Genomic DNA, 115,343 nt, shown 5'->3' on the forward strand with positions numbered 1-115,343 from the left:
TCAACAACTTGAGCTGTAATCTCTGGATCCAGTGCAGCCGTTGGCTCATCAAACAACAACACTTGCGGTTTCATCATTAATGCTCGAGCAATGGCAACACGTTGTTGCTGACCACCTGATAAATGAAGGGGGAAACGATCGGCATGCTCTTCTAAACGTAAACGTTTTAAAAGTTCTAATGCATCTTTTTTCGCTTCTTCCTCGCTAATACCTAACACTTTTTTCGGCGCTTCAATTAGGTTTTCAATCACTGTTAAATGTGGCCAAAGATTGTATTGCTGAAATACCATCCCCACATCTTGACGAAGTTGACGAATAGCCTTTGGATTATTATTCGCTTGAGACAGATCAAAATGGTTATTCGCAATATGCAATTCACCAGAGGTTGGTACTTCTAACAAATTTAGCGTACGGATTAACGTACTTTTCCCAGCACCACTTGGCCCGAGTAACACCACAGTATCACCTTCTTGTGCATCAAGATTGATATCAAACAATGCCTGTGATGAACCATAAAAGAAATTCAAATTTTTAACACTAATCGCCATTTTAAGTTTACTGCTATCCTTGATTGATTCGTAAGATTGAATAAATATTACTTTTTAGTGATTATTTATGCAAGCGTTTTTTATAAAAAATCCCAAAAAACTTTTTGGGATCTTTAAATCATTGAATTTTTAACCGCACTTGTCGCGTATTAAGCCTCTTTCGCCATTTCAAATTCAACTAACATCATTAAAATATGGATCACTTTGATGTGAATTTCTTGAATACGATCTGCATAACCAAAGTGTGGCACACGAATTTCAACATCCGCTAAACCTGCCATTTTACCGCCATCTTTACCTGTCATCGCAATCACTTTCATACCTTTTGCTTTTGCCGCTTTAATTGCATTTAAGATATTTTTAGAATTGCCTGATGTTGATAATCCGAATAAAACATCGCCTTCTTTACCGACGGCTTCAACAAAGCGAGAGAAAACATATTCATAACCAAAGTCATTACTTACACAGCTTAAATGACTTACATCAGAAATCGCAATCGCAGGATAACCAGGGCGATTTTCACGATAACGGCCGGTTAGTTCTTCTGCGAAGTGCATAGCATCACAGTGAGAACCACCATTACCGCAAGATAATACTTTCCCGCCATTTTTAAAGCTTTCGGCTAACAATTTAGCCGCTTTTTCAATGAGTTTGATGTTGTTATCATCTGAAACAAACTTATTTAGTACGTCTTGTGCTTCCACAAGCTCAGCTTTAATTTGATCAAAATACATTTTATTCTCCTTAAAAATTAAAATTCGCGATAGCGTTGGCATTGTATAGCGTTCATTTCAAATAATCTAGCGCTCTTTCTTATCTCTCTATTTTCCAGCTTACTTCTCATTATTTTGCGATACTAATCACAAATTCAATTAAAAACACTTTAAAAAATGACCGCACTTTTTAAACTCAAACAATTTAAAAGGAGAGATGATGCTAGTAGTTTATTTATTACTTTGTATGTTATTCAGTCAAATAACTTGGGCGAACGATAGTGATTTAATGCTATTAGATACCTATGAAAATCAAGATATCTAGGGTTGGGTGATGTCTGAAAAATTAGATGGAGTACGAGGTTATTGGGATGGCAAAACGTTATTAAGTCGTCAAGGATTGCCCTTATCTGCTCCAGCATACTTTACGGCTCAATTTCCGCCTTTTGCCATTGATGGTGAGCTATTTAGTCAACGCAATCAATTTGAAGAAATTGCTTCTATTACGAAATCCTTTAAAGGTGATAATTGGGCAAAATTAACACTTTATGTTTTCGATGTGCCTAATGCATCAGGCAACCTTTTTGAACGTCTCAAAACCTTAGAAGATTATTTGAAAGACCACCCTATGTCTTATATCAAGATTATTCCACAAATTCCAATCCAAGATAAAACGCACTTATTCAACTATTTACATGAAGTAGAAGCAAAAAAAGGTGAAGGGGTTGTGTTACGTAATCCTAACGCCCCTTACGAACGGAAACGCAGTACACAAATTTTGAAGCTTAAAACCGCTTATGATGAAGAATGTATGGTGGTTGAGCATCATAAAGGAAAAGGACAATTTGAAAATATACTCGGTTCACTCACCTGTGAAAATCATCGTGGAAAATTCAAAATCGGTTCAGGATTTAATCTGAGTGAGCGCAAGAATCCACCACCTATTGGCACCACAATCACCTATAAATATCGAGGATTAACTAATTCTGGAAAACCTCGTTTTGCCACTTATTGGAGAGATAAAAAATAAGAACGGTCAAAAACATCGCTGTTTTTGACCGCTCTTTTATGTTTAATAACTCAATTATAGATGTTGATTAATAAACGCCGCTAATTGATTTTTTGGTAACGCACCAACTTGTGTTGCAACAAGTTGGCCATTTTTGAAAAGTAGTAAAGTTGGGATACTACGTACACCAAATTGACCTGCCACTAATTGGTTGTCATCTACGTTGATTTTAACGATTTTTGCTTTACCTGCGAATTCAGGTGCAATTTCATCTAAAATTGGCGCAATCATTTTGCAAGGGCCACACCAAGGTGCCCAAAAATCCACTAATACAGGGATATCAGATTGCACAACCGCAGTTTCGAAATCTGCATCAGTAATATGTAATACTTCGCTCATTTTTATTTCCTTATCTAATAAGATGTTGATTAATTAACACCTAACATTAATTGATGCCGTGCATAATAGCACAAGGTATATAGAATTGCACAGATTAGTTCGATTGATAAAAACTAACTATTTAAGCTGTGCAAATGCCTGTAATAAATCGGCCTTGATGTCTTCCACATCTTCTAAACCAACAGAAAAACGCAACAACGTGTTTGTAATACCACGGGCGACACGTTCTGCTTCAGGAATATCCATATGAGTTTGGGTCGCAGGATAGGTAATAAAACTTTCTGTACCGCCTAAGCTTTCCGCAAAGGTAATCAACTTGATTGATTTTAAGAACGTATTCACCCAATTTTCATCTTTCAAACGGAAAGAAAGCATACCGCCTTTGTTTGGATATAACACGCTATCAATTTGTGGCTGTTCGCGTAAAAATTCCGCAATCGCCTTCGCATTATCTTGATGGCGTTTCATACGCAATGAAAGGGTTTTCATACCACGCACGGTTAACCAAGAATCAAATGGCGAAAGTACGGCACCTGCACCATTTTGAATATAAGCGATACGATCACAAAGTTCTTGCCCTTTTGCAATAATCAAGCCCACCAAGCTATCATTATGGCCCGCAATATATTTTGTGCCACTGTGGATTACAATATCCGCGCCTAAATCTAATGGACGAGATAGTACAGGGGTTAAGAAGGTATTATCCACAATCATTAATAAATTGTGTTTTTTCGCTAATTTTGCAATTTCTGCCACATCACACTCTTCCATTAATGGATTTGATGGAGTTTCAATAAAAATTGCTTTTGTATTTGCTGTAATAGCCGCTTCAATTTCAGCTAAAGAAGCGGTATTCACATAAACGGGTTTTACGCTGTTGTTATTTTTATAGGCAAAATCCAATAAACGATAGGTTCCACCATATACATCACTTGATAAAATCCATTCATCTGGGCCTTTGAATAGATTCATTAACACTTGAATTGCCGCCATGCCGGAGGAAAAGGCAAAACCACGATCACCATTTTCTAATTTGGCTACGGTATCTTCTAAAACAGTACGCGTTGGATTTTTTGTACGCGTATAATCAAATCCCGTGCTTTCACCAATCCCGTGATGACCATAAGCCGTTGAAAGATAAATTGGCGTAGAGACTGCACCAGTACGTTCATCACTGCGATTTCCCGCTTGGGCTAATAATGTATCGATAGAATATTGTTGTGTCATAATTTACCTCTAAATATGCAAAAATTTGACCGCACTTTTCTTGATTTAATGGCGAACAAAACGTTCCAATTTTGTCATAAAGCCACTCACGATAAAAGTAGAAATTGAAAACTCTGTAAAAATTATATTCTTGTGTCAAATTTTGCTGTAATTTCAACCGAAACGAAGATTTTTTCAACATTTGAATTTTTTTTTCAGATCTTCGATTGACAGAATTTCAAATTCCCGTAAAATGCACCGCACTAACAGCGTATGCGGGAATAGCTCAGTTGGTAGAGCACGACCTTGCCAAGGTCGGGGTCGCGAGTTCGAGCCTCGTTTCCCGCTCCAAACTAACGGCGTGTTAGCAAAGCGGTTATGCACTGGATTGCAAATCCATGTAGCTCGGTTCGACTCCGGGACACGCCTCCATAACCACGCAGTTAGTTAATCACTCGATGCCCGAGTGGTGGAATCGGTAGACACAAGGGATTTAAAATCCCTCGCCTTTCGAGGCGTGCCAGTTCAAGTCTGGCTTCGGGCACCATTTTAAATATAAAAGAAGATTGTCGCGTAAGCGGCTTTTTTTATGCCTAAAATTTAGATTTTCTGTTTTTTGACTAAGTCATTTATGACTCAGTATCTAACTAAAACCTACAAAAAAACAACCGCACTTGAGGTCGTTTCCATTTATAGTTCAAAGGATTATTTCAATTTTTCACCTTTAAATTCACCTGTTAAACTTTCTAAGAAAGAGGTGATGTCCTCCACATCTTTTTGAGCAGGCTGTTGCACGTTACTTTGGTATTTCAACATTGCACTCACAGCATCTTTTAGCTCTTTTGCTGACGCATCATGGAAATATGGTGCGGTAAGCGCGATGTTACGTAAAGTTGGCACTTTGAAGCGATGCATATCAAATGGATCTTTCGTTTGAGCAAAGCTACCTTCATCGGCATCAGTTAATGGCGTACCACGATCTTTAAAGTAATCGCCGTAGAGTCCCATGTATTCATAAGATTGTCCACCCATTGCTACGCCAGTATGACAAGTATCGCATTTATGTTGTTTGAATAACTCATAACCGCAAACTTGTTGCTCGGTCAAGGCTGTTTTATCCCCTTTCAAATAACGGTCGAAATCACTATTTGGCGTAATTAATGTTTTTTCATATTCACCAATCGCATGAGTTAAGGTTTCTTTCGTCACTTGTGGATATTCTTTTAAGAATTCTTTTTTGAATTCTTCATCCATTTCAAAACGTGCCACGATGTCATCCCAAGAGTGCGACCCCATTTCTACTGGATTTGTTGGAGGACCTTTCTCTTGATCCGCTAAATCTGCCGCATGGCCATCCCAGAATTGCACAAAGTTAAATGCGGCATTGAACACAGTTGGTGCGTTAATTAGGCCTTTTTTCTCTTTATCAAATTGATGTAGATACCCTACAACCCCAAATAACCCAATACTGCAATGGCGGCTCCGCCAATAATCAGTTTTTTCATCTAATAATCCTCCAAATAAACATAAAAAATAAACGTAAAACTTAAATTGAGACGATTATGACAAAAAAATAACTTATTTTTTATGTGTATTTAATTAACTTTGGCTATGGACTAGATTGATTGCATTAAAGGCCTTTTTACGCTATAGGTGAGAACTCTCCTAAAAACTAACCAATAAAAAATGCGGTTATTTCTAACCGCACTTTACTTTTCATTATCTTTTGTTTATTTCTTTGGCGCCTGCATAAAGCGGAAAAAATCGCTATCAGATTTCAAGATCATCATATTATCTGAACCTTCGAAGCTACTTTCATAGGCTTTTAAGCTACGAATAAAGCTATAAAATTGTGGTTCTTGAGCAAAAGCTTGAGAATATAATTTTGCTGCAGCCGCATCACCATTACCACGTAATTCTTGTGCGGCTTTATTCGCATTTGCTAAGATTAAGATCACTTTACGATCTACATCCGCTTGAATGAATGCTGCTTTTTCCTTACCTTGAGAACGATGTTCACGCGCAACCGCATCACGTTCTGCACGCATACGTTGGTAAATCGAAGAAGAAACTTCATCCGGTAAATTGATTTGTTTTACGCGAACATCGACGACTTCAATCCCTAATTCAGAGGTACTATCCTGCCCTGAATTTAACGCTTTTTTCGCCCCCGCCATTAATTCACCACGTGTACCTGAAACGATATCTTTAATCGTGCGGGTACCAATTTCTGAACGCAGGCGGTCATTCACTTTACGGCTTAATAAGCTTGAAGCTTGGTTATAATCGCCACCACCCGTTGCAGTATAGAAACGACCGAAATCGCTGATTTTCCATTTCACATAGGAATCTACCAACAAGTCTTTTTTCTCGACTGTCACAAAGCGAGTAGCTGAACCATCTAAAGTACGAATACGCGCATCAAGCACTTTAATACTATCAATTAAAGGCAATTTGAAATGCAAGCCTGGTTCATATACAACCACTTTGTTATCTGCATCACGTTGTACTTTGTTAAAACGCAACATGATGCCACGAGTGCCCTCAGTTACAACCACGACGCTGGAATATAACACCGCTGCAATCACCACAATAATCGGAAGTAAAAATTTACGCATTAGTTAAATCTCCCTTGGCGAATGCCTTCATTTGATTGAACTGGTTGAGCCACTTGTGTTTCTACTCGACGTTCCTGTGTTGAAACAGGTGCAGAACTGACCGCACTTTCAGAAGTAGTAGTCATTGGCTTGGTCACTTTTTTACCCATTAATTGCTCCAATGGCAATACAGTTAAATTATTACCATTATTGCTGTCTAGCATCACTTTCGGTGTGTTTGCCATGACTTTTTCCATGGTTTGAATATAAAGACGCTCTTTTAACAAATCAGGCGCCGCTTTAAATTCAGGTAGAAGACGTTGTAAACGTTCCACTTCCCCTTGCGCATCAAGTACAACACGATCTTTATAAGCTGTAGCTTCTTCTATAATACGCTGTGCCTCACCGCGAGCAATTGGCTCTTTCTCACGAGCATAAGCTTCTGCTTCACGAATGTAACGTTGTTCGTCTTCCTGTGCTTTAATCGCATCATCGAAAGCATCTTTCACTTCTTCTGGTGGGCGTGCGGATTGGAAGTTCACGTCAATCACTTCAAGTCCCATATCATAAGGTTTGATAATATCGTTCAATGCTTTCCACGTATCTTCACGCACCACGGCACGACCAGTTGTCAACACATCATTCATGGTCATATGACCAATCACATAACGAAGTGCACTGTCAGTCGCTTGTCCGAGACTATTATCCGCATTGCTCACGCTAAACAAGTATTTTTCAGGATTTTGCACGCGATATTGCACGGTCATTTCTACTTTAACCATGTTTTCATCTTTAGTTAACATCGCACCTTGCGTTTTAAGCTCACGAACTTGTTCCACATTTACTGGAATCACTTTATCAATAAAAGTTGGTTTCCAGTTTAATCCTGGTTGAACAATAGAATGAAACTCACCAAAACGTAACGTCACACCACGTTCTGCTTCTTTAATGGTGTAAAAACCGCTTACACCCCAAATAATTCCCCCGATCACCGCGGCGATCGGTAAAATTTTACCTAAATTGAATGAAGGTATATTCGGCGAAGTATTATTTGAACCGCCTTTTTTATTACCCCCACCTAATTTTTTCAACAGATTATTGAATACTTCTTCAATATCTGGTGGTGATTGCTCCTGATTTTTATTGTCTCGCGATCCCCAGCCATTTTCATTTTGCTTATCTGATGAATTATCTGACTGTTTTGGACCGCTGCTCTGTCCCGGTTTACCCCAAGGATCTTGATCTGGACCGTTTTGCGACATTACGTTCTCCATTTGTCTAAAAATTTTAATGAGTTTATCGAAATAAATGGGGTTAGTCTATGAAAATACAAGTGGCGAATCAAGTTTTATAAAATAAAAAATCCTTGAATATTTTCAAGGATTTTCTTTTATTCATTTACTTGGTAAATCAAGGATTTTTTTATATTTTTTTCGAGTAAATTTTTTCCATTCCAGTGATAAAAGTGCGGTTGAATTTTTGACTGATTTATAAATGCCGCAAAGTAAAAAGGCAATTCATCCGTAAAGAGCAACGCTCCTTTTGGACAATAATCTGAAAAGATCTGCAGTTGTTCAGGCAAATGCATCACACTTGATAACTTCACTATTCCTACACCTTGTGATTTCAACACGGCTTCACGCAAACACCAACAACGATAAAAGGCCAGGTCTGCATCAGGCTGTTTAGCAAACCAATCTTGTTCTGCTTGTAGCGCAAAATGAGCCATGAGCGCAAAAAAATTCCGTTTTTTTGGAAATTCAATATCAATACCGACCGCACTTTTTTCTGATTCATTAATATGCAGCAATACAGCAACCCAATCACCAGAGTGACTAATATTAAAATCAATATTCTCGACGGGAAATTGTGGTCTGTCACTTTGTGTACGATAAATTCGCCCTAAAAGGGCGGTTGATTTTTCCGCTGTTTTTAGCAACTGCCAAAGTAAAAAATGCGCCAATCGACGGCATTGATGTCGTTGCGTTATCCGAGAATTCCCCTTCGGTTCTATACACAAATTTTCAGGGACAAGATCCGTAGGGATTTCATCAAAAGGGAAAGGTTGTTGAATATTGGCGTAGGCAATAAAAGTTGTCATAAAAATAATGAATAAACATATCAGTTTGATTGCATTATAAAAGGAAATCCGCCGCACGCCAACACAACCTAAAACTCATCAAAGCAAGGTGTTAGATTAAAACTGTGAGCGGTTTCACAGATTTTTCTCTTCAAATACGTTACATTTCAAAAAAATAATCACAGGAGGTTCTATGTTTAAACAACTTCAACAAGTCGGTAAGGCATTCATGTTGCCAATTGCTATTTTGCCTGCTGCGGGTCTTTTACTCGGGATCGGTGGGGCGCTTTCCAATAAAGCAACGGTGCAAGCCTATCCAATTTTAAATAATGAGGCACTGCAAGGTCTATTTCAGATTATGTCTGCAGCTGGTAGCGTGGTGTTCGCTAATTTAGCCTTATTATTGTGTATCGGTTTAGGTATCGGCTTAGCTAAACGTGACAAAGGCGTTGCTGCTCTTGCTGCGGTTGTCGGTTATCTCATTATGACGGGTACCATTGCCGCATTAATTCCGATTTTCTCTCCTGATGTAAAAAGCATTGATACAGGTGTGATTGGTGCATTGGTAATGGGCTTGATTACCGTTAAATTACACAATCGCTATCACAATATCCAATTACCACAAGTATTAGGTTTCTTTGGTGGTTCTCGCTTTGTGCCAATCGTTACCGCTTTTTCAGCCATTTTTGTTGGATTAGTTTTCTTCCTCATTTGGCCAACTTTCCAACAATGGCTCGTATCCGCAGGTAAAAGTATCGCCTCCATGGGAACCTTTGGAACATTCTTATACGGTTTCTTAATGCGATTATCGGGTGCGGTTGGCTTACATCACATGATTTATCCGCTGTTTTGGTATTCTGAATTAGGTGGTGTGGAAATGGTTAATGGTGAGATGATTGTTGGTGCACAAAAAATCTTTTTTGCTCAATTAGCGGATCCAAATCACCACGGTTTATTTACGGAAGGAACCCGTTTCTTTGCCGGCCGTTTTGATACCATGATGTTTGGCTTACCGGCCGCCTGTTTAGCCATGTATCACTGTGTACCGAAAAAACGTCGTGCACAAATTGGCGGCTTATTCCTTGGGGCAGCCCTCACCTCTTTCATTACAGGCATTACTGAACCGATCGAATTCATGTTCTTGTTTGTTGCTCCATGGCTTTATGCGTTCCACGCATTCTTAGATGGGGTGTCTTTCTTTATTGCCGATTATTTAAATATCTCTATCGGGAATACTTTCTCTGGTGGTTTTATTGATTTCTTGCTCTTCGGTATTTTACAAGGTGATGAAAACACCCATTGGTTACGTGTCATTTTCGTCGGTATTCCTTGGGCGCTACTCTATTATTTCTCTTTCGTTTTCTTGATTCGCATCTTTAATGTGATGACACCAGGACGTGGTGAAGAAACCGAAGAAAATGTAGAACAAGAAACAAGTTCACTTACTGAAAATGCACATAAAATTATTGTAGCATTAGGTAGTGCTGAAAATATTGAAAACGTGGATGCGTGTATTACTCGCTTACGTGTTTCTGTTAAGGACGTGAAAGCCGTTGATAAAGCCACATTGAAAAAATTAGGCGCGATTGATGTGCTTGAAGTGGGCGGTGGCGTACAAGCCATTTTCGGTGCCAAAGCCGTACTCTACAAGAGTGAAGTGAATCAAATCTTAGGAAAAGAAGATTAATTCCTAAAAATAAAGGGCGTTTATCCCGCCCTTTTGAGTAACAAAACAAAAGTGCAGATCAAATTTGATCTGCACCCCAAAAGTTGGACTCAACAAACCAACAATTGAGGTGCAGATTTTTTTATGGGTAAACACTATACAATCGAATTTAAATTACAGGTTCTTCAACCTATTTTGAATGGGAAAATGAGTATTAGAGAAGCTGCTCGTTTTTACAATATTCCTTCCAACGCCCTAGTCGGGACATGGTTGAAACGGTTTGAAAAAAGTGGCATAAAAGGACTTATTCCCCGTAAACCATCAGGACGACCGCCGATGAAACCCAAATATGCAAAAATGCCACCGCCACCCAAAACTGAAGAAGACCGTTTACGCCTGAGAATTTTACAGCTTGAAGCGGAGGTGGCCTACCTAAAGGAGTTGAGAAGGCTCAGACTTCAGGACGAAGCCGAGCAACGGAAATTATCCAAAGGTTAAGAACACGCTATCCGTTAAAATGGCTTTTAGGCTTTGCACAGTTAGCGCGTAGTACGTTTTTTGCGAAACGTCAGATTAAACCGGATAAGGATGAGTTGTTGAAAAAGACCATTCAACGCATCAAAGCCAATCATCCTGATTATGGCTATCGACGTGTTCATGCCTACTTGCCAGGCATGAATCATAAAAAAGTCCAACGTTTAATGCAGACACTTGGGCTTCAAGTGCGGTCAAGAAAAAGCAAGAAATTTACGACCTATCGTGGCACGATAGGGGTGATTGCCCCAAATCATATTGAACGTAATTTTAGCGCAACAGCCCCGAAACAAAAATGGGTGACCGATATCACCGAGTTTAAGGCGAAAGATGGGAGTAAAGTCTATTTATCCCCAATTTTAGACTTATTTAACAATGAGATAGTCTCCTATAATCTCAGCTATTCCCCAAACTGGGCGCAAGTAGAGGACATGTTAATGCAAGCTGTCAAAGGATTAAATAAAGCTTGTGGTGTCATTTTGCATTCAGACCAGGGATGGCAATATCAAATGGTAGCTTATCGTTGAATCTTGGCTGAATATGGCATTATTCAAAGTATGTCAAGAAAAGGGAATTGCTTGGACAATGCCGCGATGGAAAGTTTCTTTGGGCGATTAAAAACGGAATGTTTTTATGGTCGGGAATTTAAAACAAAAGAAGAGATAGTTGATGCTGTCAGAGATTATTTGGATTACTATAATCATCGACGGATTCAACTAAAATTAAAAGGACTGAGTCCGATACAATATCGAAAACAATCCTTTAAATAACAGTCTAACTTTTTGGGGTCAGATTAAATTCAACCGCACTTTTTTATTATTTCAACAAATATGCACGTAATTGTGCAAAATCGTCATCCATTTCATCAGAAAGTAATGGCAATTTATTATGTTTATCTAACGCTTCTGGCAATGGAAGATCGAGCGAAAGAATACGCTCTACTGACTCTTTAAATTTCGCAGGATGTGCCGTACATAAGAAAATACCAGTTTCATCCGCTTTAAGTTGATCTTTCAATACTTGATAGGCGATCGCTCCGTGTGGCTCACATAAATAACCTTTTGCATACATCTCTTTTAAAGTTTCTTCTGTTTCGCCATCGCTTAACATACCTGAACCTAAATCACTTAAATTCCAGCCATTGCGTTTGAATAGTTCTTCTACACGCGGCCAGTTGTTCGGACGACTGACATCCATCGCATTAGAAAGCGTGGCTACAGTCGCTTTAGGTGCCCAGTTACCTGATTCTAAATAACGCGGCACAGTATCATTCGCATTGGTTGAAGCAATAAAGCGTTTAATTGGCAATCCTAATGTTTTTGCAATTAAACCTGCGGTTAAGTTACCAAAGTTACCACTTGGTACGGAAACCACGACATTATCACGTTTTTCTTTTGGTAATTGCGCTACGGCTTCAAAGTAATAACAAACCTGTGCCAATAAACGGCTAATATTAATGGAGTTTGCTGAGTTTAAACCAATTGCTTGACGTAGTTCGGCATCATCAAACGCTTGTTTGACTAACGCTTGGCACGCATCAAAATCGCCATTAATCGCAACAGTGCGAATATTCCCACCTAAAGTACAGAACAGTTTTTCTTGTAATGGGCTGATTTTGCCTTTCGGATATAAAATCACCACATTGATATTTTCCAACCCGTAAAATGCGTGGGCAACGGCTGCGCCAGTATCACCAGATGTTGCTGTTAAAATGGTGATTTTACCATCACCACGCACTGCAGCGAGTGCCTGCGCCATAAAACGACCACCAAAGTCTTTAAATGCTAAAGTTGGACCATGAAATAATTCAAGGGCATAAATATTGTCTTCCACTTTTTCTAATGGTGCAGTAAAGGTGAATGCATTTTTCACCATAGCATTCAAAGTGGCTTTCGGTAATTCTTCACCAATTAATGCACCAAGAATTTTTTGACTACGCTCAACCAATGGTAAGGCTAATAATTCATCAATATTGGTTAAAGCGGGGATCGTTTCTGGAAAGAACAAACCTTGATCTTTGCCAAGTCCTTGACGTACTGCTTGCGCAAAATTTACTTGTTCTTCAGGGTGTTTGATGTTGTACAAATTCATTGTATATCCGTTAATTATAGAGTTTTAATAAAATGTTATTTCCCCCTCTTATAAAAGAGGGGATAAAAGTGATTCATTATTTAACCTAGCTCTCTCGCGCCATCATTATCGACTTTACAAACATGCACAAAGCCTTCATTGTTTTGTAAATAATGATTTTCTAAATAAGTCGCCAGTTTTGTTGCGGTTTGTAAATCAGGTGCGATGGAGAAAATCGTTGGGCCTGAGCCTGAAATACCCGTCGCTAACGCGCCTAAATCACGAGTGGCTTGTTTCACTTCCGCGAAATTTGGTAATAAAGCCTCACGATAAGGTTCTGCAATTACATCTTTCATCATCATTGCGGCAAGGTTTTCTTGATGCGTGTGACATGCATGCACAAAGCCACCTAAATGACGACCATGAGAAATCACATCTTGGCGCGTATAACTTTTCGGTAAAATTGCACGTGCTTCAGCAGTTGAAACCTCAATGCCTGGGTAAGCTAAGACCCAATACCAATTATCAAAAAATGGCAGTTTTTGGCAAATGTTACCGAGGGATTGTACCATAAATTGCACTCCACCTAAGTAACAAGGTGCCACATTATCATAATGGATAGAACCTGAAATACGACCTTCTAGCTCCCCCATCATTTCTAACAATTCCATTTTTGAGAATGGTTCATCATGGAATTTATTTAATGCCACTAATGCAGCCACGATAGAGCACGCACTTGAACCCAATCCCGAGCCAATCGGCATATTTTTCTCAAGAGTCAAACGCAATGGTTTGACTCTCACATTGCGTAATTTTAATTGCTCACTAAACAGCACATAGGCCTGATACACGATATTTTTTTGTGGCTCTTTTGGCAATTTACGCACAAAATAGCCCGCACTTTCGAGCTCAAAACCACTTGGAATAGACTCAATCTGTACGACATCACCTAATAATGAACCATCAATCGGTGAAATGGCTGCGCCTAATGTATCAAATCCTACACTAATATTTGCACTCGATGCCGGAGCATAAATTCTTAACATGTTATGTCCTTTTTAGTGGTGTAATGTTCTTAAAATATCCGCAAAAATGCCCGCAGCAGTTACTGCATTACCTGCACCGTAACCACGTAATAGCAACGGAATTGGTTGATAATAACGCGTATAGAACGCAAGGGCATTTTCACCGTCTTTCACCTTGTACAATGGATTATTTTGATCCACAGCGATGATTGATACTTTGCAGTGACCATCTTTAATTTGACCGACGTAACGCAATACTTTGCCTTCTGCTTTCGCAGCTTCAATGCGTGCTTTAAATTCCGCATCTAATTGTGGCAACATTGCCATAAATTCATCAGCAGACTTGCCTTCTGAGAACCCTTTCGGTAACACGCCTTCCACTTCCACATCGGAAAGCTCAAGTTCTAGACCCGCTTCACGCGCTAAAATCAGTAATTTACGCGCCACATCTTGACCCGATAAATCATCTCGAGGATCTGGTTCTGTAAAGCCTTTTTCACGTGCAAGTGCGGTCACTTCTGAAAGAGAAAGTCCTTCTTCTAATTTACCGAAGATGAAAGAAAGTGAGCCCGATAAAATACCTTCAAAATACTCAAGTTCATCTCCCGCTGCCAATAAATTCTGTAAATTTTCGATAACCGGTAAGCCTGCCCCTACGTTCGTTTCGTATAGGAATTTATGTTGGCTCGCTTGGGCATTGCGGCGTAATTCGTGGTAATAGGCTAATTCACGGGTATTCGCTTTTTTATTTGGGGTTACCACATGGAAGCCTTCTTTTAACGCGCGCGCATAAAGTCCTGCGACTGATTCCGCCGTTGTACAATCTACAAAGACAGGGTTCACTACGTGATGTAATTTAATGAAAGATAACAACACATCGAAATCAGAAGGCTGAGTCGCATTTTCAAGATCGGCTTTCCAATTATCTAAATTCAATCCGTTTTCATCCAAAAGCATTTTTGTTGAATTCGCTAAAGCACAAACACGGATCTCAATGTCCTTTTTTGCAAGATACTCCTTTTGATGCTTGATTTGTTCAATTAACTCACCACCAACGCCACCAACGCCGACTAGAAACATATCGACAACTTTCTTGTTATTAAAAAGAGCTTGGTGAGTTGCTTTCACGGCTTCAATTGCTTTATTTTGCGCTACAACTGCTGAAATTGAACGCTCTGAAGAACCTTGTGCAATTGCTACTAAGCTAATATTCGCTTGAGCCAATGCAGAAAAGAAACGAGCTGCGATACCCTTAGCTTGTTTCATGCCATCGCCTACAACAGAGATAATAGAAAGATCTTTTGCCACTTCAATTGGTTCTAACTCATGGGCTTTTAATTCTGTCGCAAATTCTTGTTCTAAAATCGCTTTTGCTGCATCCGCTGATTTTACTGGTACACAGAAACTAATACTGTATTCAGAAGACGATTGCGTGATTAAAATGACTGAAATACCGGCTTTTGACATAGCTGAGAAGACACGAGCGGCCATCCCGACCATACCTTGCATACCAGGGCCTGAAACATTGAACATCGCTACGTTATCAAGGTTAGTAATCCCTTTTACCTGTAACCCTTCAGATTTCACATGACCATCAATTATTGAACCAGGCGCAGATGAATTACCTGTGTTTTTAATCACACAAGGGATTTGTTTTGGTAATAATGGACCAATTGTACGCGGATGGATCACTTTCGCACCAAAATAAGAAAGCTCCATTGCTTCACGATAAGAAAGGCTTGGTAATAAACGTGCATCTGGTACTAAACGTGGGTCACAAGTATAAACGCCGTCTACATCAGTCCAGATTTCGCAAACAGACGCGTCTAAACAAGCGGCTAAACAAGCGGCTGAATAATCAGAACCATTACGGCCTAATAGCACTAATTCACCTTTATCATTACATGCGGTAAAACCAGCCATTAGAACCACTTTATCTTTGCTAATACTTTTCGCATCAACGCGTTTTGTAGATGCTTCAATATCAACTGAAGATTCTAAGTAACCGCCCTGCGCTAATAATTGCTTAACTGGATCAACAATGTGAACACTGTATCCACGTGCTTCAAACCACGCTTTCATCATGGCAATTGATAATTTTTCACCACGGCAGTCAATGGTTGCTTTCACTTTATCTTCTACTTTACCTGCTTGACGGATTTCTTCTAATAAACCTTTAATTTGGGCAAATTCTGCATCAATAAGGGCTTTCGTTCCAGCTAGATCAAATTTATTATTTTCAGCGTGTAAACCATTAATGATGTTATAGAAAATTTCAATGGCTTCGTTAAAGTGGGTATCAGTAGGTTGGTTTAATGTGGCTTTTTCAGAGAGGGCAACAAGATGGTTAGTAATTTTTGCAGGAGCGGATAAGACACCGGCTGCTTGCTCTTCCAAATGAGCCTTTTCAATTAATTGAGCCGCTTGTGAAAAACGCTCAGGGTTGGCTAATGAAGTGCCACCAAATTTTAATACGCGCATGATAATATCCTCAGATGTTGTGATTTTTAAATATTAAAAAACCCGCACTAGATTGATGCGGGTTTTCTTGATCCTGTTTATTACGCACTAACCCGCCCCATTAATTGTCGTAATGGTCATAATAATGGTGGTGATAGTGAAAGTGCGGTTATTTTTCATTGTATTTTTACCTTGAAAAAAACATGTGTTTAGAAATACCGAAAAAGCCCGAGCTTGTCAAATATAAAATCGAAAAAATGAAGATTTTTTTCTAAAAATTATTACTTTGGTATAGAATGAAACGAGTTTTACATTGGTTAGGAAGGAAATGATGACAATTCAACAAGCTCTCGAAACCATTCATCAACAAATCCAAACATCCACTCAACTTGCACATCGTCCTGAAAGTGCGGTCATTTTATTGGCAGTTTCTAAAACCAAACCCAATGAAGCGATTTTAGAAGCCTATCAAGCCGGACAAAAAGCATTTGGGGAGAACTACGTTCAAGAAGGCGTAGATAAAATTCAGTATTTCGAAGCACAAAACATCCAACTTGAATGGCATTTTATTGGGCCATTACAATCTAATAAAACCCGTCTTGTAGCAGAACATTTCGATTGGATGCAAACGTTAGAACGTGTCAAAATTGCCGATCGTTTAAATGAACAACGCCCTGCCAATAAAGCGCCCTTGAACGTTTTAATTCAAATTAATATCAGTGATGAAGCCAGTAAATCAGGTATTCAACCGAGTGAAATGATTGAGCTTGCAAAACACATTGAAAATCTACCGCACTTACGTTTGCGTGGATTAATGGCGATCCCTGCACCAACAGATAATATTGTTAAACAAGAAGCGGCTTTTAGTCAAATGGAACAATTATTTGAGCAGCTTAAAGTCGCCTTGCCTCATCAGCAAATTGATACGCTTTCAATGGGAATGACTGATGACATGCAAAGTGCCATAAAATGCGGTTCAACGATGGTACGCATTGGTACGGCAATTTTTGGGGCGAGAGATTATTCGAAAAAATAATGAATAGAGAATAAAAAAGCGGTCAAAATTGATCTGCCCCCAAAAAGTTAGACTGTTATTTAAAGAATTGTTTTCGATATTGTATCGGACTCAGTCCTTTTAATTTTAGTTGAATCCGTCGATGATTATAGTAATCCAAATAATCTCTGACAGCATCAACTATCTCTTCTTTTGTTTTAAATTCCCGACCATAAAAACATTCTGTTTTTAATCGTCCAAAGAAACTTTCCATTGCGGCGTTATCTAAGCAATTCCCTTTTCTCGACATACTTTGAATGATGCCATGTTCAGCCAAGATTTGACGATAAGCTACCATTTGATATTGCCATCCCTGGTCTGAATGCAAAATGACACCACAAGCTTTATTTAATCCTTTGACGGCTTGCATTAACATGTCCTCTACTTTCGCCCAGTTTAGGGAATAGCTGAGATTATAGTAGACTACCTCATTGTTAAATAAGTCTAAAATTAGAGATAAATAGACTTTACTCCCATCTTTCGCCTTAAACTCGGTGATATCAGTTACCCATTTTTGTTTCGGGGCCGTTGCACTAAAATCGCGTTCAAGATGATTCGGTGCAATCACCCCTATCGTGCCTCGATAGGTCGTAAATTTCTTGCTTTTTCTTGACCGCACTTGAAGCCCAAGTGTCTGCATTAAACGTTGGACTTTTTTATGATTCATGCCTAGCAAGTAGGCATGAACACGTCGATAGCCATAATCAGGATGATTGGCTTTGATGCGTTGAATGGTCTTTTTCAACAACTCATCCTTATCCGGTTTAATCTGACGTTTCGCAAAAAACGTACTACGCGCTAACTGTGCAAAGCCTAAAAGCCATTTTAACGGATAGCGTGTTCTTAACCTTTGGATAATTTCCGTTGCTCGGCTTCGTCCTGAAGTCTGAGCCTTCTCAACTCCTTTAGGTAGGCCACCTCCGCTTCAAGCTGTAAAATTCTCAGGCGTAAACGGTCTTCTTCAGTTTTGGGTGGCGGTGGCATTTTTGCATATTTGGGTTTCATCGGCGGTCGTCCTGATGGTTTACGGGGAATAAGTCCTTTTATGCCACTTTTTTCAAACCGTTTCAACCATGTCCCGACTAAGGTGTTAGAAGAAATATTGTACGCGCGGATTCTCTGATACTCATTTTTCGATTCAGAATAGGTTGAAGAACCTGTAATTTAAATTCGATTGTGTAGTGTTTACCCATAAAAAAATCTGCACCTCAATTGTTGGTTTGTTGAGTCCAACTTTTGGGGTGCAGATCAGATTGACCGCTCTTTTTTATCTGGATTGAATTAAACTTCTTCGCTCTTTTCAGAGAAACGTTCAATCTTCGCACCTAAGCAACGAAGTTTATCTTCAACGTGCTCATAACCACGATCGATGTGATAAATACGATCTACGATAGTTTCACCACTTGCGATACATCCTGCTAACACAAGACTGATTGATGCGCGTAAATCTGTCGCCATCACTTCTGCACCAGAAAGATGCTCAACACCGTGACAAACTGCCGTATTACCTTCAATTTCAGCTTTACCGCCCATACGAATTAATTCTGGAATGTGCATAAAGCGGTTTTCAAAGATGGTTTCAGTAATGATACTGGTGCCTTCTGCCACCATGTTTAACAAGGTGAATTGAGCTTGCATATCTGTTGGGAAGCCCGGATGTGGTGCAGTACGAATATTGACGGCTTTCGGACGATTGCCATGCATATCCAATGTAATGCTATCTTCTGTGACTTCAACTTCCGCGCCTGCTTCACGAAGTTTATCAATCACCGCATCCATGGTATCCGCTTTAGTATTTTTACATACCACGCGACCACCAGAAATGGCACCTGCAATTAAGAATGTACCAGTTTCAATACGATCTGGAACCACGCTATGTTCACAACCAGTTAAACGATCTACGCCTTCAATGACAATATGATCAGAGCCTGCACCTGTAATTTTCGCACCCATTTTGTTGAGGAAATCTGCAGTATCAACAATTTCTGGCTCGCGTGCTGCGTTTTCAATGATTGTTGTACCTTTTGCAAGTGTTGCAGCCATCATGATAGATAAAGTCGCGCCAACGCTCACTTTTTCCATTACAATACGCGTACCTACAAGACGATCAGCAACAACCGCTTTTACATAACCTTCATCCAGCTCAATCGTTGCACCGAGTTTTTCTAAGCCGCTAATGTGAAGATCAACCGGACGTGCACCGATGGAACAACCGCCTGGTAAAGAAACTTGACCTTGGTTAAAACGAGCAACCAACGGTGCTAATGCCCAAATAGAAGCACGCATGGTTTTTACTAATTCATACGGCGCAACGAAGTGATCAATTTTAGAACAATCTAATAATACCGCACCTTCAGCATCACGTTCTGCCACCACACCAAGTTTGCGTAAGATTTTTAAGGTTGTATCAATATCCTTTAGTTCTGGTACGTTTGTTAATTTAACCGGCTCAGTTGCCAAAATTGCAGCAAAAAGAATAGGAAGTGCAGCATTTTTTGCACCTGAGATGGTTACTGTACCACTTAAGCGAGATTGCCCGCCATAAACACGAAATTTTTCCATAGAAAATCCTAGCTTGCTTGATGTAATAGACGATCCATTTTCCACTTTGCAGTGGTATAGGTTTTAATAGTTAAAGCGTGAATTTCGCCAGTTTGAAAGTAAGGCATTAATGGCGCGTAGATGGTTTGTTGCTGTTTTAATTTAGAAAGTGCTGAGATTTCATCACTCACTACAATCACACCAAAGTGAGCATTTTCACCTTGAGCATAAACCTCATCTACCTTCAGACTTTCTTTTAAAATACGTTCAATTTCTTGCAGTTCCATTCGGATTTCCGTTTTAATTATGGTCGATAAAAGTGCTAATCCAATGAGACAAATTCACTAAATCAGCAAGGGTTAATAACTGTTCTGGAGGGCTTATCAACCGCACTTTTTTATTTGGTAACTGCTCACAATCGTGTAGAAAATCACACAATAATGCAAAACCAGCAGAATCAATTCGATTGATTTCAGTTAAATCAAATTCAATGAGACTTTGATTGTTTTGCTTTTCTGATAAAAAAGAAGCACGTTGCTGCCATAATGGTAACAACGTGTTGCGGGATAGCTCCCCCGATAATTGGAGAGCTATCTTATCATTATTTTGGATTAAATCCCACTTTAACGCAATCATTCGCTTATTTGCTCAATGTCACTGGTGCTGCAGCAGATTTTTGAATTTGAGCAGTTAATGCTTCAATACCTTGTTGACGTAAGATACCGCTCCATTCATTTTGTTTGGTGACAACCATGCTCACGCCTTCTGCAACCATGTCATAAGCTTGCCATTCGCCAGTTTTACTGTTTTTACGCCATTTGAAATCTAATTTGATTGGCGCTTGTCCACCATTTTGTACAATATTAACACGAATGCTCACTAGGTTTTTATCACCTACTTCTTTAGCCGGTTCAATTTGAATATTTTGATCAGTGTAAGCGGTTAACACTTGTGCATAAGCTTGCTCGATAAAATCGCTGAATGCTTTAAAGAATTTTTCACGTTGTTCTGGTGTAGTTGATTTAAAGTATGAACCCAACACTAAAGAACCGGCATAGTTTACTTGCACGTAAGGTAATAAATCGTTACGAACAATAGTACGTAAATAGTTTGGATCCTTTTTAATTGTTGCCTGATTGCTTTTGATATCGGCAAATAACTTATCTGATGCTTGTTGCATCAACACATAAGGGCTTGTTTCTGCACGTACAGTTTGAGTCACAAAAAGTGCAGTCACGGCAAATGCCATTACGCTAAACCATTTTTTAAACTGAGTAAATTTCATCATAAATCTCCTAAATAAAGATTATTATTTGGCTTCAGGTTCTGCTTTGTCAGCATTGCCGTCGGCTTTTTTATCACCGTAAAGGAACTGGCCGATTAAATCTTCCAATACCATTGCGGATTTTGTGTCTTGAATTTGGCTACCGTTTTTTAACATCGCGGTTTCACCATCATCAAAGCCCATACTTAAGGCGATATATTGCTCGCCTAATAATCCCGATGTTTTGATCGATAACGAACTGTTTTCCGGAATTTCTTTATATTCTTCATTAATCGCAATACTTACTTTTGGCAAGTAAGATTTTTCGTCTAACGTAATGTCAGACACGCGACCAATGACTACCCCACCAAGTTTAAGTGGTGCACGGACTTTTAGTCCACCAATATTGTCAAAAGTTGCAGTCACAGTGTAAGATTTTGTTTCACCAAAACCTTGTACATTTGCTACGCGTAAGCCTAGAAACACTAACGCAGCGATACCGAGTAGTAAAAATAAGCCTACCCAAAATTCATATTTAATTGTTTGTCGCATAAAAATACCCTATTAGCCTGCCCCAAACATAATGGCAGTTAAGATGAAATCGAGCCCAAGTACCACAAGTGATGCGTGGACAACCGTTCTGGTTGTGGCCTGACTGATACCTTCAGATGTTGGAATACAATCATAACCATTGAATAACGCAATCCATACCACCGCAATGGCGAAAAATACGCTTTTAATAAATCCGTTTAGAATGTCATAGCTCCAGCTGACAGTATTTTGCATCACTGACCAGAAGCTACCTGCATCCACACCTTTCCAATCCTCGCCAACAAGCGCACCGCCCCAAATGCCAATCGCGGTAAAGAGAAGCGCAAGAATTGGCATCGCAATCAAGCCCGCCCAAAAACGCGGAGCTATCACTCGACGTAATGGATCGACTGCCATCATTTCAAGGCTGGAAAGTTGTTCTGTGGCTTTCATTAAGCCAATTTCAGCCGTTAACGCTGAACCTGCTCTCCCCGCAAATAAAAGTGCGGTCACTACTGGACCTAATTCGCGTAATAAAGATAGTGCTACAAGTTGTCCAAGGCTGGTTTCTGCAGAAAAGTCAACTAAGACTACATAGCCTTGTAGGCCTAACACCATCCCAATAAATAAACCTGAAAGCAGGATAATTAATAAAGACTGTACACCTAATACGTGTAATTGTTTCACTAATAAAGGAAAATGTTGACGAATTTGTGGCTTACCGACTAACGCACCAAACAGCATAAAGCCGGATCGGCCTAATGCTCGGAAAAATTTGATCACGCTTTGTCCAAGTGAAGAAATCATATCAACAATCATTTAAATAATTCCTCCACATAATCACCTGCCGGATAATGGAATTTTACCGGACCATCCGCTTCACCTTTCAAGAACTGCACCACTTGCGGATCTTGGCTCGCGAGCAGTTGCTCTGATGTTCCTTCGGCGATCACATGTTTATCCGCAATAATATAGGCATAATCCGCAATACTTAATACTTCCTGCACATCATGGGAAACCACAATAGAGGTTAAATTCAGTGCTTCATTCAAGCGTTTAATTAAGCTCACGATCACGCCCATGCTGATTGGATCTTGCCCTGTAAACGGCTCATCAAACATAATTAAATCCGGATCAAGTGCAATTGCTCGAGCTAATGCTGCACGACGCGCCATCCCACCAGAAAGCTCAGAAGGCATAAAATCTGCCGCACCACGTAAGCCTACCGCTTCTAATTTCATCAACACAATTTGACGAATTAGACTTTCTGGCAAACGCGTATGCTCGCGAATCGGAAATGCCACGTTATCAAACGTGGAAATATCCGTAAATAACGCACCTGATTGGAATAACATTCCCATGCGTTTACGCACTTCATAAAGCTCTCGATTTGAAAGATGACAAATATCTTGTCCATCAAACAAAATCTCGCCTTGTTCAGGATATAACTGACCGCCAATTAATTTCAGTAGCGTGGTTTTTCCGATCCCTGATGGCCCCATGATGGCCGTAATTTTGCCCTGTTGGACTTTCAAATTCAGGTTATCGTAAATCACACGCTCACCTCGTTTAAAGGTCAGGTTTTTGACTTCGATTAGATTTTTATTCATTAAAATCTCATTGGTTTTATAAGAAGAAATTTATTTTTCTCTCACGTTAAAAAAGTGCGGTCGTTTTGACTGCTATTTTTGTGAAAGGTTCAAGCGACGTTTTAATAACGTCGTGAAACCACGTAATAACACAAAAATCAATGACAACACATAAATAGGTAAATTACCTAATGCTGCATAAGGCGTTTTGCCTTCTGTTGGCACCATTTTATGAGTCAGCGTTGTTTCCTCAAATTGAGGTGCTTGCGCTTCAATGTTGCCTTTTGCATCAATAAACACTGAAATCCCTGTATTCGTTGCACGAATTAATGGTTTACCTAATTCGAGCGCGCGCATTCTAGCCATTTGTAAATGCTGCCAAGGGCCAATGCTATCACCAAACCATGCATCATTAGAAATCGTCAGCAAATAATCTGTTTCTTTTTTCAGATTTTCACGAAGTTGCTCACCAAAAATAATTTCATAACAAATAGCTGGCGCAAAAGCATGTTGTTTTGCCATAAAAGATGGCTGTACTGCATCGCCACTTTGGAATGCAGACATTGGCAAATTAAATACAGAATTAAGTGGACGCAACAAACTTTCTAACGGCACATATTCACCAAATGGGACGAGATGATGTTTGCTGTAACGATTTTTTGTCGTTAATTCATAAGGGAAATCAGGATTCCCAGCCGTCACAATGGAATTTAATAATTTACCGCTTTGCTCATCACGATATACGGTACCAATCATTACTTCCGTGTTTTTCTCTTTTGCAACTCTATCTAAAGCTTCAAAAAATGGCGTAATGGCATTTTCAAGGGTTGGCAATGCTGACTCGGGTAAAATAATCAAATCAGACGTGCCTAAATGCGCAAAAATTTGTTTTTGATAGATATCTACCGTGGCATAAAGATATTCAGGATCCCATTTTAAATTTTGCTCAATATTACCTTGTGCAAGGGTGACAGTTAGCCCTTTCTCTTCTTTTGGTTGAACAAAATTCACCTTACCTGCATAAGCACTTAATCCACCCACAACCAATAATAGCAATGCATTCACACTGACTAAATTCCATTGTTTTTTCGATAGTGCAAAAATAAAATTAAAAATGACCGCACTTACCCAAACGGCAAAGAATGTCATCCCCGTGACACCAAAGATCGGCGCGATACCGTAAAACGGACTGTCTATTTGGGTATAACCAAATTGTAACCAAGGAAAACCAGTAAACACCCATCCACGCAAGAATTCAGTCAATGTCCAAATCGCAGCAAAAATGACCGCACTTTGCACCTGAAAACGCTGCACGAAATAAGTGAAAAGCATTGGATAAAGTGCAAGGTAGGCCGAAAGTAAGCCCACCAAGAGATAGCTCACACCAAGGGAAGCGCCACCAAATTGATGAATGCTGACATTCAACCAACTTACACCAAAACAGAAAAAGCCCATCGACCACAAAAAAGTGGCAAAAAGTGCGGTTGATTTTTTGGTATTTTTCGCTACAAAAAGTAATCCGCCTAAGGATACATAGGCTAATCCCCAATAATCAAACGGTGAAAAGGCAAATACGCCAATCACACCAGAAATCAGGGCTATAAGATAAACGACTAATTTATTCATTTTATCCATACTATAAAAAAATATTCCCCCTCTTTAGCAAAGAGGGGGCCAAGAATACGGTCAAACTGAATAACTTACTCAGCTTGTTCTTCCACGCCTTCCATATCCGATAAATGTTCATCCGGCACAGTTACGCGCACCTGAATTAAACGGCGACTATCGGCAGAGGTCACTTTAAATTGAATATTTTCTAAGGTGATTTCTTCACCACGTTTAGGCAGATAACCAAAGGCTTGCATGATTAAACCGCCAATGGTATCCACTTCTTCATCATCAAAATGCGTATTAAATTGGGCATTAAAATCATCAATATCCGTTAACGCACGCACGGCATAAGTGTGGCGAGAAAGCTGACGAATATCTGCGACATCTTCCTCATCAAATTCGTCTTCAATATCACCGACAATTTGTTCGAGAATATCTTCGATGGTCACCAAACCTGACACTGCACCAAACTCATCCACCACAATCGCCATATGGAAACGCTCAGAGCGAAAATCTTTTAACATACGATCAACACGTTTACTTTCCGGCACAATCACGACTGGACGTAATAACTTGGAAAGTTCGAACTCTTCCGCATCTTCACGTAAAAACTTAAGCAAATCTTTTGCGTGCAAAATACCTTCAATATTATCGCGGTCATCCGTATCTGCAATCACAGGAAAACGAGAGTGAGCGGATTCAATAATCGTATTCAAACAAGCATCAAGATCTTGATTCGATTCAATAAATACGATTTGCGAGCGAGGAATCATGATATCGCGTACACGAAGCTCAGCGATTTCCATTACTCCTTCAATCATTTCACGAGTGTTTTGATCAATTAAATCGTTTTGTTCTGAATCGCGAATCACTTCCACGAGTTCTTCACGGTTTTTCAGCTCACCTTGGAAAAAGCGGCCAATAAGTGATTGAAAAAAAGATTTTTTAGTTGTTTCAGTTTGATTACTCGAATGTTCTTCGTTCATAAAATTAAATGTGTTACTGTCGGATTGACTGCGTAAAAAGTAGCATATTTTGACCAAAATCGCAAAAAACTTAAGCTAAATGGCTGAAAATAAAGTGCGGTTAAAAACTTGGTAAGTTTTAACCGCACTTCAGAAAGTAATAACAATAAAATGCAGAAAAACATGCAAAATTGTTAAATCAGCTCTTTTGCATTCTTTCCTTTGACTTTACTCGCTCTTCCCATATTTCTTTAGAAATATTATGTTCATCTGCTTCTTCCCACGTCAGATCACTAATCCCTCTCATATATAGAGATCCCCAGCTATCCTCTTCTGGAATATACGCAAATTTAATATCAAATTTCATGTCAGAATATAGTGAAAAGGTGTACTGAGTCCATTCTTGAGAAGTACTTTTTTTCAACTCTTTCATCAACAATATTATTTCATATTCAATTTCATTAGGATCATTATAGTGGATTTGACCATCTTCTGATATCCATGCAGAACCACCAGAGTTGTGTTCCGGATAAATAGAGCCAATAAAATCAATTCTTACTGCCTCTATAGCATTATAGACCATAAAAGCTCTCCGATTTTCTGATATATTTCTTCTTTTTGCATAACTAATATCCTGTAGGTGTATTGTTAATATATATTCCTGGTGACTGTTTACCATTAATAGATGTCACAACAGCGAATGTTGTAGGTCTTATACTATCTTTTTGGTAAATTGGCACTATGCGAACATCCACCTTGTCTCCTTTTTTAATTGCATTTGCCCATTCAGTCTCTAATTTATACCATCTACCCTTCGAACCATTTAATGTTTTATCCTGAGCTGTTAAATTTATAGCTCCACCAAAACCATTAAACATCGAGGCTATCAAATGGCTGCCACAGTCGGTTTCTAGGCGACACTCTCCTCCAGCTATTCTTTGTTGGTAGTTGTTCCTTTCCGCTTTATCTAAAATAAGTTGCCCCTTCGCCTCAGTGACTCGTCCCGAATGATCTGTACGATATGAATGTCCATTACTCAATTCATATTCGGTATACCGAGCTCAGTATTTAAGTTAACTAACCTGTCCAACTTTTGGGGGGCAGATCAAAGTGCGGTCAATTTTTGAGAGGTTTTAAAACTCTTTGAAAATTGACCGCACTCTATTTAAATAATAAATTCAATGCTTTATAAGTTACATTTTCCCTTATCCCACTTAGAATCTTGATAGCCACATTCAGCGGGAGAAAGATATATATACTCCTTAGTATTCATACATTCATCAAGATTTTTGTATCTTTTGCCATTTATTTGATAGTTTTGCAGATAGTAGTGTAGATTTATATCACCATACTTTCCTCCACAAGAAACAAAATCTTTCCATCGTTGTTTTGAGTTTGTATGTCCTAGTAGCCCCTTTTTTTGATATCCTGCAATTAATGGATATTCTTTCCCCTTATCAACGCAATTAACCATTTGTGGAGTATAAAAACATCCGTTTGAATACCAACATCCGTTTAATATAAAACAAAGAAGAAATAAGGTGTATCTCATTTATTTACCTCCTATTTTCATTAAAAGTTCAAACATATCTGATGATATTACCTCCACGATGACCAGCGTTTCCTAACACCTGCCCCCAATATCCATTTTGTTTGATTCAGGTCTTCACTATTTTTATGAATAATTTCAGCTTGTTTATTTTTAATTAGATACAAGCACACGTTAGAAGACTCGCGCTATCTGAGAGCGAGCATCAGAAGAATTTAAACCTCATCTATAAAAGAAAAAAATATTTAAATTTCTTCAATAAATAATTATTTAATTTAAGGTAATGAATGGCTTTATCTATTTCAACTGGCGCATCTACAATATTTTTATTTCTAATATAAGCAATACCATAAATAGAGTATTCCTCTTCAAGAGAAAAATAATTCATCAATGAAAAACCTATCAATTCTGAGATCTTAAATAAGGGGCCATCGAAATCAGTAAGATCATAAATATACATAGGTATGTCATCTGTATTAGAGGTTTCAATTACCCTCAAAAGCCATAATTTAAACTCTTTTAAATCTATGGCTTGACAATACATACAACCTAATACAAAACTAAGATCTTGATCATTATCTTTATATATTTTCCACATATTATTTTCCTTTTTGGATATAATCTCCACCCACATGTCCTGTCTTCTAATGATCCCACTCTGGAACTAATTGCATTCGTCCAGTGTCTTGATGATGCCATGTATATCCAGGTATTTTAGCATCACCAGCTTGTATTGCTTTTATTTGTTCCCGATTAAATCTTTTCATAATTTCTGAATCGCCTAAGTTTTCACGCATTTCTTTAGTAGCTGCTTTCATTTGCTCTGTATAATAGATTTAATTGGTGATTTTCCTCTAAATGGCAAGTTGGAATAATTTGCCCTTTATGCTGAATATACGTAAAAATAAGCTTCATCTTCACTCCTGCTCAGCACTTGGAAAAGCCGTGACGACAGGATAGGTATAACCTTTTACACGCACGCCTGAATTTGAAATGCCAACCCACATACCTTCAGCTTTACGAATAGGATCTAAATCATCTACTTGATTCATATAAGCAGAATTAATTTCCACTTTGATACGATCTGCCGTCCACGTTTGAGGGAACATCAAGGTCTCCTCATTATTGTTAGTTTTAGCAATATATTGATTGGTTTCACTATCAAAAGCGGAAATCTGTGCAAGATATACGCCATTTGGATAAGTGTATAATATCCGATCAACACGTATATTGCCTAAGGCGGAATGTCCACCGATCATGACTGTCATAAAATGCCTCTAATCTAAACTGAAAAATAAACTTCATTACTTATATTGGGTTCAGATAGTAAGAAGTCATACCAATTAGATAAAATGATCTTAAATTGATCAAACTCAAGATAATCATCAGGATATTCTTCATCACCCCAATAAATAGTTACTTTATCTAACGAGATTAGCGCACCTAAGGTTTGCCCCCACATATCATATTCAAGAATTTCTTTTTTAGATATTTTATCAATCTCTTCAAGGCCATTTTTTATCCATTGTTGTAAATGGCTTATACCTAATCCCTCATCATCAATTAAAAAATGAGTTATATTTAGAGCTTCGTTTATATTTAGAATAGAACAATGTGGTTCTAAAGATCCATCTTTCCACATATCTATCCAACTAAACTTAACATTTATCATATGCTACTTGTCTCCCATAACTGGATAAACTGTAGTTTTAGGTTCTTTGTATTCTTTTCTACATAGGTGTGATATTTTCCAATATTCATTTCATGGATAATATTTTTTACCCAACAAATTAATATTTTCTAATATTTCATCATTTGTCATATAGAAACCGGGTTCTATTATACTAATCAGATCCAATGCAAAATCACGAAATTCCTCTCTCCAATCAATTGATGAATTCATCAATTCTAAGGCTCTATAAGAAATCTCCTGTTCTGATGCATTATTATTTACCATTAATCTAATTTCATTTATAAAGTCTTTTTCACTGTATCTGATCATTTTTATGTTCCAATTGACTAACATATCAATGAATGAGCATTAATATAAAAAGATTTTCTATAATATACTACCCACTTTATTGAAATATAAGTAAAAACGCCTCATTCATAAAAATAAAAAATACGGTTAAAAACACTATTATTTTTAACCGCACTTTTCTTTCAAGGATTAACTATTTAAACCTAAACTCTGTCCACTGGTAATAGCGTTCACCTGCTTTTTGAATACCACCATAATTTTGCCATTCGGGGTGGTTAGGGGTATTAGGAAGGCATTGGGTTTCAAGGGCGATGCCATTGAAATCTTGATAAGTTCTACCTTCACGAGTTGGAGTGCCGGCAAGATAGTTTCCCGTATAAATCTGTAATGCTGCTTGGGATGTGAGCACTTCAAGGCTTAAATCTTCATTAGGGGAAGTTAATAATACACAAGGCTTTTGCCATGCTTTATTGACGATAAAGGAATGATCGTAACCTTTTGTTACCACTTGATCGCCTTGTTGGAAATCTTTTACGATTGGTTTTGCAACACGAAAATCAAAGCTAGTATTCACCACATGCTTAAGTGGTGAATTTGGGATGCCTTCGCCATCAACCGGTAAATAGAAATCCGTATTAAGGCGTAATGTATGATTTCTCACATCACTACCCTGCTCAGCATTTTCCAAATTGAAATAAGCGTGGTTAGTTAAGTTAAGTGCGGTATCTTTATCGCTTTCTGCTTCATATTCAATTTTTACGCTATTTTCATCGGTTAATGTATAAATCACATTGACTTGTACATTACCTTCAAAACCTTGATCACCATCGGGAGACACTAGGGAGAAACGCACAAAATTCTGACCGCACTCTTCCACTTTCCAACGACGTTTATCAAAGCCTTCATTACCACCATGTAATTGATGTTTGCCTTGATTCGCAACCAGCTGAATTATTCGCTCACCTAATTCAAATTTGGCGTTAGCAATACGGTTCGCATAACGTCCTACGCTTGCGCCCAAATAAGCAGTTTGATGAGGATAATCCTCCACTTTGCAGCCAAGTAACACTTCTCGCAACTCACCATTCACAGGGACTTTACAAGAAAGCCAAGTGGCTCCCCAATCCATAAATTGCACAGTCATGCCATTTGAATTGGTGAGTTGAACAAGTTGATAAGGCTGTCCATCTGGTGCATTGAACGCCGTTTTTTCTAGCATAGACTCACTCCTTGTGAGGCTGTGCAGACGTAGAAATCTTCTTTTAAACCCGTTTGTTTCTCATAATTATCGGCAATAATTTTACGCACTTCTTCAACTTTATCATGAGGAGCAAGGGCAACAATGCAACCACCAAAACCACCGCCTGTCATTCTCGTACCACCGGTTTTACCAATCACTAATTGAGCAAGTTCAACAAGATAATCGATTTGCGGCACGGTAATCTCGAAATCATCGCGCATTGATTCGTGAGATTGTCCCATTAATTCACCTAATTTTGTTAAATCGTTATGTTTTAATGCTTCAACCGCATCAAGTACACGTTGGTTCTCAGTCACCACATGGCGTGCACGTTTAGCCACTAAAGAATTAAGTGCGGTCAATTCTGCTTCTCTTTTTTGGAATTCTTCTACTGATACATCACGTAACGCTTTTACGCCAAAGAATTCTGCAGCTTTTTCACATTGCCAACGGCGTGTATTGTATTCACCTGTCACCAAATCATGCGGTACATTTGAGTTCACAATAATAACAGCGACATCTTTCGGCACAGGCGTTGGCAGTGTTTCTAAGCTACGGCAATCAATCATTAAGAGATGATCTTTTTGTCCTAAAGCGGAAATTAATTGATCCATGTTCCCGCAATTTGCGCCAACAAATTTGTTTTCAGCTTTTTGACCAATTAAAGCAATCTCTGTATGTGTTAAAGGTAAATCACTGAGTTGTTGGCAGAACTTACCCGTCGCTACTTCAAGAGCAGCAGAAGAACTCAAACCAGAAGAATGTGGTACATTTCCGGAAATCACCAAATCAGCACCTTGTTTAAATTGAGGGCAACGTTCTTGAATAAATTTCACGACACCACGCACATAATTCGCCCATTTTTGCTCACTTTGAGGGAAATCTTCATCAAGAGAAAAGGTATCCTCAAGATCAAGATCTGCAGCATAAACATTCCAAATATGATCAGCACGTTTTGATCCTGCAATAGCTGTACCATAATTGATCGCACAAGGCATTACAAAGCCATCATTGTAGTCGGTATGTTCGCCGATAATGTTCACACGACCTGGTGCATATACGGTCAGTTCAGGTTGCTTATTATATTTTTGCGTAAAAATGTGTTGGGATTTTTGGACTGGAGTCATATTATTTCCTTTATCTTTCACACTCCCTCTTAATTCAAGAGGGAAAGGATTTCTTAACGTTCTTTATAGTGTACTTCGCTTAACGCTCGTAATCTTTCTGCCGCTTGTTCAGCGGTGAGGTCACGTTGGCTTTCACCTAGCATTTCATAGCCCACCATAAATTTGCGAACCGTAGCAGAACGCAACAACGGTGGATAAAAATGTGCATGAAGTTGCCAATGTTCGTTATCTTCACCATTAAATGGTGCTGCATGGAAGCCCATCGAATAAGGGAAAGATGTTTCAAATAAGTTATCGTATTTTGTTGCCAGTTTTTTCAATATCACGGCAAGATCTTTAGCTTGAGCTTCAGTTAATTCTGTTAAGCGTTTTACATGCACTTTAGGCAACAACAAGGTCTCAAATGGCCACACCGCCCAATAAGGCACCACCGCAACCCAATGCTCGGTTTCCACCACAATACGTTCTTTTTTCTCTAATTCTTTTTGAACGTAATCCACTAAAAGTACCGAACCGTGTTTTTCATAATAATTTCGTTGAGCAACATCTTCACGTGCAACTTCATTCGGTAAAAAGCTATTTGCCCAAATTTGTCCGTGCGGATGCGGATTGGAACATCCCATTGCCGCGCCTTTATTTTCGAAAATCTGTACCCACTGATATTTTTGACCCAGTTCACGCAATTGTTCTTGCCACACTTTAATCACTTCTTCAATTTCAAGTGCGGTCAATAACGGCAAGGTTTTACTGTGATCTGGCGAAAAACAAATAACTCGACTTTCACCACGAGCTTGGCTCATTTGGAAAAGAGGATCGGCTGATTGCTCTGGTGCTGGTGTATCTTCTAATAAAGCTGAGAAATCATTTTTGAATACATAAGGTTTATGGTAATCCGGATTAGGTTCGCCCGTGATACGCTTATTACGCGGGCAAAGATAACAATTTGGATCGTGGCTTGGCTTTTGTTCCTCACTCACTTTTTCTTGTTGTCCCTGCCATGGACGTTTAGCACGATGTGGCGAGACTAAAACCCATTGGTCAATTAACGGATTATAACGACGATGCGGATGATCTGTCGGTTCAAATACGGTTTCGCTCATACTTTTGCTCCAAAATGTAAACGATTACAAAAAATTTTCTCATAAGATAACAAATTAAAAAAAATAAACTGTGATCATTATCACAAAATCAGGAAATAAGCCACTCATCCAATCAGTTTTTTGTGACGAATGTAGCATTTTTGAAAGTAACCGCTTTCAATTTTATTCAAATTTACTATGATAATTGCTATGAAAAAATGAATGAGAGCCCTGTTATGCCTACAATTCGAGATGTTGCTGAATTAGCTTGCGTGTCGGTTGCCACTGTTTCCCGGGTGATTAATCGCTCCCCATCTGTGAGTGAAAAAACCCGTTACTCGGTACAACGCGCGATGGAAGTCTTAAATTATCAACCCAATGCAAACGCACAAGCTTTGGCCGTGCAAAATACCGATACCATTGGCGTGGTGGTTACCGATGTAACGGATCCGTTCTTTGCTATCTTGGTTAAATCGGTTGATAAAGTCGCTGAAGAGCATCAAAAAACGATTTTGATCGGCATTGGATACCATCATGCAGAAAAAGAGCGTGAAGCCATTGATACCTTGCTACGCAAGCGTTGTAGCTGTCTGGTCGTTCATTCCAAAGCCCTTTCTGAGGAAGAGTTACAGCATTATTTAGAAAATGTACCCGGTATGGTGATAATTAACCGTGTGATTGCGGGCTATGAAAATCGTTGCGTCAGCCTTGATAACTGCCAAGGTACCTATCTTGCCACTGAAATGCTGATTCGTTACGGCCATAAGCACATCGCCTATATTGGTTCCAATCACGGTATTTTAGATGAAACAGAACGTAAGGAAGGCTACTTAGAGGCCTTAGAAGCACATAACTTCCCCATTGTAGAGCAAGCCATTGTGCATAATTCACCTGATTTTGAAGGCGGTGAAAAGGCCATGATTGATTTATTGAGCTACAACTCCAATTTAACCGCTGTGGTAGCTTATAACGACACGATGGCAGCGGGGGCAATTTCCGTTTTAAATGAAAAAAATATCAAAGTCCCGAAACAATTTTCCATTGTGGGATTTGATGATATGCCGATTGCTCGATATTTAATCCCAAAACTCACTACAATTAGATATCCAATTGATTTAATGGCAAATTATGCGGCAAAACTAGCGTTAAGTTTAGTCGATTCGTCTATTGTCACACCGACTGTTGTTCAATTTAATCCAACATTAGTGAGACGTTTTTCCGTAGAAAATGCAATAAAACCGTGATGGAGATCACAAATTTAAACATTGCTATGTAATCGTTTTCATTTATGTGAGTTTGATCACAGATTAACAGTTTTGATTTCGTTATGATGCATTCAGTTGCAATAGATGTACGCAACATTCCTCTATTTGATATATAAAAAATCAACAATAAAATCTCTTTCTCTACATAGGAGCGTTTTTATGAAAAAAACAGCAGTATTAAGTGCAGTCGCTTTAGCAATCGGTTTAGGTTCAGCAACTTCAGGTTTCGCAGCCGATAACCGTATTGGTGTTACCATTTATAAATATGATGACAACTTCATGTCATTAATGCGTAAAGAAATCGATAAAGAAGCGAAAGCGCTTGGCGGCATTGAGTTATTAATGAATGACTCTCAAAATGCACAATCTATTCAAAATGACCAAGTAGATGGTTTGCTTTCTAAAGGTGTAAAAGCTTTAGCGATTAACTTAGTAGACCCAGCAGCAGCTTCAACTGTTATCAAGAAAGCTAAACAAGATGACATTCCTGTTGTTTTCTTCAATAAAGATCCAGGTGCTAAAGCAATTGGTAGCTACGATCACGCTTACTATGTTGGTACAGACCCGAAAGAATCTGGTTTAATCCAAGGTGATTTAATTGCGAAACAATGGAAAGCAATGCCTGCCTTAGACTTAAACAAAGACGGGAAAATCCAATATGTATTATTAAAAGGTGAACCAGGCCACCCAGATGCTGAAGCACGTACTAAATATGTGATTGAGCAATTAAATGCTAAAGGTATTCCTACCGAACAATTATTTATTGATACCGGTATGTGGGATGCAGCAATGGCAAAAGATAAAGTGGATGCATGGTTATCTAGCTCTAAAGCGAACGAAATTGAAATGATTATTTCAAACAATGACGGTATGGCATTAGGTGCATTAGAAGCAACCAAAGCACACGGTAAAAAATTACCAATCTTTGGTGTAGATGCATTACCAGAAGTACTTCAATTAATTAAGAAAGGCGAAATTGCTGGTACTGTGTTAAACGATGGCGTTAACCAAGGTAAAGCAGTTGTTCAACTTTCTGCAAACCTTGCTAACGGTAAAGCAGCAACAGAAGGTACACAATGGAAATTAGAAAACCGTGTGGTACGTATCCCTTATGTTGGTGTAGATAAAGATAACCTAAGTGAATTCTTAAAATAAGAAAATCGATTGCTTTTCTTTAATTTTAGGGGGAAAGGAAACCCAAATTCCCTTTCCCCTTTTTTGATGAGGTTGGATATGACAACTCAAACCCAAGACAGTGATGTACTACTGACAATGACGGATGTCAGTAAGTCTTTCCCCGGTGTAAAAGCCCTTGATCACGCCAATCTAACAGTTCGTTCTCACTCTGTTCATGCCTTAATGGGCGAAAACGGGGCGGGTAAATCGACATTATTAAAATGCCTCTTCGGAATTTATGCAAAAGACGAAGGTGAAATTTTATTCTTAGGCAAACCTGTTGATTTTAAAACATCAAAAGAAGCCCTTGAAAATGGGATTTCAATGGTTCACCAAGAACTTAACTTGGTGCGTCAAACTAGTGTAATGGATAACTTATGGTTGGGTCGCTACCCACTTAAAGGTCCTTTTGTGGATCACGCCAAAATGTATCGTGATACCAAAGCTATTTTCGATGAATTGGATATTGATGTTGATCCAAGAGAAAAAGTGGCCAAACTTTCTGTTTCACAAATGCAGATGATCGAAATTGCGAAAGCGTTCTCGTATAACGCTAAAATCGTAATTATGGATGAGCCAACATCCTCGCTTTCAGAAAAAGAAGTGGAACATCTTTTCAAAATTATTCAAAAATTAAAAGATCGCGGTTGTGGCATTATCTATATTTCACACAAAATGGATGAAATCTTCAAAATTTGTGATGAAATCACCATTCTTCGTGATGGTAAATGGATCAATACCGTTCAAGTTAAAGGCACCACTATGGAAGAAATTGTTTCAATGATGGTTGGCCGTGAATTAACACAACGTTTCCCTGAAAAAACTAACGTACCAAAAGAAATCACGCTTGAAGTGGAACATTTAACTGCGGTGAATCAACCTTCCATTCAAGATGTTTCCTTTAATTTACGCAAAGGTGAAATTTTAGGTATTGCAGGCCTTGTTGGTGCAAAACGAACCGATATTGTGGAAGCCATTTTTGGTGTACGCGAATTAAAAGAAGGGACGATCAAACTCAACGGAAAAATCGTGAAAAATCATACCGCACTTGAGGCGATTAACCACGGTTTTGCTTTGGTGACTGAGGAACGTCGTTCAACCGGGATTTATTCAAACCTAAGCATTGAATTTAACTCTTTGATTTCAAATATGAAATCTTACCTCACTCCATGGAAATTGCTCAGCAACAAAAAAATGGCGAGCGATACACAATGGGTGATTGATGCGATGAACGTGAAAACACCTTCTCACAAAACAACGATTGGATCGCTTTCTGGTGGTAATCAACAAAAAGTCATTATCGGCCGTTGGCTTTTAACCCAACCAGATATCTTAATGCTCGACGAACCAACTCGTGGTATTGATATTGGGGCAAAATTTGAAATTTATCAGCTCATTCAAGAACTCGCTAAAAAAGATAAAGGCATCATTATGATTTCATCAGAAATGCCGGAACTATTAGGCGTAACAGACCGAATTTTGGTCATGAGTAATGGTCGTGTTGCCGGCATCGTTGAAACGGCAAAAACGTCTCAAGAAGAAATTTTGCAACTTGCCGCAAAATATTTATAAATCATAAAGGAACAAATTATGAGTGCCTTACCAAAAAATAAATCATTCGATTTCTTAAAACAAAATGCGATTTATTTTGTGTTGTTGATTTTACTTGGCATCATCATCGCACAAGATCCAACATTCTTGAATGTTCGCAACTTTAGTAACATTTTAACTCAATCATCCGTCCGCCTCATTATCGCCCTTGGTGTTGCAGGCTTGCTTATTACTCAAGGTACCGACTTATCAGCCGGTCGCCAAGTCGGTTTAGCCGCGGTTATTTCTGCGACTCTCTTGCAGTCAATGGAAAACATGAACCGCGTGTTCCCGGATTTAGGTGAGATTCCTATTCCAGTGGTTATCCTGACTGTTTGTGCGGTAGGTGCTGTAATCGGCTTAGTAAATGGTTTGGTTATCGCTTATCTCAATGTAACCCCGTTCATTGCAACAATGGGTACCATGATCATTGTTTACGGTTTTAACTCACTTTATTATGATGGCGTAGGTGGCTCACCAATTGCAGGCTTCAGTGAATCTTTCTCTAACTTCGCACAAGGCTTCTTCAGACTTGGTTCGTTCAAATTATCCTACATCACTATTTATGCCGCAATTTGTGCATTCTTAGTTTGGGTGATGTGGAATAAAACACGCTTTGGTAAAAATATCTTTGCTATCGGTGGTAACCCTGAAGCAGCAAAAGTATCTGGCGTAAACGTAGCGCGTAACCTTGTTGTGATTTACATGATTGCAGGTATGTTCTATGCATTCGGTGGTATGTTAGAAGCAGGTCGTATCGGTAGTGCTACCAACAACCTTGGTTTTATGTATGAATTAGATGCGATTGCTGCTTGCGTAGTAGGTGGTGTATCTTTCGCTGGTGGTGTGGGTACTGTTATCGGTGTAATCACGGGTGTTATCATCTTCACCGTTATTAACTACGGTTTAACTTACATCGGTGTAAACCCTTACTGGCAATATATCATTAAAGGTAGCATTATCATCCTCGCGGTTGCTATCGACTCCTTAAAATACGCGAAGAAAAAATAATTAAAAACAACAATAAAAATAACCGCACTTTAGCAATAAAGTGCGGTTTTATTTTGAGGTAAATTCTCAAAACAAAAAAGCGAGTCTCTCTGCTCGCTTTTTTAATCGAATCGATTACTTGTATTCATCTAACCATTTCAATAAAATCGCTTCAAGAATACTCTCGTTAGATTTCATTGGATCATCATCAAAACCGTCTAGTTCACAAATCCACTTATGCAAATCCGTGAAACGTACCGTTTTAGGATCTAAATCTGGATTACGATCATAAAGCTCTTCTGCAATAAGTTGTGCATCAGTCCATTTCATTAGTGAGCCGCCTCATTCGCATGGTTAATATTATATTTAGGGATTTCCACCACTAAATCTTCATCACCCACGACACATTGGCAAGAAAGGCGGCTATCCATTTCTAAACCCCATGCTTTATCTAACATATCTTCTTCTTGATCGCTGGCTTCATTCAATGAATCAAACCCTTCACGAATAACCACATGGCACGTTGTACAAGCACAAGAACCATCGCAAGCATGATGAATTTCTACGCCAGCATTATGTGCCACTTCTAATAAGTTGTCGCCTGCTGCTGCATCAACCACCATACCCTCTGGACAGAATTCTTCATTCGGTAAAAAAATCACTTTTGGCATATTACTTTCCTCAATATAAAAAACTCGTTAATTTATAACCGCACTTTATTGCTCAATATCTGATACAGATTTACCTGTCAGCGCTTGATTAATGGATTTATTCATTCGTCTTGCCGCAAATTCTTGAGTCGCGATATCAAGGGCTTTGATTCCCTGAACGATAGCATGACGATCTGTACCTTCTTTTACATCCATTAATTGTTTCAATGCATTTTCAATTTGGCGGAATTCAGCTTCGGTTAATAAGTCTGCCCCATCTTGCTGTAAGGCCACAATCACGCTTTCAATTACACGATCAGCCTCAACACGTTGCTCGGCTAATTCACGTGCTTGCATATCATCTTGTGCATTATCAAAAGAAGCTTTAATCATTGCCGTTACTTCTTCATCCGTTAAACCATAAGAAGGCTTAATTTGAATCGATGCTTGAACTTTTGTGGATTTTTCCATGGCAGTCACACTTAATAAGCCATCTGCATCCACTTGATAAGTCACTCGAATATGAGCCGCGCCTGCCACCATTGGCGGAATACCGCGCAATGTAAAACGACCTAAAGAACGGCAATCATCCACCAACTCTCGTTCACCTTGTACCACATGTACAGTCATTGCAGTTTGACCATCTTTAAAGGTAGTAAATTCTTGCGCGAGAGCCACTGGAATCGTGGTGTTACGTGGAATAATTTTCTCCACTAAACCACCCATGGTTTCAATACCTAAAGAAAGTGGCACAACATCGAGTAACAACATATCGCTGTCATTTTTGTTGCCCACTAAAATATCTGCTTGGATAGCCGCACCTAAGGCAACTACTTTATCTGGGTCGATAGAGGTTAATGGTGTTTTACCGAAGAATTCACCCACTTGTTCACGTACGTAAGGCACGCGAGTTGAGCCTCCAACCATAATCACTTCCTGTACGTCTTCAGCTTCAACATGCGCATCTTTCAATGCTCGACGGCAGGTTAATAAAGAACGTTTTACCAATGAGTGGATTAATTCATTGAATTGCTCACGACTTAACTCACCTTCAAATCCGCGCCAAGAAATGACCGCACTTTGTGCACTTGTTAAGGCAATTTTAGTTTGTGTGGCTAAACTTAAAAGTTCACGTTGCTCATTCACATTTTGTGATTGAATACCCGCTTGTTCAATAATCCAATCGGCAATTAAATGGTCAAAATCATCACCACCTAAAGCAGTATCCCCACCTGTTGCTAAGACTTCAAATACGCCTTTAGACAAGCGTAAAATTGAGATATCAAAGGTACCGCCCCCTAAGTCATAAACAGCAATGACACCTTCTTTTCCGCTATCTAAGCCATAAGCCACTGCTGCAGCAGTGGGTTCATTTAATAAACGTAATACATTTAACCCTGCAAGACGTGCTGCATCTTTCGTACTTTGGCGTTGAGCATCATCAAAATAAGCAGGTACGGTAATCACCACGCCAGAAAGCTCACCTGCAAGTCGTTGTTCTGTAATATGATTTAAACGAGATAAAATATCCGCAGAGACTTCGATTGGGCTTTTTTTACCTTGATGTGTCACCAATAATGGCAACCCATTTTCACTTGCCACAAATTCATAGGGTAAATTGGTATAACGAGATTGCACATCATCAAGGCTACGTCCAATCAGACGTTTCACAGAAATAATCGTATTTTTAGGATCAATTGCAGCTTTTGCGAATGCTTCTGTACCAACAAGTTTTTCATTTTCACCATAGTAAACGACTGAAGGCACAAGGCTTCTGTCTTGTTCATCATTCAAAATGGTGGCTTGACCGCTACGCACTGCGGCAACTAAAGAGTTTGTTGTACCTAAATCAATCCCTACCGCAAGACGATGTTGATGTGGTGCAGCCGTTTGTCCTGGCTCTGCAATTTGGAGTAATGCCATATCTCTTTTTATCTCTAATAATTAATTCGTTAAGGGCTCGTTATGCCACTGAATAAGCTTGTGCAAATTTATCTTGTTCGGTGAAACTTGCGTTGTAATGGGTTTCAATGTTGACTTCGCGTCGTTCACGCTGATTAATATCAGTCGTCTTATCTTCTGAAAGCTCGGGTGTAAAAACAATCATGTGATTACCATCGAGTTGTTTTACATCTTCTTGCCAATTTTGCCAAAATAGATTTTGGTAAAATGCTTCAATGTCACTATTTAATGCCCAAGCTAAGAAATCCGTATAGGTAAAATTTAAATCATGCCAAGTTAAATCTTTTGGCGAAAAATAATAAATCTTACCAATATTAGAACCTAAAGAGCCACCATTTAAAGCAAAATAACCACCAATGACATCGTCCGCAACAAGCAAATATTTTGGTTTATCACCTGATTGATTAAAGGATTTGCTGAAATTCCAGTCCATTAATCCACGTGGTAATTTAAAACTGCCTGACCCCAATATACGCAACCAACCATGATGGATTAAAATGCCGCCAGTTTCATAAATGACCGCTCCCATTGGAGAAGAAGTAGGCATTTGCATGGTGAAAAGCTCACGTTCTGCACTAGATTGATCTTTTTTAATCACATCACAATGATTACGAGCATGCTCAATCCATTGGGAAATGGTTCCCCAAGCAGATTTTGAGAAATCAGTCAGTTGTTCTAAAGTTTGCATAATCGAGTTTCATTAGTATGAGGGCAATTACCCATTTATCAATAGCGAAAAGGGCGTAATAAACGCCCTCAAGATTATAATTCAAATAGACGTTCTTCTACTTGGCTAATTTCATCCGCCAATTTTTTTAGAAAACGTAATTTATCACAGAACTGTGCAGCAGTTGACCATTGTTGCTCATTTAGTTGTTCTTCAAGTGCGGTCAATATTTCTTTTGTTTCTTTTTTAACGCGTTTCGCAAAGGATTCTAATGCATTTTCATCCTGGCTTTGCTCAATATTTTCGAGTTCTTCTCGCCATTCTAATTGCTGCATTAGGAATGCCATATCTTGTGTGCTCTTTTGTTCTAAATCCTGTGCTTCTCCCGTATTTAATGCAATAATTGCTTCCGAACGTAAAATTGGGTCTTTCAAGGTTTTTAATGCATCATTAACTTCTGTTGATTTTTGCATTGCAATGCGTTGTTCTTGTGCATCTGCCGTAACAAAATTATCCGGATGCAAACTCTTTTGAAGCACTAAATAGCGTTCAGACAAAAGCGATTGATCAACATTGAAAGCAACGGGCAAATCAAAAATAGCAAAAGGATTTGTCATCTTTATTCCTTAAACATGGAAACTTTCACCACATCCACATGATTCTTTCACATTTGGATTGTTATATTTAAAGCCTTCGTTCAAGCCTTCTTTGACATAATCTAGCTCAATGCCATCTAAATAAACCAAGCTTTTTGGATCGACTATGACTTTCACGCCATGCTGCTCAAAAACAAGATCGTCATCATTGAGCACATCAACGAATTCAAGCACATAGCCTAAACCCGAACAACCTGATGTTTTCACACCTAAGCGTAAACCGATGCCTTTTCCACGATTTTCAAGAAAAGTACAAACTCGTTGTGCCGCTTTTTCAGTGAGTGTTATAGACATATTCTGATCCTTAAATTGATAAAGTGCGGTCATTTTCAACCGCACTTTGATTACTTACCTTGTTTATTTTTATAGTCAGCAATGGCGGCTTTAATTGCATCTTCTGCTAAAATTGAGCAGTGAACTTTTACCGGTGGTAATTCAAGTTCTTCCGCAATTTGACTGTTTTTGATTGCACCTGCTTCATCTAAAGATTTGCCTTTTACCCATTCAGTAATTAAAGAGCTAGAAGCAATCGCAGAACCACAACCATAAGTTTTGAATTTTGCATCTTCAATAATGCCGCTGTCATTTACTTTGATTTGTAACTGCATAACGTCACCACAAGCTGGAGCGCCCACCATGCCGGTTCCCACAGAATTATCTTTTTTGTCCATTGAACCAACATTCCGTGGATTTTCGTAATGATCGATAACTTTTTCGCTGTATGCCATATTATGTTCCTTTCCTAAATAAGTTGCTATCAGGCGGTCAAGCCGCCTTGAAAATTAGTGGGCAGCCCACTCAATAGTGTTTAAATCAATGCCTTCTTTGAACATATCCCAAAGTGGCGATAATTCACGAAGTTTCGCTACTGCACCATGCATTAAATTAATGGTGTAATCAATTTCTTCTTCAGTAGTCCAACGACCAAGCGTGAAACGAATTGAGCTATGTGCTAATTCATCATTACGACCTAATGCACGTAATACATAAGATGGCTCTAAACTTGCAGACGTACAAGCGGAACCTGAAGATACTGCAATATCACGTAATGCCATCATTAACGACTCACCTTCAACATAGTTAAAGCTGATGTTCAAATTATTCGCTACGCGGTGTTCCATTGAACCATTTACATAGGTTTCTTCAATCTCTTTAAGACCATTGTATAAACGATCGCGCAATGCTCGGATACGTGGCATTTCAGTATCCATTTCTTCTTTTGCAATGCGATATGCTTCACCCATACCAACGATTTGGTGTACCGGTAATGTACCTGAACGCATACCACGTTCGTGGCCACCACCATGGATAATCGCTTCTAAACGAACGCGAGGTTTACGACAAACATATAATGCCCCGATACCTTTGGGTCCGTACAATTTGTGACTAGACATTGACATCAAATCAACCGGTAATTCAGCAAGATTAATTTCTACTTTACCGACACTTTGTGTTGCATCTACGTGGAAAATGGTTTTGTTTGAACGGCAAAGCTCACCAATTGCTTTAATATCTTGAATCACGCCAATCTCATTATTTACATGCATAATTGACACAACAATTGTGTCTGGACGCAATGCTGCTTTAAATTTCTCAAGATCAATTAAACCATCTTCTTCTGGATCTAAATAGGTGACTTCAAAGCCTTCACGCTCTAATTGACGGCAAGTATCCAATACAGCCTTATGTTCAGTTTTGCAGGTGATAATGTGCTTACCTTTTGTTTGATAAAAGTGCGCCGCACCTTTAATTGCAAGGTTATCTGCTTCTGTTGCGCCAGAAGTAAACACGATCTCACGTGAGTCTGCGCCAATCAAATCCGCAATTTGATTACGTGCAATATCAACCGCTTCTTCAGCTTGCCAGCCAAATTTATGTGAACGAGATGCTGGATTACCGAATACACCATCAATGGTTAAATATTCCATCATTTTTTGAGCTACACGTTCATCCACTGGACATGTTGCTGCATAATCTAAATAAATTGGTAATTTCATTTTCACTCCTAAATAACTACCAAAAATGCCATCATTCTGACCGCACTTTGATCTACTTTCCTATTATTGGTTAACGACAACCAAATCATCAAAATCTTTGTGAGCTTTATGTTTTCCTGATTTTTTCTCCACAAGCTCGGCTAATGTAATCTCATCTAAAAAATCAGAAATACGATCACTTAAATCTTGCCATAAAGTATGAGTTAAACATTCAACCCCACCTTTACAATTTCCCTTTCCAAGGCATCTTGTAACATTAATGTTCTCATTTACGGCAGAGATCACCATACCGATAGAAATTTGATCAGTTGGTAAAGCTAAACGATAGCCACCACCCGGACCTCGAACACTTTTTACTAATCCACCACGACGCAATTTTGCAAATAATTGCTCAAGATAAGAAAGTGAAATATTTTGACGTTCTGAGATATCCGCTAAACAAACTGGAGCTGTCCCCGCATGTAATGCGATATCTAAAATTGCGGTAACCGCATATCGCCCTTTAGATGTAAGTTTCATAAAGCATCCCTATTAATCGCCGTTTGGATAGTTTACATATCTGACTATGATAGTCAATTTTAGTCTTTTTGCAGATTAAGGCGTTTTTCGACCGCACTTAACATTCCTCGCAAAATATTTAATTCATTTTTTTCTAGAGAAGAACGGTTATAAAGTCGTCTTAACTTTTGTATAACCCCTTGATTTTGAATAAAACCAAGAGACTGATACACCTGTTCCGTATGAGCAAAAAAATACTCCATTTCTTGTGCTGTTGGATAGATATTTTCTATTGTTGAAAGTGCAGTTTCCGTTCTATTTTTCACTAAAAATGCAATTCGAATTTCATAACTTACCAACTGCACTGCCATCGCTAAATTTAGCGAAGAATATTCAGGATTCGCAGGGATATTTAAATGATAATGACATTTAAGTAATTCTTCATTTGTGAGCCCAACACGCTCACGACCGAACACGATTGCCACTTGGCCTTGATGTGCACTGACTTTCTCCGCACATTCTCTTGGCTCAATCAACGTACTCTGTAAATGGCGTAATCTCGCGCTGGTCCCAATTACTAATGAGCAATCTTCTATTGCTTGTTCAAAAGTATCAACAATGTGGGCATTACGCACAACATCATCAGCGCCTGCAGCTAATGCAATAGATTGCTCATCCACCGATTTTGGCGAGACCAAATAAAGGTTGGATAATCCCATTGTTTTCATCGCACGCGAGGCTGAACCGATGTTCCCGCTATGTGATGTTTCAACCAAAACAATTCGAATATTTTGTAACATTTTATGCCCGACTTAACTTTGTGGATATTCTACCATAATAACCGCTAAATATAGTCAAGAATTTTGAAAATATTTTACTTTTTTGTAAATTTATTAACAAACAGGAGAAATAAGATGTTGAGTGGTGGGCTGTGAGAGGCTCGAACTCTCGACCGACGGATTAAGAGTCCGCTGCTCTACCAACTGAGCTAACAACCCAACCGGTTAAATAATGATCTGTAAAATAGATGGTGGGTCGTGAAGGATTCGAACCTTCGACCAACGGATTAAAAGTCCGCTGCTCTACCGACTGAGCTAACGACCCATTTAGGAATTCTTCGAAATAAAAGTGGTGGGTCGTGAAGGATTCGAACCTTCGACCAACGGATTAAAAGTCCGCTGCTCTACCGACTGAGCTAACGACCCACATCATTTCGTAACAGGTGCGTATATTACCGATTTTATTTTCTGACGCAAGAAAAATCTGAAGAAATTGTGTTAATTGCGCGAATACTCGTCAATTTGTACCAATATCTTAGAACAAATAAAAAAGGAGAGTATTTCTACTCTCCCTTTTTCTAAGAATCAAAATTCTCTAGAAATTAGTATGCTAACACTGCACGACGGTTTTTAGAGTATGCTGCTTCATCGTGACCTAACACTGCCGGTTTTTCTTCACCGTAAGAAACAGTTGATACTTTACCAGCGTCAACACCTTTACCAGCTAAGAAACCTTTAACTGCGTCAGCACGACGTTGACCTAAAGCGATGTTGTACTCTGGAGTACCACGTTCGTCAGTGTTACCTTCAACAACCACTTTAGAAGCTGGAGTTGCATTTAAGTATGCAGCGTGAGCATCTAAGATTTGAACATATTCACCTTCGATGTTGAATTTGTCGAAACCGAAGTAAACGGTGTTATAACGTTGTTGAAGATCTTCAACAGAGTAACCACCGAAAGTTTGACCGTTGTTAGCACCGTTGCCTGCTGCATCGTTGTTTGATGAGCTACATGCTGCTAATGCAGCTACTGAACCAGCAACTAATAATGATTTAACAAATTTGTTCATTAGATTTCTCCTCAATGAGTTTTTTATTTAGTCAAGTATGGAGACCAAGCTGGAAATTTCACTTGGCCATTACTTCCTGGAAGACTCGCTTTAAAGCGACCATCTGCAGAAACCAATTGTAACACCTTTCCTAGCCCTTGTGTAGAGCTGTAAATAATCATGATACCGTTAGGAGAAATACTTGGGCTTTCACCTAAGAAAGATGTACTTAATACTTCAGAGCTACCGCTGGTGAGATCTTGTTTTACCACGTTATTATTACCGTTGATCATTACAAGTGTTTTACCATCACTACTGATTTGCGCACTACCACGACCGCCAACTGGTGATGCACCACCACCGCTTGCACTCATTCGATAAACTTGTGGTGAACCACCTCTATCTGAAGTAAAGAGAATTGAGCTACCATCTGGAGACCATGATGGTTCCGTATTATTACCCGCACCGCGAGTTAATTGAGTAGGGGTACCGCCATTTGAGCCCATTACATAGATGTTTAATAAACCATCTTGTGAAGAAGCAAATGCGAGTTTTGAACCGTCTGGAGAGAATGCTGGCGCACCATTATGCCCTGGGAAAGAAGCTACTACTTTACGAGAACCTGAACCTAAGTCTTGTACAACAAGTTGTGATTTTTTGTTCTCAAAAGATACATACGCTAAACGTTTACCATCTGGAGACCAAGCTGGAGACATAATTGGTTGTGAGCTACGATTAACGATAAATTGGTTATAACCATCATAATCAGCGACACGAACTTCATAAGGTTGTGAGCCACCATTTTTTTGCACCACGTAAGCGATACGTGTTCTGAATGCACCACGAATACCAGTTAATTTTTCAAATACTTCATCACTCACGGTATGTGCACCATAACGTAACCATTTATTTGTTACTGTATAGCTATTTTGCGCAAGTACCGCACCTAGTGTACCTGATGCACCTACAGTATCAACTAATTGGTAAGAAATGTTATAACCGCTACCCGTTGAAGTCACTTGACCTACAACAACAGCATCAATACCTAAAGCTGTCCAAGCTTCTGGTTTCACTTCAGCTGCAGTTGTTGGTTGTTGTGGCATTTGGCTTACTGGAATTGGGTTAAATTTACCACTATTACGTAAGTCATCTGCAACAATTTGACCAATATTTTCAGGTGCAGAACCTGCGAAAGGAACAACTGCGATAGGACGAGCGCCATCAACACCTTCATCAATCACAATTCGAACTTCATCTTCTGCCATTGTTGTGCTTGCAAACGCAAACATCACCACAAATAGCCCCATAACACGTTTGATCAATTTCATTTAATCACCTTATTTTAACGTTGTTACTTTCCTAAAACCAATTATCGAGCATTGATATCAAAGTCGATAGTCGGCGCTTTATATTTTTCATAAATAGCATCAGATGGTGCTGCTGGAACTTTTTTCGTTCTAGCTACCGCACTTAATGCTGCAGTACAAATATCATCTGGTCCAGAAACGCGCTGGTAGCCTAAAATCGTACCATCTCTACCGAGCTGAATTTTAATGCTACAAACTTTACCGGCAAAACTTGGATCTTTTAAGAAACGGCGTTGAATTTCACGCTTAATCACACCAGCATATTGGTCACCGACCTTGCCACCGTCTCCAGCCCCAAGTCCCGCACCACTACCTTGTGTACCGCCTTTATTCGCATTACCACCTTTAGATGCGCTACCACCACCGATGTCACCACCGTTCATGAAATCATCTAAAGCTGCTTGATCCGCTTTACGTTTTGCTGCATCTGCTTTGGCTTTCGCATCAGCCTTCGCTTTAGCTTCTGCATCCGCTTTAGCTTTTGCTTCTGCCTTGGCTTTTGCTTCAGCCTCTGCTTTCGCTTTGGCATCAGCCTCGGCTTTCGCTTTCGCCTTAGCATCTGCTTCTGCTTTCGCTTTCGCATCGGCTTCTGCCTTGGCCTTCGCTTTTGCTTCAGCATCGGCTTTCGCTTTCGCCTCAGCCTTGGCTTTAGCATCTGCTTCTGCTTTTTCTTTCGCTTTTTGAGCTTCAGCTTGTGCCTTCGCTTTTGCCTCTTCTTCAGCCTGTTTAGCTGCTGCAGCTAAACGTTTTGCCTCGGCTTCCGCTTTCAACTTCGCTGCCTCTGCAGCTTGTTTTGCTTTTGCTTCTTCAGCTTGTTTCTGTTTTTCTAACGCCTCTTGACGAGCAAGTTCTTGTTGCTGTTTTTGCTTTTCAATTTCTTGCTGCTTTTGTTTTTCAAGTTCTTTTTGACGTTGAATTTCCTGCTGACGCTTAATCTCTTCTTGTTTCGCAATTTCTTGCTGATTTGGTTCAGGTTCAGGCTCTGGTTTCTTCTCTTTGACTACAGGTTCTGGTTTTTTCTGTTTATCAGTTTGACCTTTCTTCTGTTGTTGAATACGTCCCCATTCCTGTGCTGCACTGCCAGTATCGACCATCACAGCTCCCATGGCATCACCTTCACCTTCTCCACCACCCATTATTTCAACGGTTTGATAAAGAGAGCTCCAAATCAACAAACCAAACAATGCAAGGTGCATCGCAATAGAGATGACAAACTCATTTGCACGTTTTTTTCGTCGATTATTCTGCACGGTTTTACCTACTTATTCTTAAATTGGGTTGGTCATTAAACCCACAGACTTAATGCCGGCAAGATGTAGTAAATTCAGTGCTTTAATCACTTCTTCATAAGGTACATCTTTTGCTCCGCCCACTAAGAACATTGTGTTATTGTCTTTATCAAATTCTTGTTTTGATAATTGGGTTACCATTTCTTCGTTAAGGCCTTCTTGGCGTTGACCACCAATAGAAATCGAATACTGCCCTACACCCGCTACTTCTAAGATAACCGGTGTTTTATCTTCATTTGATACATTTTGACTTTGCACCGAATCAGGGAGTTCCACTTGAACGCTCTGACTGATAATCGGCGCGGTTGCCATAAAAATTAACACTAAAACTAAAAGAACATCGAGAAATGGCACGATGTTAATTTCAGATTTAATGTCTTTACGCTGACGACGAGCCATAATTTCCTCTAAAACTTCCTAAAATCCACCGCACTTTTCATCTTATTTATTAAGTGCGGTCAATTTTTTATTGATTTTTAATGGTGCGCTTTACCAAAGGCTTGACGATGTAAAATTGTGGTGAATTCATCAATGAAGTTACCATAATTTTGTTCAATCGCATTTACACGTAAGCTTAAACGGTTATACGCCATTACAGCAGGAATCGCCGCAAACAAACCGATTGCGGTTGCGATCAAGGCTTCTGCGATACCTGGAGCAACCATTTGTAATGTTGCTTGTTTCGCACCACTTAATGCCATAAATGCATGCATGATCCCCCAAACGGTACCAAATAAACCAATATATGGACTTACAGAAGCAACTGTTGCTAAGAAAGGTACACGGCTTTCAAGGGATTCCACTTCACGATTCATCGCAAGGTTCATCGCACGAGTCGTACCTTTGATAATTGCTTCTGGCGCATCTGCATTCACTTGCTTTAAGCGAGAGAATTCTTTAAAGCCAACAAAGAAAATTTGTTCGCTGCCTGTTAGTACTTCACGACGATTAGATAAACCATCATAAAGTTTATTTAAATCTTCACCAGACCAGAAACGATCTTCAAAAGTGTTCGCTTCTTTTAACGCACTCGTCAAAATACGGCTACGTTGAATGATGATTGCCCAAGAAATAATTGAGAACGAAATTAAGATCACAATTACAAGTTGAACAACGATACTCGCTTTTAGAAAAAGATCTAAAAAGTTCAATTCTGCAGTCATTGCATACTCCGAAAAGTTATTTACTTTAAAAATGCCGCTTTTAATTCTTCAGGAATTGCGACAGGTTTCATTTTGCCTAGATCAACACAGGCTACCTTAACAGTAGCCTTTGATAACACCACCGTCTCACGAACTAACCGCTGTTCAAAGAGGATTGTTGCTCCTTTCACTGCCGTCATTTCAGTTTCAACAATAAGATAATCATCCAATTTTGCCGGAATACAATAGTCAATAGAGATGGTTTTGACCACAAAAGCTAATTGTTGTTCCTGCAATAATGATTGTTGGGAAAAATTAAGCGTTCTTAAATATTCAGTTCGCGCACGTTCAAAAAAATGTAAGTAACGTGCGTGATACACTACTCCGCCAGCATCCGTGTCCTCATAATAGACACGAACCGGAAAGGTAAAACATTGGTTATTCAAAATAATGCTCAAATTATCAGCCATAACAAGCCGCTTATTTTAGAACCAGTTCATTAGATGTGCAAGATCCAAATAATAATATTTGTCTATCGTTCTTATAAAAACCAATGCTGAACAATGGCAATTATTGTAGTGAAATAACCAATAAAGGGCAAGAAAACGAGCTGCCATATTGCTCGACGAATTTCAAATCCAATCCCGTGAATCCATAAATTAATCAATCCCCAAAAGATTGCAAGAATCCAAGCAGGATGAGCGGTTCGAAGTGCGGTTGAAAATTGACTTAAATTTAAAAAGAAAGCCGCAGTTAAAAATAACGCCAAAATAAACGAAAGGGTTCGCAAGGAACCCTTATTACTTAATTGATAGAGTGAATTAATCATCATTACTCGTCAAATTTACCTGACTTTTCTTTACCAATGGTTAATTTAGCACTCACCATAACTGCAGCCAACACACCCACTACCCAAATTACGTATAACATATTGTTTCTCCTTAGTATAATGAGTTTTTGTTGTCTTCAACAAAGCTTTCATCCAAGCGACCAAACATTTTGTAGTATGACCAAATGGTGTAAAGCAATGAGATGGTAACGAATACTAATGCCAAGTAGAACATTAAGGTTAATGTTAATTCACTTGACGTTGCATCCCACATTAATAAACTTTGTTCTGGATGAGTACTTGAAGGCATTACAAATGGGAACATTGATACTGCCGCAGTAATAATCACACCAGCCATTGTTAATACAGAGAAGAAGAATGCAAAACCACAACGATTTGCTTTAGATGCAATCACATTTAATAATGCACCAACCACAGCTAATGCTGGGAATGCCCATAAAGCTGGATTTTCATTGAAGTTTTTGAACCATGCTCCTGCTTCAACTGCTACTTGTTTGCCTGAAGTTGGCGCTGATGCTGCAAAGTGATCAATCGCGCTAGTCACCACATAACCGTCTTTGAAAGAAAGCCATACACCTGCAAGTACAAAAGTAATTAATGTCACTAATGCGCCAATTTGTGTAATTGCTCTTGCACGATCACGCAATGCAGCAGTGGTTTTCATTTGTAACCAGTTCGCACCGTGAGTTACTAACATTGCAAGACTTAACACACCGCAAAGTAATGCGAATGGGTTTAATAATGCAAAGAACGAACCTGTGTAAGTTGCTTGTGAAAGCTCATTTAATTCAAATGGTACACCTTGTAATAAATTACCAAATGCTACACCGAATACTAATGCAGGTACAAAACCACCAGCAAACAAGCCCCAATCCCACACAGCACGCCATGTTGGGTTATCAATTTTCGCACGATATTCAAAACCAATTGGACGGAAGAATAACGCAGCTAACACGAGGAATAAGGCAATATAGAAGCCTGAAAACGCTACAGAATAAACAATCGGCCATGCCGCGAAGATTGCACCACCAGCAGTTAATAACCAAACTTGGTTACCATCCCAGTGTGGAGCAATAGAGTTAATCATAATACGTCTTTCTACTTCTTTCTTACCTGCTACGGGTAAAAGTGCGGTCACGCCCATATCGAATCCATCTGTTACAGAGAAACCGATAAGCAATACAACAACTAGCACCCACCAAATAATACGTAGAATTTCATAATCAAGCATAATCCATCTCCTGCTTATTTAGATGATTGCTCAAAATAGTATTTGCCGGTTTTCAATGCACTTGGACCTAAACGTGCATATTTAAACATCAAATACATTTCCGCAATGATGAAGAAGAAGTAAAGTACACAAATTAAACCGATAGAGAACCATAAGTCACCTACACTCAAGTTAGAGGCAGACACACCCACCGGTAATACTTCATAAATCGCCCATGGTTGACGACCAAATTCAGCTAAGAACCAACCAAATTCAATCGCTAAGAATGGCAATGGAATACTCCAAAGCAATGCTTTAAGTAATAAGCGAGAAGAAGTCACTTTGTTACGTAAATTCTGAACAAATGCGCCGAAAGCTAATAAGATAATTAAACCACCAGCCGCTAACATACCACGGAATGCCCAGAAGTTAGGACCTACGTTTGGAATAGTATCACGTGCTGCTTGTTTAATTTGTTCATCCGTTGCATCAACAACTTTATCTGTGTAACGTTTTAATAATAAACCGAAACCTAAATCACCTTTGACTTCATCAAATTTTGCTTTAGTTTCTGGATTTACTTGACCTGCTGATTTTTTCTCTGCTTTTAATTGCGTGAATAAATCATAAGCAACCATACCGTTACGAACACGACCTTCATTTTTTGCTTGAATATCTTTCAAACCAACAATTTCAGTGTCTAAAGAACGCGTTGCAATTAAACCACCTAAGTAAGGGATTTCAATCGCAAAATCATTTTTCATTTCAGCGGTATTTGGAATCGCAACTGGATGGAATGGCGCTGGAGCTGCATGAGTATCAAACTCAGCTTCCATTGCAGCCAATTTCACAGGTTGTGCTTTACCAATGTCATAACCTGATTCATCACCCATAACTAATACAGCAGATGCAGCAATAAAACCAAATGTTGCCGCGACAGAGAATGAACGTTTAGCAAAACCAATATCGCGACCTTTTAATAAATAGAATGCACTGATACCTAATACAAACATTGCACCGGTTGTATAACCTGCTGTTAATGTGTGTAAGAATTTACTTTGCGCAACTGGATTTAACCAAAGATCTAAGAAGCTGGTCATTTCCATACGAACGGTTTCAAAGTTGAATTCCGCCGCTACCGGATGTTGCATCCAACCATTCGCAACTAAAATCCACATCGCAGAAAGGTTTGAACCAAAGGCTACGCAGTAAGTTGCGAGTAAATGTTTACCTTTAGTTAAACGATCCCAACCGAAAAAGAATAGACCCACGAAAGTGGATTCTAAGAAGAATGCAAGTAATGCTTCGATCGCTAATGGCGCACCGAAAATATCACCTACATAGTGAGAATAATAAGACCAGTTTGTCCCGAATTGGAACTCCATGATAATACCGGTCGTTACCCCTAGAGCAAAGTTAATACCAAATAACTTACCCCAGAATTTAGTCATATCTTTATATACTTCTTTGCCCGTTTTAACATAAATGGTTTCCATGATCACAAGAACGAAAGATAAACCTAATGTTAATGGTACAAAAATGAAGTGATATAACGCAGTTAATGCAAACTGCAAGCGTGAGAGATCAACAACGTCTAACATCTCAACTCCTTGTATAAATCTACAAGATTTTCACTTTATGATTACTAGGGATAACCCCAAATAACCACCCCAAACTACTCAACAGAAATTGTTAAGAAATATTGAATTATTTACGTAATAATTGCCTTTTCTATTCTCAAAACAGAATACAGTAACCGATTACAATATAAATATTCAAAAACTTGCCATATTCTACTACTATTTATGAGGATAAAAAACAGAAAAAACCGTTATCTTGATCACATTTTTTGATATAAGTTACAAAATACCCTATTTGGCATAACTATAGCGAAATTGATCTACATCAAATCTTGCATATTTATCTCGAATGAAAAAATTTATCTCTATCACAAGGAAACTTTATTGAAAAGAAATAGACAAAATAATCACTAGACAGGGTGACAAGATTTTGTTATTTTTTAGCCCAATAATATTTGGAAAGATTTGTAGGGATTTACAATGAAAAAAATTTGTGTAATTTTGACCGCACTTTTCGGTTCTATGGCACTATCTGCCACTGCAGCACCTATTACAGAAAACAAAGCTGCTCTTCCACAACAATGCACACAGTTATTTAAAGAAACAGAAAATTTGATTGCCCAAGCAGAAAAACAGCCGGGTACTCATACTCAAGTAGGTAAAATCAAAAGCAAACTCAATCAAAGTAAACAGCAAATTCTTGAAATGGAATTAGCGACTCAGCAAAAAAGCTGTGATGTGGGTTTAGCAAGATTAAATAGTATGAAGAGCTATATTGAAGGAACTGAAGGAACTAACTAAGCAGGTTTCAAAAAGAAAGGACATATTGATATCGATATGTCCTTTTTTATATCTCTTATTCTGATGGCTTCTGAAGTCCGAAGTGTCGATAAGTTAACGAAGTTGCAATTCGACCTCGAGGGGTGCGCTGTAAAAATCCTTGTTGAATCAAGTAAGGTTCTAAAACATCCTCGATAGTGTCTCGTTCTTCACCTATTGCTGCTGCCAAGTTATCTAATCCAACTGGCCCACCATCAAAACGTTCAATCACTGCGGTAAGCAATTTTCTATCTAAGTAATCAAAGCCCGCATCATCTACATCTAACATTGAAAGTGCTTGTTTCGCAATATCTGCCGAAATAATGCCATCATTACGCACATCAGCAAAATCTCGAACACGACGCAATAAACGGTTTGCAATGCGAGGGGTACCACGCGAACGACGCGCCACCTCAAAAGCCGCACTATCTTCTAATTCCAGATTTAAGCAAGAGGCACTTCTTGTCACAATAGAAGTTAAATCTTCAACGGAATAAAATTCTAAACGCTGAACAATACCAAAACGATCACGTAGTGGTGAAGTTAAAGAACCCGCTCGAGTTGTTGCACCAATTAATGTGAAAGGTGGCAAGTCTAATTTAATTGAGCGTGCAGCAGGGCCTTCACCGATCATAATATCCAACTGATAATCTTCCATTGCTGGATAAAGTACTTCTTCAATCGCAGGGGAAAGACGGTGAATTTCATCAATAAACAACACATCATGGGGTTCAAGATTTGTCAGCATTGCCGCTAAATCGCCAGCTTTTTCAAGAACAGGACCTGATGTTGTGCGAATATTCACACCCATTTCATTTGCCACAATATTAGCTAGCGTTGTTTTTCCTAAACCTGGAGGGCCGAAGATCAAAAGATGATCTAAGGCATCTTGCCGCAATTTCGCCGCCTTAATGAAAATATCCATCTGCTCTCGCACTTGTGGCTGTCCCACATAATCGGCTAAAAGCTTTGGACGAATCGCACGATCGATGATATCTTCATCCATCTTTGCCTGACTACTAATAATTCTATCTGCTTCGATCATATTGGTTTAATCTTTATAATGCGGCTTTTAAGGCTTCACGAATTAATTGCTCACTGCTTAAATCCGCTTTAGCGACTTTTTTCACCATTTTTTCAGCATCCGTTGGTTTATAACCTAATGCAACCAATGCAGCAACCGCTTCATCAGCTGAGCTTTCAGCTTGGCGCAATTCTGACGTTGAAGGAATATGCTTGCTCTCCACAAAGAAATAACTTTGGCGAACATCTTTAAACTTCCCTTTTAACTCTACCAATAAACGTTCAGCCGTCTTCTTGCCCACACCAGGAATTTTAACTAATTTTGACAGCTCTTCTCGCTCAATAGCGTAAGCAAACTGCTCTACTGACATAGCTGATAAAATCGCGAGTGCCAATTTAGGGCCAACACCATTGGTTTTAATTAATTCACGGAATAAAGTGCGGTCAGTTTTTTGGGCAAATCCAAAAAGAAGATGGGCATCTTCACGCACAACAAGATGGGTAAATAATGTGGTTTCTTGCCCGATTTCAGGTAAATCATAAAAACTGGTCATCGGTAACAATAATTCGTAACCGACGCCTTGTACATCAAGCAAAATTTCAGGAGGTTGTTTTTCTAATAAGATGCCTTTTAAACGACCGATCATAAGATTTCCACGTAAAAAAATTTTACATAGAATAAAATAAAACTGGATATTAATCCAGTTAAATTTTTAATCTAAATCGACCTCGGCTGTATCTTGTTTTTAAAAGTGCGGTCATTTTTTCGTGTGTTTCTGTCGTTTTGACCGAGCTAGCAATATGCAAAGAATGTTGAATGGTGTGAGCATGGGTAATCGCAATAGCTAAAGCATCTGCCGCATCTGCCTGAGGTTTATCTGAGAGCTTCAAAATTCGTGTCACCATATCTTGTACTTGAACTTTATCTGCAGAACCAATCCCAACAACAGTCTGTTTCACCAAACGAGCAGCATATTCAAATACAGGTAAATCATGATTCACTGCTGCCACAATCGCCGTACCACGTGCTTGCCCCAGTTTTAAAGCTGAATCCGCATTTTTAGCCATAAACACTTGTTCAATGGCAAACATATCGGGCTGGAATTGTGTGATGATTTCTGTCACGCCAGCATAAATTCGTTTTAAGCGTGTAGGTAAATCTTCTACCTGCGTGCGGATGGCTCCACTGCCGAGATATTCTAAATGGCGACCATTTTGTTTAATCACACCATAACCCGTTACACGAGAACCTGGGTCAATGCCTAAAATAATACTCATAAATTCTCAAAAATAAACGGCCGGTCAATGCCGGCCGTTTTTAGTGTTAATTATTGGTTTGCTTTTGCAGTTGCTTTTGCATCTACATCACAGTTTTTCACAACAATTTTGTCTGCTTTTTTACCTTTAATTAAAAGATTTACTGGCACAACAGAATCAAATTTATCTAAAGTTAAACCACTATCTACGTTCCAAACATATTTGCCTGAAGTAAATGAAGTGAAGTCTTTTTGAGCTGCATCACGAGCAAAATCTTTCGCGATAACTTTGTTACCCACCATCACCATTGCTGCTGTTGGCTCTTGGTTTTCGAATTGATAAACTGCAGTTACAGTTTTCTTGTTACAAGTATAAACTACTGTTTTATCAGTTACAGTAGGGGTGGCCATTTGTTCCGCTTTGTTTTCCATTTTTGGTGCATCGCTTGCACAAGCCGATAAAACAACAAGAGCGGCCATTGCTGGTAATACTTTAGATAATTTCATTATAAATCTCCTTAAAATTACAGCTGAGCTGCAACTTCATCACTAATTTCACCGTTATGATATACGTTTTGTACATCGTCACAGTCTTCTAACATGTCAATTAAACGCAACAATTTAGGCGCAGTTTCAAGATCAAGATCAACTGTTGTTGATGGAATCATTGTTACTTCTGCGTTATCAATTTTAAATCCTGCTGCTTCGATTGCATCGCGCACAGAACCTAAATCTTCCCACGCAGTATAGATTTCAAATGAACCATCATCTTGTGGTTGAACATCATCCGCACCGGCTTCAATTGCCGCCTCCATTAACGCATCTTCTTCACCTTGGCTAATTAAAATCAAGCCTTTTTTGCTGAATAAATAGCCCACAGAGCCTTCAGTCCCTAAGTTACCACCACATTTAGTGAAACTTGGTCGAACCTGTGAGATGGTTCGATTTGCGTTGTCACTTAGACACTCAACCATCACAGCAGTTCCACCCGGACCATAACCTTCGTAAATTCTTGTTTCCATATTGGTGTCATCACCACCGCCCACACCGCGTTCAATCGCACGGTTAATGGTATCGCGAGTCATGTTGCTCGATAAGGCTTTATCTACTGCCGCACGTAAACGCGGGTTCGCACTTACGTCACCGCCACCAATTTTTGCAGCAGTGACTAATTCACGAATTAATTTTGTAAAAATTTTACCGCGTTGCGCATCTTGTGCTGCTTTACGGTGTTTAATATTTGCCCACTTACTATGGCCTGCCATGTTGTTTTCCTTCTTATCTTAAAAACGTTTTTAAATTAAATCCTCTTTTCTATAGAGGAAAGCCGTTCATCAAATATTTTTTGATGGCCTCGGCATTATTCGGCGATTTCGTCATTTGGATCGCATGTTCTGGAGAAACCCATTGATGCGCCAAATGCTCACTTAATATCGGTTTAAATTCCTGCTCAACTGCCAATAAAAACCAATGTTCATGACAGTGAGTCACATTCGGTGCGTATTTATAGCGGAAATGCGAGAAAATTTCAAATTCTATGCTCTCTTTGCAATCAAAAAGTGCGGTCGAATTTTCTTCTATTTTTAATCCTATTTCTTCCCAAACTTCTCGAATTGCTGTTTCTCTTGGTGTTTCGTCGGTTTCCAATGTCCCCGTAACGGATTGCCAAAAGGTGGGATCATCTTGGCGCTGAAGCATAAGAACACGATGCGTGCTTTCCGCATAAATTACCACGAGAATCGATTGATTATTTTTATATTTCAAGCTCGTCATCTACATAATTGAGAATAGGCAGCATCATACCTTTTCTGCTAAAAACTTTCAAAAAAATTACCGCACTTTAAAACTAAAGTGCGGTAATTATCTTAATTATTTTAGTTTAACCAGCCAGCTTGTTGGGCGATAAATAACCCTGCAAAGGCAGTTAAGTAGAATAAACCAATAAGGGATAACCACAATAAGCCGCCTTTTACACTGTGTTTCGCGTGCTTAGTCAGAGACAAATTCAACCAAGCAAAAATTGGTGCAGAAACAAATGAAGCAATCATCGCGAATTTCAGCATTGGGCCTACTGCATTATTAAAGTAGAAAATAATCGCTAAACCAGATAACGCCGCAAAAATCATACCGATATTAAGAATTCTCACAGAGCTTTCTTGTTTACCGAATAAGATACGCAAAGATTCAACATTGGTACGAGAGTAACCATCAATGACTGTAATTGTTGTACCAAACATACACATGAACGCAATGACTGCAATTAATAAGCGAGACCATTCACCGATAGTACTTGCATACATATTGATAAGTTGTGCAATATATTTTCCGCCGACCATCTCTACGCTTTCAGGGGAACCATATTGCACCAATGCACCAAGTGCTAAGAATACGACAGCTAAAATGGCTGTACCAATGTAACCCACGTTAAAGTCAAATAAACCGTCTTGATAAGACACTTTGGTCAAGCGACGTTTTGCTACCACCCACATGGAATTAATGGCAGAAATCTCAATCGGCGCCGGCATCCACCCCATTAACGCCACCAAAAAGGCCAATTTACTTAATTCCCATGGAGAAGGTGCTACAAAATCAGGTGCGGCTACGCCATGGATGCCATTACGCATAAAAGCAATCACGACAGCACTCACGGTTGTTACCGTTAAAGCAATCATGATAATTTTCGATAAGCTATCTAATAAACGGTATTTACCCAACAATAAAATGCCGGTTGTCACAAGAATCACTAATGAACTTAATACAGGCATTGGAAGTGGAATTGGTGTAATAAACGTTAAAATTGCTGCCGTTAATAATCCCACTGCAGCAGTATTAATTACTGTGGCAAAAACGTTTAAAGCAAGGAATAACCAAAGGTAGAACTTCCCTTTTTGACGGTAACCTTCTAACAACGTATTACCAGTATCTAGGGTATATTGAACACCGAAACGGAAGAAAGGATATTTAAATAAGTTAGCAAGAATAACAATACTCACTAATTCCCAACCGTAGATCGCACCAGCTTGGGTAGATGCAATAATATGCGAACCACCAACAGCTGCTGATGCCATCACGATGCCAGGACCTAAGGCTGAGAATTTACTCGCCCATGTTGATTTTTCTACTGGAGTTGAAACTTCACTCATAAAATGTTCTCTTATAAATTGACCATAAATTAAAAAGGACCTATTTATAATAGAATTTTATCCTTGAGTAAAGTAAATAAAGTTCCATTTAAAGAAGAATAAAAGAGTAAAAATCTAATTATTTTGAAATTTTAGGATATAACTTCAAAACAAATAAAGCCACATCATATTCATACCAAAAAAGTGATGTATTTAAGTGAATAAAATTTTTTCAATAAAAAGAAAGTGCGGTCAAAATCAGTTGAATTTTTGACCGCACCATAAGAATAATGAGACTAATTATTTTAAACGTTTTCTATTTTTGAAGACTTGAAATATTCATTAATAATTGGACGATATAGGAAAAATCCCCAAATACATAATGTAATTAGACTTCTAATTGCATCTTTATCTGCATATCCGCCCTCGATAAAATCACTGACAACAGACAAACATCCTATAACTATATAAAGTGTTCTTCCCCATGATTTACCTTCAAGCATAACAATAGAAGATAAAAATATAAGAGAAGAAACTACAAATACAAAAATCAAATAGGGGATAGCTTCAGGAACTACATATCCTAAAGTACGCCACCCATCCCATAAAATATAGAAAACCGAACAAAATCCAATCACTGAAGCAAGGATATTAATCCAGGCAATTACTTTTAATGATGTAGGCTGTTTCATTTACTCTCCACAAAAGTGCGGTCAAAATTAAACGCACTTTATTATTTAAATTTCAACATTACTCAGCTTTTACAACCTGAATACTTAACTCAGCTAATGCCTGTGGATTCGCAAAACTTGGTGCCTCTGTCATTAAACAAGCTGCGGCTGTTGTTTTCGGGAATGCAATCACATCACGGATATTTTCAGTGCCAGTTAAAAGCATGGTTAAACGGTCTAAACCGAAAGCTAAACCTGCATGTGGCGGTGTACCGAATTTTAATGCATCTAACAAGAAGCCGAATTTTTCGCGTTGTTCTTGTTCATTGATACCAAGAATGCGGAAGACGGTTTGTTGCATTTTCGGATCGAAAATACGGACGGAACCACCACCTACTTCATAGCCATTAATAACCATATCGTAAGCATTTGCTACCGCATCGGTTGGATTCGCTTCTAATTGTTCTGGCGTAAAATCTTTTGGTGAAGTGAATGGGTGGTGCATTGCAGCAAGATTACCTTCATCATCACGTTCAAACATAGGGAAATCAATTACCCAAAGCGGTTGCCATTCGTCTAAACGAGTTAAGCCAAGATCACGACCTAATTTCAAACGCAATGCACCGATTGCATCAGTGGTGGTTTGCCATTTATCTGCACCGAAGAATAAGATATCGCCAGTTTGAGCTTTCACGCGTTCAGCTAACGCTTTCCATACCTCTTCATTTAAGAATTTCGCAATCGGGCTTTGTACGCCTTCAAGGCCAGCATTAATGTCATTTACTTTCGCCCAAGCCAAACCTTTTGCACCGTAAATACCAACAAATTGTGTGTATTCATCAATTTGTTTACGAGTGATTTCAGTACCATTTGGTACACGAATCACTGCCACACGGCCGTTTGGATTGTTTGCAGGCTCATTAAATACTTTAAATTCAACATCTTTAACGATATCTGCTATATCGACTAATTCAAGCGGGTTACGTAAATCTGGTTTATCTGAACCAAAACGCGTCATCGCTTCTTGCCAGGTCATTTGTGGGAATTTGCCTAAATCCACACCAATGATGTTTTGCCATAAACCGTGTACCATGCGCTCCATGATCTCACGTACTTCTGGCGCAGTTAAGAAAGAAGTTTCCACATCGATTTGAGTAAATTCCGGCTGACGATCTGCACGTAAGTCTTCATCACGGAAACATTTCACAATTTGATAATAACGATCAAAACCAGACATCATGAGAAGCTGTTTGAAAAGCTGTGGTGATTGCGGCAACGCATAGAATTTGCCTTTATGTACACGGCTTGGCACTAAATAGTCACGCGCACCTTCTGGCGTTGCTTTGGTAAGCATTGGGGTTTCAATATCAAGGAAACCATTGTCATCCATAAAACGACGTACAAAACTGGTAATTTTCGCACGAGTTTTCAAACGTTGTGCCATTTCTGGACGACGTAAATCTAAATAACGGTATTTTAAACGTTGTTCTTCGGTGTTGTTTTGGTTGAAGTCTAATGGTAAAACGTCAGAAGCGTTGTAGATGCGTAATTCTTTCGCTAACACTTCCACTTCACCCGTCACCATATTTTTATTAACTTGATTGTCAGGACGCGCGATCACTTCACCTTTAATTTGAATACAAAATTCATTACGTAAGCCTGAAGCTGCAGTTAACGCTTCTTGATATTTCGGGTCAAAACAAACTTGCACGACACCATCGCGATCACGCATATCGATAAAAATTAAACCGCCTAAATCGCGACGACGGTGAACCCAACCGCTTAATGTTACTTCTTGTCCAATATGGTTGCGGTTTAATGCACCGCAATAATGTGTACGCATCATTTTCGTATTCCTTTCATTTTTCTAAAAATGGATTATTAACGCGTTGATTATACGGAAAAAGACATGCCTTTTAAATTGAAAAGCGAAATTTATTTGATCCTTTAAAAACTTTCACTAAAATGATCGCAGTTTTTTGCATTTTATCTAAATAAATGCCCTCTCAAGACAACAACAGAATTCAATCATGATGAAAGATACGATTTTTGCCGCCCCGATCGAAAAACTGGGCGATTTTACTTTTGATGAAAGCGTGGCGGAAGTTTTCCCCGATATGATTCAACGCTCGATTCCGGGCTACTCCAACATTATCACGGCGATTGGTATGCTGGCTGAACGTTTTGTGACGGCTGACAGCCAAGTCTATGATTTAGGCTGTTCACGCGGTGCGGCAGCTCTTTCTATGCGACGCAATATAAAACAACCTAATGTGAAAATTATCGGTGTCGATAATTCTTTGCCAATGGTGGAACGCTGCCGTCAGCACGTTGCGGCTTATCATAGTGATGTGCCCGTAGAAATTCTTTGCGATGATATTCGTCAAATTGAAATTAAGAATGCGTCAATGGTGGTGCTCAACTTCACATTGCAATTTTTACCACCAGAAGATCGTGTAGCCTTGCTCACCAAAATCTACCAAGGTTTAAACCCAAATGGTGTATTGGTGCTCTCTGAAAAATTCCGTTTTGAAGATGAAAAAGTGAATGAGTTGCTTATTGATCTCCACCACCAATTCAAACGTGCTAACGGTTACAGTGAGCTTGAAGTGAGCCAAAAACGCACCGCACTTGAAAATGTCATGCGTACTGACTCGATTAACATCCACAAAGAGCGGTTAAAAAACATCGGATTTTCACACGTCGAATTATGGTTCCAATGCTTCAATTTTGGTTCAATGATTGCAGTGAAATAAACCTAATCCTAGGAAGCAAGTTATATCTTGCAATATAAGCGACCAATTTCTATGTTATAATCGCCCAACAACCTAATAGAAAAGAGGAAAACAAGATGCAAATTTTACACACAATGCTTCGAGTAGGTGATTTGGACCGCTCTATTAAATTTTATCAAGATGTTTTAGGCATGCGTTTATTGCGTACGAGTGAAAACCCTGAGTATAAATATACGCTTGCTTTTTTAGGTTATGAAGATGGCGAAAGTGCCGCAGAAATTGAATTAACATACAATTGGGGCGTAGATAAATATGAACAAGGTACAGCATATGGACATATTGCTATCGGTGTTGATGATATTTATGCTATTTGTGAAGCAGTTCGTGCAAGTGGTGGTAAAGTGACTCGCGAACCAGGCCCAGTTAAAGGTGGTACAACCGTTATTGCCTTCGTTGAAGATCCAGATGGCTATAAAATTGAATTTATCGAAAATAAAAGCTCAAAATCTGGTCTAGGCAATTAATTAAAAGTGCGGTTGATTTTTTCGCTCTTTTATAACGCAGGGTTACCTGCGTTATTTATTTAAAAGGATACAATATGTCCAACTCTCAAGAAATCCCTTATCACCACCAATTAAAAAATCGTTTTCGCGGCTACTTCCCTGTCATTATTGATGTGGAAACAGCAGGGTTTGATGCAAAAAAAGATGCACTTTTAGAGCTTGCAGCTATCACCTTAAAAATGGATGAGAATGGCAATTTACAACCTGATCAAAAATGCCATTTTCATATTGAACCATTTGAGGGGGCGAATATTAATCCTGAATCACTCAAATTCAATGGGATTGATATTCACAATCCATTGCGTGGTGCCGTATCTGAATTAGATGCCATCACGGGATTGTTCCAAATGGTGCGTCGTGAACAAAAAGATGCAGAATGTCAACGTTCTATCATCGTGGCACATAATGCGGCTTTTGACCAAAGCTTTGTCATGGCTGCGGCTGAACGCACGGGTGTAAAACGCAATCCATTCCACCCTTTTGGAATGTTTGATACCGCAACACTTGCCGGTTTTATGTTTGGGCAAACGGTGCTCGTCAAAGCATGCCAATCGGCAAAAATTCCTTTTGATGGGAAACAAGCACACTCTGCACTATATGATACTGAACGTACGGCGGAATTATTTTGCTATATGGTCAATCATTTAAAAGATCTCGGTGGATTCCCTCATATTGCTCAAACAGATGAAGCGGAAAAAACAGATGAAAATCAGACCGCACTTTAATTTTCAAAATTTTTTAGAAAAAAGGCTTGCAATCGTTTTCGCTTTACCGTATTTTAAAAAGTAATTCAATTTAGTTATCTAAATAAGAGAGTTTCAAATGAACTTTATCCTTCGTCACCATCATCGCCATTCAACTGAATAATCTTTCAGGCTGTTGGCGTGCTTGGAAGATTTCTTCCGAGCTGACAAGATAAAGATCAAAAAAATCTTACCCCTCGGAAGGCAACTTTCGAGGGGTTTTGTTTTATTATTAATTTACAGGAGTTTATTACTATGCGACATTTAACCTTAAATCAATTTTCTTTTATGCGACCTTTTTCTTTTAATTAATCAATAAGGAACAACAATATGCTATCGAATCCCGTTGTTATTTCAATTGTCGTGCTACTGGCGTTAAGCCTGCTGCGCGTAAACGTGGTTATCGCACTTGTGATTTCCGCTCTGACTGCAGGCTTATGTGGTGACTTAGGTTTAGGAAAAACCATTGAAGCCTTTACAGGCGGCTTAGGTGGTGGTGCTGAAGTGGCCATGAACTATGCGATGCTCGGTGCATTTGCCATTGCGATTTCAAAATCCGGCATCACTGATTTGCTTGCCTACAAAATTATTACCCGAATGAACAAAACACCAACCGGTAAAAATTTAGCCTGGTTTAAATATATGCTGCTTGGAATTTTGCTTTTATTCGCCATTTCATCCCAAAACTTACTCCCAGTACACATTGCGTTTATCCCGATTGTAGTGCCGCCTTTACTTTCTATTTTTAACCGTTTAAAAATCGATCGTCGTGCAGTGGCTTGTATTATTACCTTTGGTTTAACCGCAACTTATATGATCTTACCTGTCGGTTTCGGGAAAATCTTTATCGAAAGTGTTTTAGTAAAAAATATCAATCTTGCTGGTGCACCACTCGGTTTACAAACCAGTGTAGGTGAAGTTTCTTTTGCTATGCTTATCCCTGTTATTGGTATGATTCTTGGTTTACTCACTGCTGTATTTGTTACCTATCGCAAACCGCGCGAGTATGTGGTGACGACTGCAGAACCAACTACAGCTGAAATTGAACAACACATTGCGAATATTAAACCTATTCAAATTACCGCAAGTGCGGTCGCCATTGTCGCCACTTTTGCCACCCAGCTTTTCACAAGCTCTACAATTATTGGTGGTTTAGTCGGTTTAGTCATTTTCGGGGCATTCGGTATCTTCAAACTCAAAGAAAGTAACGACATTTTCCAACAAGGTTTACGCTTAATGGCAATGATTGGCTTTGTGATGATTGCTGCCTCTGGTTTTGCCAATGTGATTAATACCACAAGTGGCGTGAAAGAATTAGTTGATGCACTTTCAACTGGTGCGATTCAAAGTAAAGGCGTTGCGGCATTCTTAATGCTACTCGTTGGGTTATTGATTACCATGGGTATTGGTTCTTCTTTCTCAACTGTACCAATTATCACCTCAATTTATGTACCACTTTGTCTCTCTTTTGGTTTCTCACCACTTGCGACAGTAGCTATCGTAGGTGTAGCAGCGGCATTAGGAGATGCGGGTTCACCGGCTTCTGACTCAACACTTGGGCCGACATCTGGTTTGAATATAGATGGTAAACACGACCACATTTGGGATTCTGTTGTGCCAACCTTTATTCACTACAATATCCCATTATTAGCGTTTGGTTGGATTGCAGCCATGACCCTTTAATCGTTATAATCCCTGCATACATTATGCGGGGATTTTTTATGTCTATTCAATTATTACTCAATACGCTCGAACAAAAAGTACAGCAACTGACACAAGTCTATCAAGCTGACTCAGATAAAAAAATCAACGCGAAATTTAACCGCACTTTATTTACTGAAGATTTTGAAACCGTCGGTTTTTATCTCAAAGAAATCCAACAAAGCTTAACTAAGCTATGTAAAATTTCTCATCAAAATGAAGAACAAATTGTATTTATGGTAGAACATCTTTTAGGGCAATGTAGCGTCTTAACGGAAGCCATGAATCGTAAGTATAAAAGGCCCATTCAACCGAAAATAGTAGAGCCACAAGTTGCAAGTAATAAATCACAACATAGCATTCATCGCCTCCCTCCTAGAGAGCGTCTAGAAAAGTATTATGAAGCCTTGCAGCAACTCACGGAAAAATACGAAGAAGCTAAAGCACAAGCGAATACGGCTCAAACAGATATTCAACGAGATATGCATAAGCAAACTGCGGCAATTTATTTAACGCGCCGTCAAAAATGTTTAGAAGCGATTGAGACCTTAGAAGAATACCTTGCCTTTAAAGAGGCCCAAGAAAGTGCGGTCAAAAAATAAGATATTTTTTAATAGACTTAAAAGTAAAAATCCCTAAATCTTTCGATTTAGGGATTTTTTGAATTTGATGGCGGAGGAAGTGAGATTCGAACTCACGGAGGGCGTAAACCCTCGCCGGTTTTCAAGACCGGTGCCTTCAACCACTCGACCATTCCTCCGTGATTTAAGCGAGGTGAATAATACGTTTTTTCCCCCACTCCGTCAAGCAAGAAAATAAAAAAATTATCTGACTGACTACTTTTAAATCACTATGTTTTAAAAATACACAAAATAAAAACGGAACCTACTGGTTCCGTCTTTATGGTTAAGATATTACTCTGATTTTGCTTGTGTAGGTTCAGAGTAAATGTGACTAATTGCACTATGATGGCCTGCGGCGCCTTTACCGTTAAAGTAATAGCGAGACTCCGTCCATTCTACAATTGGGAATGGTTTAGACTCTTCATCTGGTGCTTTAGCTAATGTCATCGCTGCTTTAGTGTGTTGTACCGCTGAAATAGTACCTGCACGACCCGTGAACACATAAGAACGAACAAATTCTGCTTTTTCTTGTGGTTCAACTTCAGCTGTTTCGACTTGAGCAACAGATTCTGATTTATGATGCAAGCGTTCTAATGACTCTTGCACTTTCTGTTGAACCGCTTCATTTGCCGGTTGAGTAATGAAATCTAACGCAGGTTGTGCTTCAACTGATTTTTCTTCCACGACAATACCAGTTGCCGGGGTGATCACACCTTTTTTCGTTTTCTCTTGCTCAAGCAACTCATCCACTGATAAGAAATTATTTTCTTTCGGTGTATTCACTGCAGAATAATCGATACATACTTTACCGCTTGCTAATTCTGGTGAAGCAACTGCCGCAAATAATGGCATTGGTGACTTCACTTCATTACGGCGACGGCGTTGATTATTTGATGCACGTAAATGACGAGGTGTACGGCGCTGACGTTCTTGACGTGGTTTATCTTCTGTATTATCAACAGTGTTATTTTCAACCACTTCATTTTTAATCACGGGAACTTCAACGTCCTCAATAACATTCTCGTTGATGTTATTTGTATTATCCTCAATACGAACACGTTTACGTAAATCACGACGTTGACGACGCTCTGCTACTGGTTTCTCTGCTTTTTCTTCTTGACGATTATCATCAGAAACATTAGCAAAATTAACCGCACTTTCAGATGTCACTTCTTCATTCGCGTTACGACGATTGCGACGATTATTTACACGCTCGCGAGTTGGACGTACATTTTCTTCATCTGTATTTTTCGCATTATCGTTGTTTTCGTTGTTGCGAGAACGACGATTATTACGACGATCTTGATTGCGGCGATTATTACAGTTGTTGTTACGATTGTTACGGTTATTTTGATTTTTCTCTTCTTCTTTTGGTTCAGAAGCAAATAAACCTTTAATTGCGGCAACAATTTTCGCAAACAATGATGGTTCTTCCGATTTACGCTCAACCGGTGCAGGTGCAGCTGTTGGAATCGATAAAGATACTGCTGCACTTTCCATCACTTGCTCAGATGTCACTGCTGCAGTTTCGATATTGCGAGAAACAAGAGACTCTTCTGGTACAAATGTATCGTCTTGTGCATCATGGAATTTCGCTAAGTTATAGCTTAATTCATTTAGCTCTTCGCCCTCACGAACACGGAACACGCTGAAATGTGGCGTTTCCATTGCTTCATTTGGCACCACGATAATCTCTACATCATGGCGTTTTTCGATGCTGCTTACGGCTTTACGTTTCTCGTTAAGTAAGTAAGACGCGATTTGTACTGGCACGATAGTGTGTACTTGTTTCGTATTTTCTTTTAACGCTTCTTCTTCGATTAAACGTAAGATAGAAAGTGATAAACTTTCGTTATCACGCACTTTACCCGTACCTTGGCAGCGTGGGCAAACATGGTGAGAAGATTCACCTAATGACGGACTTAAACGCTGACGCGACATTTCCAACAAACCGAAGCGAGAAATACGGCTGATTTGAATACGTGCACGGTCTTGACGCACGGCATCACGAATACGATTTTCTACTTCACGTTGGTGACGAACCGGTGTCATATCGATGAAATCGATAACCACTAAACCACCTAAGTCACGTAAACGTAATTGACGAGCAATTTCATCTGCGGCTTCAAGGTTGGTATTTAATGCGGTTTCTTCAATATCACCACCACGAGTTGAACGCGCCGAGTTGATATCGATCGCTGTTAATGCTTCTGTCACATCGATCACAATCGAACCACCAGAAGGTAAACGCACTTCACGTTGGAAGGCGGATTCAATTTGTGACTCAATTTGATAGTGACTAAATAACGGCACTTCGCCTTGATACAGTTTCACACGATTGATGAAATCTGGACGTACAAGTTTGATGTGCGCTTTCGCTTTTTCAAATACTTTCGGGCTATCAATTAAGATCTCACCAATATCACGACGCAAGTAATCACGGATCGCACGAACGATCACATCACTTTCTTGGTGAATTAAGAACGGCGCCGGACGACTTTGTGAAGCTTGTTTGATCGCTTCCCAATGATGTAAAAGTACTTTTAAGTCCCATTGTAATTCTTCTGGTGATTTACCTACACCCGCTGTACGCACAATAAGACCAACGCCTTCTGGTACATCTAAAGAACTCAATGCTTCTTTTAATTCGATACGTTCATCACCTTCAATACGGCGAGAGATGCCACCTGCACGCGGATTGTTTGGCATAATCACCAAATAACTACCGGCAAGGGAAACAAAAGTGGTTAAGGCTGCGCCTTTATTGCCGCGTTCTTCTTTATTCACCTGAACGATCACTTCTTGGCCTTCGGTCAAAATATCACGGATATTTGGACGACCTTGGAACACATAATCAGCAGGGAAATACTCGCGGGCAATTTCTTTTAAAGGAAGGAAGCCATGGCGCTCTGCACCATAATCCACAAAGGCAGCTTCTAAACTCGGCTCTACGCGAGTGATTTTACCTTTGTAGATATTGGCTTTTTTCTGTTCATGACCCGGACTTTCAATATCTAAGTCGAATAAACGCTGGCCATCGACCAACGCAACGCGCAACTCTTCTTTTTGAGTCGCATTGATTAACATTCTTTTCATTGTCAATTTCTCGTTTGAATTATCTAAAATACCTTGAAAATTAACCGCACTTTACAGATTTACTGACCTTAGCCATCGACCTCGTGTTTCTCGCGAACAGTCAATCTCACGACTGTATGTTGCTGGGCGCATTGATAGCATACTCAATTGTTATCTAAGACAATTTTCGTAAAACAATGCGGTGTGTTAATTACGCATTGCAAGGAAGCATCAACCTTCAAGAAAAACATGTTGATTATCAATGTCTTATGCCGTTTGCCGCATTGAGTTTTGACCAACATACAAAATCGCTTTCTAAATGCCAAATTTTAGGCGCAGAAAGACGCTCTATTATCCACATTCGGGGCTAAATTAGCAAGGCATTCTTGCTATTATCACCAGGGATATTGTGATATGATTCAGCCCAATTTTTAAAGGACAGATTCAATGACTGAAAAACAAGAAAAAATCATCAATCAATCCGTCAAAATGCTCACGATTTCTGAGGATGAAGCAGGACAACGCATTGATAATTATTTATTGGCAAAATTAAAAGGCGTACCAAAAAGTTTGATTTATCGCATTCTGCGTAAAGGCGAAGTACGTGTGAACAAAGGGCGAATCAAACCTGAATATAAATTGCAAAATGGCGATGTGGTGCGTGTACCACCAGTTCGTATTTCTGAAAAAAATACTGCCCCAATTTCTAAAAACTTGAATAAAGTCGCTTCCCTTGAAAGCCATATTCTTTTTGAAGATGACTGTTTATTAGTATTGAACAAACCTTCTGGCATTGCGGTTCATGGCGGGAGCGGCTTGAATTTTGGTGTAATTGAAGCGCTTCGTACATTACGCCCTGAAGCCCGTTTTTTAGAATTGGTTCACCGTTTAGACAGAGATACATCGGGCATTTTATTGGTAGCGAAGAAACGCTCTGCCTTACGCAACTTACACGAACAACTTCGTGTTAAAACCGTACAAAAAGATTATCTCGCGCTCGTTCGTGGGCAATGGCAATCTCATGTAAAAGTCGTGCAAGCGCCTTTATTAAAAAATGAGCTGGCTAGTGGTGAACGCATCGTTAAAGTCAGTGAACAAGGCAAACCTTCAGAAACGCGATTTTCCATTGAAGAACGCTATCAAAATGCGACCTTAGTAAAAGCGTCGCCTGTAACGGGAAGAACCCATCAGATCCGAGTTCATACTCAATATGCTGGTCACCCGATTGCACTAGATGATAAATACGGTGATAAAGAATTCGATAAATATATGCAAGATCTCGGACTCAATCGTTTGTTTTTACATGCATTTTCTATTCGCTTTGAACACCCTAAAACGGGCGAAACATTACGTTTCAATGCACAACTAGATGAAAAAATGAAAACAATTCTGAAAAAACTGCGTGAAAGCAAAGAGATAAACCCATAGACAAGAAAAATGTTTATTGCTATATTTGGTGATGGAGACAACTCGTTTCTATCATTAATTAACATATAACAACAAAGGATAGCAAAATGGCAAAAGGACAATCATTACAAGATCCTTATTTGAATGCGTTACGCCGTGAACGTATTCCTGTTTCGATTTATCTCGTTAATGGGATTAAATTACAGGGGCAAATCGAATCATTCGACCAATTCGTGATTTTATTAAAAAACACTGTTAATCAAATGGTGTACAAACACGCTATTTCAACTGTGGTTCCAGCACGTTCTGTTTCTCACCACAATAATAACGGCCATCATGCAGCACAAACTTCTGACGCTGCAACAGAAGTAGAAACACAAGCAGAATAATTCTGTTCAATGAATGATTTCATCAATTTAAGTGCGGTTGAAAATTCACCTGAAATTTCAACCGCACTTTCGTCATCTAAAACAGGCGACAATAGCCAATCGGCGAAAGATAAAGCTATCGTCGTGCATGTATTCTTTTCTCAAAATAAAAACATTGAAGATCTGCAAGAATTCCAACTTTTAGCAGAATCTGCCAATGTTGAGATTTTACAAATCATCACCACGAGCCGAGCGACACCTCAAGCGAAATATTTTATCGGTGAAGGGAAAGCACAAGAAATTGCTGATGCAGTGAGAGCCTTAGATGCCGATGTCGTTTTGGTGAATCATCAATTAACCCCTGCTCAGACCCGTAATTTAGAAAGCATCTGCCAATGTCGTGTAGTGGATCGCACTGGGGTGATTTTAGATATCTTTGCTCAACGAGCCCGATCGCACGAAGGGAAATTACAAGTTGAATTAGCTCAGCTTAAGCATTTATCCACTCGATTAGTTCGTCGAAAAACAGGCTTAGATCAGCAAAAAGGTGCGGTTGGATTACGTGGTCCAGGGGAAACGCAATTAGAAACGGATCGCCGTTTAATCAAGGTTCGTATTGCACAGTTGCAAAATCGTTTGGCGAAAGTCGAAAAACAACGTAATCAAAATCGCCAAACTCGCCAAAAAGCAGATATTCCCACCATTTCCTTAGTGGGTTATACCAATGCGGGAAAATCAACACTATTCAATTTCATCACGCAAGCGAATGTCTATGCCGCGGATCAGCTTTTTGCCACCCTCGATCCCACATTAAGACGTTTACAAATTCAAGATGTTGGTACGGCAATTCTCGCGGATACCGTTGGTTTTGTTCGCCAACTCCCCCATGATTTAGTGTCCGCTTTTAAATCTACCTTGCAAGAAACGGTAGAAGCCAGTTTGTTATTGCACGTCATTGATGCAGCAGACGCTCGAAAGATCGAAAATATTGAAGCCGTGAATTTAGTATTGGAAGAAATTAAGGCTGACAAAGTACCGGTATTGTTGGTGTATAACAAAATCGATTTATTGGAAAATGTGGCGCCCCATATTGAATATGATGACGAGAATAAGCCCGTTGCTGTTTACCTTTCAGCACATTCAGGTGAAGGATTAGATCTGCTACTTGAAGCCATTAAAGTGCGGTTGAAAAATGAGATACTTTCTTTCACCCTCACACTGCTCCCTCAAGAGGGCAAAATTCGCCATGCGCTCTATCAATTAGATAGCATTCGTCACGAACAAATTTCGGATGAAGGTGAATTTATCCTCAATGTACAAATTGATAAAGTCGAATGGCTCAAACTTTGTAAACAATTCCCTAAACTGTCAGAAATTATTTACTAATACCGTATTGTTTTAATTTATTGGCGATCGCCGTGTGTGATACGCCTAATCGTTGTGCCAATTTTCGTGTACTTGGATACTGAGCATAAAAAGCACGCAATACACTCGCCTCATATTGCCCCATAATCTCATCCAGGGTTTGCTCACCAAAATCATCCGCAGAAATGACCGCACTTTGTACGGGTTTTAAATTTAAACTTTCAATATTAAGCTGGTTATTTTTCGCTAAGGAACAGGCACGATACAAGACATTGTAAAGCTCTCGCACATTACCTTGCCAAGTCTGCCCTTTCAAATAATTCAAAAAATCAGCATCATATTGCGGCATTGGAATCTTAAGCTGCGTGCTAATTTCTTGTAAAAAACCGTCCGTTAAAGGTTGAATGTCCTCCACTCGCTCACGTAATGGCGGTACATTTAGTGCTAAGACATTTAAGCGATGGAATAAATCACTGCGCAATTTCCCTTGTTCTAACAACTTTTCCATCGGTTCTTGTGAAGTACAAATCACCCGAACATTTGCATGATGTTCTTTTTCTTCCCCCACTCGACGGAAAGAACCATCCGTTAAAAAACGCAATAATTTTGCCTGCAAACTTAATGAAAGCTCGGCAATGCCATCTAACAACACCGTGCCTTCGTTAGCATATTCAAAAAAACCGATGGTTTCACTGTCACCCACTTTACGCCCAAACATTTCGCTTTCCGCATCTTCATCCGGCAGGCCTGCACAGTTTACTGCAATGAATTTTTTCTCACGACGCAAGCTCGCAAAATGGCAAGCTTTTGCTAATAAATCTTTACCCGTGCCAGTTTCACCCTGAATTAAAAGCGGCACATCAAACATCGCAAAACGTTGTGCATTTTCGACCGCACTTTTCATGGAAAGGCTTTGAGTGACAAAGCAAGAGAACGGATCTTGTGGATTAAATGTCAGCATAAAATAAGCTCTGTTTTATTAAATGATGCCGATATGATAGGAAGTTTATTGATATGTGTAAAGATTAATTTACATATAAAAAGGGCAATCCTTGACTGCCCTTTTAAATAATTTTTCGTATTATTTTTTCACTGCACGATCAAGTTCTTGTGCGATGATTTCCATGCTTTCTAAGCCACCAAACGCAAGATACCAATTGGCTGCATCAAGGTACACAATGTGTCCATCTTTATATGCTTTGGTTTGTTTGATGATATCGTTATCCAATACTTTTTGCGCATTGTTGGCTTTTTCTGTAATGGCCGCTGTACGATCCACTACAAGTAAAAAGTCTGGATTTTTTTCTAAGATATATTCAAAACCAACGCTTTGTCCATGCGTAGACGATTTGATGCTGTTATCAATCGGTTTAAAACCAAATTTTTGATACACCATGCCATAGCGAGAACCGTCACCAAAAGCACTGATTTTACTTTCATTAACCAATACCAACAAAGCTGTTTTGTCTTTAGCATCTTTTGCGACTTGGTCAACCTTGCTTTCCAATGCTGAAAGTTTTTCTTTCGCGACACTTTCTTTACCAAAAACCTGACCAAGTGCGGTCACATTTTGTTGAAAACTTGTGTAGTAATTATTGTAGTCATTTTCAACATTAAATACTGGCGCAATTTCTTTAAATTTATCGATCATTTTTTCTTGACGCTTAGAAACAATGATCAAATCCGGATTAAGTTCGTTAATTTGCTCCAATGATTGTTCTTTCAAATCGCCGACATTTTTATATTTTTTGTCTGCAAATTCTGCAAGATAAGTTGGGAGTTTTCCGCTTTGTGGGAAGCCCACAATTTTATCTTTCACACCTAATGCACGAAGTGTGTCTGCTGCACCAAAATCGAGAACCACCACACGTTGTGGATTTTGTGGCACGACTTGTTTTCCAACGGAATTTTCCACCGTAATATCCGCAGCTTGTACAACACCAGAAAGTGCGAAGAGTGAAAGTGCTAAAGTTGATAATGTTTTTTTCATGAAGATTTCCTTATTTATCTAAAATAAACGGCAATTTTATGGTCGTCGATATCCTGAATCGGAATCGCCATGTCATAAATATCTTGTAATACGGTTGATTGCATAATGTGGTTAACTTCACCTTGGTGCACTAGTTTTCCATTTTTCATGGCAACAATATAGTCTGAATAACAAGAGGCGAAATTAATATCATGAATCACAATCACCACGGTTTTGTTGAGTTCTGTCGCTAATTTACGCAAAACTTGCATGATCTGCACTGAATGTTTCATATCCAGATTATTTAATGGTTCATCCAACAAAATATAATCGGTATCTTGAGCAAGTGTCATCGCAATATAAGCACGTTGCCGCTGACCGCCACTTAAACTATCGATATATTGGTGGCGAATATCATCTAAATCCATATAGGCAATAGCATTATCAATAAAAGTGCGGTCAGTTTGAGTTAAGTTTCCTTTGGAATAAGGGAAGCGCCCAAACGAGACTAAATCTTCAATGGTTAGACGCAGATTAATGTTGTTCGTTTGCTTTAAGATCGCAAGCTGTTTCGCAATATCACTACTTTTTTTGCGATTGAGCAATTCACCATTGAGATACACATCTCCGTTATCAGCACTTAACAAACGGCTAATAATAGACAGCACCGTACTCTTCCCCGCGCCATTCGGTCCGATAAAAGACGTAATTTTCCCCGTAGGAATAGTAACGGATACATTATCCACCACCTTTTTGCTTCCGTAACTTTTAGTAATATTGCGAATTTCTATTGCCATTTTTTGTTTGCTCTTAATAACAAATAAATAAAGTACACACCGCCGACAAAATTAACGATGATGCTTAATGTCGTGCGGAACGTAAAAATATGGGTCACTAATAATTGCCCTAAAACCAAGGTTATGATGGAAATTAACATCGCGGCAGGAATGAGTACCTTGTAACGATAATCACGAACAAATTCAAAGGTCACGTTCATCACTAATAACCCAAGGAAAGTAAGTGGGCCAACAAGTGCGGTCGACACTGACGTTAAAATTGCCACGAGAATTAATAGGATTTTTAAGGTCTTTTGGTAATCGATCCCTAAGTTAATGGCATTTTCTCGCCCTAACGCCAACACATCAAAGCAATGCCAATATCTCAGACTAAAAACAATGGTCGCGACTAAAATGGCTAATGCGACCCACAAGATTTGTGTATTGATTCGGTTGAAACTGGCAAAGCCAATATCTTGTGCGATCTGGAATTCATTTGGGTCAATCAACACTTCCATAAACGTCGTTAAGCTACCAAAGAAGGTGCCGAAAATAATCCCGACAAGCAACAAGAAGAAAATATTTTGGTTTTCTTTCTTAAACAGGAAGTGATAAAGCACTAATGAAAACGCCATCATTAATCCCGTACACAAGACAAACAATGCAATCGAATTCATTGAAAGCAATGTGCTTGAGCCGAAAAGGAAAATTATCGTCGTTTGAATCAGTAAATACAGCGAATCTAAACCCAAAATACTCGGCGTGAGAATTCGGTTATTCACAACCGTTTGGAAAATCATCGTAGCAAGTGCAATTGCCGCGCCTGTAATCACAATCGCAATTAAGGATAAGGCACGATTTTCCAAGGCATATTGCCAACGGTTTGGTAAGTTGTAGCCTAAATAAAGTGCAAGAGAAACAATGGCTAACAACGATAATACAATCAGTTGAGAAGAAGATTTCTTAGCCATTTCTATACCGCTTTAATAATAAAAATAAGAAGATACCACTACCAAATACACCCACCACGGCATTAATGGAAATCTCATAAGGATAAATCACACTTCGACCTAAAATATCGCAGAATAAGACAAATACCGCACCTAATAAGGCAGTATGAGATAACACTTTCTTCAAGTTATCCCCTAAATAAAGGGTGACGATATTCGGGATAATTAACCCAAGAAAGGGATCACGCCAACAGACACGATAATAATTGAAGACACGACCGCCACAATGAGCAATCCGAGATAAAGGATCTGGTTGTAATTTAGACCTAGATTAACCGCAAAATCTTTCCCCATCCCGACAATAGAAAAACGATGCGCAAATAAATAAGCCACGATAAGTGTAGGAATACTGAAATACAACAATTCATAGCGACCAGACATCACAAGAGAAAAATCCCCTTGCAGCCATCCAGATAAGTTTTGCAATAAATCTTCTTTATAAGCGATAAAGGCAGTAATTGAACTGATGATATTACCAAACATAATCCCCACTAAGGGCACAAAAATCGTGTCCTTGAATTTCAAACGGGACAGAATCGTCATAAATAACAATGTGCCAAGGAAAGACACGATGACCGCAATGGTGGTTTTTAACAACATCGAAGCTGTTGGGAAAAACAGCATCGCCATTAAAATCCCTAATCTTGCACTGTCCATTGTGCCCGCAGTGGTGGGAGAAACAAATCGGTTTCGACTGAGTTGCTGCATCACTAAGCCACAAATACTTAAGGATGCACCTGCAATCAAGATACTGATTAAGCGAGGCACGCGACTAATTAAAAAGATCTGCCATTGATTACCCTCAAACTTCAGTAATCCTTGTAAATTAACGGTACTTACCCCGAGAAAAAGTGAAACAAAGGAAAGCACGATCAACAGAAAAATCAGATAACGTCTCTTAATCATAAAAATGAGAATAATTCTAAAATGCAAAGAGGATAGCATATTGAGGAAAAAGAGAAAAGATGAAGAGCGGTCAGTTTTCAGCTAATTTTTTAGGCCTATAAAAATGCGGTCAAATTTGACCGCATTTTATTCACTATAATTTTAATGTTCTTTCAACTTCTTTCGCTCGGACTAAGAATTGCTTACGCTCTGCAGTTGCCATACCGCTGCTGGTACCTGGTAATTTCACCGTAAGCGGGTTCACCGCTCGCTCATTGATATGAAATTCGTAGTGCAAGTGTGGACCGGTTGAAATACCCGTATTACCAGTTAATGCAATGCGCTCCCCTTTCTTCACTGTTTGGCCCGCACGCACTAAAGCACTACTTAAATGCATATACACCGTTTGATATTCACGACCATGGCGTATCACCACATAACGTCCTGCACCACCGGCTTGATAAGCCACTTTTTCCACCACACCTTCTGCTGGCGCAATAACTGGCGTACCTGGTGAAACAGCAAAGTCTACCCCTTTATGCGGACGAACACGTCCCGTTACCGGATGGCGGCGATTTGGGTTAAATGGTGACGAAATACGTGCTTGGCGTTGTAATGGATAGCGCGCAAAACCTTTGCCAAGGGTTTCCCCTTGCTTATCGTAGTAGCGACCATTCGCTGCTTGAATACCATAATAGCTCTTACCATCTGCCATAATGTGAATGGCTTCAACGTTACCTTGACCAGTTAATTTATCGCCTAAATATTCACGTGATACCAAAATCGCAAACTTAGTACCTTTACTGAGTTTTTGAAGGCTTACTTGCCATTGTAATGCTGAGCTTAATTGGCTGATTTGACGACCATCTAGACCTAAATCACGCAAACTTGATGCAAAAGATCCGTTAATTGTTCCTTTTAACACCTCTTTCTTCCAGATACTTTTCTTCTCTAGAATTTGGCGTTTAAACTTACCGTCTTCCGTGCGTTCATAAATACGTTCTTCTTTTTCAGACACCAACCAGTTTAAATACTCCAGCTGATCTTCTTTATCTAAAATCCAATAGAACTGCTGACCTGCGCGTAAATTTTTTAATTCAGGATATTCGGCAATTAAGTTCTTCGCTGTATCATCTTCCAAACCTGAAAGCTCTAACACATCTTTTAAGGAGTCGCCACGCACCACGGTATGACTAAATTGATCGGTAATACGCAATGCCTGATCGGCCACATCTAAAATACCACTCAGCGCATCTTGAGCATCTTTTGGTAAATCATTAAGATCATCAAATTGCGGTTTGATTTCATCGACTTCATCATCTTTGGCTTGAAGTTCATCATCATAAGAAGTTGCATCTTCCGTATTAGCATGTTGTTTTACTTCGGGATGTTCGCCTTCTTGAGATTGAGGATTACCCGATTCCGTTTTTTCAGGTGTCAGAGATTGATATTGAACGTTATCTACCATCTCTGGTTCAAGATTACTTTGCAGAGAAGGATCATAATCAGCGGTATCTTTAAAGGCGAGGAAAATGCCCGTTAAAATAAGCAAAAGTGCGGCGAAAAAAATCGCCGCTTTTATGCGGGATTTTCGTTTCCGTCTATCTCTGGCTAATTTAACGTGTTGAACCATTTGATACCTTTAAAATGAGTAAAAAGTTTTTCGTTTCTCAGACTACAAACTCTGGGAAAAATTCATTTTACCCTAAAAATATAAAATCTTATGCCTAAATATTAGGCATTGTCGGAATTTCTTGAGAAAAATAAGGAAATGAGCTATTTTAGTAGGCTATTTTTAAAGGGGGGATTATGCAAATTCACGCCATTCAACCAGCCCAACCAATACCACTAATTACACTGAAAAATATCAATGTGGTCTTTGAACAAAAGACCGCATTGCGGAATATTAATCTCAGCATTTATCCCAATTCCATTATCACCATTGTTGGGCCAAATGGTGGGGGAAAATCAACTCTTTTAAAAACCTTATTAAAATTACAAGCGCCAACATCCGGTGAAGTGATTTATAGCGCGAATGTCAGAATTGGCTATGTCCCACAAAAAATTCACCTCGATCACAGCTTACCGATGACGGTTGAGCGTTTTCTGGCGCTCAAAAAAGGTGTTAAAACACAAGAAATATCAACCGCACTTGAGCAACTCTCTATTACTCATTTGAGAAAAAATAATATGCAAAAACTCTCTGGTGGCGAGATGCAACGTGTATTATTGGCCCGTGCGATTTTGAATAAACCCAATTTACTGGTGCTAGATGAACCCACTCAAGGGGTGGATATTAATGGTCAAGCTGAACTTTATCAGCTAATTCATCGTACTCAACAAGCCTTAAATTGCGCAGTATTAATGGTTTCCCATGATTTGCATATCGTGATGGCGGACAGTAAAGAAGTGCTGTGCATCAATCAACATATTTGCTGTGCCGGCACACCAGAAAGCCTGTCGAATGATCCCACATTTATGCGCCTTTGGGGCAATCAAATCTCACAAAATGTGGGCTTTTATACACACCATCATAATCACCACCATAATATGCATGGTGATGTTTGTAGTTACAGCGCCAATCCATCAGAATGCCAACAATAAGGAAAAATCATGTTTGAGATTTTATTTCCCGCCTTGCTTACGGGCTTACTGCTTTCCTTAATTACCGCACCACTGGGTGCCTTTGTGGTATGGCGTAAAATGGCTTATTTTGGTGATACCCTTTCCCACTCGGCCTTACTCGGTGTGGCATTAGGCATTTTCTTACAAATTAATCCTTATGTTGCCATTGTGATTTTGACGATTATTCTTGCCGTATTAATGGTATGGCTCGAAAGTAACACGCAATTTTCAGTGGATACCCTTTTAGGCATTATCGCACACAGTTGTCTTTCTCTTGGTGTGGTCACGGTTGGTTTGCTTAAAAATGTCCGCGTAGATTTAATGAGTTATCTTTTTGGGGATTTGCTCGCTATTAATTTTAACGATTTACCTTATATTGGCGTGGGTGTCGTCATTGTATTAGGCACATTGCTTTACTTCTGGCAAGCCTTACTCTCCACCACAGTTTCACCTGAACTGGCTCAAGTGGAAGGCATTAACATTAAAAAAATGCGATTTATTTTGATGATTTTGACCGCACTTACCATTGCCTTAAGTATGAAGTTTGTTGGAGCTCTGATTATTACATCGCTATTAATTATTCCCGCCGCAACAGCAAGACGTTTTGCCAAAACACCTGAACAAATGGTGTTTATTGCGATTTTAATCAGTATGCTTTCCGTCGTTGGCGGGTTATTCCTTTCCGCCTTTTATGATACTGCTGCGGGGCCTTCTGTCGTGATTTGTTCCACATTTTTGTTTTTGTTATCATTACTAAAAAAGGAATATTTATAATCCGCTCCAACCAGTGAAAACCATTTGCACCGCACCTTAAATCTTGATAAAGTGCGGGCAACTTTTGACGATATTTTAGGATAAGAAATGAGCCAAGAATATTTAGATTTTGAATTACCTATTGCTGAACTTGAAGCCAAAATTGAAGCGCTACGTTCAGCATCTGATGACAAAATTGATTTACACGATGAAATTAAACGCTTGCAAAAGAAAAGCGATGAATTAACTAGAAAAACCTTTGCAAATCTTGATGCATGGCAGGTTTCTCGTATGGCACGTCACCCAAATCGTCCATACACGCTTGATTATATCGAACATATTTTTACTGATTTCCAAGAACTTGCGGGCGATCGTGCCTTTGCAGATGATAAAGCAATCGTAGGTGGTCTTGCTCGTTTAGATGGTCGCGCGGTAATGATTATCGGTCACCAAAAAGGTCGTACAGTAAAAGATAAAGTAACACGTAACTTTGGTATGCCAGCACCTGAAGGCTATCGTAAAGCGTTACGCTTAATGCAAATGGCTGAGCGTTTTAACTTGCCTATTATTACCTTTATCGACACGCCAGGGGCTTACCCAGGCATCGGTGCAGAAGAACGTGGTCAATCTGAAGCCATTGCTCGTAACTTACGTGAAATGTCTACATTAAGAGTGCCTGTTATCTGTACGGTAATCGGTGAAGGCGGTTCTGGTGGTGCATTAGCCATTGGTGTGGGTGACAAAGTGAATATGTTGCAATATTCAACTTATTCTGTTATTTCACCAGAAGGCTGTGCTTCTATCTTATGGAAAAGCGCAGAAAAAGCGTCAACCGCAGCAGAAGTCATGGGCTTAACCGCAACTCGTTTAAAAGAGTTAGGTTTAATTGATAATATCGTTCAAGAGCCATTAGGTGGTGCGCATCGTAATTATCATGAAATGGCACGTAATTTAAAACAATGCCTTATTGAAGAACTAAACGAACTCGATACCTTCGACAAAGATGGCTTATTAGAAAGACGTTATGAACGTTTAATGTCTTACGGTTATTGTTAATAAAATAGAAAAAGAGCGGTTAGTTTAACCGCTCTTTTTGTGTTTTGAAAAAAATGTTGCATGGATGCAAGAAACAGCATCAATGCCTAAAATAATATAAAAGGAGAACTCAAAATGAAAAACGTATTAGCAATCCAATCTCACGTAGTTTATGGTTTCGCTGGTAATAAATCTGCCACCTTTCCAATGCAGCTATTAGGCGTGGATGTATGGGCACTCAATACCGTGCAATTCTCTAACCATACTCAATATGGTAAATGGACAGGGATGGTGATCCCACAAGAACAAATTGGTGAGATCGCCAACGGTTTAGATGCCATTGGAAAACTGCAAGAATGTGATGCTTTGCTTTCTGGCTATTTAGGTTCAGCTGAGCAAGTTGACAAAATTATCTATGCTTTAGAAAAAATCAAAGCACGTAACCCAAATGCACTTTACTTGTGCGATCCAGTGATGCCAAATGCCGAAAAAGTCTGCGTGGTGGCGGATGGTGTACGTGAACGCTTAATTGAAAAAGCCATTCCACGTGCAGATATTATGACGCCAAACCTTTCTGAGCTTCGTACGCTTTCTGACTTCCCTATCAATACGTTTGAAGATGTCCTCAAAGCGGCTAATGCGTTAGTTGCCAAAGGTGTGAAAAAAGTGTTGGTCAAACACCTAGGAAAAGCAGGTAAATTAAATGATCCCAATACCTTTGAAATTATTATGGCGACACCTGAAGGTGTATGGCATTTAAATCGTCCACTTTATAAATTTAGCTTTGAACCTGTTGGTGTGGGTGATTTAATTGCGGGGACTTTCTTGGCGCATTACTTAAACTGTGGCAATGATGTAGAAGCTTTTGAAAAAATGAATAATGCGGTGGCGGGCGTAATGAAAACTACCTTTGATTTAAAATCTTACGAACTCCAACCTATTGCAGCACGTTTTGAGATCTTAAATCCAAGCACAAACTACAAAGCTGTTAAAGTTGCCTAATGGATCTTTTTTCATTATTCCAAGCACAAATCCCAACCACCGCCAATAAGCTTTTCATCGCTTTTAGCGGTGGTTTGGATTCAACTGCACTGCTTTCTTTAGTTAAAAAACTCAGCGAAAAACGACCGCACTTAAGTCTGCGAGCTATCCATATCCATCATGGATTAAGCCCGAATGCGGGTGCTTGGACGGCTCATTGCCAACAACTCTGTAAACAATTTGCCATTCCACTTATTATTGAAAAAGTCAAAGTGGAAATGCACGATGGCATTGAAGCTGGGGCAAGAGAAGCGCGTTATCAGGCGATTTTGAAACATATTCAGCCAGATGAATATCTGGTCACTGCACATCATTTAAATGATCAAACTGAGACTTTTTTCCTAGCGCTAAAACGAGGCGCAGGATTACAAGGTTTAGGCGCAATGCAGAAAGAAAGTCAATTGTTCGGGATGCCTATTCTACGCCCGCTTCTTTCTTTTACCCGTAATGAATTAGAAGATTACATTCAGCAAGAAAATCTGTCTTGGGTCGAAGACGAAAGTAATCAAGATAATCATTACGATCGCAATTTCTTACGTAACCAAATTTTGCCTGAAATACGCCAACGCTGGGGACATTTTGATCATGCAGTTCAGCGTGCCGCACAACATTGTTTTGAGCAACAACAATTAATTAATGAATTATTACAAACTTGCTTTGAGCAACATCTTCTTGAGGATCAAAAACAGTTTTCACTCGTAAATTTTCTAGACTATTCATTGCAAAAACAAACCGCACTTTTACGAATGTGGTTGGCTAAAAATCAGATAGCCATGCCAACGCAGATTCAATTAGCACATATTATTGATGATGTAATTAAAGCCAAAGCAGATGCAACCCCCCAATTTCAACTCGGAGAACATATTATTCGCCGATATCAACAACGTCTCTATTTAACAGAGAAATTCGTTGATTTGTCGAAAACTTGTCTTGATATGCCGTTAAATCAACAGATTACTTTGCCTGATAATCTTGGAACAATTTATGCAACCCACAATGAGACAGGTATTTTAGTCAATTGGAACGAAAAACAGGTTCAACTTGCCGATACGCAAGAACCGATTCAAATACGATTTGCTTATACTGGCAAGGTAAAACGACAACATAATCGTCCTGCCGAAACCATGAAAAAAATCTGGCAAGAGCTCGGTGTTACGCCTTGGCAACGACATCGTATTCCACTCATTTTTTATGGTGAGACTTTACAAAGTGCGGTGGGGTTTTTCCGTGTTTTTCAGAACTTAGAAAAATAAAAAATGGGTGATGATTCACCCATTTTTATGATTAAGAAAAGCGTTTAAAATGCCTGCCGTAAATTCTTTCCGTAAATAAAACCCCAGCGGCAAGGTATCAATCACCTCCCCATTTTTACCAATGCCTTTCGTAATGGCTTTGCTGTTAGCACCTTTTGGACGCAGCTGCATGACTTCACCAATACGTGCCGTAATCTCATCTAACTTTCCGAGCACAATATAATCCATCAACTCTTCCCAATCTTGTTTTAATTGACGTTCTTGCTCAGCGCTTGGCTTCCATAAAATTGGCGTGCCGATATGGCGTTCACGTAATGGAATATGACGGCTGCCTTCAATTGGCATCCAAAGTACACAAGAAAGTTTATGACGAACGTGGGAATTTTCCCATTTAACCCCTGAATTTTGTACCAATGGGGCAAGGCTCACAAAAGTGGTTTCAAGAGGATAACCCTCAGCATTAATCGGTAACGTTTTAAGTTCAACACCTAAATGAGAAAAATCCTGTTCAGCTTTACTCCCTGCCGTTGCGCCTAAAGCGCGCTCTAATAACATGCCTACCCAGCCTTTATCACGTTTTAAATCAAGCGGGACGGGGATATGCAATTCATCAGCTAACTCCCCAAAAGTTAAGCCTGCAATTGATTGTGCTTGGGAAAGCAATTGTTCAAGGTTTTGTGGAATCATTCGTGATATTTCTTAAAAAAGCGAGGCTTCGTGTTTTCAGTGCCTTTATCAATATAAGGAATTTTTTCTAACTGTAATAAAAAACGTTTTGCCTCTAAGCCACCACCAAAACCAGTTAAAGTACGATCTTTACCTAAAATTCGGTGACAAGGAATAATAATGCTAATCGGATTACTGCCTACCACGCCACCCACGGCACGAACAGCTTTAGGATTATTAATCCGTAACGCCAGCTCTCCATAAGTTGAAAGCTCGCCATAATCAATTTCTCGCAAGGCTTGCCAAATCGCTTGTTGAAACACGGTGCCTTCTGGTTTTAAAGGAATGTCTGAAAAACGCTCAACTTCCCCATTAAAATATCGTTCAAAAGCCAACCGCACTTTTTGAAAAATAGGCAATTCATCTTTCTTGTGCCATTTTGGATTAGGCGCATATTGCTCTTTTTCAAAATCAATATGAGTAATACTTTCACCATCAGATAAAATCAAAAGACATCCAACTGGTGAGGGATAATAAGTGTAATAAAGTGCGGTCATTTTTCGCCTTATTTTATAAAAGAAAAGCACACCTCGTGTGGAAGTGTGCTTTATTATCCTTGATTTTTTCTAAATTAGAAACGGTAGTTAATATTTAAACCGTAAAGATTAGCTTTAGAAGTCACTTTAAATTGACCAGATAAGCCTTCTTTAAAGCTATTTTTCTTACCACGTAAATGTGAATATCCGAAATCAGCAGATAGATTTGGCGTAAAACGATAAGTTGCACCTAAGCTATACCACATACGATCTGTATCTGGAATTGAAATAGAAGGATGATTTACGCTTGCACTCTTATCGTATGCAACGCCTGCTCTCAATGTCAAGGCGTCATTTGCATTATAAGAAAAACCTAGAGCATAGCGTGATGCATTACTAAATTTCTCATCCTTATGGAATAAGGTATTACCATTATTACCATATGCTGTTAAGCTTTTTAAGCGTTTCCATTCAGTATATTTATAACTATATTGAACAGCTAATTTATCCGTGATTTTATGGAAACCAGAGAATTCCCAATAAGCTGGTAAATTTAACGTTAAACTTCCTGGCACATTTTCCCCACCTGTCGCTTGACTAATCGGTAAAGAAACACCTGAAGCAGCTAAACGCATTAGTAATGCATTATAAGCAACAGGGAATTGATTTGAATATTCACCTTTAAACTTAACATTTACAGCAGAATGATATGCTAAGCCCCAGCGATGGTTTTCATTTAATTTATAAGTTAACCCTGCATTCCAACCAAGGCTCCATTTATCACCTTTAATTTTTGACACAGATGTATTTGATGGCATATTTGCTAATTGACCCGCAACAGCATTTAACTGAGCAGCCTGAACCGCCTGTCCTGCATTAGCTGCTTGAGTCGCTTTAGCCTGTAACTGACGAGCAATCGCTTTACCACCGATGCCTAGATGACGTTCAACCTCTGCATCTGAGTGAATCGCATTTAAACCGAAACCCGCACTAAATCCATAACCAAGATCATATGCCCCACTTAAATTAAAGTTTAATGCTGTCAATTCTGTTCTACCGCCATAAACACCAGCAGCATATTGATTGCCATACTCAGATTTCAAACCATAATTTACGTTTAATCCTCCACCTAATGCGAAACGCTCTGTGACAGGAACAACAGCATACATGTTTGGAACGATTGCATTTGGAATCACATTTTTATGATTAGCAGGTACGCCACCAATAGATCCAGCAACATCAACATCTGCATCAACTAAAATACCACCAACAGAAAACTCTGCTTTTTTAAACTCAGTCATTAACGCAGGGTTGGTAGCCACTACAGATGCATTATCTGCTACTGCTGCATTACCCGCATAAGCCATACCAAGACCTGAAGTCGATACTTCCGCCAATTGAAACGCTGCAGCATTTACCCCACCAGCTGCTAATAACATCGCAGTTGCTAATACAGATTGATTAAATTTTTTCATTTGGAAACCTTTGTTATAAATAAAAATCTGGGCGATTCTAAAACCCGAATCTATTGAGTGCAAATTATTTTAGATTAATTTAAAAGTGTTCCGACCAGTGATAAATAAATGATATTTAAATTTAAAAAATGCGGCTACTTTGGCAGAGCGTTTTAAAAATGCTAGAATAAAACCAATCTTAATTTGAAATAAGGAAATCCTATGACAGTAACATGCAAAGCAGAAGAATCTCTCACTTGTAGTTGTGTTGATGTGGGTACGATTATTGACGGTTCAGATTGCGCTGTTGATATTCATCAAACCTATGCGAATAAAGCTGAAGCTGAAGCGGCACTTAATCGTTTCATGGAAAAAGCACGCAAAACAGAAAGCGATCCTTGCGACATTAAAAGTGAAATCACAGAAACTGAAAATGGCGCCAATTTAACGGCGCGTTTTACATTTAGCTGCCAAGCTGAAGCGATGATTTTTGAATTAGCGAATCGCTAAAAATACATTAAAAAATAACCGCACTTTATCCTTTAAAATAAAGTGCGGTTATTTTTTTAGTTAAAACCCAATTAAATCACTATCGCAAACGTTTGCTTAATCTGATACAATCACGCCGTTTTATCATTTAACCTAAAAATATAGGACAACATTGTGAGCAAACCATCATTAAGTTATAAAGATGCAGGCGTGGATATCAATGCCGGTAACGAATTAGTTGAACGTATTAAACCACACGTAAAACGGACAACTCGCCCTGAAGTCATCGGGGGATTAGGTGGGTTTGGTGCATTATGTGCCATTCCAGGCAAATATAAAGAACCTATCCTTGTTTCCGGTACAGACGGTGTAGGAACCAAATTACGTTTAGCCATTGACTTAAAAAAACACGATACTATCGGTATTGATTTGGTTGCAATGTGTGTTAACGATCTAGTCGTGCAAGGTGCCGAACCATTATTCTTCTTAGATTACTATGCGACTGGAAAACTTGAAGTCGATGTTGCCTCTGATGTGGTAAAAGGTATCGCTGAAGGTTGTGTACAATCGGGTTGTGCATTAGTCGGCGGTGAAACTGCCGAAATGCCAGGTATGTACCACGCTGGCGATTATGACCTAGCAGGTTTCTGTGTGGGTGTCGTCGAAAAATCAGAAATCGTTGATGGTAGCCAAGTTAAAGTAGGAGATGCTTTAATTGCACTAGGTTCAAGTGGCCCGCATTCAAATGGTTATTCTTTAATTCGTAAAGTCATTGATGTTGCTGGCGTCAACCTAGCCACTGAGCAATTAGATGGTCATCCATTAAGTGAACAAGTGCTTGCACCGACAAAAATCTATGTAAAATCTGTTCTCGCTTTAATCAAACAAACGAAAGTCCATGCTATCGCACACTTAACGGGTGGCGGTTTCTGGGAAAATATCCCTCGTGTATTACCGAAAAATACCAAAGCGGTTATTGATGAAAGCAGTTGGGAATGGCAACCCGTATTCAAATGGTTACAAGAAAAAGGCAACATTGAAACCTATGAAATGTACCGCACATTTAACTGTGGCGTTGGTATGGTGATTGCATTACCACAATCGCAAGTGGAAACCGCTTTAGCGATTTTAAAACAATCCGGTGAAAATGCCTGGTTAATCGGTCATATTGAAAATGCGACAGATAACGAACCACAAGTTATTATTAAATAATTTCTCTTTTCCATTTCAGGGCGAAAATTTCAGAATGAAAGGTTCGCCCTTCTTTTATGCAGAATAATATGAAAAAAATTGCCGTCCTGATTTCAGGACAAGGATCAAATCTTCAAGCAATAATTGAGGCTTGTCAAACCCGCTTTATTCCAGGAAAGATTGTGACTGTCATCAGTAATAAAATCGATTCATTTGGCTTAAAACGCGCTAAAAGTGCGGGCATTCCTAGCCGAGTTTTTTTGCGCCAAGATTTTAGTTCCAATCTCGCTATGGATAAGGCTATAGGGGATTATTTAGACGCTCTCAATATTGATCTCATTGTGTTAGCCGGTTACATGAAAATCTTAACCAAACCATTCACACAACGTTTTGCTGGGAAAATTTTAAATATTCATCCTTCCCTTCTGCCAAAATATCCTGGGTTACATACTTATCAAAGGGCACTTGAGAATGGCGAGAGTGAACATGGTACAACCGTGCATTTTGTCAATGAAGAGCTCGATGGCGGCGCCATTGTGTTACAAGCTAAAGTACCGATTTTCCCTGGTGATACCGTCGAGGAAATTGAACTTCGTACACGTGAACAGGAATATAATATTTATCCTTTAGTGATTAAATGGTTTATTGAAGAGCGATTAAAGCTCGAAAACGGTATAGCGTATTTAGATGCCTCCCCTTTACCGATATCTGGCTATGCCGCTGAATAAAGTGAAATAAAAAAGCGATACACATTGTGTACCGCTTTTTTCAGAGCAAGGTTCTATTAGAAACGATAACCTAAACCGACGAAATATACTGTAGGGTCAAGTTTCACCTTCACCGTATGATGTTCACCAGCTAAATTAAAACGCGCTTTGGTTTTAATGTTCGCGTACCACATTGCCGCATTGAAATAAAGATTGTCGGTCAGTTTAATATCGACACCCACGTTCGCAATTGGGCCAACTGAATCTTTTAATCTAAGATCAGATACGCCAGCTAACTTAGCTTTTTCACTGAAAAATGTCGTGTAGTTAAGACCCGCGCCTACATAAGGACGTACGCTAGCATCTTTATCAAAGAAATAGTATTGAGCATATACACTTGGCGGTAAATGTTTAGTTTTACCTACTAAGGCAGAACCTAACTTAATTTCATGACTGAAAGGGGTCGCCGCAAGTAATTCTACCCCGATGTTATCAGTGAACATATAAGTACCGGTTAAACCCAATTGAGTATTGTTGTTCACTTTAAATTTAAAGACATCGCTATTTGTGGTGGTGTGTGTATCCACAAGAACACCACCCGCTCTAACAATAACATCACCTTGCTGATGTGCGTTTGCAAAACCCGCTAATAATGCCGCGCTTAATCCCAATGCTAATGCTGCTTTTTTCATTTTGACTCCTTAGTCATTTTCTTTAAGATTAATTCCCATACAAATTATGGGTAAATATATGATACCTATTTTTAAGTATTAAAAATGTGATCTCTATCAATTTTTTAGAAATTAATGATTAATAATTTTTGATCTAGAACAATTTCTTGTATTTTTAGTTTTTTGATGTCAAAGCTTGTATAATTACTTCACTTTTTTTACCGAGAAAATACAATGCAAATTAACTTTACTCAGATTTTTCAAGATAGCCTCAACTTTATGCGTAATCAGCGAAAAACCGTGCTACTTTTCGTTGGTATTTTCATCATCTCACAATTGATTAATGCATTAGTCAGTGTCCCAATGCCGAGTTTGGGTGATAATCCTAATCCATCACAACAGGATATTATTGATGCATTGAGTAAAGTGGAGCCAACTGCACTGATTGGATCTTTTTTATTCCAACAATTATTGATGTCTTTTATTGCGACCTTCGGTATTGCAACCATTCATCATATTAGTCTGCAAAATGAAAATCCGATTAATCAAGGTCTCATGCTTACATTGCGTCGTTTTTTAGGTGTGGTCGTTTTAGATATTTTTATGAGCTTGCCACTTCTCTTTGGCATAGCGGATGTCATGAGCTCATTTTTAAGCAAAAATGCCCTCTCCCCTCTAGCCTTTGTTTCAATGGTATTTGGTTTATTTTTCTTTGTTCGCCTATGCTTATCGCCTGTGCATTACATTGCCGCAAATCAATCTATCGGGCAAAGTGCTTTACAGGTGTGGCGTGCAGGTATTAAACGTAATGGCTTATTAATTATTTATGCCTTGCTCACTTATTTACTTCTTCCTTTAGTGGTGAATACCATTGGTGCACTCTTGGGTTCATCATTTTTAAGTGCTATCGTTGGTATCTTGGCTGCATTATTTCAAATGTTTATTTTGGTATTTACTTACCGTTTTTACAGCTTATTTATGAAGGCATAATATGAAACAACTTCTTAAATTCATCCCTCTTGTTCTCTTTTTCATCACCTACAAAATATCTGGTGTGCGTGAAGCTGCGATTGTCTTAGTTATTGCAACTATTGTGCAGATGATTGTGTTAAAACTGAAATATGGTGTCATTGAAAAACAACAAAAAATTATAGCCATTGCTGTCGTCTTTTTTGGCTTACTCACAGCCTATTTCGATAAAATCGTATACCTACAATGGAAAGTTACTATCATTAATGCTTTGTTTGCCATTGCTTTATTGGTTGCACAATTCCAATTCAATACGCCACTGGTGAAAAAGTTATTAGGCGAAGAAATCCAATTACCTGATAATGTGTGGAACAAATTGAATTTAGGCTGGGCTGGATTTTTCATTCTGTGTATGCTTGTAAATATTTATATCAGTCAAAATATGTCTGACAATGCTTGGGTTTACTTCAAATCTTTTGGTTTACTTGGTATGACCTTTGTTGCAACAATCATCAGCGGTGCTTATATTTACCGTTACTTACCTAAAGATGATCAAAAAAATGACGAGGACAAATAATGGTTTCAAATCTTACAGATAAAGAAGGTCGTCAATCTAAAGGCGTATTATTACTACGTACCTTAGCGATGCCTTCAGATACCAACGCCAATGGCGATATTTTCGGTGGCTGGATTATGTCCCAAATGGATATGGGCGGAGCAATTCTAGCGAAAGAAATCGCTCATGGCCGTGTGGTCACTGTTGCCGTTGAAAGTATGAACTTCATTAAGCCTATCTCTGTAGGGGATGTAGTTTGCTGCTACGGACAATGTCTTAAAGTGGGACGTTCTTCCATTAAAATTAAAGTGGAAGTATGGGTGAAAAAAGTCTCTAGCGAACCCATTGGTGAACGCTATTGTGTCACCGATGCCGTCTTTACCTTTGTTGCAGTGGATGCTGACGGAAAATCTCGCAGCATTCCACGTGAAGGTAACCATGAATTAGAGCAAGCCTTAAAAACAATTGAAGAATTACACCTAAGTTGCTAACAGGAGAAACATATGTACTATGTAATTTTTACCCAAGATATTCCAGGCACTTTAGAAAAACGCCTTGCTGTACGTGAGCAGCATCTCGCTCGTTTAAAACAATTACAAGCAGAAGGTCGCTTATTAACTGCCGGTCCCAATCCAGCTATTGACGATGAAAACCCAGGCGAAGCTGGCTTTACCGGCTCGACAGTGATTGCTCAATTCGAAAGCCTGTCTGCAGCAAAAGACTGGGCGGCACAAGATCCTTATGTTGAAGCTGGCGTTTACGGTGATGTGATTGTGAAGCCTTTCAAAAAAGTTTTCTAAATAAAACGAACTCTACACTCAAAGACGGATCTAAATATCCGTCTTTCTCTTTATATGGAACCTCCTATGCGAGCACTTAAACACACGACAATTTCGTTATTAATTTTAACCGCACTTTCAGGCTCAGCTTTGGCTAATCAGCATGCCCATAAAAGCAAAAATGAAACAGCGCCACAAATTAACCTTGCAGAAGAACAAGCCAAATGGGCACAACAACAGCACTCTCATGAATTAAAGCTGATTGAACAACGTGCAACTTTTCTACAATTAGAGTCGCTCCTAAAAAGTGCGGTCAAAAATAATCATGTTTCTAATAATGCTAAATTATTTCTTGGCTTATTGATTCTTTAAAAGGTTATCCATTGCAAACTGATGCTATAGCGGCTTATTTAGATGCACGTATAAAAACCGTTAATCGCGATACACCTCGTGAAGAAGTGAATGCATTGCGAACAGACATTGAACAATTTATTCAACAGCATGCCTCTCATTTTCTACGCGGAAAATTAGAACAAAGCATTTTTACATTATTAACCAATGCTGAAGATACTCAAGCACTCGCCGAACTCACGCCAAATAATTTGGAAAGACAAATTGCCGTACTTACGGCTAAATATCAAATAGAAGCAGCCAATACTAGTCAAACGGCAGAAAATCCATCAAACGATAAGAATAAATCGGCTATTTTGTCTGAATATGAACAACTTTGGCTTAATAATGCTGAACTTCCTAATGATGCTCAACTCTGGGCGGCTTGGTATTCACAAGGTGGACGCACTGAAGAGAAGATCTATCAAAAAGCGGAAATGCTCTTTGGTAAAAATGATGCTAAAGGATTAGAAATACTCACTAAAGAGTTAGAAAAAATTGAGAACGCTAAAAAAGATGAGCAAGTAGCCGCTCATTTAGCGCTCTATCAGGATCTCTTAAAAAATCCAGCCAATTTGAAAACACTCGCTGACTCATTGCCATTAATTGATGGTAATACGAATAAAATCATCAATAAATTTGTCGTAGTGCTAGGTTTTGCTCGTTATTTGCGGACCATTCCAGAAAATATGAATGAGCCAACATTCACCCCTTACGAGCAATGGGCGAAGACTTGGCAATTAAACGAAGCTGAATTACGTGATTGGAAAATCGCCTTTATTAACCGTTTCTTTGATAATGAAAGTCCTAATTTTGTGCAATGGCGCGATCAAGAACTTCTCAAACTCAACGCAGATAATCTCATTGAACGTCGTTTGCGTACGGCTATTTGGCAACAAACGGATTTATTAGGTTGGTTGAATGCCCTTTCAGATGAAGCGAAGCAAAAACAAGAATGGCGTTATTGGATGGCTAAAATAGCTGCTCAAGCATCCGATAAAGATGCGAAACAACGATTAGAAGCTTTATCGAAAGAACGTGGGTTTTATCCAATGTTGGCAGCGGTCAAATTAGGCCATTCCTACAAACTGGAAATGCCTAAAATTCCTCAAGAGTCCAATATCCAAGAGAAGTATGCTACTGAATTAGCTGAGATTGCAGAACTGCGTCAATTAGATCGATTAGGCGCAGCCAAACAACGTTGGCGTTCTCTATTAGAAAAATTACCGCAAGAGAAACAACTTGCGTTAAGCCAATATGCAAATGAACAAAATTGGTTTGAATTAGGCGTAGATGGCTCGATTATTGCGAAAGCATGGGATTATATCAACTTACGCTTACCAAATGCTTACAGTCAATATTTTGATATTGCCATCAGTAATGTGAATCTCAACACAACGGAACCGCAAGCAGTTGTGGATAATCGCGTAACCAAAACTTTTGCGATGGCCATTGCTCGCCAAGAAAGTACTTGGAATCCAATGGCACAATCTTCTGCAAATGCTCGAGGATTAATGCAGCTATTACCAAGTACCGCGCAAAAAACAGCAGAAAATCAGCAACTTCCTTATAACGGAGAGTTAGATTTATTCAAACCGCTTAATAATATTTTACTCGGTACGGCTCACTTAAATGAGTTAAATGCTAAATACCCTAATAACCGCATTTTGATCGCCTCTGCCTATAATGCGGGTGCAAGCCGTGTAGAAAAATGGCTTGCGAGAGCCAATGGCAAATTGGCTATGGATGAATTTATTGCCTCCATTCCATTCTTTGAAACTCGAGGTTATGTTCAAAACGTATTAACTTACGATTTTTACTATCAAAACCTACAAGACAAAGAAAAATTACAAACCTTTAGCAAAGAGGAATACGATCGGCTATACTAGTCGCACTAGTTTAATAGTATAGGGTTGTTGATATGTATATTAGTCGCAATTTAGAACAATGGAATGCTTTCCTAGCGACCTTGCAAACCGCATTTGAGCAAGGCAAAGCACAAGATTTCTTAACGCTTCTGCTCACTCCTGATGAACGTGATGCGGTGGGGTTACGTTTACAAATCGTGGCACAGTTATTGGATAAAAATCTCTCCCAACGAGAGATTCAACAAAATCTCAATACCAGTGCGGCAACCATTACGCGTGGTTCTAATATGCTTAAAACAATGGATCCGGATTTTATAAACTGGGTGAAAAGCCAACTCGATGAGCAAGCTGCAAAAAACTAAGCGAATTCTGACCGCACTTTTACATCTTTTTCGCCCATCTTGGTGGAAAAAAAATTGGCAACGGGTTGCGTGGTGTTTTTCTCTCGCAATCCTGGCGTTTTTCATTTGCTTCCGCTTTATCCCTGTTCCCTTCTCTGCCTATATGGCACAGCAAAAAATCGGGCACTTATTACAGTTGGATTTCAGCTATTCAATCAAATACGATTGGGTGAGCCTTGATGAAATCTCACCGAATATGCAACTTGCGGTGATTGCCGCTGAAGATCAAAAATTTCCAAACCATTGGGGCTTTGATTTTGAGGCAATTCAAAAGGCCTTTAAATTTAATGAAAAATCTCGCCGAACCCGAGGCGCTTCAACGATTTCTCAACAAACAGCAAAAAATCTTGTTCTCTGGCATGGACAAAGTTGGTTTCGCAAAGGATTAGAAGTTCCCACAACGGCATTAATGGAAATCTTTTGGTCCAAAGAACGCATTTTAGAAGTGTATTTGAACATCGCAGAATTTGGTAATGGCATCTTTGGTGTAGAAGCAGCTAGTCGCTATTACTTCAAAAAATCAGCGAAAAATTTAACTCAATCAGAAGCGGCATTACTCGCTGCAGTTTTACCGAATCCGATTATCTATAAAGTAAATAAGCCTAGTGCATTAGTTCGTAAAAAACAAAGTTGGATTATGGGACAAATGAATGGATTAGGCTTAAATTATCTGAAAGAAATGTAGATTTTCCATAAAGAAGAAAACCTTGAAACTCACTTTAAGTTTCAAGGTTTTAAATTTGGTGGAGATAATCGGGATCGAACCGACGACCTCTTGAATGCCATTCAAGCGCTCTCCCAACTGAGCTATATCCCCAAATAACGCAAGCTATGATAAATTTCGGCTGATAAACTGTCAATATTGAAATAATCACATCCCGTTTATCAGCCTAAATATTAAGCGTTTTGAGATTTAATAAAATCAATGGCACGTTGGATACGCGCTAACACACGTTCACGACCGATACCCACTAATGTCACATCCATAGAAGGTGATTGACCTGAGCCTGTCACTGCCACGCGTAATGGCATCCCGACTTTACCCATACCCAATTCTAATTCAGCTGCGGTTTGTTCAATCGCTTCATGCGTAGAATGTAAATCCCAGCTAGAAAGTGCGGTCAATTTTTCTTTTACTTTTTCAAGTGGTTCAATCGCCGCTGTTTTAAAGTGTTTCTTCACCGCTGCTTCATCAAAGCTTTCAAACTCTTCGAAGAAATAACGGCTTGCTGATGCCATTTCTTTTAAGGTTTTACAACGTTCGGCAAGCATCGTCACGATTTCAGTTAATGCTGGGCCATTTGATGTATCAATACCTTGATCTTTATAGTGCCATGCAAGGTGTTTTGCCACATATTCAGGTGGTAATTCACGAATGTAATGATGATTTAACCACAATAATTTTTCAGTGTTAAATGCACTCGCAGACTTACTCACATGATCTAATTCGAAGAATTTAATCATTTCTTCACGTGTAAAGATCTCTTGGTCACCATGACCCCAACCTAAACGAACAAGATAGTTAATTAAGGCTTCAGGTAAATAACCGTCATCACGATATTGCATCACACTTACCGCACCATGACGTTTTGAAAGTTTTTGACCATCATCACCATTAATCATGGAAACGTGCGCATATACTGGGATTGGTGCGCCTAAGGCTTTTAAGATATTAATTTGGCGCGGGGTGTTGTTAATATGGTCTTCACCACGCACAACGTGAGTAATACCCATGTCCCAGTCATCCACTACCACACAGAAGTTGTAGGTTGGTGAACCATCGGTACGACGAATAATTAAATCATCTAATTCGCTGTTGCTGATTTCAATGCGACCACGCACGGCATCATCAAACACGACTGAACCTTCTGTTGGATTTTTAAAACGTACAACATGTGGCTCATCGGCTGAATGATTGTGATCATGTAAACAATGACGGTCATAACGTGGTTTTTCTTTGTTTTGCTCTTGTGTATGGCGTAATTCTTCTAAGCGTTCTTTAGAGCAATAGCAACGATAAGCCAAGCCTTGCTCAATCATTTCATCAATCACTTGATTGTAACGATCAAAGCGTTTGGTTTGATAGTAAGGACCATGTTCCCAAGCTAGGTTTAACCAGTCCATCCCTTCAATGATTGCCGCTGTTGCTTCTGGTGTAGAACGCTCTAAATCGGTATCTTCAATACGTAATACAAACTCACCGTTGTTATGTTTTGCAAATAGCCAAGAATAAAGGGCTGTACGTGCGCCGCCAACGTGCAAATAACCTGTCGGGCTTGGGGCAAAACGCGTACGTACTTTGACATTCGGATCTAATTCAAAAGGAGGATCAATTTTCATTTTCTTAATAACCTATTCATTTACAAAAATTACCTTTATTTTACTACGACTTGCGTGAGTTCTAAATAAAAAATCTGATTTTATGCCTATTTTTGCAACAACTAGACGCTTTTTCATAAAAATATATTGACTGAAATCTCATTATACTTATAATGCCAATCCACAACATTAAGGGCGATTAGCTCAGTTGGGAGAGCACCTCCCTTACAAGGAGGGGGTCACTGGTTCGAGACCGGTATCGCCCACCACTTTTTCCAAAGTAGACTTTAATGTTGTAAAAGTTTGACCAAGCGGGCGATTAGCTCAGTTGGGAGAGCATCTCCCTTACAAGGAGGGGGTCACTGGTTCGAGACCGGTATCGCCCACCACTTTTCTAAAGTGTTCTTTCCGCTCAAACTTTCCCATTATTTAAACGCTTTTCTTATGTGGGCGATTAGCTCAGTTGGGAGAGCACCTCCCTTACAAGGAGGGGGTCACTGGTTCGAGACCGGTATCGCCCACCACTTAATTTTAGTGTTTAAATAAATCCGAATACCTTTTCAGGTGCATCGGGCGATTAGCTCAGTTGGGAGAGCACCTCCCTTACAAGGAGGGGGTCACTGGTTCGAGACCGGTATCGCCCACCACTTTTCTTAAAGTCCTTTTTTAAATCAGTCAAATTAGCATTAGTTCTGTTTTATCTTATAAATAAAAACGGCCACAAAACTTTTCGTTTTATGACCGCACTTCTATCTAATTTTGGGATTAAACTGGCTCTAAACCTAACACTTTGCGTCCATTAATACTCGCAATATCAACCATTGCATCAAGATGTGGGAAACGACAGCCTGCAGCAAGTAAGCTTAGTTCTTGCCATAAATCCCCTTCACAAAGTGGCACCATATAATCACAGATATTATCTGTACCTAAGGCCACTGTAATTCCTTCCGGAATCATTTCATCTGCTGGTGTCAAGGCATTATGGAAAGGCATCAAATCTTCTTTTCGATTACTATCAATCCACGCCATTGGGCAAGCAATCATCATCATTTTTGCCTGACGCATTTTTTCATAAAGTTTATAGCGATATTCTTTGCTGTGGGCACCAATGGAAATACCATGGATTGCCACGACTCTCCCTTCCATACCATGCTCGATAGTTTTATCGCAAAGCTGCTCAGTTTCTTTTTCTTTAGGAGAATTGAATTGATCCACATGTACATGACACATAATGCCGCGAGATTTAGCAGTATCAAGCAGAATGTCCATTGCATCAAGACCGCGACCATAATCAAGCTCATCGCGATAAGGTAAACCACCAATCATATCCACCATATCAGAGCCAATATCAAACCATTTGCGTGCTTCTGGCTCAATGACCCCTTTTAAGGTTTGATTCGCAAATTTCAAAATAATGTCATGCTTATAAACTTCGCGAGCTTTGTGTGCAGCAATGATGGCTCGGTCTTCACAAATTGGGTCGATATCCACAAAAGTACCAAATGCCGTCACCCCTTGGGAAATCATCAGCTCAATCGATTGACAGAAACGGGCGTAATAATCATCAACACTTGATGTACGTTTCACTTCATCTACCAAATCCCATTTTTGTTGAAGATTACTATTGTGATAAATGCCAATTTTTTCGGGTGTCATTGTAAAAGCACGATCTGCGTGAGCGTGGGCATTGACCCAGCCACCTTTTTTAATGATTTCGTCTCGAATAAACGTTTTAAAGCTACGAACGTGATTTCTCATAATAACTCCGCCAAAAAAGAAAGGAAAAGAGAGACGAGAAGTGTATTAATTGAAAAGCAAACCCAATAAGGGTCAGATCTATTGTGAATTGTTTACAATGTTATGAAAAATTCGCAGATTTTAATTAATAACATCTTTTCAGTCTTTCAACTGGGTTGCAAAGTATAAAATTTTAAGCACAAAAAAGCTATCTATTTATTGACAAAAGAACGCTCTTGTTTGAAAACCTCTAAGAATAAGCCAAGCGGTGGGCGGCTAGAAGATTGCTCAGTATAAGTGCGGTCAAATTTCTTATAGTTTCCTTTGCGATCAATATGATACTGTGTGCCATCTGGCTGAATAATGACATTCCAACGGAAATTCGATGCCAACACCCAAGGATCGCCATTAAGCTCAAATAAATTACGGCCTTGTGCATAATCCGAAACTGGATTTTTCACTTTAAAGATTGATGACATCAATGCTGGTAATAAATCGGTATGGCTCGTTAATTTAGAGACTTCTTGCACCGGTAAATCTTTCCAGTAAACAATAAACGGTACTTGGATTTCATCACGACCAAAATAGTTTTCTTGCTCTTTTTCATTCAGCTTATTAAACGTTGTACCATGTTCTGCTGTAATAATGACTATCGTATTCTCTAAAGAAACTGATGCTAAGGTTTCATCAATCTGTTGGTCTATATCTGCAAGCGATTTGGTGTAATTTTCTTCCGTTTGATCTGCAATATCTAAATCCACATAAGCAAACCAAGGTTTATCCTCTTTTAAGAGAGATAAAACGCCATTTATCGCTTCTTTTGACGAAGAAGCGTTTACTTTAGGCAATTTCACATTACGGAACAAGGCTTGTTTAAATAAGCTATCTTTAAATGCTGTAGACGAATAAGCGACAAATTGATATTTCTCATCTTGTAGCTTTGTAATTAATACCGACGGTATGTGATTACTCAAAATACTGTCTGTATAATTTGCATTCAATCCATAGAATAAGCCCACTAAGCCGGCATTGTTCGTATTGCCGCTACTGTAATGATTCGTAAATTGAGTAGAGCTTGTGGCAAATTCAAACAATTTAGGCATTTTCTCACTAGTCAGCGCATCATAACGTAAGCCTGAAACAGTAATCACGAGGATATTTGGTTTGTTCTCAACTTGCTCAAACTGAAGGTCTTTTTTCGGATAATCAAGTTTTAATGCATCTAAACGCCCTTCTTGCTCTAAGCGCTGAGAGTATGTTTCCGCATTAATGAACCCCTGTTTTTCCAAAAAGGTTCGAGCAGTCATTGGATAAGAAAGTGGGAAATTTGAGCGTTGCATGGTAATCGGACGATATAAAAATGCATCCGCCCAAGCATAAATTAAGTGTGTTGCAATAAAAGTAGATGTCAGCACTAATCCGACTTTCTTCAGCCATTTTTGACGTTCTAAACTACGTAATTTTTCCCAACTCCAACGGGAGAAAAGCATTTGAATTAGCAAAATAATCGGCATCGGTGCAAAGAAAATTTGCCAATCCCGTGAAAGATCACCCTTTTCAGGATTCACTAACAAATTCCAAACAATAGACGAAAGGTGGATATTAAAACGGTTAAACACTTCTGTATCAAACAGCAATAAAGTGGTGCAAATCGTGGCAATAATTACCGTTAGTCCACGGAAAGTGCGGTGATTTTTGATGATGAAACTCAGCGGAAATATAACCAGCAAATACAAGGCAAAAACACAAAAGCTGAAATGACCTAATAAGCTGATAAAGAAATAAATTTTGCCGAGTAAGGTGTCTGGCCAGTCAATGAGAAAGGCGTAACGACTACCAATAAGAATTGCGATAATAATGTTAAAAAAAGCAAACCAATGTCCCCACGAAATTTTTCGTGAGGTTTCTTCACGGTATTCGCGTCCGTTGAATTTGCTCTTTTTAAACCACCACATTTTATTTTGTTTTCACCGAATTCATCAGAGAGTTAGCAAAGGCTTGTGCTAATGCTTCACGCTGTGCTGCTGGTACGCTAGTGGTCAATAAATTACTGGCCATATTGCCTAAAGCGATAAGAGAAAGATCAACGGGCGCTTTGTGAGTTTCAAGCACGCTAATCATGTCATTAATGATGGCATTAACTTGCCCATCGGAATACTTTGAATGTTGAGCCATTTGGAATGTTTAAGCCTGTTTCTAAATACAAAAAACTTCTCATATCATACCCGATAATTTGTCCAATCTGAATAATTTCTTTTTTCTTGCTTAAAAAGTGCGGTTATAATTTAAGGTAAATTTTATGAAGGAAAAAATTATGAGCATTACGGTTAATCAAATCGTGCTACATCAATTAGTTAAGCACGCTGAAAATGAAACCACTACGATGGAAAGCGTGTTGCGTGATGAACTTCTTACCATTACGCCAGAAGTCGAACAAATGATGTTGCAATTACATCAAGGTTATCAAAATAAAGGCAAAGCTTTTGGTGTCTTCCAAGAGAACTCTATTTTTGCACAAGATCTGAATCGTTTATTAGAAAATGAAATCAACTTTTTAAATTTCAGCCAACAATCTACGAAATTATTAGCGCAAGAATTGGGCAAATATAATTTTGCAGACAGCGGTACCCTTATCCTATGCCAATATAATTTTTTAGCGACGGATTACCTATTCATCGCACTATTAGATAGTCGTATCAGTATGTTAGTTGACGAAAATCTTGAAATTCGCCGTACAGAATACTTAGACATCACACAATTTGATATTGCGGCACGTATCAACTTAACGGATTTACAAGTAAATGCAAACTCAAACCGCTACCTTACCTTCATTAAAGGTCGTGTTGGTCGTAAAATTAGTGACTTCTTTATGGATTTCTTGGGTGCAGAAGAAGGTCTAAATCCACAAGTTCAAAACCAATGCTTATTACAAGCAGTCAGTGACTACTGTGAACAAGGTGAACTGAACAAAGAACAAACTCAGGCGGTGAAAAAACAGGTATTTGAGTACTGTAAAGGGCAATTAGCAAGCGGTGATGAAATTGCCTTAACTGAACTTTCAGCTAATTTGCCGACTCTAAATGAGCGCCCTTTTGTCACCTTTACAGAAGAGCAAGATTACGGTTTGGAAGAAACCATTCCACCAGTACGCTCAACCTTAAAAACATTAACAAAATTTTCAGGTTCCGGTAAAGGGGTGACATTAAGTTTTGATGCGGATTTATTGAATAACCGTATTGAATGGGATCCACTTACAGATACTTTAACAATCAAAGGGATACCACCAAATTTAAAAGATCAACTTCAAAAAGCATTAAAGTGCGATAATTAATTTGGCAAGATCATAAAGTTTCGGTATCATTCGACATAACTTTGCAGTAAAAGGTAAAAAATATGCAATTAAAAACATTTTTAGGTGCAGTTGTTTTAGCATTAAGCTTAACTTCTTGTTCAACTGTACAAAAAGTAGTTTATCGTATTGATGTACCACAAGGTAACTATTTAGAAGCAGCCACTGTGGCACAAGTAAAACCAGGCATGACAGCCCAACAAGTACAATATTTACTTGGCACACCGGTTTTAATTGATCCTTATAGTAACTTAACTTGGTATTACGTGTTCTTACAACAACACTCTTACCAAAAACCTGAGCAGCACACATTTACAGTGAAATTCGATCAAAACGGTTTAGTAAGTAGTGCAGAATTAGATAAGCCATTACCTGAAGTGGAAAAACAAGACGAAAATAATACTATCATCAGCACACCTGAAAATGCAGGTAAGAAAAGCTGGTGGAAATTCTGGTAGTCATAAAAAAACAATACCTGCTTGTCATATCAAGCAGGTTCGTTGTATTACAAGGGAATGAAAATGTCAAAAATTCTATTAGTTGATGATGATATTGAACTAACAGATTTACTTGCAGAAGTCTTACGACTGACTGGTTTTGAAGTTGAAATTGCAAATAATGGTCAAGAAGCATTAGACAAGTTAGACTCAAGTCACCAATTAGTCTTATTGGATGTTATGATGCCTGTATTAAACGGTATTGAAACACTCAAGAAAATTCGTCAAACATCAAACGTCCCTGTAATGATGCTTACTGCGCGTGGTGAAGAAATCGATCGTGTACTGGGCTTAGAACTTGGTGCCGATGACTATTTACCAAAACCATTTAACGATCGTGAACTTGTTGCCCGTATTAAGGCGATTTTGCGTCGTGCCGCTCCATCAGAAAAAGAAACACAAAATTCGACTGCACTTCCATCTGAAGAAAATACATTGGAATTTGCTGGCTTAGTGCTTCACTCTGGTTTTCAGCAAGCCTCTTATAAAGGCCAAGATCTCGGTCTAACTGGCTCTGAATTTGCACTACTCCACAAGCTTATACTTCGTCCGGGACAAATTGTCTCTCGTGAAGAATTAAGTATGAATGTGCTTGGCAAACACCTTTCTCCTTTCGATCGCTCGATTGATATGCATATGTCAAACTTGCGCAAAAAACTTCCAGAAAGAGACGATGGCTTACCATGGCTGAAAACGCTACGTGGCCGTGGTTACTTATTGGTTTGTGAATAATGCTTATTAAGAAATTCAGCTTAAATCAGCTCACTATACGCACATTTACTGTCTTTTGGTTGGCATTCTTTGCCATGACCGCACTTTTGGTCGCACTCCCTTATTTTGATAGCCGCTTATACTCAGATTTAAATCAAAATGAAATATCTAGCTATCAAAAGAAACTCGTTGAATCAATTCGTAACAATAGAATCAATGGTATTCTCGCAGGCGTTCCTGTGCTTCCAACTGATAAATTCGACTCTGCTCGCCCAGTCATCATGACGCCCGAAAAAGAAATCTTCGGCGCTTTAGGCGAAGAAAGAATGCATATTGCTCAGTTCGCCCAAGAATCAAGTAACTTTGCCCAGCCACAACGCAAAACGTTTAAAGATATCCAAATTGCAGGGCCTTTTAAAGTCTATATTGGCGATTCCGACCAAGCATCCGAATTATTCTTTGTGTCTCGAGTAAATGGTCAACAAGAAATTTTACGTTATATGCTTGACCACCCTTGGATCTTATTACTTTTAACGTTAATTATTACTACACCTTTGCTTTGGTGGTTCACTCATACCATCGTCAAACCTATTACCAATTTGCAAAAAGCCGCGAATAGCGTGGCTTTGGGGCACTTCAAAGTTGATAATAAGTTAGCGAACCATGGTCCATCAGAATTACGAGAAGTAGGTCAAAGCTTTAATAAGATGTCGATTGCAATTGATAGCCTAATTTCAAATCAACACAATCTGCTATCGTCCATTTCTCACGAATTAAAAACACCATTAACGCGTTTACAACTTTCCACTGCGCTAGTTCGTCATCAAACAGGTGATATTGAACCAGTAAAACGCATTGAAAAAGAAATACAACGAATGGATAAAATGATCAGCGAATTGTTGCTCATTTCTCGCCAACAGATGCATTCTCAAATGGAACACAATTTATTTTCCATCGACCAACTTTGGGATGATGTAATAAAAGACGCCTTATTTGAAGCTGAACAACGCCAGATCACTTGTGATGTGAATATCTCTATTTTACATCCTGAAAAGCATATGATTTATGGCAACCTAAGTTTGCTGACTAGTGCAATTGAAAACATCATTCGTAATGCATTGAAATACACGAAAGATCGTATTTTCTTAACTATTGATTTACATAAAAATGAGCAGGATGATAATTGCCTTCAAATTCGAGTAGATGATAATGGCTCAGGCTTACCACCTGAAGAATTTGATAAAATCTTTAAGCCATTCTATAGAGTTGATGAAACCAGAACAAGAGCCACTGGCGGAACGGGATTAGGTTTAACGATTGTCTACAATGTTGTGAATGAACACAATGGAAAAGTATGGGCTGAATCCAGCAATTTAGGCGGACTTGCCATCATAATTCAACTTCCATTATGGACACAAAGCTAGTTAAAACAAAAGGCGATATTTTCATATCGCCCTTTTCTTATTTAATTTTCACTCGTTTTAATCGTAACGCATTGGATAACACTGAAAGTGAACTCATTGCCATGGCTGCCCCTGCCAAAACAGGACTTAAGTAGCCCAATGCTGCTAGTGGAATACCTAACACATTATAAATCAAGGCAAAGAATAAATTTTGTTTGATATTCTTTAATGTTGCTCGAGAAATCATTAATCCATCGACTAACTGATCAACTGAATGTTGCATAAGTGTCGCCGATGCGGTTTGCTCTGCAACATCAGAACCCGATTTCATCGCAAAACTTACGTTAGCCATTGCTAATGCGGGGGCATCATTCACACCATCACCAACCATTGCCACCACTTTGCCTTGCTGACGTAATGCCTCAATATAAGCGGCTTTGTCACGTGGACTGCAATTACCCTGTGCGGTTTTTACACCGACTTGTTGGGCAACATAATCAACAACAGATTGCTGATCACCACTCATAATTACCACATTAATATTATGTTGGTGTAAGCGTTGAATCGCTTGCAAACTATCCTCTTTTAGACTGTCTGCTAATGCAAAGGCACCGATTGGACTATCATCTACAGACACCGCAACAATACTCGCAATTTGCCAAATTTGAGGCATATTATCCAGTAAGGTTAATTCACAATAAGTCGGCTTACCGACTTTAACCAAACCAACTCCTTCAATGTGAGCAGATATACCCTGCCCCACTTCTGAATGAACTGAAAGTGCGGTCGGAATTTCAAGTGATTTTTCCTGTGCAGCCAGGACTATCGCTTTAGCTAAAGGATGATTGGCATTTTGCTCAACGGAAGCCGCAATACGATATAAATCTTCCTCAGAATAGACCGCACTTTGTGGTTGCCAAACAGCGGCAATTTTGAGCTCTCCTTGCGTTATCGTTCCTGTTTTGTCTAATACCACCGTATCCACATGTGCTGCCTCTTCCATAGATGCCGCATCTTTAAACCAAATGCCTGCATTGACTGCTTTCCCCATGCCTACCATTATGGCAGCCGGTGTGGCAAGCCCTAACGCACAAGGACAGGCAATGACTAACACAGCAACCGCATGAATTAAGGCGGTTACCCAATCTCCTTTTATCCACCAGGTTAATCCAAATGTCATTGCGGAAATCAATAACACGGTAGGCACAAATACAGCTGAAACTTTGTCAGCAAAACGAGCAATCGGTGCTTTTGTACCTTGCGCCTCGGAAAGCGCTTTCATCATATCGCCCAATAGCGTTTGCTGTCCGAGTTGATTAGCTCGATAAATAAGACTACCTTGTGTCACCATTGCCCCTGCAAGCACAGGGCTTTGAGACATTTTTTCTAATGGGTGAGATTCACCGGTTAAATGACTCTCATCGCACCAACCACTCCCCTGTTCAACTACGCCATCAGCTGCAATACGTTCACCTTGATTAGCCCGTAAAATATCGCCTATTTTTACTTGATCAAGAGGAATCGTTTTCCAATGATTTTCACGCTGAACACTCACTTGTTTTGGGGTGAGTTGTAATAATAGCCCTAAACTGTTTAAGCTTTGTTTCTTCGTTCTTTCCTCAAGAAATTTCCCAAGGCTGACGAAACCGATGACCATCACCGATACTTCAAAATAGACATGAGATGCGCCATCATGCCCCATTGACTGATAATAAAACAGCATAAAGACCGAATAGAGATAAATCACCAACGTACCAGTACTCACGAGTACATCCATATTGGCCAAACCACCTCGAATACTACCAATCGCACCTTTATAAAAAGGAATAGCTAACCAAAGTTGCACAATGCTCGCAAGAACAAATTGCCACATTGGTGGTATCATCCAAGAATGATGATTAAACATCATCCCGCTCATTCCGATTAAAAAAGGAATATTAATGAACAAAAGCAACCATAAACGCGGACTAATCTTCGTTTCATTGGGCGAACTAGGCAACACATTTTGTTTTAGAATGCCATTAAATCCCGCTTTTTGAATAATTGTCAAAATATCTTGTTCTGAAGCCTGAGATGAATCAAATACTACGTGCGCTTCCTCTGCCGCAAAATTCACGCCTGCGTCAGAGACAAAATCATTTCGATTCAATACTTTCTCAATCCGATTAGCACAGGATTGACAGGTCATCCCCTCGATTTGAATGGCTATTTTTTTATTCTGTTGCATCAAAACCTGCCTCTTCGATTGTTTCAATTAATTGTGCAATACTAACCGCACTTTCATCAAAAGTAATCACCGCTTTACCGTCATCAAGTGTTACAACAGCTTTTTCTACGCCATTAAGCTCTTCCAACACTCTTGTGACGCTTTTCACACAACCACCACAAGTCATCCCTGTTACATGTAATGTAATTGATTTCATATTTACTCCTTAATTATTGATATAGATTGAAATTGAGCTTACTATAAACATTAACACAAGGTTAAGGTCAAGGATTTTTTATGAACATTAGTGAAGTGGCAAAATTAGTCGGTTTATCAAGTAAACAAATTCGAGATTATGAAAAGTCTGGCTTATTAAAACCAGCACAGAGAAGCCTTTCTGGTTATCGCCACTATAAAGAAAAGGATTTAGAACGACTGCGTTTTATTCGTCACTCTCGAGATGTAGGGTTTTCACTCCAACAAATTCACCAGCTTTTACAATTACAGGATAATCCCAATCGTAGTAGCCGAGAAGTGAAAGCACTCACGGCGCAGCATATTAAAACATTGAATGAGCAAATTCATCACTTGCAAAAAATGGTAGAGGAATTGGAACGATGGCATAACGCTTGTCAGGGCAATGATTGCCCTGAATGCAGTATTTTGGAAGGATTAAAAGGATAAAATTAATATTCCCAGCTTTCAGGATCGATGCCTAAATCACGCATGATCTCTTTGGCATTTTCAGGAATCTCATCATGGCGTTCTTTCATTAAATCTGCATCCGTTGGTAATGGCTGACCAGTAAATGCATGTAAGAATGCCTCACAAAGCAATTCACTGTTTGTTGCATGGCGCAAACTTTTTAGCTGACGACGCGTACGCTCGTTCGTCAGAATTTCCAACACTTTAATTGGAATAGAAACGGTAATTTTTTTGACTTGTTCGCTCTTTTTGCCATGTTCTGCATAAGGGCTAATATATTTGCCATCCCAGTTTGCCATAATGCACCTTAAATAACCTATTTGTCTGTATTTTAATGAAAAATAAGCAAAATGACAATCTAGACGGCTAAAAGTATAGCAATCTAGATAATATAAATAAAAACCACCTTTCGGTGGTTTCAGTCAATTATAAGGTTTTTGCAAGATCTTTTAGGAAAGCTTTAAACTCTTTGCCTAATTTATCATGGCGAAGACCATATTCTACAAAGGCTTCCATATAGCCAATCTTGTCACCACAGTCAAAGCTTCTGCCTGTCATATGGAATGCTTCAACGGTCTCTTTCTCAATAAGCATATCGATTGCATCCGTTAATTGGATTTCATCACCCACACCAACAGGTGTTCTTTCCAATAAATCCCAAATCGCAGCAGAGAACACATAACGGCCTACAACAGCAAGATTTGATGGAGCCTCTTCCACTGATGGTTTTTCAACAATGCTGTTAATTTTGATGCTATCTCCACCTTTTAACTCTACGCCACCACAATCAGCAATACCGTAGCTACTCACTTCATCAGCGGCAACAGGCGCAACCATAATTTGGCTCGCTTTGGTTTCGTTAAAACGTTTAATCATCGCAGAAAGATTTTCTTTCTTTTGATTTGCCGTAAAATCCGCTAAAAGCACATCAGGTAACACCACTGCAAATGGCTCGTTTCCAACAACTGGACGACCACATAACACCGCATGCCCCAAACCTTTCGCATTACCTTGACGAACGTGCATGATGGTCACATCTTTAGGACAGATAGAACGAACTTCTTCCAGAAGTTGACGTTTAACACGTTTCTCAAGCATAGTTTCCAACTCAAAAGACGTATCAAAGTGGTTTTCAATCGCATTTTTAGAAGAATGTGTGACTAACACGATTTCTTTGATACCAGCTGCCACACACTCATTCACAACATATTGAATAAGTGGTTTATCCACAAGCGTTAACATTTCTTTTGGAATCGCTTTTGTTGCTGGCAACATACGCGTACCTAAACCAGCTACGGGAATAATAACTTTCATTGATTTTCCTTTTTGTTTTAATATGGAATGACCACACTTCTATACTAAAAGTGCGGTCATTATTTATTAAATTTTGATAGATTTAAGTTGGAAAAGTTCCTTCTCTACCTTTATAACTCAAATTTCCGTTATTTAAAATCTTGCAAACCAATGGGTTTAATTTTTTGAAAAACGTTAATTAAATTATAAATAGAATGTAAAACATTCATAAAACTCGTCGGTCTAAGATGCCCCATCTATATGTTCATCTTTTGACTGCAGAATTCGTTGGTAAATTTCCTCTCGGTGAACGGATACTTCTTTAGGCGCTTGCACACCGAGTTTGACTTGGTTTCCACGTACACTCAAAACCGTGATAGAAATATCGTCTCCAATGAGAACACTTTCGCCAACTTTTCGAGTTAAGATTAACATCTTTTATCTCCTTAGTTTGCATTTATTAGATATCCCTATCAATCAAGTAAAGATCGGCATCCCACCGACCTGCTTGTACTACAGATTATTGCTTAACCAGTTTTGTGCGACAGTTAATGCTAGATTCACATTTTCTGGTTGGGAGCCTCCTGCCATTGCCATATCAGGGCGACCACCGCCTTTCCCACCAACTTGCTGAGCCATTAAATTCACTAGCTCACCAGCCTTCACTTTAGTAGTTAAATCGCTTGTTACGCCAACGACGAGGTTGACTTTATCATCTAAAATAGATGCAAATACAATTACGCCTGAACCAAGTTGATTTTTTAAATCATCAACCATCACACGTAACGATTTAGTTTCAATTCCGTCTAGTTGATGTACGATTACAGAAACATCATTAATTTTAACCGCACTTTTCACTAAATCGGACCCCGCTTGAATTGCGGCTTTTTCTTTTAATCCTTGTAATTCTTTTTCTGCTTTCTTCGCTTTATCTTGAAGTTGCTGAATTTTCTCAACAAGGGTATTAACGTCAGATTTAAATAAATCTGCACTTTGAGCAAGAATACGTTGTTGATTATGTAACCAATTAATTGCATTTTCACCCGTTACCGCTTCAATACGACGAACACCTGCTGCAACTGCAGTTTCCGCCACAATTTTAAATAAACCGATATCACCAGTACGTTTAGCATGAATGCCACCACAAAGTTCAACGGAGAAATCACCCATTGTTAAAACACGTACCACATCAGCATATTTTTCACCGAATAACGCCATTGCACCTTTTGCTTTTGCCGCTTCGATATCCATTACGTCCGTTTGAACCACAAAATTCTCACGTACTTTTTGGTTTACCAACGTTTCAATTTCATTAAGCTGTGCTTTGGTAATCGCTTCCGGATGAGCAAAGTCAAAACGTAATGCGGTATCGGATACTAATGATCCTTTTTGCACTACATGGTGACCTAAAACTTGACGCAACGCGGCATGTAATAAGTGTGTTGCAGAATGGTTAAGTGACGTTTGATGACGTCTTGCTGCATCCACAACCGCATTGACTGTTTGTCCGACTTTTAAACTACCTTGTTCTAACTCACCAATATGACCGAATACTTGACCATATTTTTGAGTATCTTTTACATTAAACTGAATACCTTGAGAGATTAAATAACCACTGTCACCAATTTGACCACCCGACTCCGCATAGAATGGAGTGTTTTCTAAAATTACCACAGCACTCTGGCCTGCAGTAATACTGTCTACTGATTTTCCATCATGGAAAAGTGCGGTCACTTTGGCTAAAGATTCTGACTCAGTATAACCTTCAAATTTCGTTTCACCTTCTACACGAATAACATTGTTGTAATCCATGCCGAATTGGCTTGCAGATTGTGCACGTAAACGTTGTGCTTCCATTTCACGCTCAAAACCTGCTTCATCAATTGCAATATCACGCTCACGACATACGTCAGCGGTTAAATCAAGTGGGAAGCCATAAGTATCATAAAGTTTAAAGGCAACTTCACCTGACAACACGCCATCTTTCACTTGAGCTAGCGCATCATCTAATAAGCTTAATCCGCGCTCTAATGTACGAGCAAATTGTTCTTCTTCTAAACGAAGTAATTTTTCGACATTGGCTTGTTTTTCTTTAACTTCTTTTCCTGCTTCCGCCATGACTTCAATTAAAGTCGGCACAAGTTTATAGAAGAAGGCTTCTTTTGCCCCTAATAAGTGGCCATGACGTACCGCACGACGAATAATACGACGTAATACATAACCGCGACCTTCGTTTGATGGAATCACACCATCTGCAATTAAATATGCACAAGAACGAATGTGGTCTGCAATTACGCGTAATGATTTATTAGTTAAATCTGTTGTTCCTACAACTTCTGCCGTTTTCGCAATTAGTTTTTGGAAAATATCAATCTCATAGTTAGAATTTACATGTTGTAATACGGCAGAAATACGCTCTAAACCCATCCCCGTATCAACCGATGGACGCGGTAATTTTTCCATGGTACCGTCTGCTAGACGGTTAAACTGCATGAATACCACGTTCCAAATTTCGATATAGCGGTCACCATCTTCTTCTGGCGAGCCTGGAGGCCCACCCCAAATATGATCACCGTGATCGTAGAAAATTTCAGTGCATGGACCACAAGGACCTGTGTCACCCATTGCCCAAAAGTTATCTGATGCATAAGGCGCACCTTTGTTATCACCGATACGAATAATACGCTCTGCTGGCACACCAACTTCTTTATGCCAAATGTCATAAGCTTCATTATCAGTTTCATACACGGTTACCCATAATTTTTCTTTTGGTAACCCGAGCCATTGTGGAGAAGTCAAATACTCCCACGCAAAATTAATCGCATCATGTTTGAAATAGTCGCCAAAACTGAAGTTGCCGAGCATTTCAAAGAAAGTATGGTGACGAGCCGTATAACCGACATTTTCTAAGTCATTATGCTTACCACCTGCGCGCACACAACGCTGTGCGGTTGTCGCACGTGAGTAAGGACGTTTATCCATACCAAGGAACACGTCTTTAAATTGGTTCATCCCGGCATTGGTAAAAAGCAATGTCGGATCGTTTTCAGGCACAAGTGAACTACTTGCGACGACCTGATGCCCCTTGCTATGGAAAAAATCAAGGAATGACTGTCTAATTTCTGCTGTTGTTTTCATTGATAAAACCTTGTGTCTCTATCTCGATCACGATTTATAAAATAAGCTCACTATTCTTGCATATTTTGACCTAGAGAAAAAGGCTTTTTCACTGATCTTAAAAAAGAAAACCGCACTCTACTGCATTGATTGAGAAGTGCGGTTAAAATTCACGTTATTTTAATAGGGCTAAAATAATTTTTGATCACTATTCGTCGCGAAGTGGCACAACCAACATATCAATTTTAATGGTATTCATCACTTGACGTGTTGAAGACATTAATTTACTCCAGAAATCTTGGTGATGACCTGTCACTAATAGATCTACATCATACTGATCAATAGCGTCTGTCAAAACTTGACCTAAATCACCGCTACCGCTCAATTTTTCTTTCACTGGATAACCAGCATGTTCTGCTAAATTAATTAGCGCTTTTTGTGTCTCGCTCGAAATTCTATCTTGCATTGATGACATATTGACATCAATCAAACCAGTATAGAGATCCGAGAAGTTTACATCTACATGGATAATGGAAAGTTGCGCATCATTGCGTTTTGCAATTCCCACGGCTTTTTTGAGTAGAAATTCACTTTCATCAGAAAGATCTACCGCAACTAAAACGTGTTTATACATAATCAACTCCTTACTGATTTAATTGGCCTTTTTTTATCTAACTGCATAGTAGCACTTTGGCTACAGGAAAAACTTGCACTAGATCACAAATTTGAGAATTTTTCTCAATTTTTCATTAAATTCTCAATGTCATCGATTTCTTTTGGTGCCGCTGCTGTCAGATTTTTGTTGCCGTATTCAGTCATCAACAAGTTATCTTCTATACGCACACCAATGCCTTTATATTGAGCTGGCACATCTGCCTCTTCTGAAATGTAAATACCTGGCTCAACAGTGATAATCATCCCCACTTCAAGTGTGCGGCTACGATCATCGTCGTAACGACCAACATCATGCACATCTAAGCCAAGCCAATGACCTAAACCGTGCATATAAAACTGGCGATAAGCTTTCTCTTCAATAAGCTTATCTACATCCCCTTTCAGGATACCTAAATCCACCAAGCCCTGAGTTTTAATACGAATTACTTCGTCATTTGCCAGTTTAATTGAATTACCTGGCACTAATAGCTCAATCGCACGTTTTTGTGCTTTTAAAACTAATTCATAAATCTCACGTTGTGGCTGAGTAAATTGACCATTTACAGGGAACGTACGTGTGATATCGCCTGCATACATAGCAAACTCACAGCCTGCATCAATCAACACAAGATCGCCATCTTTCAAAGGTTGATCATTTTCGGTGTAATGCAAAATACAGGCATTATCGCCTCCCGCAATAATCGAATTATAAGACGGAAATCTTGCACCGTGACGATTAAATTCATGCAAAATTTCGCTTTCAATTTCATATTCAAAACGATTCGGACGAGTTACTTGCATCGCTTTAATATGTCCAAATGCTGTAATTTGTCCCGCTTGCTGCATTAAGCGAATTTCGTTTGGAGATTTGATTAAGCGCATTTCACTTAACATCGGCTGCCAATCAAAAATAGCGTAAAATTTCAACGCACTTTCGGCTAATAATTTATCGCCCCAAGGATGACGCTCTGCCACATGATAAAGTGCGGTCAATTTTTCCGTTAATTTTGGAAATTCAGTTTTGAAATCGTCAATAGAATAGGCTTCATCAACATTGAGTTTTTGCGGTGCGCGCTCAACGCCCAATCGACGACCATTCCAGGTTTCAAGCAAAGGATCTCGTGGACGAAGAAATACAACCGTCTTTTCCACATTTTCCGTTTTAATCAATAACAATGCAGCATTGGGTTCATTAAAACCCGTTAAATACCAGAAGTAACTCTCTTGACGGAAAGGAAAATCACAGTCGTTATTACGACGTTTTTCAATTTCGGAAAATAGCAATAAGGCAGAATTTGGCTGCATTTGTGCTAATACTTTTTGACGACGTTCTGTAAATTCCTCTTGCGGTAATGCCGCCATGTATGCGAGATCCATGTTTCGCTCCTTTTAATGTAATATCGGTTTTATTTCTTGCGCATCATCGTTGAAATGGGTGTAAAACAACATCGCAATGGTGCGAACATATTCAATGATTTCTTCTAAGGCTTCGGCAAGTTCTTCTTCGTTATCATCTTCCTCATAACCAAGCTGACAAATATCTTGTAAATCATCTACCGCTTCGCCAATTTCGCCTTTTTCTTTATCCAATTCTGCCTGAACAAGACCTAAACCCAGTAAAAATTGGTTTGCCCAGTCTGATAAGCTGTCTGCGCGAGCAAACACGCTCTCATCTTCTGTTAATCCCAATTCAAAATCAAACCCTTCTACATCCCCTAAGGTTTTACCAATCTGTTCATAGATTTCGGTAATTGGCTGAATTAATGCGGCTGGATAAGCGTGGTTATCATTACTGAATTGATATAAAAGTGGTAACCAACTTTGGTCTTTCAGTCCACCACAAATTAAGCCGCTCAAAAAACCATGTAATTCAGTTGCATTAATACCAATACCAGCAGATTTGAGTTGTTGATTAAGTTCAGTTTGGGAAATTGTCATTGTTATACCTATAAGATCATCAAAAACCATTAAAGTGTAGCACCACACAAATAAAAATGCGATCGTATTTCTACAAAGAAAAACGATCGCACTTTCTTTCGCAAAGGGGAATTACATCATTCCACCCATGCCTCCCATACCGCCCATTCCAGCAGCACCTAAATCGGCTTTATCATCTTTTGGAAGATCGGTCACCATACATTCTGTGGTAATCATTAAGCCCGCTACAGAAGCTGCGAATTGTAACGCTGAACGAGTGACTTTAGTTGGATCTAAAATACCCATTTCGATCATATCACCGTACTGTTCGGTACCTGCATTATAACCGAAGTTACCTTCACCATTTTTAACCGCACTTGCCACA

Annotated in this window: 121 protein-coding genes, 12 tRNA genes, 5 pseudogenes and 2 other annotated features (2 of these 140 running past the window's edge); of the genes and pseudogenes, 46 read left to right on the forward strand and 92 right to left on the reverse strand. The window is 39.1% G+C overall.

The features are described from left to right. Positions 1-548: the 5' portion of an arginine ABC transporter ATP-binding protein ArtP gene (gene artP / locus DX522_RS02385; protein WP_005696556.1), read on the reverse strand. The gene continues 190 nt to the left of window position 1, outside the view; 548 of the gene's 738 nt are visible here — the first part of the coding sequence; the start codon lies at positions 546-548; its stop codon lies off the left edge, out of view. Positions 549-697: 149 nt separating this feature from the next. Beyond that, positions 698-1,282 carry a D-sedoheptulose 7-phosphate isomerase gene (lpcA, locus tag DX522_RS02390; RefSeq protein ID WP_115179695.1) on the reverse strand — a complete coding sequence of 195 codons (585 nt, stop codon included), beginning with the start codon at positions 1,280-1,282 and terminating at the stop codon, positions 698-700. A 199-nt stretch (positions 1,283-1,481) separates the two neighbouring features. Between lpcA and DX522_RS02395 the strand changes: the two are divergent. Then, positions 1,482-2,291 (forward strand): annotated as a pseudogene (locus DX522_RS02395) (DNA ligase). 54 nt (positions 2,292-2,345) lie between these two features. On the opposite strand, the gene trxA reads toward DX522_RS02395, so the two are convergent. Further along, a complete protein-coding gene (trxA, locus tag DX522_RS02400; RefSeq protein WP_049364449.1) occupies positions 2,346-2,669 on the reverse strand; it encodes a thioredoxin TrxA in 324 nt (107 codons plus the stop codon). Between the two features lie 117 nt (positions 2,670-2,786). After that, positions 2,787-3,896 (reverse strand): methionine biosynthesis PLP-dependent protein, encoded by a 1,110-nt coding sequence (locus tag DX522_RS02405; RefSeq protein ID WP_049375220.1) that lies wholly within the window; start codon positions 3,894-3,896, stop codon positions 2,787-2,789. Between the two features lie 254 nt (positions 3,897-4,150). Between DX522_RS02405 and DX522_RS02410 the strand changes: the two genes are divergently transcribed. The 3 genes from DX522_RS02410 (at position 4,151) to DX522_RS02420 (ending at position 4,422) form a co-directional block, all read left to right on the forward strand. Beyond that, a tRNA-Gly gene (locus tag DX522_RS02410) sits at positions 4,151-4,226 on the forward strand. Positions 4,227-4,233: 7 nt separating this feature from the next. Then, a tRNA-Cys gene (locus DX522_RS02415) sits at positions 4,234-4,307 on the forward strand. Positions 4,308-4,335: 28 nt separating this feature from the next. Next, positions 4,336-4,422: transfer RNA gene (locus DX522_RS02420), tRNA-Leu, on the forward strand. A 158-nt stretch (positions 4,423-4,580) separates the two neighbouring features. Here DX522_RS02420 and DX522_RS02425 read toward each other — a convergent pair. The 4 genes and pseudogenes from DX522_RS02425 to DX522_RS02440 all read right to left on the reverse strand — a co-directional run. After that, positions 4,581-5,294 (reverse strand): annotated as a pseudogene (locus tag DX522_RS02425) (cytochrome-c peroxidase); the annotation flags it as partial. 311 nt (positions 5,295-5,605) lie between these two features. Then, positions 5,606-6,493, reverse strand: a complete 888-nt coding sequence (gene hflC, locus DX522_RS02430; RefSeq protein WP_115179697.1) for a protease modulator HflC — start codon at positions 6,491-6,493, stop codon at positions 5,606-5,608. Continuing rightward, complete coding sequence (gene hflK, locus DX522_RS02435) at positions 6,493-7,734, reverse strand: FtsH protease activity modulator HflK (RefSeq protein WP_262054148.1); 1,242 nt, start codon at positions 7,732-7,734, stop codon at positions 6,493-6,495. Before hflK ends, hflC begins: the two co-directional genes overlap by 1 nt. Positions 7,735-7,862: 128 nt before the next feature. Next, positions 7,863-8,573, reverse strand: coding sequence for a 4'-phosphopantetheinyl transferase family protein (locus tag DX522_RS02440; protein WP_115179699.1), 711 nt, complete (start codon positions 8,571-8,573; stop codon positions 7,863-7,865). Positions 8,574-8,745: 172 nt separating this feature from the next. Here DX522_RS02440 and DX522_RS02445 point away from each other — a divergent pair, with 172 nt between their 5' ends. From DX522_RS02445 to DX522_RS02455, 3 genes and pseudogenes are all read left to right on the forward strand, one after another. Beyond that, on the forward strand, positions 8,746-10,239 hold the full coding sequence (locus DX522_RS02445) for a PTS transporter subunit EIIC (protein WP_115179700.1): 1,494 nt from the start codon (positions 8,746-8,748) through the stop codon (positions 10,237-10,239). A gap of 123 nt (positions 10,240-10,362) precedes the next feature. Further along, positions 10,363-10,716, forward strand: a complete 354-nt coding sequence (locus tag DX522_RS02450; protein WP_115179701.1) for a helix-turn-helix domain-containing protein — start codon at positions 10,363-10,365, stop codon at positions 10,714-10,716. Continuing rightward, positions 10,704-11,522, forward strand: a pseudogene (locus DX522_RS02455) (IS3 family transposase). The gene DX522_RS02450 and the pseudogene DX522_RS02455 overlap by 13 nt, the downstream one beginning before the upstream one ends. Before the next feature lie 46 nt (positions 11,523-11,568). Here DX522_RS02455 and thrC read toward each other — a convergent pair. From thrC to thrA, 3 genes are all read right to left on the reverse strand, one after another. After that, entirely contained in the window at positions 11,569-12,843 is a 1,275-nt protein-coding gene (gene thrC / locus DX522_RS02465) for a threonine synthase (RefSeq protein WP_115179704.1), read from the reverse strand. Between the two features lie 80 nt (positions 12,844-12,923). Further along, positions 12,924-13,868, reverse strand: a complete 945-nt coding sequence (gene thrB / locus DX522_RS02470; RefSeq protein WP_005697139.1) for a homoserine kinase — start codon at positions 13,866-13,868, stop codon at positions 12,924-12,926. A gap of 12 nt (positions 13,869-13,880) precedes the next feature. After that, a complete protein-coding gene (gene thrA / locus DX522_RS02475) occupies positions 13,881-16,328 on the reverse strand; it encodes a bifunctional aspartate kinase/homoserine dehydrogenase I (RefSeq protein WP_115179705.1) in 2,448 nt (815 codons plus the stop codon). Positions 16,329-16,360: 32 nt separating this feature from the next. After that, positions 16,361-16,474, reverse strand: a sequence feature (Thr leader region). 164 nt (positions 16,475-16,638) lie between these two features. Here thrA and DX522_RS02480 point away from each other — a divergent pair. Then, entirely contained in the window at positions 16,639-17,343 is a 705-nt protein-coding gene (locus tag DX522_RS02480; protein WP_115179706.1) for a YggS family pyridoxal phosphate-dependent enzyme, read from the forward strand. 55 nt (positions 17,344-17,398) lie between these two features. On the opposite strand, the gene DX522_RS02485 is transcribed toward DX522_RS02480, so the two are convergent. The 22 genes from DX522_RS02485 to galT all read right to left on the reverse strand — a co-directional run bounded on the left by DX522_RS02485 (position 17,399) and on the right by galT (position 32,859). After that, positions 17,399-18,220 carry an IS3 family transposase gene (locus tag DX522_RS02485; protein ID WP_115179707.1) on the reverse strand — a complete coding sequence of 274 codons (822 nt, stop codon included), beginning with the start codon at positions 18,218-18,220 and terminating at the stop codon, positions 17,399-17,401. Continuing rightward, positions 18,205-18,432, reverse strand: a complete 228-nt coding sequence (locus DX522_RS02490; RefSeq protein ID WP_262054149.1) for a hypothetical protein — start codon at positions 18,430-18,432, stop codon at positions 18,205-18,207. The genes DX522_RS02485 and DX522_RS02490 overlap by 16 nt, the downstream gene beginning before the upstream one ends. A gap of 210 nt (positions 18,433-18,642) precedes the next feature. After that, the gene (gene murA / locus DX522_RS02495; RefSeq protein ID WP_115179709.1) at positions 18,643-19,923 is read right to left on the reverse strand and encodes a UDP-N-acetylglucosamine 1-carboxyvinyltransferase; all 1,281 of its coding nucleotides are present in this window, start codon (positions 19,921-19,923) and stop codon (positions 18,643-18,645) included. 8 nt (positions 19,924-19,931) lie between these two features. Continuing rightward, positions 19,932-20,189 (reverse strand): BolA family protein, encoded by a 258-nt coding sequence (locus tag DX522_RS02500; protein ID WP_115179710.1) that lies wholly within the window; start codon positions 20,187-20,189, stop codon positions 19,932-19,934. A 13-nt stretch (positions 20,190-20,202) separates the two neighbouring features. Then, positions 20,203-20,538 carry a lipid asymmetry maintenance protein MlaB gene (locus tag DX522_RS02505; RefSeq protein WP_115179711.1) on the reverse strand — a complete coding sequence of 112 codons (336 nt, stop codon included), beginning with the start codon at positions 20,536-20,538 and terminating at the stop codon, positions 20,203-20,205. Positions 20,539-20,542: 4 nt separating this feature from the next. Then, positions 20,543-21,190: a phospholipid-binding protein MlaC gene (gene mlaC / locus DX522_RS02510; protein WP_115179712.1), complete on the reverse strand. Its 648-nt coding sequence runs from the start codon at positions 21,188-21,190 to the stop codon at positions 20,543-20,545. 21 nt (positions 21,191-21,211) lie between these two features. Next, positions 21,212-21,718: an outer membrane lipid asymmetry maintenance protein MlaD gene (mlaD, locus tag DX522_RS02515; RefSeq protein WP_049373950.1), complete on the reverse strand. Its 507-nt coding sequence runs from the start codon at positions 21,716-21,718 to the stop codon at positions 21,212-21,214. 12 nt (positions 21,719-21,730) lie between these two features. Then, positions 21,731-22,516 (reverse strand): lipid asymmetry maintenance ABC transporter permease subunit MlaE, encoded by a 786-nt coding sequence (gene mlaE / locus DX522_RS02520; protein WP_115179713.1) that lies wholly within the window; start codon positions 22,514-22,516, stop codon positions 21,731-21,733. Continuing rightward, on the reverse strand, positions 22,513-23,307 hold the full coding sequence (gene mlaF, locus DX522_RS02525) for a phospholipid ABC transporter ATP-binding protein MlaF (RefSeq protein ID WP_115179714.1): 795 nt from the start codon (positions 23,305-23,307) through the stop codon (positions 22,513-22,515). The genes mlaE and mlaF overlap by 4 nt, the downstream gene beginning before the upstream one ends. A 72-nt stretch (positions 23,308-23,379) precedes the next feature. Beyond that, complete coding sequence (gene lnt / locus DX522_RS02530) at positions 23,380-24,912, reverse strand: apolipoprotein N-acyltransferase (RefSeq protein WP_115180877.1); 1,533 nt, start codon at positions 24,910-24,912, stop codon at positions 23,380-23,382. Between the two features lie 74 nt (positions 24,913-24,986). Continuing rightward, complete coding sequence (corC, locus tag DX522_RS02535) at positions 24,987-25,883, reverse strand: CNNM family magnesium/cobalt transport protein CorC (protein WP_014064936.1); 897 nt, start codon at positions 25,881-25,883, stop codon at positions 24,987-24,989. Positions 25,884-26,061: 178 nt separating this feature from the next. Continuing rightward, positions 26,062-26,445, reverse strand: coding sequence for a hypothetical protein (locus tag DX522_RS02540; RefSeq protein ID WP_262054150.1), 384 nt, complete (start codon positions 26,443-26,445; stop codon positions 26,062-26,064). Positions 26,446-26,488: 43 nt separating this feature from the next. Continuing rightward, positions 26,489-26,902 carry a DNA/RNA non-specific endonuclease gene (locus DX522_RS02545; protein WP_115179715.1) on the reverse strand — a complete coding sequence of 138 codons (414 nt, stop codon included), beginning with the start codon at positions 26,900-26,902 and terminating at the stop codon, positions 26,489-26,491. 146 nt (positions 26,903-27,048) lie between these two features. Next, the gene (locus tag DX522_RS02550) at positions 27,049-27,414 is read right to left on the reverse strand and encodes a hypothetical protein (RefSeq protein WP_262054151.1); all 366 of its coding nucleotides are present in this window, start codon (positions 27,412-27,414) and stop codon (positions 27,049-27,051) included. Between the two features lie 223 nt (positions 27,415-27,637). After that, entirely contained in the window at positions 27,638-28,009 is a 372-nt protein-coding gene (locus DX522_RS02555) for a hypothetical protein (protein ID WP_115179716.1), read from the reverse strand. A 46-nt stretch (positions 28,010-28,055) separates the two neighbouring features. Further along, positions 28,056-28,229: an HNH endonuclease gene (locus DX522_RS02560; protein WP_115179717.1), complete on the reverse strand. Its 174-nt coding sequence runs from the start codon at positions 28,227-28,229 to the stop codon at positions 28,056-28,058. 99 nt (positions 28,230-28,328) lie between these two features. Further along, a complete protein-coding gene (locus DX522_RS02565) occupies positions 28,329-28,679 on the reverse strand; it encodes an EndoU domain-containing protein (RefSeq protein WP_115179718.1) in 351 nt (116 codons plus the stop codon). A 14-nt stretch (positions 28,680-28,693) separates the two neighbouring features. After that, positions 28,694-29,053 (reverse strand): hypothetical protein, encoded by a 360-nt coding sequence (locus tag DX522_RS02570; RefSeq protein WP_129110916.1) that lies wholly within the window; start codon positions 29,051-29,053, stop codon positions 28,694-28,696. Positions 29,054-29,173: 120 nt separating this feature from the next. Beyond that, positions 29,174-29,413, reverse strand: a complete 240-nt coding sequence (locus DX522_RS02575) for a hypothetical protein (protein ID WP_115179720.1) — start codon at positions 29,411-29,413, stop codon at positions 29,174-29,176. A gap of 172 nt (positions 29,414-29,585) precedes the next feature. Further along, the gene (gene galM / locus DX522_RS02580) at positions 29,586-30,611 is read right to left on the reverse strand and encodes a galactose-1-epimerase (RefSeq protein WP_115179721.1); all 1,026 of its coding nucleotides are present in this window, start codon (positions 30,609-30,611) and stop codon (positions 29,586-29,588) included. Next, positions 30,605-31,759 carry a galactokinase gene (gene galK / locus DX522_RS02585; RefSeq protein WP_115179722.1) on the reverse strand — a complete coding sequence of 385 codons (1,155 nt, stop codon included), beginning with the start codon at positions 31,757-31,759 and terminating at the stop codon, positions 30,605-30,607. The genes galM and galK overlap by 7 nt, the downstream gene beginning before the upstream one ends. Before the next feature lie 53 nt (positions 31,760-31,812). Then, positions 31,813-32,859, reverse strand: coding sequence for a galactose-1-phosphate uridylyltransferase (gene galT, locus DX522_RS02590; RefSeq protein WP_054418243.1), 1,047 nt, complete (start codon positions 32,857-32,859; stop codon positions 31,813-31,815). Between the two features lie 215 nt (positions 32,860-33,074). On the opposite strand from galT, the gene DX522_RS02595 reads away from it, so the two are divergent. The 4 genes from DX522_RS02595 to mglC all read left to right on the forward strand — a co-directional run bounded on the left by DX522_RS02595 (position 33,075) and on the right by mglC (position 37,880). After that, a complete protein-coding gene (locus DX522_RS02595; RefSeq protein ID WP_115180879.1) occupies positions 33,075-34,082 on the forward strand; it encodes a substrate-binding domain-containing protein in 1,008 nt (335 codons plus the stop codon). 180 nt (positions 34,083-34,262) lie between these two features. Next, entirely contained in the window at positions 34,263-35,258 is a 996-nt protein-coding gene (gene mglB / locus DX522_RS02605; RefSeq protein ID WP_049384358.1) for a galactose/glucose ABC transporter substrate-binding protein MglB, read from the forward strand. A gap of 78 nt (positions 35,259-35,336) precedes the next feature. Continuing rightward, positions 35,337-36,851, forward strand: a complete 1,515-nt coding sequence (gene mglA / locus DX522_RS02610) for a galactose/methyl galactoside ABC transporter ATP-binding protein MglA (protein WP_049364508.1) — start codon at positions 35,337-35,339, stop codon at positions 36,849-36,851. Positions 36,852-36,869: 18 nt separating this feature from the next. Continuing rightward, positions 36,870-37,880 (forward strand): galactose/methyl galactoside ABC transporter permease MglC, encoded by a 1,011-nt coding sequence (gene mglC / locus DX522_RS02615; RefSeq protein WP_049373959.1) that lies wholly within the window; start codon positions 36,870-36,872, stop codon positions 37,878-37,880. Positions 37,881-37,994: 114 nt separating this feature from the next. On the opposite strand, the gene iscX is transcribed toward mglC, so the two are convergent. From iscX to DX522_RS02730, 23 genes are all read right to left on the reverse strand, one after another. After that, positions 37,995-38,189 carry a Fe-S cluster assembly protein IscX gene (iscX, locus tag DX522_RS02620; RefSeq protein ID WP_115179723.1) on the reverse strand — a complete coding sequence of 65 codons (195 nt, stop codon included), beginning with the start codon at positions 38,187-38,189 and terminating at the stop codon, positions 37,995-37,997. Next, positions 38,189-38,530 carry an ISC system 2Fe-2S type ferredoxin gene (gene fdx, locus DX522_RS02625; RefSeq protein ID WP_005696659.1) on the reverse strand — a complete coding sequence of 114 codons (342 nt, stop codon included), beginning with the start codon at positions 38,528-38,530 and terminating at the stop codon, positions 38,189-38,191. Before fdx ends, iscX begins: the two co-directional genes overlap by 1 nt. Positions 38,531-38,575: 45 nt before the next feature. Further along, positions 38,576-40,432: a Fe-S protein assembly chaperone HscA gene (gene hscA, locus DX522_RS02630; RefSeq protein WP_115179724.1), complete on the reverse strand. Its 1,857-nt coding sequence runs from the start codon at positions 40,430-40,432 to the stop codon at positions 38,576-38,578. Between the two features lie 40 nt (positions 40,433-40,472). Continuing rightward, complete coding sequence (locus DX522_RS02635) at positions 40,473-41,159, reverse strand: DUF2625 domain-containing protein (protein ID WP_115179725.1); 687 nt, start codon at positions 41,157-41,159, stop codon at positions 40,473-40,475. A gap of 74 nt (positions 41,160-41,233) precedes the next feature. Next, positions 41,234-41,755 (reverse strand): Fe-S protein assembly co-chaperone HscB, encoded by a 522-nt coding sequence (gene hscB, locus DX522_RS02640; RefSeq protein WP_070715301.1) that lies wholly within the window; start codon positions 41,753-41,755, stop codon positions 41,234-41,236. Positions 41,756-41,764: 9 nt separating this feature from the next. Next, positions 41,765-42,088 (reverse strand): iron-sulfur cluster assembly protein IscA, encoded by a 324-nt coding sequence (gene iscA / locus DX522_RS02645; RefSeq protein WP_115179726.1) that lies wholly within the window; start codon positions 42,086-42,088, stop codon positions 41,765-41,767. A gap of 50 nt (positions 42,089-42,138) precedes the next feature. Further along, entirely contained in the window at positions 42,139-42,522 is a 384-nt protein-coding gene (iscU, locus tag DX522_RS02650) for a Fe-S cluster assembly scaffold IscU (RefSeq protein ID WP_005696665.1), read from the reverse strand. Positions 42,523-42,576: 54 nt separating this feature from the next. Beyond that, on the reverse strand, positions 42,577-43,791 hold the full coding sequence (locus tag DX522_RS02655; protein WP_115179727.1) for an IscS subfamily cysteine desulfurase: 1,215 nt from the start codon (positions 43,789-43,791) through the stop codon (positions 42,577-42,579). Between the two features lie 63 nt (positions 43,792-43,854). Further along, on the reverse strand, positions 43,855-44,310 hold the full coding sequence (gene iscR / locus DX522_RS02660) for a Fe-S cluster assembly transcriptional regulator IscR (protein WP_070715296.1): 456 nt from the start codon (positions 44,308-44,310) through the stop codon (positions 43,855-43,857). Between the two features lie 59 nt (positions 44,311-44,369). Next, entirely contained in the window at positions 44,370-45,089 is a 720-nt protein-coding gene (gene trmJ / locus DX522_RS02665; protein WP_115179728.1) for a tRNA (cytosine(32)/uridine(32)-2'-O)-methyltransferase TrmJ, read from the reverse strand. A gap of 122 nt (positions 45,090-45,211) precedes the next feature. After that, positions 45,212-45,287, reverse strand: a tRNA-Lys gene (locus DX522_RS02670). Between the two features lie 30 nt (positions 45,288-45,317). After that, positions 45,318-45,393: transfer RNA gene (locus DX522_RS02675), tRNA-Lys, on the reverse strand. A gap of 25 nt (positions 45,394-45,418) precedes the next feature. After that, a tRNA-Lys gene (locus DX522_RS02680) sits at positions 45,419-45,494 on the reverse strand. Positions 45,495-45,670: 176 nt separating this feature from the next. Further along, positions 45,671-46,138 carry a peptidoglycan-associated lipoprotein Pal gene (pal, locus tag DX522_RS02685; RefSeq protein ID WP_005696669.1) on the reverse strand — a complete coding sequence of 156 codons (468 nt, stop codon included), beginning with the start codon at positions 46,136-46,138 and terminating at the stop codon, positions 45,671-45,673. 23 nt (positions 46,139-46,161) lie between these two features. Beyond that, positions 46,162-47,445, reverse strand: coding sequence for a Tol-Pal system beta propeller repeat protein TolB (tolB, locus tag DX522_RS02690; protein WP_115179729.1), 1,284 nt, complete (start codon positions 47,443-47,445; stop codon positions 46,162-46,164). A gap of 41 nt (positions 47,446-47,486) precedes the next feature. Then, the gene (gene tolA / locus DX522_RS02695; protein WP_115179730.1) at positions 47,487-48,734 is read right to left on the reverse strand and encodes a cell envelope integrity protein TolA; all 1,248 of its coding nucleotides are present in this window, start codon (positions 48,732-48,734) and stop codon (positions 47,487-47,489) included. Positions 48,735-48,752: 18 nt separating this feature from the next. Next, positions 48,753-49,172 (reverse strand): colicin uptake protein TolR, encoded by a 420-nt coding sequence (gene tolR / locus DX522_RS02700; RefSeq protein ID WP_032803822.1) that lies wholly within the window; start codon positions 49,170-49,172, stop codon positions 48,753-48,755. Between the two features lie 77 nt (positions 49,173-49,249). Continuing rightward, positions 49,250-49,936, reverse strand: coding sequence for a protein TolQ (tolQ, locus tag DX522_RS02705; protein WP_115179731.1), 687 nt, complete (start codon positions 49,934-49,936; stop codon positions 49,250-49,252). Between the two features lie 20 nt (positions 49,937-49,956). Continuing rightward, on the reverse strand, positions 49,957-50,385 hold the full coding sequence (gene ybgC / locus DX522_RS02710; protein ID WP_262054152.1) for a tol-pal system-associated acyl-CoA thioesterase: 429 nt from the start codon (positions 50,383-50,385) through the stop codon (positions 49,957-49,959). 71 nt (positions 50,386-50,456) lie between these two features. After that, positions 50,457-50,744: a cyd operon protein YbgE gene (gene ybgE, locus DX522_RS02715; RefSeq protein ID WP_115179732.1), complete on the reverse strand. Its 288-nt coding sequence runs from the start codon at positions 50,742-50,744 to the stop codon at positions 50,457-50,459. Between the two features lie 2 nt (positions 50,745-50,746). Next, the gene (locus DX522_RS02720; protein ID WP_101494276.1) at positions 50,747-50,845 is read right to left on the reverse strand and encodes a cytochrome bd oxidase small subunit, CydX/CbdX family; all 99 of its coding nucleotides are present in this window, start codon (positions 50,843-50,845) and stop codon (positions 50,747-50,749) included. Between the two features lie 11 nt (positions 50,846-50,856). After that, positions 50,857-51,996: a cytochrome d ubiquinol oxidase subunit II gene (gene cydB, locus DX522_RS02725; RefSeq protein ID WP_049374448.1), complete on the reverse strand. Its 1,140-nt coding sequence runs from the start codon at positions 51,994-51,996 to the stop codon at positions 50,857-50,859. A gap of 14 nt (positions 51,997-52,010) precedes the next feature. After that, positions 52,011-53,576 carry a cytochrome ubiquinol oxidase subunit I gene (locus DX522_RS02730; protein WP_115179733.1) on the reverse strand — a complete coding sequence of 522 codons (1,566 nt, stop codon included), beginning with the start codon at positions 53,574-53,576 and terminating at the stop codon, positions 52,011-52,013. A gap of 459 nt (positions 53,577-54,035) precedes the next feature. Between DX522_RS02730 and DX522_RS02735 the strand changes: the two genes are divergently transcribed. Continuing rightward, complete coding sequence (locus DX522_RS02735; RefSeq protein ID WP_115179734.1) at positions 54,036-54,356, forward strand: DUF5339 domain-containing protein; 321 nt, start codon at positions 54,036-54,038, stop codon at positions 54,354-54,356. Between the two features lie 55 nt (positions 54,357-54,411). Here the strand turns inward: DX522_RS02735 and ruvB are convergent, their stop codons facing one another. From ruvB to aspS, 9 genes are all read right to left on the reverse strand, one after another. After that, positions 54,412-55,419 carry a Holliday junction branch migration DNA helicase RuvB gene (ruvB, locus tag DX522_RS02740; protein ID WP_115179735.1) on the reverse strand — a complete coding sequence of 336 codons (1,008 nt, stop codon included), beginning with the start codon at positions 55,417-55,419 and terminating at the stop codon, positions 54,412-54,414. Positions 55,420-55,432: 13 nt separating this feature from the next. Further along, entirely contained in the window at positions 55,433-56,044 is a 612-nt protein-coding gene (ruvA, locus tag DX522_RS02745) for a Holliday junction branch migration protein RuvA (RefSeq protein WP_115179736.1), read from the reverse strand. A 58-nt stretch (positions 56,045-56,102) separates the two neighbouring features. After that, complete coding sequence (gene ruvC / locus DX522_RS02750) at positions 56,103-56,675, reverse strand: crossover junction endodeoxyribonuclease RuvC (RefSeq protein WP_115179737.1); 573 nt, start codon at positions 56,673-56,675, stop codon at positions 56,103-56,105. A gap of 50 nt (positions 56,676-56,725) precedes the next feature. Continuing rightward, entirely contained in the window at positions 56,726-57,160 is a 435-nt protein-coding gene (locus DX522_RS02755; RefSeq protein WP_115179738.1) for a hypothetical protein, read from the reverse strand. Between the two features lie 17 nt (positions 57,161-57,177). Further along, positions 57,178-57,918 (reverse strand): YebC/PmpR family DNA-binding transcriptional regulator, encoded by a 741-nt coding sequence (locus tag DX522_RS02760; RefSeq protein ID WP_005697071.1) that lies wholly within the window; start codon positions 57,916-57,918, stop codon positions 57,178-57,180. A 49-nt stretch (positions 57,919-57,967) separates the two neighbouring features. Then, entirely contained in the window at positions 57,968-58,426 is a 459-nt protein-coding gene (gene nudB / locus DX522_RS02765; protein WP_115179739.1) for a dihydroneopterin triphosphate diphosphatase, read from the reverse strand. A 101-nt stretch (positions 58,427-58,527) separates the two neighbouring features. Further along, positions 58,528-59,796: an NRAMP family divalent metal transporter gene (locus tag DX522_RS02770; protein WP_115179740.1), complete on the reverse strand. Its 1,269-nt coding sequence runs from the start codon at positions 59,794-59,796 to the stop codon at positions 58,528-58,530. Between the two features lie 284 nt (positions 59,797-60,080). After that, positions 60,081-60,467, reverse strand: a complete 387-nt coding sequence (locus tag DX522_RS02775; RefSeq protein WP_115179741.1) for a hypothetical protein — start codon at positions 60,465-60,467, stop codon at positions 60,081-60,083. Between the two features lie 58 nt (positions 60,468-60,525). Next, a complete protein-coding gene (aspS, locus tag DX522_RS02780) occupies positions 60,526-62,292 on the reverse strand; it encodes an aspartate--tRNA ligase (RefSeq protein WP_115179742.1) in 1,767 nt (588 codons plus the stop codon). A gap of 184 nt (positions 62,293-62,476) precedes the next feature. Here aspS and cmoA point away from each other — a divergent pair, with 184 nt between their 5' ends. The 5 genes from cmoA (at position 62,477) to priC (ending at position 66,790) form a co-directional block, all read left to right on the forward strand. After that, complete coding sequence (gene cmoA / locus DX522_RS02785; protein ID WP_049381649.1) at positions 62,477-63,202, forward strand: carboxy-S-adenosyl-L-methionine synthase CmoA; 726 nt, start codon at positions 62,477-62,479, stop codon at positions 63,200-63,202. Positions 63,203-63,297: 95 nt separating this feature from the next. Continuing rightward, complete coding sequence (gene gloA, locus DX522_RS02790) at positions 63,298-63,705, forward strand: lactoylglutathione lyase (RefSeq protein WP_049356445.1); 408 nt, start codon at positions 63,298-63,300, stop codon at positions 63,703-63,705. 74 nt (positions 63,706-63,779) lie between these two features. Next, the gene (rnt, locus tag DX522_RS02795) at positions 63,780-64,469 is read left to right on the forward strand and encodes a ribonuclease T (protein ID WP_115179743.1); all 690 of its coding nucleotides are present in this window, start codon (positions 63,780-63,782) and stop codon (positions 64,467-64,469) included. 117 nt (positions 64,470-64,586) lie between these two features. Further along, positions 64,587-64,714 (forward strand) — a sequence feature (His leader region). A 103-nt stretch (positions 64,715-64,817) separates the two neighbouring features. Beyond that, positions 64,818-66,170, forward strand: coding sequence for a Na+/H+ antiporter family protein (locus tag DX522_RS02800; protein ID WP_115179744.1), 1,353 nt, complete (start codon positions 64,818-64,820; stop codon positions 66,168-66,170). 38 nt (positions 66,171-66,208) lie between these two features. After that, positions 66,209-66,790: a primosomal replication protein PriC gene (priC, locus tag DX522_RS02805; RefSeq protein ID WP_115179745.1), complete on the forward strand. Its 582-nt coding sequence runs from the start codon at positions 66,209-66,211 to the stop codon at positions 66,788-66,790. 68 nt (positions 66,791-66,858) lie between these two features. Here the strand turns inward: priC and DX522_RS02810 are convergent. Together DX522_RS02810 and rne are read right to left on the reverse strand one after the other, a co-directional pair. After that, positions 66,859-66,948 (reverse strand) — tRNA-Ser (locus DX522_RS02810). A 154-nt stretch (positions 66,949-67,102) separates the two neighbouring features. Next, a complete protein-coding gene (gene rne / locus DX522_RS02815; RefSeq protein WP_115179746.1) occupies positions 67,103-69,907 on the reverse strand; it encodes a ribonuclease E in 2,805 nt (934 codons plus the stop codon). Between the two features lie 426 nt (positions 69,908-70,333). On the opposite strand from rne, the gene rluC reads away from it, so the two are divergent. The 3 genes from rluC to hflX all read left to right on the forward strand — a co-directional run bounded on the left by rluC (position 70,334) and on the right by hflX (position 73,047). Then, on the forward strand, positions 70,334-71,314 hold the full coding sequence (gene rluC / locus DX522_RS02820) for a 23S rRNA pseudouridine(955/2504/2580) synthase RluC (protein WP_115179747.1): 981 nt from the start codon (positions 70,334-70,336) through the stop codon (positions 71,312-71,314). An 86-nt stretch (positions 71,315-71,400) separates the two neighbouring features. Beyond that, positions 71,401-71,682, forward strand: coding sequence for an RNA chaperone Hfq (hfq, locus tag DX522_RS02825; RefSeq protein WP_070715258.1), 282 nt, complete (start codon positions 71,401-71,403; stop codon positions 71,680-71,682). Between the two features lie 9 nt (positions 71,683-71,691). Next, positions 71,692-73,047: a ribosome rescue GTPase HflX gene (hflX, locus tag DX522_RS02830; RefSeq protein WP_115179748.1), complete on the forward strand. Its 1,356-nt coding sequence runs from the start codon at positions 71,692-71,694 to the stop codon at positions 73,045-73,047. Here the strand turns inward: hflX and DX522_RS02835 are convergent. From DX522_RS02835 to mepM, 6 genes and pseudogenes are all read right to left on the reverse strand, one after another. After that, positions 73,037-73,987 carry a sigma 54-interacting transcriptional regulator gene (locus DX522_RS02835; protein ID WP_115179749.1) on the reverse strand — a complete coding sequence of 317 codons (951 nt, stop codon included), beginning with the start codon at positions 73,985-73,987 and terminating at the stop codon, positions 73,037-73,039. The two genes, hflX and DX522_RS02835, sit on opposite strands and share 11 nt — an antisense overlap. 120 nt (positions 73,988-74,107) lie before the next feature. After that, entirely contained in the window at positions 74,108-75,016 is a 909-nt protein-coding gene (locus tag DX522_RS02840; RefSeq protein WP_115179750.1) for a siderophore ABC transporter substrate-binding protein, read from the reverse strand. Between the two features lie 14 nt (positions 75,017-75,030). After that, positions 75,031-75,792 (reverse strand): ABC transporter ATP-binding protein, encoded by a 762-nt coding sequence (locus DX522_RS02845; protein ID WP_049364475.1) that lies wholly within the window; start codon positions 75,790-75,792, stop codon positions 75,031-75,033. After that, positions 75,783-76,742 (reverse strand): iron chelate uptake ABC transporter family permease subunit, encoded by a 960-nt coding sequence (locus DX522_RS02850; protein ID WP_049364474.1) that lies wholly within the window; start codon positions 76,740-76,742, stop codon positions 75,783-75,785. The genes DX522_RS02845 and DX522_RS02850 overlap by 10 nt, the downstream gene beginning before the upstream one ends. Beyond that, positions 76,735-77,687 (reverse strand): annotated as a pseudogene (locus tag DX522_RS02855) (ABC transporter permease). Before DX522_RS02855 ends, DX522_RS02850 begins: the two are co-directional and overlap by 8 nt. 133 nt (positions 77,688-77,820) lie before the next feature. After that, positions 77,821-79,299 (reverse strand): murein DD-endopeptidase MepM, encoded by a 1,479-nt coding sequence (gene mepM / locus DX522_RS02860; protein WP_115179751.1) that lies wholly within the window; start codon positions 79,297-79,299, stop codon positions 77,821-77,823. A gap of 176 nt (positions 79,300-79,475) precedes the next feature. Here mepM and znuC point away from each other — a divergent pair, with 176 nt between their 5' ends. The 5 genes from znuC to tilS all read left to right on the forward strand — a co-directional run bounded on the left by znuC (position 79,476) and on the right by tilS (position 84,373). Continuing rightward, positions 79,476-80,270 carry a zinc ABC transporter ATP-binding protein ZnuC gene (gene znuC / locus DX522_RS02865; RefSeq protein WP_115179752.1) on the forward strand — a complete coding sequence of 265 codons (795 nt, stop codon included), beginning with the start codon at positions 79,476-79,478 and terminating at the stop codon, positions 80,268-80,270. 9 nt (positions 80,271-80,279) lie between these two features. After that, positions 80,280-81,065 (forward strand): zinc ABC transporter permease subunit ZnuB, encoded by a 786-nt coding sequence (gene znuB / locus DX522_RS02870; RefSeq protein WP_115179753.1) that lies wholly within the window; start codon positions 80,280-80,282, stop codon positions 81,063-81,065. An 87-nt stretch (positions 81,066-81,152) separates the two neighbouring features. Further along, positions 81,153-82,100 carry an acetyl-CoA carboxylase carboxyl transferase subunit alpha gene (accA, locus tag DX522_RS02875; protein ID WP_115179754.1) on the forward strand — a complete coding sequence of 316 codons (948 nt, stop codon included), beginning with the start codon at positions 81,153-81,155 and terminating at the stop codon, positions 82,098-82,100. A gap of 114 nt (positions 82,101-82,214) precedes the next feature. Then, the gene (gene pdxY / locus DX522_RS02880) at positions 82,215-83,081 is read left to right on the forward strand and encodes a pyridoxal kinase (RefSeq protein WP_115179755.1); all 867 of its coding nucleotides are present in this window, start codon (positions 82,215-82,217) and stop codon (positions 83,079-83,081) included. Further along, positions 83,081-84,373 (forward strand): tRNA lysidine(34) synthetase TilS, encoded by a 1,293-nt coding sequence (gene tilS, locus DX522_RS02885; RefSeq protein WP_115179756.1) that lies wholly within the window; start codon positions 83,081-83,083, stop codon positions 84,371-84,373. Before pdxY ends, tilS begins: the two co-directional genes overlap by 1 nt. Positions 84,374-84,388: 15 nt before the next feature. Here the strand turns inward: tilS and mutH are convergent, their stop codons facing one another. From mutH to DX522_RS02900, 3 genes are all read right to left on the reverse strand, one after another. Further along, entirely contained in the window at positions 84,389-85,060 is a 672-nt protein-coding gene (mutH, locus tag DX522_RS02890; RefSeq protein WP_049374471.1) for a DNA mismatch repair endonuclease MutH, read from the reverse strand. After that, positions 85,057-85,596 carry a methylated-DNA--[protein]-cysteine S-methyltransferase gene (locus DX522_RS02895; protein ID WP_049374472.1) on the reverse strand — a complete coding sequence of 180 codons (540 nt, stop codon included), beginning with the start codon at positions 85,594-85,596 and terminating at the stop codon, positions 85,057-85,059. Before DX522_RS02895 ends, mutH begins: the two co-directional genes overlap by 4 nt. Before the next feature lie 74 nt (positions 85,597-85,670). After that, positions 85,671-87,050, reverse strand: coding sequence for an outer membrane protein transport protein (locus DX522_RS02900; protein ID WP_115179757.1), 1,380 nt, complete (start codon positions 87,048-87,050; stop codon positions 85,671-85,673). Between the two features lie 201 nt (positions 87,051-87,251). Here DX522_RS02900 and DX522_RS02905 point away from each other — a divergent pair, with 201 nt between their 5' ends. The 3 genes from DX522_RS02905 to purN all read left to right on the forward strand — a co-directional run bounded on the left by DX522_RS02905 (position 87,252) and on the right by purN (position 89,437). Then, positions 87,252-87,539, forward strand: coding sequence for a YfcZ/YiiS family protein (locus DX522_RS02905; RefSeq protein ID WP_115179758.1), 288 nt, complete (start codon positions 87,252-87,254; stop codon positions 87,537-87,539). 153 nt (positions 87,540-87,692) lie between these two features. Beyond that, entirely contained in the window at positions 87,693-88,730 is a 1,038-nt protein-coding gene (gene purM, locus DX522_RS02910; protein WP_049374474.1) for a phosphoribosylformylglycinamidine cyclo-ligase, read from the forward strand. 68 nt (positions 88,731-88,798) lie between these two features. Then, on the forward strand, positions 88,799-89,437 hold the full coding sequence (purN, locus tag DX522_RS02915) for a phosphoribosylglycinamide formyltransferase (protein WP_049374488.1): 639 nt from the start codon (positions 88,799-88,801) through the stop codon (positions 89,435-89,437). 56 nt (positions 89,438-89,493) lie between these two features. Here the strand turns inward: purN and DX522_RS02920 are convergent, their stop codons facing one another. After that, positions 89,494-90,108 carry an OmpW family outer membrane protein gene (locus DX522_RS02920; protein ID WP_049374475.1) on the reverse strand — a complete coding sequence of 205 codons (615 nt, stop codon included), beginning with the start codon at positions 90,106-90,108 and terminating at the stop codon, positions 89,494-89,496. Positions 90,109-90,321: 213 nt separating this feature from the next. Here DX522_RS02920 and DX522_RS02925 point away from each other — a divergent pair, with 213 nt between their 5' ends. The 8 genes and pseudogenes from DX522_RS02925 to mtgA all read left to right on the forward strand — a co-directional run bounded on the left by DX522_RS02925 (position 90,322) and on the right by mtgA (position 95,735). Continuing rightward, entirely contained in the window at positions 90,322-91,077 is a 756-nt protein-coding gene (locus tag DX522_RS02925) for a beta-methylgalactoside transporter (RefSeq protein ID WP_115179759.1), read from the forward strand. A 1-nt stretch (position 91,078) separates the two neighbouring features. Next, complete coding sequence (locus tag DX522_RS02930) at positions 91,079-91,633, forward strand: septation protein A (protein ID WP_049374477.1); 555 nt, start codon at positions 91,079-91,081, stop codon at positions 91,631-91,633. Further along, on the forward strand, positions 91,633-92,103 hold the full coding sequence (gene yciA / locus DX522_RS02935; protein ID WP_070775677.1) for an acyl-CoA thioester hydrolase YciA: 471 nt from the start codon (positions 91,633-91,635) through the stop codon (positions 92,101-92,103). Before DX522_RS02930 ends, yciA begins: the two co-directional genes overlap by 1 nt. A gap of 12 nt (positions 92,104-92,115) precedes the next feature. After that, on the forward strand, positions 92,116-92,412 hold the full coding sequence (locus DX522_RS02940; RefSeq protein ID WP_115179760.1) for a YciI family protein: 297 nt from the start codon (positions 92,116-92,118) through the stop codon (positions 92,410-92,412). A gap of 66 nt (positions 92,413-92,478) precedes the next feature. Next, positions 92,479-92,763: a hypothetical protein gene (locus DX522_RS11640; RefSeq protein ID WP_262054153.1), complete on the forward strand. Its 285-nt coding sequence runs from the start codon at positions 92,479-92,481 to the stop codon at positions 92,761-92,763. Positions 92,764-93,281: 518 nt separating this feature from the next. Further along, positions 93,282-94,670, forward strand: a pseudogene (locus DX522_RS02945) (transglycosylase SLT domain-containing protein); the annotation flags it as partial. Between the two features lie 32 nt (positions 94,671-94,702). Further along, the gene (trpR, locus tag DX522_RS02950; RefSeq protein WP_005696738.1) at positions 94,703-95,011 is read left to right on the forward strand and encodes a trp operon repressor; all 309 of its coding nucleotides are present in this window, start codon (positions 94,703-94,705) and stop codon (positions 95,009-95,011) included. Then, positions 94,989-95,735 (forward strand): monofunctional biosynthetic peptidoglycan transglycosylase, encoded by a 747-nt coding sequence (gene mtgA, locus DX522_RS02955; protein ID WP_262054155.1) that lies wholly within the window; start codon positions 94,989-94,991, stop codon positions 95,733-95,735. The genes trpR and mtgA overlap by 23 nt, the downstream gene beginning before the upstream one ends. A gap of 56 nt (positions 95,736-95,791) precedes the next feature. Here the strand turns inward: mtgA and DX522_RS02960 are convergent. Further along, a tRNA-Ala gene (locus tag DX522_RS02960) sits at positions 95,792-95,867 on the reverse strand. Between the two features lie 80 nt (positions 95,868-95,947). Then, positions 95,948-97,390, reverse strand: a complete 1,443-nt coding sequence (gene gltX, locus DX522_RS02965) for a glutamate--tRNA ligase (protein ID WP_115179761.1) — start codon at positions 97,388-97,390, stop codon at positions 95,948-95,950. A 172-nt stretch (positions 97,391-97,562) separates the two neighbouring features. On the opposite strand from gltX, the gene DX522_RS02970 reads away from it, so the two are divergent. The 4 genes from DX522_RS02970 to DX522_RS02985 all read left to right on the forward strand — a co-directional run bounded on the left by DX522_RS02970 (position 97,563) and on the right by DX522_RS02985 (position 98,016). Then, positions 97,563-97,638: transfer RNA gene (locus tag DX522_RS02970), tRNA-Val, on the forward strand. Positions 97,639-97,682: 44 nt separating this feature from the next. Next, a tRNA-Val gene (locus tag DX522_RS02975) sits at positions 97,683-97,758 on the forward strand. A gap of 59 nt (positions 97,759-97,817) precedes the next feature. Then, positions 97,818-97,893, forward strand: a tRNA-Val gene (locus tag DX522_RS02980). A gap of 47 nt (positions 97,894-97,940) precedes the next feature. Next, positions 97,941-98,016, forward strand: a tRNA-Val gene (locus tag DX522_RS02985). A 118-nt stretch (positions 98,017-98,134) separates the two neighbouring features. On the opposite strand, the gene DX522_RS02990 is transcribed toward DX522_RS02985, so the two are convergent. From DX522_RS02990 to DX522_RS03000, 3 genes are all read right to left on the reverse strand, one after another. Further along, positions 98,135-99,127: an amidohydrolase family protein gene (locus DX522_RS02990; protein WP_115179762.1), complete on the reverse strand. Its 993-nt coding sequence runs from the start codon at positions 99,125-99,127 to the stop codon at positions 98,135-98,137. Between the two features lie 191 nt (positions 99,128-99,318). After that, a complete protein-coding gene (locus DX522_RS02995) occupies positions 99,319-101,061 on the reverse strand; it encodes a DUF3413 domain-containing protein (protein ID WP_115179763.1) in 1,743 nt (580 codons plus the stop codon). Position 101,062: 1 nt separating this feature from the next. Continuing rightward, entirely contained in the window at positions 101,063-101,281 is a 219-nt protein-coding gene (locus DX522_RS03000; RefSeq protein WP_014064863.1) for a YejL family protein, read from the reverse strand. A 139-nt stretch (positions 101,282-101,420) separates the two neighbouring features. On the opposite strand from DX522_RS03000, the gene yejK reads away from it, so the two are divergent. From yejK to cpxA, 4 genes are all read left to right on the forward strand, one after another. Continuing rightward, positions 101,421-102,437, forward strand: a complete 1,017-nt coding sequence (gene yejK / locus DX522_RS03005; protein ID WP_115179764.1) for a nucleoid-associated protein YejK — start codon at positions 101,421-101,423, stop codon at positions 102,435-102,437. 62 nt (positions 102,438-102,499) lie between these two features. Then, positions 102,500-102,913 carry an outer membrane protein assembly factor BamE gene (gene bamE / locus DX522_RS03010; RefSeq protein WP_111326512.1) on the forward strand — a complete coding sequence of 138 codons (414 nt, stop codon included), beginning with the start codon at positions 102,500-102,502 and terminating at the stop codon, positions 102,911-102,913. A 63-nt stretch (positions 102,914-102,976) separates the two neighbouring features. After that, positions 102,977-103,684: a response regulator gene (locus DX522_RS03015; RefSeq protein WP_115179765.1), complete on the forward strand. Its 708-nt coding sequence runs from the start codon at positions 102,977-102,979 to the stop codon at positions 103,682-103,684. Then, positions 103,684-105,087: an envelope stress sensor histidine kinase CpxA gene (cpxA, locus tag DX522_RS03020; protein WP_115179766.1), complete on the forward strand. Its 1,404-nt coding sequence runs from the start codon at positions 103,684-103,686 to the stop codon at positions 105,085-105,087. Before DX522_RS03015 ends, cpxA begins: the two co-directional genes overlap by 1 nt. Before the next feature lie 37 nt (positions 105,088-105,124). On the opposite strand, the gene DX522_RS03025 is transcribed toward cpxA, so the two are convergent. Together DX522_RS03025 and DX522_RS03030 are read right to left on the reverse strand one after the other, a co-directional pair. Next, on the reverse strand, positions 105,125-107,293 hold the full coding sequence (locus DX522_RS03025) for a heavy metal translocating P-type ATPase (RefSeq protein ID WP_115179767.1): 2,169 nt from the start codon (positions 107,291-107,293) through the stop codon (positions 105,125-105,127). Beyond that, complete coding sequence (locus tag DX522_RS03030; protein ID WP_049356372.1) at positions 107,280-107,489, reverse strand: heavy-metal-associated domain-containing protein; 210 nt, start codon at positions 107,487-107,489, stop codon at positions 107,280-107,282. The genes DX522_RS03025 and DX522_RS03030 overlap by 14 nt, the downstream gene beginning before the upstream one ends. Positions 107,490-107,569: 80 nt before the next feature. Between DX522_RS03030 and cueR the strand changes: the two genes are divergently transcribed. Beyond that, positions 107,570-107,956 carry a Cu(I)-responsive transcriptional regulator gene (gene cueR, locus DX522_RS03035; protein ID WP_115179768.1) on the forward strand — a complete coding sequence of 129 codons (387 nt, stop codon included), beginning with the start codon at positions 107,570-107,572 and terminating at the stop codon, positions 107,954-107,956. A gap of 2 nt (positions 107,957-107,958) precedes the next feature. On the opposite strand, the gene metJ is transcribed toward cueR, so the two are convergent. The 8 genes from metJ to groL all read right to left on the reverse strand — a co-directional run. Then, positions 107,959-108,276, reverse strand: a complete 318-nt coding sequence (gene metJ / locus DX522_RS03040; RefSeq protein ID WP_005696757.1) for a met regulon transcriptional regulator MetJ — start codon at positions 108,274-108,276, stop codon at positions 107,959-107,961. 127 nt (positions 108,277-108,403) lie between these two features. Continuing rightward, positions 108,404-109,291, reverse strand: a complete 888-nt coding sequence (gene galU / locus DX522_RS03045) for a UTP--glucose-1-phosphate uridylyltransferase GalU (protein WP_049374953.1) — start codon at positions 109,289-109,291, stop codon at positions 108,404-108,406. A gap of 222 nt (positions 109,292-109,513) precedes the next feature. Next, positions 109,514-109,705 carry a carbon storage regulator CsrA gene (gene csrA, locus DX522_RS03050; RefSeq protein WP_049363188.1) on the reverse strand — a complete coding sequence of 64 codons (192 nt, stop codon included), beginning with the start codon at positions 109,703-109,705 and terminating at the stop codon, positions 109,514-109,516. 78 nt (positions 109,706-109,783) lie between these two features. Beyond that, on the reverse strand, positions 109,784-112,408 hold the full coding sequence (gene alaS / locus DX522_RS03055; RefSeq protein WP_115179769.1) for an alanine--tRNA ligase: 2,625 nt from the start codon (positions 112,406-112,408) through the stop codon (positions 109,784-109,786). A gap of 187 nt (positions 112,409-112,595) precedes the next feature. Continuing rightward, positions 112,596-113,021: a universal stress protein UspA gene (uspA, locus tag DX522_RS03060; RefSeq protein ID WP_014064852.1), complete on the reverse strand. Its 426-nt coding sequence runs from the start codon at positions 113,019-113,021 to the stop codon at positions 112,596-112,598. A 104-nt stretch (positions 113,022-113,125) separates the two neighbouring features. Next, positions 113,126-114,418, reverse strand: coding sequence for a Xaa-Pro aminopeptidase (gene pepP, locus DX522_RS03065; protein WP_115179770.1), 1,293 nt, complete (start codon positions 114,416-114,418; stop codon positions 113,126-113,128). A 12-nt stretch (positions 114,419-114,430) separates the two neighbouring features. Further along, on the reverse strand, positions 114,431-114,979 hold the full coding sequence (locus tag DX522_RS03070; RefSeq protein WP_115179771.1) for a YecA family protein: 549 nt from the start codon (positions 114,977-114,979) through the stop codon (positions 114,431-114,433). A 111-nt stretch (positions 114,980-115,090) separates the two neighbouring features. After that, on the reverse strand, positions 115,091-115,343 hold the 3' portion of the coding sequence (gene groL / locus DX522_RS03075; protein WP_005696764.1) for a chaperonin GroEL. The gene runs 1,394 nt beyond the window's last position; 253 of the gene's 1,647 nt are visible here — the last part of the coding sequence; its start codon lies beyond the right edge, outside the window — the gene reads right to left on this strand; the stop codon is at positions 115,091-115,093.

Source organism: Haemophilus parainfluenzae, from assembly GCF_900450995.1.
In the GTDB taxonomy this organism is placed as follows: Bacteria; Pseudomonadota; Gammaproteobacteria; order Enterobacterales; family Pasteurellaceae; genus Haemophilus_D; species Haemophilus_D parainfluenzae_O.

Bases quoted from the DNA above. Each gene is read 5' to 3' on its own strand.
- lpcA (WP_115179695.1), bottom strand. From the start codon at position 1,282: ATGTATTTTGATCAAATTAAAGCTGAGCTTGTGGAAGCACAAGACGTA.
- trxA (WP_049364449.1), bottom strand. From the start codon at position 2,669: ATGAGCGAAGTATTACATATTACTGATGCAGATTTCGAAACTGCGGTT.
- DX522_RS02405 (WP_049375220.1), bottom strand. From the start codon at position 3,896: ATGACACAACAATATTCTATCGATACATTATTAGCCCAAGCGGGAAAT.
- hflC (WP_115179697.1), bottom strand. From the start codon at position 6,493: ATGCGTAAATTTTTACTTCCGATTATTGTGGTGATTGCAGCGGTGTTA.
- hflK (WP_262054148.1), bottom strand. From the start codon at position 7,734: ATGTCGCAAAACGGTCCAGATCAAGATCCTTGGGGTAAACCGGGACAG.
- DX522_RS02440 (WP_115179699.1), bottom strand. From the start codon at position 8,573: ATGACAACTTTTATTGCCTACGCCAATATTCAACAACCTTTCCCTTTT.
- DX522_RS02445 (WP_115179700.1), top strand. From the start codon at position 8,746: ATGTTTAAACAACTTCAACAAGTCGGTAAGGCATTCATGTTGCCAATT.
- DX522_RS02450 (WP_115179701.1), top strand. From the start codon at position 10,363: ATGGGTAAACACTATACAATCGAATTTAAATTACAGGTTCTTCAACCT.
- thrC (WP_115179704.1), bottom strand. From the start codon at position 12,843: ATGAATTTGTACAACATCAAACACCCTGAAGAACAAGTAAATTTTGCG.
- thrB (WP_005697139.1), bottom strand. From the start codon at position 13,868: ATGTTAAGAATTTATGCTCCGGCATCGAGTGCAAATATTAGTGTAGGA.
- thrA (WP_115179705.1), bottom strand. From the start codon at position 16,328: ATGCGCGTATTAAAATTTGGTGGCACTTCATTAGCCAACCCTGAGCGT.
- DX522_RS02480 (WP_115179706.1), top strand. From the start codon at position 16,639: ATGACAATTCAACAAGCTCTCGAAACCATTCATCAACAAATCCAAACA.
- murA (WP_115179709.1), bottom strand. From the start codon at position 19,923: ATGGAAAAATTTCGTGTTTATGGCGGGCAATCTCGCTTAAGTGGTACA.
- DX522_RS02500 (WP_115179710.1), bottom strand. From the start codon at position 20,189: ATGGAACTGCAAGAAATTGAACGTATTTTAAAAGAAAGTCTGAAGGTA.
- DX522_RS02505 (WP_115179711.1), bottom strand. From the start codon at position 20,538: ATGATTGCGTTAAAGTGGGATTTAATCCAAAATAATGATAAGATAGCT.
- mlaC (WP_115179712.1), bottom strand. From the start codon at position 21,190: ATGATGAAATTTACTCAGTTTAAAAAATGGTTTAGCGTAATGGCATTT.
- mlaD (WP_049373950.1), bottom strand. From the start codon at position 21,718: ATGCGACAAACAATTAAATATGAATTTTGGGTAGGCTTATTTTTACTA.
- mlaE (WP_115179713.1), bottom strand. From the start codon at position 22,516: ATGATTGTTGATATGATTTCTTCACTTGGACAAAGCGTGATCAAATTT.
- mlaF (WP_115179714.1), bottom strand. From the start codon at position 23,307: ATGAATAAAAATCTAATCGAAGTCAAAAACCTGACCTTTAAACGAGGT.
- lnt (WP_115180877.1), bottom strand. From the start codon at position 24,912: ATGAATAAATTAGTCGTTTATCTTATAGCCCTGATTTCTGGTGTGATT.
- corC (WP_014064936.1), bottom strand. From the start codon at position 25,883: ATGAACGAAGAACATTCGAGTAATCAAACTGAAACAACTAAAAAATCT.
- DX522_RS02540 (WP_262054150.1), bottom strand. From the start codon at position 26,445: ATGGTCTATAATGCTATAGAGGCAGTAAGAATTGATTTTATTGGCTCT.
- DX522_RS02550 (WP_262054151.1), bottom strand. From the start codon at position 27,414: ATGAGATACACCTTATTTCTTCTTTGTTTTATATTAAACGGATGTTGG.
- DX522_RS02555 (WP_115179716.1), bottom strand. From the start codon at position 28,009: ATGTGGAAAATATATAAAGATAATGATCAAGATCTTAGTTTTGTATTA.
- DX522_RS02560 (WP_115179717.1), bottom strand. From the start codon at position 28,229: ATGAAAGCAGCTACTAAAGAAATGCGTGAAAACTTAGGCGATTCAGAA.
- DX522_RS02565 (WP_115179718.1), bottom strand. From the start codon at position 28,679: ATGACAGTCATGATCGGTGGACATTCCGCCTTAGGCAATATACGTGTT.
- DX522_RS02570 (WP_129110916.1), bottom strand. From the start codon at position 29,053: ATGTGGAAAGATGGATCTTTAGAACCACATTGTTCTATTCTAAATATA.
- DX522_RS02575 (WP_115179720.1), bottom strand. From the start codon at position 29,413: ATGATCAGATACAGTGAAAAAGACTTTATAAATGAAATTAGATTAATG.
- galM (WP_115179721.1), bottom strand. From the start codon at position 30,611: ATGCTAGAAAAAACGGCGTTCAATGCACCAGATGGACAGCCTTATCAA.
- galK (WP_115179722.1), bottom strand. From the start codon at position 31,759: ATGACTCCAGTCCAAAAATCCCAACACATTTTTACGCAAAAATATAAT.
- galT (WP_054418243.1), bottom strand. From the start codon at position 32,859: ATGAGCGAAACCGTATTTGAACCGACAGATCATCCGCATCGTCGTTAT.
- DX522_RS02595 (WP_115180879.1), top strand. From the start codon at position 33,075: ATGCCTACAATTCGAGATGTTGCTGAATTAGCTTGCGTGTCGGTTGCC.
- mglB (WP_049384358.1), top strand. From the start codon at position 34,263: ATGAAAAAAACAGCAGTATTAAGTGCAGTCGCTTTAGCAATCGGTTTA.
- mglA (WP_049364508.1), top strand. From the start codon at position 35,337: ATGACAACTCAAACCCAAGACAGTGATGTACTACTGACAATGACGGAT.
- mglC (WP_049373959.1), top strand. From the start codon at position 36,870: ATGAGTGCCTTACCAAAAAATAAATCATTCGATTTCTTAAAACAAAAT.
- iscX (WP_115179723.1), bottom strand. From the start codon at position 38,189: ATGAAATGGACTGATGCACAACTTATTGCAGAAGAGCTTTATGATCGT.
- fdx (WP_005696659.1), bottom strand. From the start codon at position 38,530: ATGCCAAAAGTGATTTTTTTACCGAATGAAGAATTCTGTCCAGAGGGT.
- hscA (WP_115179724.1), bottom strand. From the start codon at position 40,432: ATGGCATTACTCCAAATTGCAGAGCCAGGACAAACGGCTGCACCACAT.
- DX522_RS02635 (WP_115179725.1), bottom strand. From the start codon at position 41,159: ATGCAAACTTTAGAACAACTGACTGATTTCTCAAAATCTGCTTGGGGA.
- hscB (WP_070715301.1), bottom strand. From the start codon at position 41,755: ATGACAAATCCTTTTGCTATTTTTGATTTGCCCGTTGCTTTCAATGTT.
- iscA (WP_115179726.1), bottom strand. From the start codon at position 42,088: ATGTCTATAACACTCACTGAAAAAGCGGCACAACGAGTTTGTACTTTT.
- iscU (WP_005696665.1), bottom strand. From the start codon at position 42,522: ATGGCATACAGCGAAAAAGTTATCGATCATTACGAAAATCCACGGAAT.
- DX522_RS02655 (WP_115179727.1), bottom strand. From the start codon at position 43,791: ATGAAATTACCAATTTATTTAGATTATGCAGCAACATGTCCAGTGGAT.
- iscR (WP_070715296.1), bottom strand. From the start codon at position 44,310: ATGAAACTTACATCTAAAGGGCGATATGCGGTTACCGCAATTTTAGAT.
- trmJ (WP_115179728.1), bottom strand. From the start codon at position 45,089: ATGTTACAAAATATTCGAATTGTTTTGGTTGAAACATCACATAGCGGG.
- pal (WP_005696669.1), bottom strand. From the start codon at position 46,138: ATGAACAAATTTGTTAAATCATTATTAGTTGCTGGTTCAGTAGCTGCA.
- tolB (WP_115179729.1), bottom strand. From the start codon at position 47,445: ATGAAATTGATCAAACGTGTTATGGGGCTATTTGTGGTGATGTTTGCG.
- tolR (WP_032803822.1), bottom strand. From the start codon at position 49,172: ATGGCTCGTCGTCAGCGTAAAGACATTAAATCTGAAATTAACATCGTG.
- tolQ (WP_115179731.1), bottom strand. From the start codon at position 49,936: ATGACTGCAGAATTGAACTTTTTAGATCTTTTTCTAAAAGCGAGTATC.
- ybgC (WP_262054152.1), bottom strand. From the start codon at position 50,385: ATGGCTGATAATTTGAGCATTATTTTGAATAACCAATGTTTTACCTTT.
- ybgE (WP_115179732.1), bottom strand. From the start codon at position 50,744: ATGATTAATTCACTCTATCAATTAAGTAATAAGGGTTCCTTGCGAACC.
- DX522_RS02720 (WP_101494276.1), bottom strand. From the start codon at position 50,845: ATGTTATACGTAATTTGGGTAGTGGGTGTGTTGGCTGCAGTTATGGTG.
- cydB (WP_049374448.1), bottom strand. From the start codon at position 51,996: ATGCTTGATTATGAAATTCTACGTATTATTTGGTGGGTGCTAGTTGTT.
- DX522_RS02730 (WP_115179733.1), bottom strand. From the start codon at position 53,576: ATGTTAGACGTTGTTGATCTCTCACGCTTGCAGTTTGCATTAACTGCG.
- DX522_RS02735 (WP_115179734.1), top strand. From the start codon at position 54,036: ATGAAAAAAATTTGTGTAATTTTGACCGCACTTTTCGGTTCTATGGCA.
- ruvB (WP_115179735.1), bottom strand. From the start codon at position 55,419: ATGATCGAAGCAGATAGAATTATTAGTAGTCAGGCAAAGATGGATGAA.
- ruvA (WP_115179736.1), bottom strand. From the start codon at position 56,044: ATGATCGGTCGTTTAAAAGGCATCTTATTAGAAAAACAACCTCCTGAA.
- ruvC (WP_115179737.1), bottom strand. From the start codon at position 56,675: ATGAGTATTATTTTAGGCATTGACCCAGGTTCTCGTGTAACGGGTTAT.
- DX522_RS02755 (WP_115179738.1), bottom strand. From the start codon at position 57,160: ATGAAATTATCTAAAGTATTACCAGCAATGGCCGCTCTTGTTGTTTTA.
- DX522_RS02760 (WP_005697071.1), bottom strand. From the start codon at position 57,918: ATGGCAGGCCATAGTAAGTGGGCAAATATTAAACACCGTAAAGCAGCA.
- nudB (WP_115179739.1), bottom strand. From the start codon at position 58,426: ATGACGAGCTTGAAATATAAAAATAATCAATCGATTCTCGTGGTAATT.
- DX522_RS02770 (WP_115179740.1), bottom strand. From the start codon at position 59,796: ATGAGTGAAGTTTCAACTCCAGTAGAAAAATCAACATGGGCGAGTAAA.
- DX522_RS02775 (WP_115179741.1), bottom strand. From the start codon at position 60,467: ATGAAACAGCCTACATCATTAAAAGTAATTGCCTGGATTAATATCCTT.
- aspS (WP_115179742.1), bottom strand. From the start codon at position 62,292: ATGATGCGTACACATTATTGCGGTGCATTAAACCGCAACCATATTGGA.
- cmoA (WP_049381649.1), top strand. From the start codon at position 62,477: ATGATGAAAGATACGATTTTTGCCGCCCCGATCGAAAAACTGGGCGAT.
- gloA (WP_049356445.1), top strand. From the start codon at position 63,298: ATGCAAATTTTACACACAATGCTTCGAGTAGGTGATTTGGACCGCTCT.
- rnt (WP_115179743.1), top strand. From the start codon at position 63,780: ATGTCCAACTCTCAAGAAATCCCTTATCACCACCAATTAAAAAATCGT.
- DX522_RS02800 (WP_115179744.1), top strand. From the start codon at position 64,818: ATGCTATCGAATCCCGTTGTTATTTCAATTGTCGTGCTACTGGCGTTA.
- priC (WP_115179745.1), top strand. From the start codon at position 66,209: ATGTCTATTCAATTATTACTCAATACGCTCGAACAAAAAGTACAGCAA.
- rne (WP_115179746.1), bottom strand. From the start codon at position 69,907: ATGAAAAGAATGTTAATCAATGCGACTCAAAAAGAAGAGTTGCGCGTT.
- rluC (WP_115179747.1), top strand. From the start codon at position 70,334: ATGACTGAAAAACAAGAAAAAATCATCAATCAATCCGTCAAAATGCTC.
- hfq (WP_070715258.1), top strand. From the start codon at position 71,401: ATGGCAAAAGGACAATCATTACAAGATCCTTATTTGAATGCGTTACGC.
- hflX (WP_115179748.1), top strand. From the start codon at position 71,692: ATGAATGATTTCATCAATTTAAGTGCGGTTGAAAATTCACCTGAAATT.
- DX522_RS02835 (WP_115179749.1), bottom strand. From the start codon at position 73,987: ATGCTGACATTTAATCCACAAGATCCGTTCTCTTGCTTTGTCACTCAA.
- DX522_RS02840 (WP_115179750.1), bottom strand. From the start codon at position 75,016: ATGAAAAAAACATTATCAACTTTAGCACTTTCACTCTTCGCACTTTCT.
- DX522_RS02845 (WP_049364475.1), bottom strand. From the start codon at position 75,792: ATGGCAATAGAAATTCGCAATATTACTAAAAGTTACGGAAGCAAAAAG.
- DX522_RS02850 (WP_049364474.1), bottom strand. From the start codon at position 76,742: ATGGCTAAGAAATCTTCTTCTCAACTGATTGTATTATCGTTGTTAGCC.
- mepM (WP_115179751.1), bottom strand. From the start codon at position 79,299: ATGGTTCAACACGTTAAATTAGCCAGAGATAGACGGAAACGAAAATCC.
- znuC (WP_115179752.1), top strand. From the start codon at position 79,476: ATGCAAATTCACGCCATTCAACCAGCCCAACCAATACCACTAATTACA.
- znuB (WP_115179753.1), top strand. From the start codon at position 80,280: ATGTTTGAGATTTTATTTCCCGCCTTGCTTACGGGCTTACTGCTTTCC.
- accA (WP_115179754.1), top strand. From the start codon at position 81,153: ATGAGCCAAGAATATTTAGATTTTGAATTACCTATTGCTGAACTTGAA.
- pdxY (WP_115179755.1), top strand. From the start codon at position 82,215: ATGAAAAACGTATTAGCAATCCAATCTCACGTAGTTTATGGTTTCGCT.
- tilS (WP_115179756.1), top strand. From the start codon at position 83,081: ATGGATCTTTTTTCATTATTCCAAGCACAAATCCCAACCACCGCCAAT.
- mutH (WP_049374471.1), bottom strand. From the start codon at position 85,060: ATGATTCCACAAAACCTTGAACAATTGCTTTCCCAAGCACAATCAATT.
- DX522_RS02895 (WP_049374472.1), bottom strand. From the start codon at position 85,596: ATGACCGCACTTTATTACACTTATTATCCCTCACCAGTTGGATGTCTT.
- DX522_RS02900 (WP_115179757.1), bottom strand. From the start codon at position 87,050: ATGAAAAAATTTAATCAATCTGTATTAGCAACTGCGATGTTATTAGCA.
- DX522_RS02905 (WP_115179758.1), top strand. From the start codon at position 87,252: ATGACAGTAACATGCAAAGCAGAAGAATCTCTCACTTGTAGTTGTGTT.
- purN (WP_049374488.1), top strand. From the start codon at position 88,799: ATGAAAAAAATTGCCGTCCTGATTTCAGGACAAGGATCAAATCTTCAA.
- DX522_RS02920 (WP_049374475.1), bottom strand. From the start codon at position 90,108: ATGAAAAAAGCAGCATTAGCATTGGGATTAAGCGCGGCATTATTAGCG.
- DX522_RS02925 (WP_115179759.1), top strand. From the start codon at position 90,322: ATGCAAATTAACTTTACTCAGATTTTTCAAGATAGCCTCAACTTTATG.
- DX522_RS02930 (WP_049374477.1), top strand. From the start codon at position 91,079: ATGAAACAACTTCTTAAATTCATCCCTCTTGTTCTCTTTTTCATCACC.
- yciA (WP_070775677.1), top strand. From the start codon at position 91,633: ATGGTTTCAAATCTTACAGATAAAGAAGGTCGTCAATCTAAAGGCGTA.
- DX522_RS02940 (WP_115179760.1), top strand. From the start codon at position 92,116: ATGTACTATGTAATTTTTACCCAAGATATTCCAGGCACTTTAGAAAAA.
- DX522_RS11640 (WP_262054153.1), top strand. From the start codon at position 92,479: ATGCGAGCACTTAAACACACGACAATTTCGTTATTAATTTTAACCGCA.
- trpR (WP_005696738.1), top strand. From the start codon at position 94,703: ATGTATATTAGTCGCAATTTAGAACAATGGAATGCTTTCCTAGCGACC.
- mtgA (WP_262054155.1), top strand. From the start codon at position 94,989: ATGAGCAAGCTGCAAAAAACTAAGCGAATTCTGACCGCACTTTTACAT.
- gltX (WP_115179761.1), bottom strand. From the start codon at position 97,390: ATGAAAATTGATCCTCCTTTTGAATTAGATCCGAATGTCAAAGTACGT.
- DX522_RS02990 (WP_115179762.1), bottom strand. From the start codon at position 99,127: ATGAGAAATCACGTTCGTAGCTTTAAAACGTTTATTCGAGACGAAATC.
- DX522_RS02995 (WP_115179763.1), bottom strand. From the start codon at position 101,061: ATGTGGTGGTTTAAAAAGAGCAAATTCAACGGACGCGAATACCGTGAA.
- DX522_RS03000 (WP_014064863.1), bottom strand. From the start codon at position 101,281: ATGGCTCAACATTCAAAGTATTCCGATGGGCAAGTTAATGCCATCATT.
- yejK (WP_115179764.1), top strand. From the start codon at position 101,421: ATGAGCATTACGGTTAATCAAATCGTGCTACATCAATTAGTTAAGCAC.
- bamE (WP_111326512.1), top strand. From the start codon at position 102,500: ATGCAATTAAAAACATTTTTAGGTGCAGTTGTTTTAGCATTAAGCTTA.
- DX522_RS03015 (WP_115179765.1), top strand. From the start codon at position 102,977: ATGTCAAAAATTCTATTAGTTGATGATGATATTGAACTAACAGATTTA.
- cpxA (WP_115179766.1), top strand. From the start codon at position 103,684: ATGCTTATTAAGAAATTCAGCTTAAATCAGCTCACTATACGCACATTT.
- DX522_RS03025 (WP_115179767.1), bottom strand. From the start codon at position 107,293: ATGCAACAGAATAAAAAAATAGCCATTCAAATCGAGGGGATGACCTGT.
- DX522_RS03030 (WP_049356372.1), bottom strand. From the start codon at position 107,489: ATGAAATCAATTACATTACATGTAACAGGGATGACTTGTGGTGGTTGT.
- cueR (WP_115179768.1), top strand. From the start codon at position 107,570: ATGAACATTAGTGAAGTGGCAAAATTAGTCGGTTTATCAAGTAAACAA.
- metJ (WP_005696757.1), bottom strand. From the start codon at position 108,276: ATGGCAAACTGGGATGGCAAATATATTAGCCCTTATGCAGAACATGGC.
- galU (WP_049374953.1), bottom strand. From the start codon at position 109,291: ATGAAAGTTATTATTCCCGTAGCTGGTTTAGGTACGCGTATGTTGCCA.
- csrA (WP_049363188.1), bottom strand. From the start codon at position 109,705: ATGTTAATCTTAACTCGAAAAGTTGGCGAAAGTGTTCTCATTGGAGAC.
- alaS (WP_115179769.1), bottom strand. From the start codon at position 112,408: ATGAAAACAACAGCAGAAATTAGACAGTCATTCCTTGATTTTTTCCAT.
- uspA (WP_014064852.1), bottom strand. From the start codon at position 113,021: ATGTATAAACACGTTTTAGTTGCGGTAGATCTTTCTGATGAAAGTGAA.
- pepP (WP_115179770.1), bottom strand. From the start codon at position 114,418: ATGGATCTCGCATACATGGCGGCATTACCGCAAGAGGAATTTACAGAA.
- DX522_RS03070 (WP_115179771.1), bottom strand. From the start codon at position 114,979: ATGACAATTTCCCAAACTGAACTTAATCAACAACTCAAATCTGCTGGT.